Origin of the sequence: Exiguobacterium sp. R-17 (assembly GCF_049913315.1) — a bacterium.
In the GTDB taxonomy this organism is placed as follows: Bacteria; Bacillota; Bacilli; order Exiguobacteriales; family Exiguobacteriaceae; genus Exiguobacterium_A.
In genome coordinates this window covers 1,469,769-1,579,064 of the sequence record NZ_CP184372.1, presented here as the reverse complement: position 1 = coordinate 1,579,064, position 109,296 = coordinate 1,469,769, and the positions used below count along the sequence as shown (strand labels likewise).

General features: G+C 48.2%; 137 protein-coding genes, 2 pseudogenes and 1 riboswitch (2 of these 140 running past the window's edge). Of the genes and pseudogenes, 66 read left to right on the top strand and 73 right to left on the bottom strand.

The genetic code is table 11. The features are described 5' to 3' along the window. Positions 1-78 carry the start of a hypothetical protein gene (locus tag ACN9MT_RS08490; protein WP_426272036.1) on the bottom strand. Its footprint begins 501 nt before the window's first position, so 78 of the gene's 579 nt are visible here — the first part of the coding sequence; it begins with the start codon at positions 76-78; its stop codon lies beyond the left edge, outside the window. Positions 79-194: 116 nt separating this feature from the next. Here ACN9MT_RS08490 and ACN9MT_RS08485 point away from each other — a divergent pair, with 116 nt between their 5' ends. The 3 genes from ACN9MT_RS08485 (at position 195) to ACN9MT_RS08475 (ending at position 2,193) form a co-directional block, all read left to right on the top strand. Next, a complete protein-coding gene (locus ACN9MT_RS08485) occupies positions 195-1,481 on the top strand; it encodes a right-handed parallel beta-helix repeat-containing protein (protein ID WP_426272035.1) in 1,287 nt (428 codons plus the stop codon). Continuing rightward, positions 1,478-1,696 carry a hypothetical protein gene (locus tag ACN9MT_RS08480; RefSeq protein ID WP_375091806.1) on the top strand — a complete coding sequence of 73 codons (219 nt, stop codon included), beginning with the start codon at positions 1,478-1,480 and terminating at the stop codon, positions 1,694-1,696. Before ACN9MT_RS08485 ends, ACN9MT_RS08480 begins: the two co-directional genes overlap by 4 nt. 86 nt (positions 1,697-1,782) lie before the next feature. Further along, entirely contained in the window at positions 1,783-2,193 is a 411-nt protein-coding gene (locus ACN9MT_RS08475; RefSeq protein ID WP_426272033.1) for an SRPBCC family protein, read from the top strand. Here ACN9MT_RS08475 and ACN9MT_RS08470 read toward each other — a convergent pair. The 4 genes from ACN9MT_RS08470 to ACN9MT_RS08455 form a co-directional block, all read right to left on the bottom strand. Continuing rightward, positions 2,168-2,386, bottom strand: coding sequence for a helix-turn-helix domain-containing protein (locus ACN9MT_RS08470; RefSeq protein ID WP_426272031.1), 219 nt, complete (start codon positions 2,384-2,386; stop codon positions 2,168-2,170). The two genes, ACN9MT_RS08475 and ACN9MT_RS08470, sit on opposite strands and share 26 nt — an antisense overlap. Next, positions 2,367-2,714 (bottom strand): hypothetical protein, encoded by a 348-nt coding sequence (locus tag ACN9MT_RS08465; RefSeq protein ID WP_426272030.1) that lies wholly within the window; start codon positions 2,712-2,714, stop codon positions 2,367-2,369. Before ACN9MT_RS08465 ends, ACN9MT_RS08470 begins: the two co-directional genes overlap by 20 nt. A 104-nt stretch (positions 2,715-2,818) precedes the next feature. Beyond that, positions 2,819-3,523, bottom strand: a complete 705-nt coding sequence (locus ACN9MT_RS08460; protein ID WP_426272029.1) for an AAA family ATPase — start codon at positions 3,521-3,523, stop codon at positions 2,819-2,821. Between the two features lie 10 nt (positions 3,524-3,533). After that, on the bottom strand, positions 3,534-4,241 hold the full coding sequence (locus ACN9MT_RS08455; protein WP_426272028.1) for a hypothetical protein: 708 nt from the start codon (positions 4,239-4,241) through the stop codon (positions 3,534-3,536). Between the two features lie 162 nt (positions 4,242-4,403). Between ACN9MT_RS08455 and ACN9MT_RS08450 the strand changes: the two genes are divergently transcribed. Both ACN9MT_RS08450 and ACN9MT_RS08445 read left to right on the top strand, forming a co-directional pair. Further along, a complete protein-coding gene (locus ACN9MT_RS08450; protein ID WP_426272027.1) occupies positions 4,404-5,066 on the top strand; it encodes a Type 1 glutamine amidotransferase-like domain-containing protein in 663 nt (220 codons plus the stop codon). Further along, positions 5,063-5,620 carry a histidine phosphatase family protein gene (locus ACN9MT_RS08445; protein WP_426272026.1) on the top strand — a complete coding sequence of 186 codons (558 nt, stop codon included), beginning with the start codon at positions 5,063-5,065 and terminating at the stop codon, positions 5,618-5,620. Before ACN9MT_RS08450 ends, ACN9MT_RS08445 begins: the two co-directional genes overlap by 4 nt. Positions 5,621-5,625: 5 nt before the next feature. Here the strand turns inward: ACN9MT_RS08445 and ACN9MT_RS08440 are convergent, their stop codons facing one another. Then, positions 5,626-5,898: a hypothetical protein gene (locus tag ACN9MT_RS08440; RefSeq protein WP_214770276.1), complete on the bottom strand. Its 273-nt coding sequence runs from the start codon at positions 5,896-5,898 to the stop codon at positions 5,626-5,628. Positions 5,899-6,045: 147 nt separating this feature from the next. On the opposite strand from ACN9MT_RS08440, the gene ACN9MT_RS08435 reads away from it, so the two are divergent. Together ACN9MT_RS08435 and ACN9MT_RS08430 are read left to right on the top strand one after the other, a co-directional pair. Continuing rightward, positions 6,046-6,582 carry a PadR family transcriptional regulator gene (locus ACN9MT_RS08435; RefSeq protein WP_426272024.1) on the top strand — a complete coding sequence of 179 codons (537 nt, stop codon included), beginning with the start codon at positions 6,046-6,048 and terminating at the stop codon, positions 6,580-6,582. A gap of 1 nt (position 6,583) precedes the next feature. After that, complete coding sequence (locus ACN9MT_RS08430; protein ID WP_426272023.1) at positions 6,584-7,048, top strand: DUF4188 domain-containing protein; 465 nt, start codon at positions 6,584-6,586, stop codon at positions 7,046-7,048. 35 nt (positions 7,049-7,083) lie between these two features. Here ACN9MT_RS08430 and ACN9MT_RS08425 read toward each other — a convergent pair whose 3' ends face one another. After that, positions 7,084-7,242, bottom strand: a complete 159-nt coding sequence (locus tag ACN9MT_RS08425; RefSeq protein WP_075642401.1) for a DUF1272 domain-containing protein — start codon at positions 7,240-7,242, stop codon at positions 7,084-7,086. A gap of 157 nt (positions 7,243-7,399) precedes the next feature. Between ACN9MT_RS08425 and ACN9MT_RS08420 the strand changes: the two genes are divergently transcribed. The 7 genes and pseudogenes from ACN9MT_RS08420 (at position 7,400) to ACN9MT_RS08390 (ending at position 11,320) form a co-directional block, all read left to right on the top strand. Beyond that, a complete protein-coding gene (locus ACN9MT_RS08420) occupies positions 7,400-7,804 on the top strand; it encodes an Lrp/AsnC family transcriptional regulator (RefSeq protein WP_426273489.1) in 405 nt (134 codons plus the stop codon). Beyond that, on the top strand, positions 7,801-8,235 hold the full coding sequence (locus tag ACN9MT_RS08415) for a hypothetical protein (RefSeq protein WP_426272022.1): 435 nt from the start codon (positions 7,801-7,803) through the stop codon (positions 8,233-8,235). Before ACN9MT_RS08420 ends, ACN9MT_RS08415 begins: the two co-directional genes overlap by 4 nt. Next, complete coding sequence (locus ACN9MT_RS08410) at positions 8,236-8,469, top strand: phosphotransferase (RefSeq protein WP_426273487.1); 234 nt, start codon at positions 8,236-8,238, stop codon at positions 8,467-8,469. 25 nt (positions 8,470-8,494) lie between these two features. Further along, the gene (locus ACN9MT_RS08405; protein ID WP_426272021.1) at positions 8,495-9,118 is read left to right on the top strand and encodes a Type 1 glutamine amidotransferase-like domain-containing protein; all 624 of its coding nucleotides are present in this window, start codon (positions 8,495-8,497) and stop codon (positions 9,116-9,118) included. Positions 9,119-9,254: 136 nt separating this feature from the next. Next, on the top strand, positions 9,255-9,689 hold the full coding sequence (locus ACN9MT_RS08400) for a MarR family transcriptional regulator (protein WP_326187861.1): 435 nt from the start codon (positions 9,255-9,257) through the stop codon (positions 9,687-9,689). 59 nt (positions 9,690-9,748) lie between these two features. Continuing rightward, positions 9,749-10,732, top strand: a complete 984-nt coding sequence (locus ACN9MT_RS08395) for a ring-cleaving dioxygenase (RefSeq protein ID WP_426272019.1) — start codon at positions 9,749-9,751, stop codon at positions 10,730-10,732. Positions 10,733-10,777: 45 nt separating this feature from the next. Further along, a pseudogene (locus ACN9MT_RS08390) lies at positions 10,778-11,320 on the top strand (NADPH-dependent FMN reductase). Between the two features lie 57 nt (positions 11,321-11,377). On the opposite strand, the gene ACN9MT_RS08385 reads toward ACN9MT_RS08390, so the two are convergent. The 3 genes from ACN9MT_RS08385 to ACN9MT_RS08375 form a co-directional block, all read right to left on the bottom strand. Continuing rightward, positions 11,378-11,587, bottom strand: coding sequence for a hypothetical protein (locus ACN9MT_RS08385; protein WP_426272018.1), 210 nt, complete (start codon positions 11,585-11,587; stop codon positions 11,378-11,380). Positions 11,588-11,662: 75 nt separating this feature from the next. After that, positions 11,663-11,833, bottom strand: a complete 171-nt coding sequence (locus ACN9MT_RS08380; protein ID WP_426272017.1) for a hypothetical protein — start codon at positions 11,831-11,833, stop codon at positions 11,663-11,665. Between the two features lie 12 nt (positions 11,834-11,845). Next, complete coding sequence (locus tag ACN9MT_RS08375) at positions 11,846-12,190, bottom strand: DUF2200 family protein (protein WP_426272016.1); 345 nt, start codon at positions 12,188-12,190, stop codon at positions 11,846-11,848. Positions 12,191-12,303: 113 nt separating this feature from the next. Here ACN9MT_RS08375 and ACN9MT_RS08370 point away from each other — a divergent pair, with 113 nt between their 5' ends. After that, a complete protein-coding gene (locus ACN9MT_RS08370; RefSeq protein ID WP_426272015.1) occupies positions 12,304-12,978 on the top strand; it encodes a hypothetical protein in 675 nt (224 codons plus the stop codon). On the opposite strand, the gene ACN9MT_RS08365 is transcribed toward ACN9MT_RS08370, so the two are convergent. Together ACN9MT_RS08365 and ACN9MT_RS08360 are read right to left on the bottom strand one after the other, a co-directional pair. Continuing rightward, on the bottom strand, positions 12,979-14,007 hold the full coding sequence (locus ACN9MT_RS08365) for an ABC transporter permease (protein ID WP_426272014.1): 1,029 nt from the start codon (positions 14,005-14,007) through the stop codon (positions 12,979-12,981). It lies immediately after the preceding gene. After that, the gene (locus ACN9MT_RS08360) at positions 14,007-14,723 is read right to left on the bottom strand and encodes an ABC transporter ATP-binding protein (protein WP_426272013.1); all 717 of its coding nucleotides are present in this window, start codon (positions 14,721-14,723) and stop codon (positions 14,007-14,009) included. Before ACN9MT_RS08360 ends, ACN9MT_RS08365 begins: the two co-directional genes overlap by 1 nt. 154 nt (positions 14,724-14,877) lie before the next feature. Here ACN9MT_RS08360 and ACN9MT_RS08355 point away from each other — a divergent pair, with 154 nt between their 5' ends. After that, a complete protein-coding gene (locus ACN9MT_RS08355) occupies positions 14,878-15,465 on the top strand; it encodes a TetR/AcrR family transcriptional regulator (RefSeq protein ID WP_426272012.1) in 588 nt (195 codons plus the stop codon). Next, positions 15,462-15,992, top strand: coding sequence for a nucleotidyltransferase domain-containing protein (locus ACN9MT_RS08350; RefSeq protein WP_426272011.1), 531 nt, complete (start codon positions 15,462-15,464; stop codon positions 15,990-15,992). Before ACN9MT_RS08355 ends, ACN9MT_RS08350 begins: the two co-directional genes overlap by 4 nt. Before the next feature lies 1 nt (position 15,993). Here the strand turns inward: ACN9MT_RS08350 and ACN9MT_RS08345 are convergent, their stop codons facing one another. The 14 genes from ACN9MT_RS08345 to ACN9MT_RS08280 all read right to left on the bottom strand — a co-directional run bounded on the left by ACN9MT_RS08345 (position 15,994) and on the right by ACN9MT_RS08280 (position 28,627). Then, complete coding sequence (locus ACN9MT_RS08345) at positions 15,994-17,247, bottom strand: hypothetical protein (RefSeq protein WP_426272010.1); 1,254 nt, start codon at positions 17,245-17,247, stop codon at positions 15,994-15,996. Between the two features lie 30 nt (positions 17,248-17,277). Continuing rightward, positions 17,278-18,534, bottom strand: coding sequence for a hypothetical protein (locus tag ACN9MT_RS08340; RefSeq protein WP_426272009.1), 1,257 nt, complete (start codon positions 18,532-18,534; stop codon positions 17,278-17,280). Positions 18,535-18,539: 5 nt separating this feature from the next. Then, entirely contained in the window at positions 18,540-19,199 is a 660-nt protein-coding gene (locus ACN9MT_RS08335; protein WP_426272008.1) for a hypothetical protein, read from the bottom strand. Positions 19,200-19,682: 483 nt separating this feature from the next. Continuing rightward, the gene (locus ACN9MT_RS08330) at positions 19,683-20,210 is read right to left on the bottom strand and encodes an HAD-IIIA family hydrolase (protein WP_426272007.1); all 528 of its coding nucleotides are present in this window, start codon (positions 20,208-20,210) and stop codon (positions 19,683-19,685) included. 17 nt (positions 20,211-20,227) lie between these two features. Beyond that, complete coding sequence (locus ACN9MT_RS08325; protein WP_426272006.1) at positions 20,228-22,855, bottom strand: ABC transporter permease; 2,628 nt, start codon at positions 22,853-22,855, stop codon at positions 20,228-20,230. Between the two features lie 19 nt (positions 22,856-22,874). Then, a complete protein-coding gene (locus ACN9MT_RS08320; protein WP_426272005.1) occupies positions 22,875-23,642 on the bottom strand; it encodes a hypothetical protein in 768 nt (255 codons plus the stop codon). Between the two features lie 27 nt (positions 23,643-23,669). Then, positions 23,670-24,374, bottom strand: a complete 705-nt coding sequence (locus tag ACN9MT_RS08315; RefSeq protein ID WP_426272004.1) for an ABC transporter ATP-binding protein — start codon at positions 24,372-24,374, stop codon at positions 23,670-23,672. 569 nt (positions 24,375-24,943) lie between these two features. Beyond that, on the bottom strand, positions 24,944-25,225 hold the full coding sequence (locus ACN9MT_RS08310; RefSeq protein ID WP_426272003.1) for a hypothetical protein: 282 nt from the start codon (positions 25,223-25,225) through the stop codon (positions 24,944-24,946). 9 nt (positions 25,226-25,234) lie between these two features. Further along, complete coding sequence (locus ACN9MT_RS08305) at positions 25,235-26,215, bottom strand: DUF2268 domain-containing protein (protein WP_426272002.1); 981 nt, start codon at positions 26,213-26,215, stop codon at positions 25,235-25,237. Between the two features lie 46 nt (positions 26,216-26,261). Continuing rightward, on the bottom strand, positions 26,262-26,693 hold the full coding sequence (locus ACN9MT_RS08300; protein ID WP_426272001.1) for a hypothetical protein: 432 nt from the start codon (positions 26,691-26,693) through the stop codon (positions 26,262-26,264). Positions 26,694-26,746: 53 nt separating this feature from the next. After that, complete coding sequence (locus ACN9MT_RS08295) at positions 26,747-27,553, bottom strand: phosphotransferase (protein ID WP_426272000.1); 807 nt, start codon at positions 27,551-27,553, stop codon at positions 26,747-26,749. A 66-nt stretch (positions 27,554-27,619) separates the two neighbouring features. Beyond that, the gene (locus ACN9MT_RS08290) at positions 27,620-27,829 is read right to left on the bottom strand and encodes a hypothetical protein (protein ID WP_426271999.1); all 210 of its coding nucleotides are present in this window, start codon (positions 27,827-27,829) and stop codon (positions 27,620-27,622) included. 187 nt (positions 27,830-28,016) lie between these two features. Then, a complete protein-coding gene (locus tag ACN9MT_RS08285; RefSeq protein ID WP_426271998.1) occupies positions 28,017-28,220 on the bottom strand; it encodes a hypothetical protein in 204 nt (67 codons plus the stop codon). Next, a complete protein-coding gene (locus ACN9MT_RS08280; protein WP_426271997.1) occupies positions 28,217-28,627 on the bottom strand; it encodes a group-specific protein in 411 nt (136 codons plus the stop codon). The genes ACN9MT_RS08285 and ACN9MT_RS08280 overlap by 4 nt, the downstream gene beginning before the upstream one ends. A gap of 158 nt (positions 28,628-28,785) precedes the next feature. On the opposite strand from ACN9MT_RS08280, the gene ACN9MT_RS08275 reads away from it, so the two are divergent. Genes ACN9MT_RS08275 through ACN9MT_RS08265 form a run of 3 tightly spaced genes read left to right on the top strand, consistent with a single transcriptional unit; the run spans position 28,786 to position 30,183 of the window. After that, on the top strand, positions 28,786-29,280 hold the full coding sequence (locus tag ACN9MT_RS08275) for an RNA polymerase sigma factor (RefSeq protein WP_426271996.1): 495 nt from the start codon (positions 28,786-28,788) through the stop codon (positions 29,278-29,280). Beyond that, on the top strand, positions 29,277-29,732 hold the full coding sequence (locus ACN9MT_RS08270) for a hypothetical protein (RefSeq protein ID WP_426271995.1): 456 nt from the start codon (positions 29,277-29,279) through the stop codon (positions 29,730-29,732). The genes ACN9MT_RS08275 and ACN9MT_RS08270 overlap by 4 nt, the downstream gene beginning before the upstream one ends. Positions 29,733-29,745: 13 nt before the next feature. Further along, positions 29,746-30,183 carry a GNAT family N-acetyltransferase gene (locus ACN9MT_RS08265; protein ID WP_426271994.1) on the top strand — a complete coding sequence of 146 codons (438 nt, stop codon included), beginning with the start codon at positions 29,746-29,748 and terminating at the stop codon, positions 30,181-30,183. Here the strand turns inward: ACN9MT_RS08265 and ACN9MT_RS08260 are convergent. Together ACN9MT_RS08260 and ACN9MT_RS08255 are read right to left on the bottom strand one after the other, a co-directional pair. Then, positions 30,175-30,558 carry a GNAT family N-acetyltransferase gene (locus ACN9MT_RS08260; RefSeq protein WP_426271993.1) on the bottom strand — a complete coding sequence of 128 codons (384 nt, stop codon included), beginning with the start codon at positions 30,556-30,558 and terminating at the stop codon, positions 30,175-30,177. The two genes, ACN9MT_RS08265 and ACN9MT_RS08260, sit on opposite strands and share 9 nt — an antisense overlap. Next, positions 30,555-31,223 (bottom strand): HAD family hydrolase, encoded by a 669-nt coding sequence (locus tag ACN9MT_RS08255; RefSeq protein ID WP_426271992.1) that lies wholly within the window; start codon positions 31,221-31,223, stop codon positions 30,555-30,557. Before ACN9MT_RS08255 ends, ACN9MT_RS08260 begins: the two co-directional genes overlap by 4 nt. A gap of 48 nt (positions 31,224-31,271) precedes the next feature. Between ACN9MT_RS08255 and ACN9MT_RS08250 the strand changes: the two genes are divergently transcribed. Beyond that, on the top strand, positions 31,272-32,108 hold the full coding sequence (locus tag ACN9MT_RS08250) for an alpha/beta fold hydrolase (RefSeq protein ID WP_426273485.1): 837 nt from the start codon (positions 31,272-31,274) through the stop codon (positions 32,106-32,108). Next, complete coding sequence (locus ACN9MT_RS08245) at positions 32,105-32,794, top strand: alpha/beta fold hydrolase (protein ID WP_426271991.1); 690 nt, start codon at positions 32,105-32,107, stop codon at positions 32,792-32,794. The genes ACN9MT_RS08250 and ACN9MT_RS08245 overlap by 4 nt, the downstream gene beginning before the upstream one ends. Here ACN9MT_RS08245 and ACN9MT_RS08240 read toward each other — a convergent pair. Continuing rightward, the gene (locus tag ACN9MT_RS08240; protein WP_426271990.1) at positions 32,756-33,646 is read right to left on the bottom strand and encodes a sensor domain-containing diguanylate cyclase; all 891 of its coding nucleotides are present in this window, start codon (positions 33,644-33,646) and stop codon (positions 32,756-32,758) included. The two genes, ACN9MT_RS08245 and ACN9MT_RS08240, sit on opposite strands and share 39 nt — an antisense overlap. Before the next feature lie 112 nt (positions 33,647-33,758). Next, a complete protein-coding gene (locus ACN9MT_RS08235; protein WP_290758588.1) occupies positions 33,759-34,277 on the bottom strand; it encodes a DUF4256 domain-containing protein in 519 nt (172 codons plus the stop codon). Between the two features lie 195 nt (positions 34,278-34,472). Here ACN9MT_RS08235 and ACN9MT_RS08230 point away from each other — a divergent pair, with 195 nt between their 5' ends. The 3 genes from ACN9MT_RS08230 (at position 34,473) to ACN9MT_RS08220 (ending at position 36,695) form a co-directional block, all read left to right on the top strand. Further along, positions 34,473-34,865 (top strand): hypothetical protein, encoded by a 393-nt coding sequence (locus tag ACN9MT_RS08230; protein WP_290750545.1) that lies wholly within the window; start codon positions 34,473-34,475, stop codon positions 34,863-34,865. A gap of 108 nt (positions 34,866-34,973) precedes the next feature. After that, positions 34,974-35,663, top strand: coding sequence for an ABC transporter ATP-binding protein (locus ACN9MT_RS08225; RefSeq protein ID WP_050677982.1), 690 nt, complete (start codon positions 34,974-34,976; stop codon positions 35,661-35,663). A gap of 63 nt (positions 35,664-35,726) precedes the next feature. After that, a complete protein-coding gene (locus ACN9MT_RS08220) occupies positions 35,727-36,695 on the top strand; it encodes an LLM class flavin-dependent oxidoreductase (RefSeq protein ID WP_426271989.1) in 969 nt (322 codons plus the stop codon). A gap of 65 nt (positions 36,696-36,760) precedes the next feature. On the opposite strand, the gene ACN9MT_RS08215 is transcribed toward ACN9MT_RS08220, so the two are convergent. Beyond that, the gene (locus ACN9MT_RS08215; protein ID WP_426271988.1) at positions 36,761-37,489 is read right to left on the bottom strand and encodes an SDR family oxidoreductase; all 729 of its coding nucleotides are present in this window, start codon (positions 37,487-37,489) and stop codon (positions 36,761-36,763) included. A gap of 85 nt (positions 37,490-37,574) precedes the next feature. Here ACN9MT_RS08215 and ACN9MT_RS08210 point away from each other — a divergent pair, with 85 nt between their 5' ends. The 8 genes from ACN9MT_RS08210 to ACN9MT_RS08175 all read left to right on the top strand — a co-directional run bounded on the left by ACN9MT_RS08210 (position 37,575) and on the right by ACN9MT_RS08175 (position 43,595). Further along, positions 37,575-38,024: a hypothetical protein gene (locus ACN9MT_RS08210; RefSeq protein WP_426271987.1), complete on the top strand. Its 450-nt coding sequence runs from the start codon at positions 37,575-37,577 to the stop codon at positions 38,022-38,024. Between the two features lie 283 nt (positions 38,025-38,307). After that, entirely contained in the window at positions 38,308-38,850 is a 543-nt protein-coding gene (gene amaP, locus ACN9MT_RS08205; RefSeq protein WP_290758575.1) for an alkaline shock response membrane anchor protein AmaP, read from the top strand. 15 nt (positions 38,851-38,865) lie between these two features. Continuing rightward, positions 38,866-39,072 (top strand): DUF2273 domain-containing protein, encoded by a 207-nt coding sequence (locus ACN9MT_RS08200; protein ID WP_290758573.1) that lies wholly within the window; start codon positions 38,866-38,868, stop codon positions 39,070-39,072. Positions 39,073-39,114: 42 nt separating this feature from the next. Further along, positions 39,115-39,552, top strand: a complete 438-nt coding sequence (locus ACN9MT_RS08195; protein ID WP_426271986.1) for an Asp23/Gls24 family envelope stress response protein — start codon at positions 39,115-39,117, stop codon at positions 39,550-39,552. A 134-nt stretch (positions 39,553-39,686) separates the two neighbouring features. Further along, the gene (locus ACN9MT_RS08190; protein WP_052019016.1) at positions 39,687-40,025 is read left to right on the top strand and encodes a hypothetical protein; all 339 of its coding nucleotides are present in this window, start codon (positions 39,687-39,689) and stop codon (positions 40,023-40,025) included. A gap of 107 nt (positions 40,026-40,132) precedes the next feature. Beyond that, positions 40,133-40,891, top strand: a complete 759-nt coding sequence (locus ACN9MT_RS08185; RefSeq protein ID WP_426271985.1) for a glucose 1-dehydrogenase — start codon at positions 40,133-40,135, stop codon at positions 40,889-40,891. A gap of 115 nt (positions 40,892-41,006) precedes the next feature. Further along, positions 41,007-41,921, top strand: coding sequence for a methyl-accepting chemotaxis protein (locus ACN9MT_RS08180; RefSeq protein ID WP_290750521.1), 915 nt, complete (start codon positions 41,007-41,009; stop codon positions 41,919-41,921). Positions 41,922-42,305: 384 nt separating this feature from the next. Further along, positions 42,306-43,595, top strand: a complete 1,290-nt coding sequence (locus ACN9MT_RS08175; protein WP_329468335.1) for an MATE family efflux transporter — start codon at positions 42,306-42,308, stop codon at positions 43,593-43,595. A gap of 40 nt (positions 43,596-43,635) precedes the next feature. Here ACN9MT_RS08175 and ACN9MT_RS08170 read toward each other — a convergent pair whose 3' ends face one another. After that, entirely contained in the window at positions 43,636-44,235 is a 600-nt protein-coding gene (locus ACN9MT_RS08170; protein WP_035407868.1) for a TetR/AcrR family transcriptional regulator, read from the bottom strand. A 110-nt stretch (positions 44,236-44,345) separates the two neighbouring features. On the opposite strand from ACN9MT_RS08170, the gene ACN9MT_RS08165 reads away from it, so the two are divergent. Further along, a complete protein-coding gene (locus ACN9MT_RS08165) occupies positions 44,346-44,873 on the top strand; it encodes a hypothetical protein (RefSeq protein WP_426271984.1) in 528 nt (175 codons plus the stop codon). 16 nt (positions 44,874-44,889) lie between these two features. Here the strand turns inward: ACN9MT_RS08165 and ACN9MT_RS08160 are convergent, their stop codons facing one another. Beyond that, on the bottom strand, positions 44,890-45,273 hold the full coding sequence (locus ACN9MT_RS08160; RefSeq protein WP_290758543.1) for a hypothetical protein: 384 nt from the start codon (positions 45,271-45,273) through the stop codon (positions 44,890-44,892). A gap of 145 nt (positions 45,274-45,418) precedes the next feature. On the opposite strand from ACN9MT_RS08160, the gene ACN9MT_RS08155 reads away from it, so the two are divergent. Then, on the top strand, positions 45,419-45,826 hold the full coding sequence (locus ACN9MT_RS08155; RefSeq protein ID WP_426271983.1) for a hypothetical protein: 408 nt from the start codon (positions 45,419-45,421) through the stop codon (positions 45,824-45,826). A gap of 26 nt (positions 45,827-45,852) precedes the next feature. Here the strand turns inward: ACN9MT_RS08155 and ACN9MT_RS08150 are convergent, their stop codons facing one another. Continuing rightward, on the bottom strand, positions 45,853-46,422 hold the full coding sequence (locus ACN9MT_RS08150; protein ID WP_290758540.1) for a recombinase family protein: 570 nt from the start codon (positions 46,420-46,422) through the stop codon (positions 45,853-45,855). 199 nt (positions 46,423-46,621) lie between these two features. Between ACN9MT_RS08150 and ACN9MT_RS08145 the strand changes: the two genes are divergently transcribed. Further along, positions 46,622-47,095, top strand: a complete 474-nt coding sequence (locus tag ACN9MT_RS08145; protein WP_290758537.1) for a hypothetical protein — start codon at positions 46,622-46,624, stop codon at positions 47,093-47,095. Positions 47,096-47,105: 10 nt separating this feature from the next. Beyond that, a complete protein-coding gene (locus tag ACN9MT_RS08140; RefSeq protein WP_290758535.1) occupies positions 47,106-47,807 on the top strand; it encodes a nucleotidyltransferase domain-containing protein in 702 nt (233 codons plus the stop codon). Between the two features lie 70 nt (positions 47,808-47,877). Here the strand turns inward: ACN9MT_RS08140 and ACN9MT_RS08135 are convergent, their stop codons facing one another. After that, the gene (locus tag ACN9MT_RS08135) at positions 47,878-48,663 is read right to left on the bottom strand and encodes a pentapeptide repeat-containing protein (RefSeq protein WP_290758532.1); all 786 of its coding nucleotides are present in this window, start codon (positions 48,661-48,663) and stop codon (positions 47,878-47,880) included. A gap of 44 nt (positions 48,664-48,707) precedes the next feature. On the opposite strand from ACN9MT_RS08135, the gene ACN9MT_RS08130 reads away from it, so the two are divergent. From ACN9MT_RS08130 to ACN9MT_RS08115, 4 genes are all read left to right on the top strand, one after another. Then, entirely contained in the window at positions 48,708-49,139 is a 432-nt protein-coding gene (locus ACN9MT_RS08130) for a GNAT family N-acetyltransferase (protein WP_426271982.1), read from the top strand. Then, on the top strand, positions 49,136-49,759 hold the full coding sequence (locus ACN9MT_RS08125) for a hypothetical protein (protein ID WP_426271981.1): 624 nt from the start codon (positions 49,136-49,138) through the stop codon (positions 49,757-49,759). The genes ACN9MT_RS08130 and ACN9MT_RS08125 overlap by 4 nt, the downstream gene beginning before the upstream one ends. 32 nt (positions 49,760-49,791) lie before the next feature. Continuing rightward, a complete protein-coding gene (locus tag ACN9MT_RS08120; RefSeq protein WP_290758523.1) occupies positions 49,792-50,121 on the top strand; it encodes an antibiotic biosynthesis monooxygenase in 330 nt (109 codons plus the stop codon). 115 nt (positions 50,122-50,236) lie between these two features. After that, complete coding sequence (locus ACN9MT_RS08115) at positions 50,237-50,473, top strand: hypothetical protein (protein ID WP_426271980.1); 237 nt, start codon at positions 50,237-50,239, stop codon at positions 50,471-50,473. Position 50,474: 1 nt separating this feature from the next. Here the strand turns inward: ACN9MT_RS08115 and ACN9MT_RS08110 are convergent, their stop codons facing one another. Both ACN9MT_RS08110 and ACN9MT_RS08105 read right to left on the bottom strand, forming a co-directional pair. Continuing rightward, entirely contained in the window at positions 50,475-51,746 is a 1,272-nt protein-coding gene (locus ACN9MT_RS08110) for a hypothetical protein (protein ID WP_426271979.1), read from the bottom strand. Then, positions 51,743-53,011 (bottom strand): hypothetical protein, encoded by a 1,269-nt coding sequence (locus tag ACN9MT_RS08105; protein ID WP_426271978.1) that lies wholly within the window; start codon positions 53,009-53,011, stop codon positions 51,743-51,745. Before ACN9MT_RS08105 ends, ACN9MT_RS08110 begins: the two co-directional genes overlap by 4 nt. A 154-nt stretch (positions 53,012-53,165) precedes the next feature. Here ACN9MT_RS08105 and ACN9MT_RS08100 point away from each other — a divergent pair, with 154 nt between their 5' ends. Continuing rightward, positions 53,166-53,984: an alpha/beta fold hydrolase gene (locus ACN9MT_RS08100; RefSeq protein WP_426271977.1), complete on the top strand. Its 819-nt coding sequence runs from the start codon at positions 53,166-53,168 to the stop codon at positions 53,982-53,984. 71 nt (positions 53,985-54,055) lie between these two features. Here the strand turns inward: ACN9MT_RS08100 and ACN9MT_RS08095 are convergent, their stop codons facing one another. The 9 genes from ACN9MT_RS08095 to ACN9MT_RS08055 form a co-directional block, all read right to left on the bottom strand. After that, positions 54,056-55,087 carry an NAD(P)/FAD-dependent oxidoreductase gene (locus tag ACN9MT_RS08095; protein WP_426271976.1) on the bottom strand — a complete coding sequence of 344 codons (1,032 nt, stop codon included), beginning with the start codon at positions 55,085-55,087 and terminating at the stop codon, positions 54,056-54,058. Between the two features lie 55 nt (positions 55,088-55,142). Next, the gene (locus ACN9MT_RS08090; RefSeq protein ID WP_069201463.1) at positions 55,143-55,865 is read right to left on the bottom strand and encodes an energy-coupling factor transporter transmembrane component T family protein; all 723 of its coding nucleotides are present in this window, start codon (positions 55,863-55,865) and stop codon (positions 55,143-55,145) included. Then, the gene (locus ACN9MT_RS08085) at positions 55,837-57,366 is read right to left on the bottom strand and encodes an ABC transporter ATP-binding protein (RefSeq protein WP_426271975.1); all 1,530 of its coding nucleotides are present in this window, start codon (positions 57,364-57,366) and stop codon (positions 55,837-55,839) included. Before ACN9MT_RS08085 ends, ACN9MT_RS08090 begins: the two co-directional genes overlap by 29 nt. After that, positions 57,363-57,935: an ECF transporter S component gene (locus tag ACN9MT_RS08080; RefSeq protein WP_035407914.1), complete on the bottom strand. Its 573-nt coding sequence runs from the start codon at positions 57,933-57,935 to the stop codon at positions 57,363-57,365. Before ACN9MT_RS08080 ends, ACN9MT_RS08085 begins: the two co-directional genes overlap by 4 nt. A gap of 100 nt (positions 57,936-58,035) precedes the next feature. Continuing rightward, positions 58,036-58,135, bottom strand: a riboswitch (TPP riboswitch). A gap of 95 nt (positions 58,136-58,230) precedes the next feature. Beyond that, entirely contained in the window at positions 58,231-58,902 is a 672-nt protein-coding gene (locus ACN9MT_RS08075; RefSeq protein ID WP_214728666.1) for a 50S ribosomal protein L25/general stress protein Ctc, read from the bottom strand. 291 nt (positions 58,903-59,193) lie between these two features. After that, on the bottom strand, positions 59,194-60,744 hold the full coding sequence (locus tag ACN9MT_RS08070; protein ID WP_426271974.1) for a GNAT family N-acetyltransferase: 1,551 nt from the start codon (positions 60,742-60,744) through the stop codon (positions 59,194-59,196). 13 nt (positions 60,745-60,757) lie between these two features. Then, positions 60,758-61,288 carry a glycerol-3-phosphate acyltransferase gene (locus ACN9MT_RS08065; protein WP_426271973.1) on the bottom strand — a complete coding sequence of 177 codons (531 nt, stop codon included), beginning with the start codon at positions 61,286-61,288 and terminating at the stop codon, positions 60,758-60,760. Then, positions 61,285-63,894: a DEAD/DEAH box helicase gene (locus tag ACN9MT_RS08060; protein ID WP_426271972.1), complete on the bottom strand. Its 2,610-nt coding sequence runs from the start codon at positions 63,892-63,894 to the stop codon at positions 61,285-61,287. The genes ACN9MT_RS08065 and ACN9MT_RS08060 overlap by 4 nt, the downstream gene beginning before the upstream one ends. Before the next feature lie 30 nt (positions 63,895-63,924). After that, the gene (locus tag ACN9MT_RS08055; protein WP_426271971.1) at positions 63,925-64,965 is read right to left on the bottom strand and encodes a tyrosine-type recombinase/integrase; all 1,041 of its coding nucleotides are present in this window, start codon (positions 64,963-64,965) and stop codon (positions 63,925-63,927) included. Between the two features lie 430 nt (positions 64,966-65,395). Between ACN9MT_RS08055 and ACN9MT_RS08050 the strand changes: the two genes are divergently transcribed. The 9 genes from ACN9MT_RS08050 to ACN9MT_RS08010 all read left to right on the top strand — a co-directional run bounded on the left by ACN9MT_RS08050 (position 65,396) and on the right by ACN9MT_RS08010 (position 74,528). Then, positions 65,396-65,797: a CoA-binding protein gene (locus tag ACN9MT_RS08050; RefSeq protein WP_035407950.1), complete on the top strand. Its 402-nt coding sequence runs from the start codon at positions 65,396-65,398 to the stop codon at positions 65,795-65,797. Positions 65,798-65,975: 178 nt separating this feature from the next. Then, positions 65,976-67,946, top strand: a complete 1,971-nt coding sequence (gene parE, locus ACN9MT_RS08045; RefSeq protein ID WP_035407952.1) for a DNA topoisomerase IV subunit B — start codon at positions 65,976-65,978, stop codon at positions 67,944-67,946. Then, positions 67,939-70,344 carry a DNA topoisomerase IV subunit A gene (parC, locus tag ACN9MT_RS08040; protein ID WP_056061450.1) on the top strand — a complete coding sequence of 802 codons (2,406 nt, stop codon included), beginning with the start codon at positions 67,939-67,941 and terminating at the stop codon, positions 70,342-70,344. The genes parE and parC overlap by 8 nt, the downstream gene beginning before the upstream one ends. 297 nt (positions 70,345-70,641) lie before the next feature. Next, the gene (locus ACN9MT_RS08035) at positions 70,642-71,112 is read left to right on the top strand and encodes an NUDIX domain-containing protein (protein ID WP_231681758.1); all 471 of its coding nucleotides are present in this window, start codon (positions 70,642-70,644) and stop codon (positions 71,110-71,112) included. A 285-nt stretch (positions 71,113-71,397) separates the two neighbouring features. Beyond that, positions 71,398-72,045, top strand: a complete 648-nt coding sequence (locus ACN9MT_RS08030) for a hypothetical protein (protein ID WP_035407956.1) — start codon at positions 71,398-71,400, stop codon at positions 72,043-72,045. Beyond that, positions 72,042-72,836 carry a DUF3307 domain-containing protein gene (locus tag ACN9MT_RS08025; protein ID WP_426271970.1) on the top strand — a complete coding sequence of 265 codons (795 nt, stop codon included), beginning with the start codon at positions 72,042-72,044 and terminating at the stop codon, positions 72,834-72,836. The genes ACN9MT_RS08030 and ACN9MT_RS08025 overlap by 4 nt, the downstream gene beginning before the upstream one ends. 79 nt (positions 72,837-72,915) lie before the next feature. Beyond that, positions 72,916-73,434: a histidine phosphatase family protein gene (locus tag ACN9MT_RS08020; RefSeq protein WP_426271969.1), complete on the top strand. Its 519-nt coding sequence runs from the start codon at positions 72,916-72,918 to the stop codon at positions 73,432-73,434. Continuing rightward, on the top strand, positions 73,431-74,291 hold the full coding sequence (locus ACN9MT_RS08015; protein ID WP_426273483.1) for a ComEC/Rec2 family competence protein: 861 nt from the start codon (positions 73,431-73,433) through the stop codon (positions 74,289-74,291). Before ACN9MT_RS08020 ends, ACN9MT_RS08015 begins: the two co-directional genes overlap by 4 nt. A gap of 21 nt (positions 74,292-74,312) precedes the next feature. Further along, the gene (locus ACN9MT_RS08010; protein ID WP_426271968.1) at positions 74,313-74,528 is read left to right on the top strand and encodes a DUF3006 domain-containing protein; all 216 of its coding nucleotides are present in this window, start codon (positions 74,313-74,315) and stop codon (positions 74,526-74,528) included. Between the two features lie 33 nt (positions 74,529-74,561). Here the strand turns inward: ACN9MT_RS08010 and ACN9MT_RS08005 are convergent, their stop codons facing one another. Continuing rightward, positions 74,562-74,789, bottom strand: coding sequence for a hypothetical protein (locus ACN9MT_RS08005; protein WP_426271967.1), 228 nt, complete (start codon positions 74,787-74,789; stop codon positions 74,562-74,564). Positions 74,790-75,013: 224 nt separating this feature from the next. Between ACN9MT_RS08005 and ACN9MT_RS08000 the strand changes: the two genes are divergently transcribed. From ACN9MT_RS08000 to ACN9MT_RS07990, 3 genes are read left to right on the top strand one after another with little or no spacing between them, the layout of a single operon-like run. Continuing rightward, positions 75,014-75,922 (top strand): AAA family ATPase, encoded by a 909-nt coding sequence (locus ACN9MT_RS08000; RefSeq protein WP_056061438.1) that lies wholly within the window; start codon positions 75,014-75,016, stop codon positions 75,920-75,922. A gap of 2 nt (positions 75,923-75,924) precedes the next feature. Continuing rightward, positions 75,925-76,971, top strand: coding sequence for a DUF58 domain-containing protein (locus ACN9MT_RS07995; RefSeq protein WP_368914937.1), 1,047 nt, complete (start codon positions 75,925-75,927; stop codon positions 76,969-76,971). Further along, on the top strand, positions 76,968-77,942 hold the full coding sequence (locus tag ACN9MT_RS07990) for a hypothetical protein (protein WP_375091755.1): 975 nt from the start codon (positions 76,968-76,970) through the stop codon (positions 77,940-77,942). Before ACN9MT_RS07995 ends, ACN9MT_RS07990 begins: the two co-directional genes overlap by 4 nt. A gap of 236 nt (positions 77,943-78,178) precedes the next feature. Here the strand turns inward: ACN9MT_RS07990 and ACN9MT_RS07985 are convergent, their stop codons facing one another. From ACN9MT_RS07985 to ACN9MT_RS07975, 3 genes are all read right to left on the bottom strand, one after another. Next, on the bottom strand, positions 78,179-78,697 hold the full coding sequence (locus ACN9MT_RS07985; RefSeq protein ID WP_426271966.1) for a hypothetical protein: 519 nt from the start codon (positions 78,695-78,697) through the stop codon (positions 78,179-78,181). Positions 78,698-79,023: 326 nt separating this feature from the next. Then, on the bottom strand, positions 79,024-79,350 hold the full coding sequence (locus ACN9MT_RS07980; protein WP_426273432.1) for a hypothetical protein: 327 nt from the start codon (positions 79,348-79,350) through the stop codon (positions 79,024-79,026). A 154-nt stretch (positions 79,351-79,504) separates the two neighbouring features. Next, the gene (locus ACN9MT_RS07975) at positions 79,505-80,509 is read right to left on the bottom strand and encodes a helix-turn-helix transcriptional regulator (protein WP_426273431.1); all 1,005 of its coding nucleotides are present in this window, start codon (positions 80,507-80,509) and stop codon (positions 79,505-79,507) included. A 113-nt stretch (positions 80,510-80,622) separates the two neighbouring features. Between ACN9MT_RS07975 and ACN9MT_RS07970 the strand changes: the two genes are divergently transcribed. Next, positions 80,623-81,474 (top strand): alpha/beta fold hydrolase, encoded by an 852-nt coding sequence (locus ACN9MT_RS07970; protein ID WP_426273429.1) that lies wholly within the window; start codon positions 80,623-80,625, stop codon positions 81,472-81,474. Here ACN9MT_RS07970 and ACN9MT_RS07965 read toward each other — a convergent pair. Beyond that, positions 81,462-82,130: a hypothetical protein gene (locus ACN9MT_RS07965; RefSeq protein ID WP_311246840.1), complete on the bottom strand. Its 669-nt coding sequence runs from the start codon at positions 82,128-82,130 to the stop codon at positions 81,462-81,464. The genes ACN9MT_RS07970 and ACN9MT_RS07965 overlap by 13 nt on opposite strands. 146 nt (positions 82,131-82,276) lie before the next feature. Between ACN9MT_RS07965 and ACN9MT_RS07960 the strand changes: the two genes are divergently transcribed. Together ACN9MT_RS07960 and ACN9MT_RS07955 are read left to right on the top strand one after the other, a co-directional pair. After that, complete coding sequence (locus tag ACN9MT_RS07960; protein WP_426273428.1) at positions 82,277-82,813, top strand: flavodoxin family protein; 537 nt, start codon at positions 82,277-82,279, stop codon at positions 82,811-82,813. Positions 82,814-82,892: 79 nt separating this feature from the next. Next, positions 82,893-83,210 carry a hypothetical protein gene (locus ACN9MT_RS07955; RefSeq protein ID WP_426273426.1) on the top strand — a complete coding sequence of 106 codons (318 nt, stop codon included), beginning with the start codon at positions 82,893-82,895 and terminating at the stop codon, positions 83,208-83,210. 40 nt (positions 83,211-83,250) lie between these two features. On the opposite strand, the gene ACN9MT_RS07950 is transcribed toward ACN9MT_RS07955, so the two are convergent. The 11 genes from ACN9MT_RS07950 to ACN9MT_RS07900 all read right to left on the bottom strand — a co-directional run bounded on the left by ACN9MT_RS07950 (position 83,251) and on the right by ACN9MT_RS07900 (position 94,196). Then, positions 83,251-83,406, bottom strand: coding sequence for a putative quinol monooxygenase (locus ACN9MT_RS07950; RefSeq protein ID WP_426273424.1), 156 nt, complete (start codon positions 83,404-83,406; stop codon positions 83,251-83,253). A 132-nt stretch (positions 83,407-83,538) separates the two neighbouring features. Further along, a complete protein-coding gene (locus ACN9MT_RS07945) occupies positions 83,539-83,904 on the bottom strand; it encodes a YciI family protein (RefSeq protein ID WP_426273422.1) in 366 nt (121 codons plus the stop codon). 93 nt (positions 83,905-83,997) lie between these two features. Next, entirely contained in the window at positions 83,998-84,459 is a 462-nt protein-coding gene (locus ACN9MT_RS07940) for a general stress protein (RefSeq protein ID WP_035407992.1), read from the bottom strand. 86 nt (positions 84,460-84,545) lie between these two features. Then, on the bottom strand, positions 84,546-86,219 hold the full coding sequence (locus ACN9MT_RS07935; RefSeq protein ID WP_426273481.1) for an FTR1 family iron permease: 1,674 nt from the start codon (positions 86,217-86,219) through the stop codon (positions 84,546-84,548). Then, on the bottom strand, positions 86,203-87,435 hold the full coding sequence (gene efeB / locus ACN9MT_RS07930; RefSeq protein ID WP_426273420.1) for an iron uptake transporter deferrochelatase/peroxidase subunit: 1,233 nt from the start codon (positions 87,433-87,435) through the stop codon (positions 86,203-86,205). The genes ACN9MT_RS07935 and efeB overlap by 17 nt, the downstream gene beginning before the upstream one ends. A gap of 2 nt (positions 87,436-87,437) precedes the next feature. After that, a complete protein-coding gene (gene efeO, locus ACN9MT_RS07925) occupies positions 87,438-88,256 on the bottom strand; it encodes an iron uptake system protein EfeO (protein ID WP_426273418.1) in 819 nt (272 codons plus the stop codon). A 134-nt stretch (positions 88,257-88,390) separates the two neighbouring features. Continuing rightward, entirely contained in the window at positions 88,391-90,094 is a 1,704-nt protein-coding gene (locus tag ACN9MT_RS07920; RefSeq protein ID WP_426273416.1) for a DUF2339 domain-containing protein, read from the bottom strand. 139 nt (positions 90,095-90,233) lie between these two features. Beyond that, the gene (locus tag ACN9MT_RS07915) at positions 90,234-91,310 is read right to left on the bottom strand and encodes a C39 family peptidase (protein WP_426273414.1); all 1,077 of its coding nucleotides are present in this window, start codon (positions 91,308-91,310) and stop codon (positions 90,234-90,236) included. 183 nt (positions 91,311-91,493) lie between these two features. Then, a complete protein-coding gene (locus ACN9MT_RS07910) occupies positions 91,494-92,543 on the bottom strand; it encodes an oxidoreductase (RefSeq protein WP_056061392.1) in 1,050 nt (349 codons plus the stop codon). Positions 92,544-92,616: 73 nt separating this feature from the next. Continuing rightward, positions 92,617-93,102, bottom strand: coding sequence for a GNAT family N-acetyltransferase (locus ACN9MT_RS07905; RefSeq protein WP_035408006.1), 486 nt, complete (start codon positions 93,100-93,102; stop codon positions 92,617-92,619). Positions 93,103-93,323: 221 nt separating this feature from the next. Next, the gene (locus ACN9MT_RS07900; RefSeq protein ID WP_426273411.1) at positions 93,324-94,196 is read right to left on the bottom strand and encodes an SDR family NAD(P)-dependent oxidoreductase; all 873 of its coding nucleotides are present in this window, start codon (positions 94,194-94,196) and stop codon (positions 93,324-93,326) included. 160 nt (positions 94,197-94,356) lie between these two features. Here ACN9MT_RS07900 and ACN9MT_RS07895 point away from each other — a divergent pair, with 160 nt between their 5' ends. After that, positions 94,357-95,820 (top strand): potassium/proton antiporter, encoded by a 1,464-nt coding sequence (locus ACN9MT_RS07895; RefSeq protein ID WP_426273409.1) that lies wholly within the window; start codon positions 94,357-94,359, stop codon positions 95,818-95,820. Between the two features lie 82 nt (positions 95,821-95,902). Continuing rightward, a complete protein-coding gene (locus ACN9MT_RS07890) occupies positions 95,903-96,310 on the top strand; it encodes a hypothetical protein (RefSeq protein WP_426273407.1) in 408 nt (135 codons plus the stop codon). 47 nt (positions 96,311-96,357) lie between these two features. Here ACN9MT_RS07890 and ACN9MT_RS07885 read toward each other — a convergent pair whose 3' ends face one another. Together ACN9MT_RS07885 and ACN9MT_RS07880 are read right to left on the bottom strand one after the other, a co-directional pair. Next, on the bottom strand, positions 96,358-97,542 hold the full coding sequence (locus tag ACN9MT_RS07885) for a hypothetical protein (protein WP_426273405.1): 1,185 nt from the start codon (positions 97,540-97,542) through the stop codon (positions 96,358-96,360). 21 nt (positions 97,543-97,563) lie between these two features. Continuing rightward, positions 97,564-98,160 (bottom strand): DUF1129 family protein, encoded by a 597-nt coding sequence (locus ACN9MT_RS07880; RefSeq protein WP_426273403.1) that lies wholly within the window; start codon positions 98,158-98,160, stop codon positions 97,564-97,566. Between the two features lie 148 nt (positions 98,161-98,308). Here ACN9MT_RS07880 and ACN9MT_RS07875 point away from each other — a divergent pair, with 148 nt between their 5' ends. Next, positions 98,309-98,434, top strand: coding sequence for a hypothetical protein (locus tag ACN9MT_RS07875; protein ID WP_426273401.1), 126 nt, complete (start codon positions 98,309-98,311; stop codon positions 98,432-98,434). Positions 98,435-98,490: 56 nt separating this feature from the next. On the opposite strand, the gene ACN9MT_RS07870 is transcribed toward ACN9MT_RS07875, so the two are convergent. From ACN9MT_RS07870 to ACN9MT_RS07855, 4 genes are read right to left on the bottom strand one after another with little or no spacing between them, the layout of a single operon-like run. Beyond that, on the bottom strand, positions 98,491-99,282 hold the full coding sequence (locus tag ACN9MT_RS07870; RefSeq protein ID WP_290786917.1) for a protein phosphatase 2C domain-containing protein: 792 nt from the start codon (positions 99,280-99,282) through the stop codon (positions 98,491-98,493). Positions 99,283-99,300: 18 nt separating this feature from the next. Continuing rightward, positions 99,301-100,221 carry an alpha/beta hydrolase gene (locus ACN9MT_RS07865; RefSeq protein ID WP_426273399.1) on the bottom strand — a complete coding sequence of 307 codons (921 nt, stop codon included), beginning with the start codon at positions 100,219-100,221 and terminating at the stop codon, positions 99,301-99,303. Positions 100,222-100,255: 34 nt separating this feature from the next. Further along, a complete protein-coding gene (locus tag ACN9MT_RS07860; RefSeq protein ID WP_426273397.1) occupies positions 100,256-101,704 on the bottom strand; it encodes a PH domain-containing protein in 1,449 nt (482 codons plus the stop codon). Next, on the bottom strand, positions 101,701-102,192 hold the full coding sequence (locus ACN9MT_RS07855) for a PH domain-containing protein (RefSeq protein ID WP_035408021.1): 492 nt from the start codon (positions 102,190-102,192) through the stop codon (positions 101,701-101,703). Before ACN9MT_RS07855 ends, ACN9MT_RS07860 begins: the two co-directional genes overlap by 4 nt. A gap of 126 nt (positions 102,193-102,318) precedes the next feature. On the opposite strand from ACN9MT_RS07855, the gene ACN9MT_RS07850 reads away from it, so the two are divergent. Further along, positions 102,319-102,774: a hypothetical protein gene (locus ACN9MT_RS07850; protein WP_023468294.1), complete on the top strand. Its 456-nt coding sequence runs from the start codon at positions 102,319-102,321 to the stop codon at positions 102,772-102,774. 17 nt (positions 102,775-102,791) lie between these two features. On the opposite strand, the gene ACN9MT_RS07845 is transcribed toward ACN9MT_RS07850, so the two are convergent. After that, the gene (locus ACN9MT_RS07845; protein WP_426273394.1) at positions 102,792-103,223 is read right to left on the bottom strand and encodes a MarR family winged helix-turn-helix transcriptional regulator; all 432 of its coding nucleotides are present in this window, start codon (positions 103,221-103,223) and stop codon (positions 102,792-102,794) included. A 94-nt stretch (positions 103,224-103,317) separates the two neighbouring features. Next, positions 103,318-103,542: pseudogene (locus ACN9MT_RS07840) on the bottom strand (MarR family winged helix-turn-helix transcriptional regulator); the annotation flags it as partial. A gap of 108 nt (positions 103,543-103,650) precedes the next feature. Between ACN9MT_RS07840 and ACN9MT_RS07835 the strand changes: the two are divergent. After that, complete coding sequence (locus ACN9MT_RS07835) at positions 103,651-104,073, top strand: organic hydroperoxide resistance protein (RefSeq protein WP_023468292.1); 423 nt, start codon at positions 103,651-103,653, stop codon at positions 104,071-104,073. A 345-nt stretch (positions 104,074-104,418) separates the two neighbouring features. Here ACN9MT_RS07835 and ACN9MT_RS07830 read toward each other — a convergent pair whose 3' ends face one another. Next, on the bottom strand, positions 104,419-105,555 hold the full coding sequence (locus ACN9MT_RS07830; RefSeq protein ID WP_426273392.1) for a Six-bladed beta-propeller, TolB-like protein: 1,137 nt from the start codon (positions 105,553-105,555) through the stop codon (positions 104,419-104,421). A gap of 140 nt (positions 105,556-105,695) precedes the next feature. Here ACN9MT_RS07830 and ACN9MT_RS07825 point away from each other — a divergent pair, with 140 nt between their 5' ends. From ACN9MT_RS07825 to ACN9MT_RS07810, 4 genes are all read left to right on the top strand, one after another. Continuing rightward, positions 105,696-106,772, top strand: a complete 1,077-nt coding sequence (locus ACN9MT_RS07825) for a GTP pyrophosphokinase (RefSeq protein ID WP_235514003.1) — start codon at positions 105,696-105,698, stop codon at positions 106,770-106,772. Positions 106,773-106,843: 71 nt separating this feature from the next. Beyond that, positions 106,844-107,287 carry a MarR family winged helix-turn-helix transcriptional regulator gene (locus ACN9MT_RS07820; RefSeq protein ID WP_426273389.1) on the top strand — a complete coding sequence of 148 codons (444 nt, stop codon included), beginning with the start codon at positions 106,844-106,846 and terminating at the stop codon, positions 107,285-107,287. Between the two features lie 72 nt (positions 107,288-107,359). Continuing rightward, positions 107,360-107,845, top strand: a complete 486-nt coding sequence (locus ACN9MT_RS07815) for a tetratricopeptide repeat protein (protein ID WP_426273388.1) — start codon at positions 107,360-107,362, stop codon at positions 107,843-107,845. A gap of 80 nt (positions 107,846-107,925) precedes the next feature. After that, positions 107,926-108,174: a hypothetical protein gene (locus ACN9MT_RS07810; protein ID WP_231496855.1), complete on the top strand. Its 249-nt coding sequence runs from the start codon at positions 107,926-107,928 to the stop codon at positions 108,172-108,174. A gap of 74 nt (positions 108,175-108,248) precedes the next feature. On the opposite strand, the gene ACN9MT_RS07805 is transcribed toward ACN9MT_RS07810, so the two are convergent. Together ACN9MT_RS07805 and ACN9MT_RS07800 are read right to left on the bottom strand one after the other, a co-directional pair. After that, positions 108,249-109,136, bottom strand: a complete 888-nt coding sequence (locus ACN9MT_RS07805) for an aminoglycoside phosphotransferase family protein (protein ID WP_426273386.1) — start codon at positions 109,134-109,136, stop codon at positions 108,249-108,251. A 51-nt stretch (positions 109,137-109,187) separates the two neighbouring features. Continuing rightward, a protein-coding gene (locus ACN9MT_RS07800) for a guanylate kinase (RefSeq protein WP_426273384.1) crosses the window boundary here: on the bottom strand, positions 109,188-109,296 show its 3' portion. The gene runs 449 nt beyond the window's last position; 109 of the gene's 558 nt are visible here — the last part of the coding sequence; the start codon falls outside the window, past its right edge; the stop codon is at positions 109,188-109,190.

Below are 109,296 nucleotides of genomic sequence, written 5' to 3'. Positions count from 1 at the left end.
TTCTTTTGGAAGGACGGTTGCTTCTGTTGTGCAACCAGCAAGCAAGAAGGGAAGGGTGAATAAGAGCGCATATTTCATGACGTATTCCTCTTTTCCATAGTCATAGTGAATCGGGATGAAATTGAAATATTCAAAAAATAGAAATAATACCTAGATTATACCAATAATGTTCTTGCTAAATAAAGGAGGAAATCATGAAAGGCAAATGGTTATTAGCAACCGTCCTGCTCGTCGGTTGTGCCTCGACGGGGGAAGAGGCAGAATCGACGGCAAAATCGTTATACGTCGCACCGAACGGCAGTGATAAAAATACCGGCACGTTGAAGCACCCGTTTAAAACAATCCGGCAAGCGACATTAAAAGCGACTGCGGGTACGACGGTCTACTTGCGAAAAGGAACGTATCACGAGAAGCTGAACGTTAGACAAAGTGGAACGAAACAACATCCAATCGTCTTTCGGAATTATAAACAAGAACGAGTCGTCTTAAATGGGGAAAACATTAAAGATCGGGACGCAACCTTACCGATCATCCAGATTAAGGATCAAAAATATGTGACAATTCAAGGACTGACGATCGAAGCCGTTCAGTCGAAACGAACGGACGCAACACCAATCGGCATTTTGGTCACGGGATCAGGGTCACACATCACGTTAAAGGATAATACGGTTCGCCACATCAAGACGCTCGCGAAAGATGGGAATGCACACGGCATCGCCGTCTACGGAACGGGAGCGATTCGTCACCTGACGATCACCGGCAACCGAGTCGAGCAGAATCGTCTCGGTTTCAGCGAAGCCCTCGTCTTAAACGGAAATGTCAAACATTTCCGTGTGATAAAGAACGTCTTACGGGATAACAACAATATCGGTATTGATTTGATCGGACACGAAGGGATTGCTCAGTCGAAAAAAGACGACTATGTCCGTAAGGGCATCGTATCGGAAAATCGTGTCTACCATACGTCGAGCTACGGGAATCCTGCTTACGGGAAGGAATACAGCGCAGCCGGTATCTATGTCGATGGTGGGAAGAATTTGACGATTGAGAAAAATCTCGTCGAAGCGAGTGATATCGGGATTGAAGTGACGAGTGAACATGCCGGACGGTACGCAGAAGATGTCATCCTCCGCCAGAATGATGTACGGCAAAATGTCTTCACCGGAATTGCGATTGGTGGGTATGACACGAAGCGAGGCGGTACAAAACGTGTCCGGATCGAGCAAAATCAGCTGATCGGGAATGATACAAAGGGACTCGAGGGTGGTCAATTGCTCGTCCAGCATGATGTCCATGACAACACGATCATCGGGAACACATTCGATGGTCCGTTAAGTGTCGCTCATTACTTCAAGACGAGTTCTGGAAATCAGTTTGAAAAAAATACGTTCAAGCATACAAAACGTTTCATATGGCGCGACACCTCCTATAAAACGGAACAAAGCTTTCTGAAAGCGGTCCGAAAGGTGGAAGGAAGATGAAGTTATCGGAGCGACTCCTCGCTTACTGGATTCGGATTCCGCGACGCTGGCGGCTTGCAGCGTTGACCGCCTGTATGTTAACGATTTGGACAGTGGAAGGCGTTCGGTTTTTAACCAGTCCGGCGTTACGACTGCCGACCGTTACCGATGCAATCATCTGTCTCATTCCGGCGATTCTATTGTTCATGGTATGGAAAACAAAGCGTTCAAAATAACACCTGAATTAATCGATAATAACAAGGAATTCATTTAATCGTCCTCGAAATAGGGAGGGAACTTCAATTAGTAAGGAGGAAAAAAGATGACGAAACTAACGATTCAAGCTGTGATTGACTGTCCAGTCGAGAGCGTGTGGGAGATCTGGAACGCACCGGAAGACATCAAACGCTGGAACGCAGCGTCTGACGATTGGCATACGACGGCGTCAACGAATGATTTGACGGTCGGTGGTCAATTCACGAATCGAATGGAAGCAAAAGACGGTAGCATGGGGTTTGATTTCACGGGTACATACGAGACAATCGTTCCTTACGAACGCATTGCGTATGTCCTCGAAGATGGTCGCCAGGTGACGATCGACTTCACTCGGAACGGGCAACAGACCGAAGTTGTCGAATCGTTTGATGCCGAAACAAGCAACCCGCCTGAAATGCAACAAGCGGGCTGGCAGGCGATCCTTGATCGGTTCAAGGCGTATGCTGAGTCGAAGTAAATCGTTCGCTTCGGAACTTCCGACCACGGCGATCCGTTAAAGCAGGAATACCGCCGCTCTCATAGCGCCGGACCCAGTTATACAATTGTTGATACGACACATCATGCCGTCCGGCGATGCGTTGGTAGTCCTTTGCGGCCGCCAAACAATCGAGGACGGCATTCATGCGTTGTTCAAGAGTGTTGGTGGACATGAACGTGTTCCTCCGTATTGAATCGCCCTGGATTCGTCCACGGCATTAAACTAGTGCACATACAATCGATGGAAGCCATTGAATCAAAGAAAAATTGACGCCTCTCCTGTTGATTCGTTTTGACGATCAGTCGTTTTTCTAGCGTTGGTAAATGCACGAGAAACGAAATCTGATATTCCATAGGATGCGAGAGAATGGTGGTAGATCGTTTTTGTAAGTGGATCGCTGCTGAATTCGCAGTAATGTATAAGACGTGTCGATTCCATTCCTCTTCGTTGAAAAGTGAATCCATCATCGTGATAAATGCTTGACCGGAAATGAAGTTCATCGGACGACCTCCTTTCTTATAATGTGTATATCCTGTGCATGTTTTTCGAAAACCTATATTTCAAATATTACAAAAAACCACCTCCAAAAGAGAGGTGGTTAACGTTACCCTGCCAGTTCAAGCATTTGGACGAACGCGACGTCCGGATCCGTCGTCTCGAATCGGTTCAACCAATCCTTGAAGTCACCTTCGTACAAAATACGACCTTGATGAAGGAAGATGACATGGGCATCGGTATGCAATAGATCGTGTAATTGATGCGTCGAGAAGAGGCACGTTTGACCGTTTGCTGTCATCTGCTCGAAGCGTCGCATGATATGAAGCCGTGTTGCCGGGTCGACCCCGCTCGTCGGCTCATCAAAGATGTAGAGCGAACGTGGTACTGTCGTCAACAGGGTCACGAACAACCATTTCTTTTCGCCAGCGGACATCTTACCGATTTTCATTTCCCACAGATGAGCGAATAAATCGAGCTCTCGTGGCTGTTTTAGATGACGCGTATAGGTTTCTTGTTTGCGATATGCTTTCAAACGAGCGAGCCGACCGACGAAGACGGCGACATCCTTGCCCTTTAATTCATCCGAGTAATAGATGAATTGCGTCAAATAGAGAATGTCCGAGATATCGGGTAAATCAAGCTCACCGGACGTGATCGGTAAAGCACCGGTCATGCAATCAAACAGTGTCGTTTTCCCGGCACCGTTCATCCCGATCAAGACGTTCAGTTTCCCGGGAACAAGCGAAAAGGAGACATCGTGTAACAGATCAGGTGATTTCGGATAGTTGAAGCGTACGTTTTGAACGTGCATCTGAATCCTCCTATCGGGTCAGTAATGACATGAGATTAAAGCGTTTGACAGAGAATAGACCAAGTAACAGATAAACGACGAGTACGACGGTCAAGATAAGTAACGATGCTCCCGTAACGTGCTCGGATACGGCAAGACCAAGTGTTTTCATGACATAAAAAGGATTCAAGTAACTGTACCAGCGATCCGGTTGGCTATTCGCGAACAAGAACAGGGGATACATGACGATGTTGATTAATGTCGACATGCTCGAAATCTTTGCCGGAAGCATCGTCAAGGCGATACTTGCAAAAGCAAGCGGGATGCTGAGCAACAAGACGAGATAAGCGAGTAACAACGTCAAAGGTGAGAAGAAGCCGAATACAAGCATCAGGATCGTCGTAAAGACCGTCAAACTAACGGCTGCAAACACGAGCTGAACGAGTACGAGTGCGAGAATACAACCAATCTTACTACCGGAAATCATGATATACGTCTTCATCAAACCATGCTCCCGCATCCGAGCAAGTTGAAGTCCGATGCCATTCACGTAAATCGAAAGTAAGATATAGCCCCAAAAAAGCGCGAGGAATGAGAGGAAACTGTTCTCGGTGAAGTCGAGGCGTGACCCGAAGACAAAGGCGAGAATCAACGGGAAAATCAACGACCAAAAGACCGGAATCTTATCCGTCACCATGATTTTTAAGTAGAGTATGAAGTAGCTAGGAATCGAATACATATGTGCCTCCCGTTCGCTAAAATTGATCAAAATATGATCCTGTATGTATTTATACGATAGAAATTGGAGAAAAGTTCTTGATAAAATGATTTGTTAATAAAAGTAAGGATACCAGAAACGCACAAATATTGTAAACTGAAGCAAAGGACAGGAGGTACAATGATGGACTATTTATTAACGTCCGGTGGGATACAGAATCCATCGATTCACAAAGCGTTACTCGAGATGCTCAGAAAACCGATTGAAGAATGCCATGCCATCGCGATTACGACAGCTTCCTATGCATTAGGCAGAGGAACGGACCTCGCTGTCAACTTCATTCAAGGAAAAGATGAGGCACCGATGGTCGATTTAGGATGGAAGTCAGTCGGTCTGTTGGAATTATCAGCGGTCTCGATAATTGATCCAGCAATTTGGCAACTCGCGGTCGAACAAGCAGATGTCATCCTCGTCAATGGTGGTGATCCACTCTTTCTACATCACTGGTTCGTCGAATCGGGCTTCGATCGACTATTACCGCAACTGACCGGTGTTTATGTCGGGATGAGCGCCGGTAGCATGGTGCTTACGCCGCGAATCGGAACAGATTTCGTTGGATGGAAAAAGACGCCGGAGCAATCGGACGCAACATTAAGTCTCGTTGACTTTTCAATCTTCCCGCATCTCGATCATCCGCAGTTACCAGACAATCACTTACAAGCTGCCAAATATTGGGCTGAGACATTGACGAATCCGGCGTACGCAATCGATGACGCGACAGCGATCCGTGTCATCGGTTCGAACGTAGACGTGATTTCTGAAGGAAAGTGGGTCCAGTTGCGATGAGGACGATCTATTTCATTCGCCATTGCGAATCGATTAAAACAGGCAGTGATCGAGGGCGAGGATTAACGGATGCAGGTCAAGAACAAGCACAGGAACTCGTAGCGTTCTTTAAAGCGATACCGATTGACGCCATCTACTCGAGTCCGATGCAACGAGCGATGTACTCCGTTCGCCCACTTGCTGAGCAACGAGGTTTGCCGATCTACGAGGCAGCGTTTCAGGAACGGTGTTTTCAGGAAACAGACGAACGTTTATCACCTAAACGGCTAGAAGAACTGTTGAAGCGATCATTCCAAAATGATGATTACGCGCAAAGTGGTGGTGAGTCGAATCAAATAGCACGCAATCGTGCTCTAGTAGCCATCGATCAGCTACGTAAAACCCACCCGCACCACCGAGTGGTCGTCGCGACGCATGGTCTCGTGTTGGCGTTAGTGCTCGAACACTACACTGGACGACCGGCAAATGAGTGGCTGGGCGCGATGGGGAGTCCAGCAATCCATCAGCTGACATTCGATGCAGGCGGGAAAACGTCTCATGAACAACTCTTGTAAAATGATTAAATCTGCCCGCTGAAGATAAAACCGAGAAAGAGCAGTAGTAACACACCAAGTGGAACGGCACAGGCGAGACTGACGTATTTGAGAATTCCCGGTTCGCGTCGTTTGATCGCGACGATCCCGAGTCCGATTCCAAACAGATAAATGACAAGTCCAATCGGTATCGTAAGCATCGAGTTTGGTCCGAACGACCAGTTGAGCGGCGGGAAAATCATAGAGGCGATGAGCAGACCGAGCAAGCTAAAGAAGAGAGAAGTTTTAGCGTATGTCATGTGAGAACTCCTTTTAATTAAGTATGTGAACAAGAATTCGGATTTAAAATGAGAATTCCTGCTTCATCCAGTAAATTTCCTGTTTGGCCTTTGAATGAACGGGAACTATATCTAAAAGATACTATCTTTTAGATATAGGAGGGACCGATGCCAAAAGCAAATATGACCCGTTATGCGATTCTCGGACTTCTTGCAAGCGGATGTACGTCTGGTTATGAGATGAAACACACGATCGATACGAGCTTGAATCACTTTTGGAAAATCAGCTTCGGACAAGTCTATCCGACGCTGAAACGGTTAGAAGCGGAAGGTTTGATCGTTGAAGAGATCACGGATGGGGAACGGAAACAATTCGCCCTGACGGAAAACGGGCATGCAGAGCTCGAGAGGTGGGTCGCTGAACCATCCGTTGATTTGCCAGTGCAACGAAACGACCTGTTGTTGAAGCTGTACTTCGCTCGACATGCTTCAAAAGAGGTCACCTTGCAGAAAATTCAGGAGCACGCGCGATTGCTCGAAGAACGGCTTGAGACGTATCAAGCGATCGATGCGATGATTCGTTCTTATCCGGACTCGAATGATGCCGTCTATTGGTTATTGACGCTTGATTATGGCATTCGGAAGACACGTGCGTTACTCGATTGGTGTGACGCTTCCCTTGAGATCCTTGAAGGAGGAAATTGACATGAAACGGATCATTGCGACTCCGAACAAAGACGTCGTCGTGTTCATCATCGGTTTACGGATCAATCGTCTGCGTTCCGTCCGGCAATGGTTGCCGACGGTCCAGGCGATGGGACCGATGCTACAAGAGAGTTATGCAAACGATGTCGGTCTGATTTCGCATGAGTCACTTGTCGGTTGGCGTTCCGTGACGTTGATTCAATATTGGCGTTCGACGGAAGAATTGATGGCATATGCACACGGTTCCCGTCATTTGACGGCGTGGAAACGATTCAATCAGAAGGCACGGACATCAGAAGCGGTCGGGATCTTTCATGAAACGTTCGAAGTCAGCAATTATGAGTCGATGTATGTCAATCTTCCAACACGAGGTCTAGCGAATGCACTTGGGGAGTCGGCGATCAAGCCGCATCAAGAACAAGCAAAAGGACGCTTAGCCGAGTGGCAATCACAAGAGACGATCTAAATAGACAAAAGACGTGTGCGAAGGCATACGTCTTTTTATGTCGCGACTGGCGTGACGGGTTCGAGCATCTCCCCGCAGTTTTGGCAAATATGATCGAGCGTTTTCGTACATGGTTCGCAAAACGTACAAGCGTGCGAGCACTGATAGACCGTCGTTTCAATCGTTTCTTGACACCGGACACAAGTTGATTCCATATGTATCACCTCCTGTAATTAGTATAAGAAAAGCATTTTGATGAGCACAGTAGGAGAACATAGCGAAAGGCTATATTTTCCTTTGATTCCGTGTTAATTTGAAGAAAGTGGTTTTAATTCGAAAGGGAGATGAAAAATGGACCAAATTGATTAACAGATTGTCCGGATTCTGCAAGACGATGCCCGGATTCCGTGGTCGGAACTCGGACGACAGATCGGGTTATCGGCACCTGCCGTCATCGAACGAGTCCGAAAAATGGAAGACGCGGGAATCATCGAAGGATTCCGCGCTGTTATAAATCCGGAAGCACTCGCGCAAGGGTTACTCGCGATTGTCATGTTCGAAGAGACACGTTGCGAAGGCTTGATTGAATTTTGTAAGGGACATCCGGAAGTCGTCGAGTGCCACCGCCTGACCGGTAGCTATAACTTCATGGTCAAGCTGCAAACGGCGTCCGTTGCGACACTGGAACGTTTTCTCGATGACGCATCGGTTTACGGTAAACCGTCGACCTGGATTCGACTGTCGACGCCGGTTCCATTTACGGGATATACGGTATGACAAAAGAGACACGTTTATGGATTGAGCAACTGACGGGGGATATCGAGCATGTCGAAAAACTCGGTGAACAAGGGGGAACTTCGATTGTGTACCGGGTTGAAGCAAAGAAAGGGAGTTACTTACTGAAGACTGCTACGAAAGCGAGATACCAGGAATGGCTCGATGAAGACTTGATGGAATGGCGAGAAGGGATCACGTTAACGAGAGCATTAAAACAGGCGACAAACACACAACAAATCCGACTTTGGAAAGATTTCGGAGAGTACCTGTTTCAATTTCATCAACAAACGACAGTGGGAACTTCAAGCGATTGGTTAATAGAATGGCTCATGACGGCAGAACGTTATGTCGCGTCTGATTGGACGTCCGGAACGATGGATTTACTCGATCGTCTAAAAGAGACTCGTCCACAACCGATCGATGTGTGCTAGATACATGATGACTGTACGACTGACAACCTGTTGGTCGCAACAAACGGTACGATGTCATTCATCGATGTCGGAGCGATGAGACCAGGCGATCGCCGGTATGATATCGCACTCGCCATCAGTCCGATCGTCAATGATAGAAAAGCCTTTAATGCCTTTTATGAAGGCTATCGCTTTGAGCAACTGCCCAGATCAGAATTTGATTATTATGAACATGGACTGTACACCTTTTTCTAAAAAGACGCTGCAAAGGAGAAGTAAGATGAACCTCATGTTAATCGGTGGCGGACAACTGATTGCGCCGTCTCATCAAGTCATCAATCGTCATGTCTTTCAACTAACGTCACACGTACCGCATATCGTTTTTCTACCGACGGCAAGTCGGGACGAGCGATTGTACCAACAACAATTTCGGAATACATATGAAGCACTTGGAGCGACCGTCTCGATCGTCACGCTGTTTGACGACGAACAATCCAAGGCGACGCAACGACGACTAATAGAACGTGCGGACATCCTTTATGTCGGAGGTGGTAATTATCCGTTACTCGCTAAGACACTTGAAGACACTGGAGTGGGTGTGCTTCTCAAGCAAGCAGTCGAGCGTGGAACGTGGTTCGTCGGTGTTAGTGCTGGGGCAATCTATGCGATGGAATACGGGATCCGTACGACAGAAAATGGTAACGATTACTGTCTTGATACAGGACAAAGCTGGCTCAGTGGCTGTATCTGTCCGCATTTAAATCAAGAAAGAAGGGCAGCTCGTTTTCAGGACTACCTTCCTCAAATGGAAAGTGCAATCGGATTACCTGACGATACGGCGTATATTCAATCTGAGACGGATCAGTATATGTTAGGTGAAGGATACGAGCTGCATACCAAATGAAATGGACACCTAGAACTTTCGAAGAGTCATACTAGAAATTTTAAAAAATCAAAACAGTTGACGAATAAAAATAGAGGTGTTATATTTATCTCGAATTAAAGATATATGAATTAAAGATACAAAAGAGGTGAACGAAATGACACGACCGAATCCGAACTTGAAAGCATTGACAGTCATGGTACGCGCAGTCGATGCGTTACATGAAGTCATCAAGAAGGACGTTGCGCAGTGGGGATTGAACCCGACGGATTTTTCAGTCCTTGAGTTGCTGTTTCACAGGGGCAGGCAACCGATTCAATTGATCGGGAAAAAAGTCTTGATCACGAGCAGTAGCATCACATACGTCATCGATAAGCTTGAAAAAAAGAATTACGTTGTCCGCAAAGCATGTCCAGAGGATCGGCGTGTGACATTTGCGGAACTGACACCTGAAGGGCAACAATTGATGGAAACGATTTTTCCGGAGCACGAGCAAGCGATCAATCAAGTATTTCAAGGAATAGCCCCGTCAGATCTCGAAGCATTCATCGAGACAGCCAAAACGATCGGCTATCAAGCAAAAAAACAATAAAAATTTTTTTGACTGATATCTCGAATTCGAGATAATAATCATTAAAGGAGCGATTTTTCATGAATGAATTAAAAGGAATCCACCACGTGACGGCGATTACGAGCAGTGCCGAGAAAAACTATGACTTCTTTACGAACGTCCTAGGAATGCGATTGGTCAAGAAGACCGTCAATCAGGATGACATCCAGACATATCACTTATTCTTTGCTGATGATAAAGGATCTGCCGGAACGGATATGACGTTCTTTGATTTCCCTGGTATCCAAAAGGGATCACACGGAACGAATGAAATCTTCAAGACGGCGTTTCGTGTCCCGACGGATGCCGCACTCGAGTACTGGATTAAACGCTTTGACAAATACGACGTCAAACATCGTGGCATCAAAGAACAATTCGGCAAGCAGACGCTCTCGTTCGTCGATTTCGATGAGCAACAATACATGTTGATTTCTGATGAGCATAATCAAGGTGTCGCTTCCGGTACACCGTGGCAAAACGGTCCGGTACCCCTCGAGTTCGCGATCACGGGACTCGGTCCGATCCACATCCGGATCGCGGAATTCGACAATTTAAAAGCCGTGCTCGAACAAGCAATGTTGATGCGCGAAGTCGATCAAGCGGGTTCCCTGCACTTGTTCGAGATGGGTGAAGGCGGAAATGGTGCCCAAGTCATCGTCGAGCACAACGTTGTCCTACCAAGCGGACGTCAAGGATTCGGAACGGTCCACCACGTCGCCTTCCGCGTCGAAGATACGGCTGCCTTACAGGAATGGATCGAGCGGATGCAACAGCTACGCTTCAACACGTCCGGTTTTGTCGATCGCTTCTTCTTCGAGTCCCTTTATGCTCGTGTCGCGCGCGGTGTCTTGTTCGAGTGGGCAACGGATGGTCCTGGTTTCATGGGTGATGAGCCATACGAAACGGTCGGGGAGAAATTGTCATTACCACCATTCCTCGAGCCGCAACGAGCACAGATCGAACAAATGGTTCGTCCGATCGATACGGTCCGAAGCACACGCAAAATCGAAAAAGAATATCTTTAATAGGAAAGTAAGCTGACAGCATCTAAACTAGAGGAGGAAATGAAAATGGAGAAATTAAACATTGGGATCATCTTAGGATCCACACGTGAAGGACGTCTCAGCCCATAAGTCGGGAACTGGGTCAAACAACTGGCTGAACAACGGAATGATGCAAACTATACGATTCTTGATATCGCGGACTACAAATTACCGTTGCTTGGTGAAAAAGACGGGGATGCGTCAGGTGTTGCTGCTTGGTCAAAAGATGTCGCAGCGCAGGACGGATTCGTCTTCATCGTTCAGGAGTACAACCACTCGATCGCAGCGTCACTCAAGAATGCGCTCGATTATCTTCGCGTCGAGTGGAACAATAAAGCGGCAGGGATCGTCTCCTACGGTTCCGTCGGTGGGGCGCGGGCAGCAGAACACTTGCGCGGCATCTTAGGTGAGTTATTGATTGCCGACGTCCGGGTGCATCCGGCGTTATCTTTGTTCACTGATTTCGAGAACGGAGCGGTTCTAAAAGCCGCAGCCGTTCAAGAAACATCAGTCAACCAAATGCTCGATCAAGTTATCCCGTGGGCAACTGCGTTAAAAACGATCCGCTAATTCGTGATTGATCAGAAAACCCCCTCATTTCGAGCTGAAATGAGGGGTTTCACGTTATCATGTACAACACGACGTGACGCGGCGCAGATCCTTTTCTTGAATGTAAAGCGTGTGATGGCGGACTTTATAAGGAATGTCAGCCGCTTGAAGACGTTCAAGGTAGTGAACAGTCGGAGCGACCGTCCATTTCATATATGATGTCGCAGCATTTGGTGAGGCGAGACAGATGAGTAATAAGAGTGGAAGGATCCATTTTCGAATCTTCAACCGTATACCTCCTTTATTATTTCAAATACTGTATTAATGTTTTTATTGTTTAAAACCAAAACTGAAAAAAACGACTCACGTCAACAAAAAATAACTGACCATTAAACCGACTAACAGACCACTAAAGACGAGTCGATAGACGGGTGAAAAATGAGTTCCTTTATTTCGTTTCACTTGATAGATGATGAAATAAGCCACGCTGGTCACCATAATGAGGATCGCCAGTGTACTGAGTATCGTAGACATTAGCATTCCTCCTTATCGTAAAATCTTAGATAATGCTTTTCCTTTTGCCAGTTCATCAACGAGTTTATCGAGAATGCGGATGTTACGGATGTGCGGATCCGTTAGGTTCTCGACTCGAATCCCGCAGATGACACCAGTGACTAAAAATCGACGTTCGTTCAATTCGGGTGCATGTTCGAAAAAGGCTGCGACGGTTTGGGTTTGTATGGCTTGTTCAAGAGTAGATGGCGTGTGTCCGGTCAACCAGAATAGCACGTCATCGAGCTCGTCTTGTGTCCGTTGCTTGCGCTCGACTTTTTGACGGTATACCTGATACAGCTGCAACATCGGCATTTGAAATACTTTTTCATAACTCATCTGAATCGCCTCCTTTCATGGTAACATATGGGAAAAGATCTTGTGTTAAGGATTTCAATTTCGTTTTGGAGGTGCAGGATGAAATGAGACGTCGAATGATTGGGATGACTTTTATGACATGCTTAGTACTATTTTTAGGCGTCGTGGGTGTAAAACTGTCGTATCAAGCCTTAGTCGATCCTCCGATCGATCAATCGACAGGAGACTGGGTGCATGTCCCGAGCACGATCTTACCGACTAAAAAAGTCATCTATGCGAAAAAAGATTTGATCACAAAGGCACTGGACTCTTCAAAAAATGGGCACAAAGGATATCGGAAAGAGCCGGATAAGAAACCTGTTGTTGAAGTTGGAAAGGGATCATGGACGGATGCGATCAATCAAATCGTTCGCATGACTCCATGGATGGTCGCTCTAGTCATCCTCATCTATCTGTATCGTCGACAACGATTCAACCGCATGCAGTGGTCATTCCCCTCGGGGCATCAAAGGAAGCGAACCGCTCTATCGCTTCCGCTAACGCCTGAAGTTCAGTTCTCCTTAGAAGAAAGTATCCTTGATTCAGAAATTCGTGAAGCGGTGCGCACGTTCAACCGATCACTTGCTCCAGCGCAGCGACGGCGGACACATGAGACGCTGACGGAGTGGTTTACACGTTTAGAGGTCACAGTTCCACGCGAGATGTATCAGCTCGTCCGATATGCCGACGTGCCGGAACAGACACTCGATCTTTCTCGACGGACTGCTTTCCTCGAACAGCTTAAGCAAGATCAGACACGGCTCGTGTAATCAGCCGTGTCTTTTTTGATGTCCGCGATACTTGTTGAGGGCGAGCATATTTAAGAGGAACAGTGCTGCGCCGTAAAGGAATAATCCGAGCCAGTACGGCCAGATGCTTGACCACCCGTTGCCGTAGACGAGCACCTCCTTGATTGCACTCGCTCCGTAGAAAATCGGTGTGATATATCCGATGTTACCGAGTCCGTACGGGATTAAATCGAGCGGAATCAAGCCGGAGAAGAAAATCTGCGGAATGATCGTAAAAGGAATCAACTGGACGACTTGTAATTCAGACTGAGCAAAGATTGAAATCGTTGCGCCGAACAAGACTGCGACGACGGCAAGTCCAAGCATCGTCAGAAAGATCCAGATGATCGAGCCTTCAGATGGCAGATCAAGAACGGTCGTCGCGTACAGGACGACAAGAATGGCCTGGATGGATGCGAAGACACTATAACCGAGTGTATAGCCGAAGATGACGTCCGTTTGGCGAATCGGCGTCATCATCAATCGCTCGAGTGTGCCGCCACTACGCTCCTTGACGAGTGCCATCGCTGAAAGTATGAAGACGAAGAAGAACGAGAATAGCGATAAAAAGACGAATCCGAGCGCGTCAAACGTCGATTGATCGACATCTCCGTAGAGGTAGTTCGTCTCAAGTTGCATCGTCGGTTGTAGGGATGCCAGTCCAGCTTGAATCTCGCGAAGTGCTTTGGAACTTTTCGTCGATGGTTCGCGGAGATTTAAGGACAGCTGATTGTCGCTCATCTCTAAGACGACGTCGACCGTTTCGTGATCTTTGAGATAGGCGTCTGCATCACTGCCGCTATACGCTTCAATCGATAGATCTTGTTTTTCGAGCGCTTGTGAGACATTAGCTGGTACATCTTGACTGATGGCGACGACTGGTGTGTAGTCATCGTTTCCTAGTAAGAAATAGATTAAGGTGAAAATTAATAACGGAGCAAGTAAAATCAGTCCGACGCTTCGTTTATCGTTCAACGTTTGACGGATGACCCGTCGTGCGAGTTGCCACATTACGTCACGTCCTTTCCGGCGAGCAGGAATAGTTCTTCAACTTTTCCGTTTTCCGTCTGGGCAAGCAAACGGTCAAGCGGATCGTAGGCGATGATTCGACCGTTATAGATCAATGCCGCCCGGTCACATTCATTGATTTCATCCATGACGTGGGTCGAGACGACAATCGTCGTACCTTGCGCACGAATCGCTTGGAATTGATTCCAAATCTGTCGGCGTAACACGGGATCAATTCCGACGGTCGGTTCATCCAGGAATAGAATGCTCGGACGATGTAGGATTGAGATGGCAAGGGACAACCGTTTCTTCATCCCACCGGAATAATGACGGACGAGCTTTTTTTGGTCATTCGTTAAATCGACGAGCGTCAACACTTCTTCAATTCGTTTTGCCAAGTCCTGACGGGACATGTGGTATAAGGAACCGAAAAACTGGAGGTTCGCAAGCCCTGATAAATCCTCATATATGGCATCATTTTGTGGCATGAACCCAATTTGCGATAACATCTTAAAGTTCGGCATCAAGGTGTCACCGATCTGAATCGAACCTGTGTCTGCCTGGATCGCGCCAATCATCAAGCGGATCAACGTCGTCTTGCCAGACCCTGACGGACCAAGCAATCCACAAATCTCACCAGACGGAATCAAAAGATCAATTTGTTGGAGGACGTTCTGTTGATGAAACGATTTCGATACACCGTGTAGTCGTAAATCCATCGTATTCCCCTCCTTTTTATAAAATAATTATTGAACAACGTGTTGATTATTTTCATTATAGAAGGGAGAGAAAATGGGAGCAATGACCAATTGACGTCTATCTGTTGCTTAAGCGACACATCCCGACAAACTGTTGAAGAAAGAGGCGATTTCGATGAAAAAACAAGATTTACGCATCATTCGAACCGATCGGAGAATACGTAAAACGTTCCTTCAGCTGATCGATGAGGTCGGCTTTGACGCTGTGACAATCAAGTTATTGACGGACCGCGCTGAAGTCAATCGCGGGACATTCTATCATCATTACGCCGATAAATACGAATTGCTCGAACGGATGACGAATGAAATCTTTGAAAAGATCGAAGCGACATTCGAACGGGAGATTCCCTTTGTCCTAATCAACAAAACGGAGGACTCTCCGTACCGGCGAATCATTCCGTTTCTGACGTTTCTCTATGAGCACCGGACACTAATGCGGATCTTACTTAGTCCGGCGAGCGACGGGATGTTTCGGAATCGGGTCCGTGATTACATGCAACGAATTCTTTTTTCAGGGTTACACGAACAGGGAGAACGGCTCGTTCCGGAAGACTATCTCATCGCCTATCTTTCTGCTGCCCATCTCGGTGTCATTGAATCGTGGTTGAGTCATCCGAACGAGACGACACCGGAAGAGATTGCCCGGATCGTCTTTACCATTTCGATGGAAGGACCATTTCGAGCGGCAGGGTTCCGACGATGAACTTACAGGAAGTAGTAGCCTATATCGTTAAGGCAATACAACAAGAGCAAATTCGCTTCGGCATCGGTGGTTCATTGCTGTTGGCACATCATGGACTGCCTGTCACTCCGCGCGACATCGATCTCGTCGTTGCGTTAGAAGACGTCGAACGAGCCATTCAATTGTTATCGGAGATGGGAACTGTCGTCGAAAAAGACGAGACGTCACTGTACGCGACACAAGTGTTCCAGGAATTCATCATCGAAGGAATTGATCTCGATTTGATGAGCGGACTGCAGATTCGCCATAACGAGGGGATTTTCGCCTATCCATTTGCTGAACAAACGATTAATGAGACCGGACTTCCATTTATGTCACTCGTCGATTGGTATGTCATCTATCAATTGATTCCAGGGCGAGAACAAAAAGTCGCGATGATTGAGCACTGTCTTGCTCAGCAGGAAGTGGATCAAGAGCGACTGGAACAGCTGATACGACTTAATCTCCCGCAAGACGTCAGGAATCGGATCGATCAATGGCTGAACTGACTCATAAGTCGCGCAATAAAACGACTTCGTTCGTTGCCGGTAAGTAAGCATGATCGGAGTCGAGTAGTCCGCAGGGGACGTACTGATCGAGTGCCTGATCGAAGACATAATACGGCTTCAATGTTAGGTAAGGCATGAGTGCGTGACGTATGACTTCTTCCGGTACGCTATTAGGCAACGGTTGCGCCGAGTCATAGTAGAGCGCGATAATCGACTCGTTATCAACGAGTAGGCTGACTTCGTAAGTTTCTTCAATCAGGAGAATCGTTAAACGACGCTTATAAGTAAGCGTTAGGTCGTCGTGTGTCCGGCGTACTACTACGTTAATGAATGGAAAATCCCGATAGATTTCCTGAATCGTCCACGCTCCTGACTCTTCAGGATATTCGGCAGCGATGACGTCTTTAGCAATTGATTGACAAATCGTCAATGTCTCATCGGTCAACGATCGGTAATCCGGGTGTGGTGTTTGAGCTTCGGCATCGAGTGCCGTGACGGTGTCCCTCCGCTTAATCAATTTGCGTGTGTAGGAGAACGTAGATGGTTTGTCCCATGTCACAATCTCGTTCATGGCAACGGACGAAGTGTCTGGATCACTAAAGGGATACGTGAGCGAGTCGTTTTGAGAAACAAAGATTTCCTGGATTGTATGCGCCTGTATTCGTTGTTGATCACCAGGAGCTGAAAAGAACCGTAACTGTTGCGAAATGATTGGAGCTATTTGCTCGAGTGATAACGTGAACGATTCAGTCGGATAATTCTTGCTCAGCGCGGGAGTTCCATACACACTGAAAAAATCAAGCGCTCCATCGTCCGTCAATTCAAGCGAAATGAAAAGACCAGGGAAGAGGCGAATTCCGTTTTGGCAGCTGACATATTGATACAGCGAATCTTGGTGCTTCAGTAACATGAACTCCTGGTCGAACGTCATTCCTAACTCTTGCTCAAGCCAGGCAGTCTGTGTGTCTGAATCACGTAAATCATCTGGAAGAGAATGAATCGTGACATCACCATGTTTGTTGATTAATGTCGTTCGTCGTGTAGCTGTATCGACTTGGATCTCAATCGTACCGTCTGGATAACTCTCGTCTTCAGACCACGGACCGTGCAGGATTGGGAACCAACATGTCTCAAACGAATACTGAGTTTCTCCATGAATTTTTTCGCGATGATAGAAGGATTCATGTAGGACATAATCATTCAGTTGATATTGATCTTGGATATGGGAAAGTAATTCTTTCGTTAATGGATGCAACACGTTCACTCCTTCGTATATGAATTCATTTTAAAGATTGCGTAATAAGACGACCTCATTTGTTGCCGGTAAGTAAGCGTGATTCGAGTCGAGCAAGCCACAAAGAACATAGTGACCTTTTGAAGCGTCAAACACATAACGCGGTGTGAGAGATAGATACGGACGTAGTGCGTTGAAAATGATGTCTTGTTGATGATCCTCGAGCTCCGGTGCAGTAACAGAAGCAAATGCGGCATGCAGTTCCTGATTGTCGACCAAGTCAATCCAGTGAAGCGTCTTTGCGTCAAGGAGAATCTTGACGCGTCGATACTGATCGACATAGGACGTCGGATGCGTGCGTGACAACGTGACAGCAAGGTAGGGATGTTGCCGGTAAATGTGCTGAATCATCCATTGTCCGGAATCGGTAGGGTACTCGTTTTGCATGATGTCTTTGATAACGGTGCGACAAGCGTTCACAGTCTTCTGCGGAATCGGACGAAAGTCCGGATGTTCGGTCTGCGTGATCACGTCATTTGCGGTCATGGCTTCTCCTGATTGAAACGGATGCCGTTCATGCGTCTTAGACGATAAACCTGTCCAGGTTAACACATCATTCACTTCGATGGAGGTCGTGAAATCTAGTTTACTTGGAACAAGGATAGTTCCTTCTTGCGTCACGAACGTCACGGCGACAGTATGCGCGTATTGATGTCCTATTTTAAGGTAGGAAAACCATTTTATTTGTTGTTGTATGAGCGATTTAATTTCTTCAAGCGTTAAGGTAAAAGATTTTGATTCAACACGGTGTTCAAGCGGATGAGGACCGTATATGAACAACTCGTCGAGTTGACCATTTTCAGTTAACGTCAGATGGATGAAGCAACCTGGAGACAGCTGGACTCCGTCGTAACAACTCACATAACTGAAAAAAGTTTCATTTTCTTCTTCGAGCATGAAATGTGTACCATGAATCATGCCGGTTTCTGACTCGAGCCAAGCGATCCGAGTGCTGATATCACGTAAGTCGTTCGGTACGGAGTGAACTAGGATCGAGCCGTGTAAGGATAACGTCGTCGTTCGTTTCGTGACAGGATTTATCGCAATCTGCACGGTTCCTTCAGGAAGCATCGTGCCATCCTCTTCCTCGATTACGGATGTACTATGCGGAATCCAGAACGTTTCGAAAGAGTAACCGGTTTGGTCGTTCCGTTTGTGTCGAGCGTAGGACGATTCATAGAGTACATAATCAGTTAAACGATATTTCTCGAGCATGTATTCAGTTAGTTGTTTTGTTAGGGCATGCAAGCTGTTCACTCCTTTTTTTGTATGTCCTCCGTGTCGTCAATCAAGGTTGGAACGACGAAGTCAGGTAAGGTTTGGAATAAGCGATCGGATGTCTCGAAAAACGGTTGATTTGAAACAACATTCACGACATCTGCATCGTAGCTGAACGCAAAGACAGACATGTTTTCCTGCATAGAGACGATGACCGTTTTTTCTGGTCTTTCGGAGTAGTAGTACGTTCGGTATTCAATCCGAAAGACATTTGGTTTGGTCGACCAGATGACAAGATCATTCCAACTCGCGTGTGGATAGATGTAAGAATACAATCGTTGAAAGTCTTCAGCATGCTTCAGTTCAGCGACGATGAATCGTTTGTCCGCAAGTGGTGTTAAATCATTATATGTAATCGAATAAAATCGACATAACGCTTCAAATTCCTCTTCGTCATAACGATTCACCTCTACACAGACGAATAGTGGGAAAGCTTGTAATCGATGAAACCACTGCTCAAGAAATGAACTTTCGAATGATGACAATTCATCGTCTGGATTCGTAAAGATGCTAAAGGCAGATGTGTAGTCTTGTTCGATGACGAATCGCAGATTGTCAGGATTTGAAAAGTCATTTGGAATCAACTGAAGATCATCATCGTAATAATATGGCATGTACTCAAATGTTAATTGCAACGTATTCACCTCTATTTCGTACATTCAGTGTAACGTGAATCTCATCATGATGAAGCGGAATTGAAAATTATTACATAATTGTAAGGGTTAGAATATAGACTAATGTATTATTATAGTAAAATAAATATAATGACCATTGAAACGTAGGAGGAAACAAAAGTGTCAGATTTTAGTCTAGCAATGAATCTTTTATTTGGGAGTGTCCATCTTATTCTTATGGCGATGGCGATCCCATCAATCATCTATGCACTCTATCTATTGAGAAAAATCGCTAACAAATGATTGCAGGAACTTTTTGGTGAGAACAAGAAGACAGTTTAAGTACCCACGCATCATCAAAAGGAGGCGGTGGCATGTCAATTTGGACATGGTTTGCCATCTTATTTGTGTTAGCGGTTAGTGTCTACGCATCTTCTCAACCAAAACGTTCGAAGAAATAACAAAGGCGCGACTTCCATTATGGAAGCGCGCCTTTTCGTTTGCTCAGTATTGCGTATCGAGCCAAGTGATCGCGTCCGTCAAGTCGTCGGTGATATAGTCGACGTTTGCTTGCTCTAATCGGTCAGCGTAATCGCGGATAGTGCTCTCTCCGGCACCAGTACGGACTAAGATTTTGATACATCCAGCACGCGCGGCTGCCACCATATCACTCCAGCGGTCACCGATGACGACGCATTGCTCGAGTCGTAAATCGTATTTTGCTTGTGCTTGCAGTAATAAGTCTGATGACGGTTTGCGGCAAGAGCAGCGATCTTCCGCTGCATGCGGACAAATCAGCATGTCATCAAAGCCGAAGTCCCGTAATTCTGTCCGGAAATCCTCTTCACGCGCCAATCCTTTTGAGATACCGGGTTGATTCGTAAAGGCAATCAGTAAAATCGCTTGATTGCGTAAGCGTTCGATTAGCGAAGGAACGTAAGGAAATAGCGTAAACGTTCCAGGATAGTGGACGGTGGCATCTCCACCAATCGTCCCGTCTCGGTCAAGAAATATTGCCTGAATAGAATCCATGTGTACAACTCCTTAGTTTACGAAGCACCTTTCAGTTCTTGGTACGGTTGAACACGCGCGGCCAGTTGTGCTGGGATGAAAGCTGCGATGACACCGAACAGAATCGGTAGAGTAAGCGACACGCCGATCAATAACGGTTTATTCCACGGAACGAGGTCATACAAGACATAAATCGTCGTGTAGGCAACAATCAGTCCGATGATGCCGGAAATTAGACCAACTAGAAATCCTTCGAGGACGATCAACTGACGAATCGCGCCGTTCGTCCAACCGAGCGCTTTTAAGACGGCGAGTGAGGCTCGGCGATCGGTGACGTTTTGCCACATGATCTCACCCGTCGTCAAAATGGCGATTGTAATCGCGACGCCCATCGTCACGTAATGCATCGGACCGACTTGTAAGGCAACGAATTGACCAAGCCAAGACGTATAAAGAACACCCTGTAAATGAAACGTCACGAATAAGAAGAACGTCAGCAATGCCGTAGGTAGAGCAATCGAGAGAACGGACAGGCTATTGCGTTTCCACTTCCCGATCAGTTCCTTTAGTGAGAGTGTCACCGTCGAACGAAGCTTTAGTCCGACACGAGCTGCCTTTGCATATTCACCGGTCTTGATTGCTTCGTATGGTGAAATCCGACGAATCGTCCACGCTGACCACGTCGCACCTGCCAGGTAGATGACGAGACTGAACAGCGCAATCCAGAGAAGGCTCCAGCCGTTCATCGCTTCGCTCCGAACGAGCGAGAAGATGCCTTCGACAATCAAGGCGACTGTTGAGACGAATCCGGCGAGGATCGCCGCCTCGATCAAAACAATTTTGTAGAGGTCCTTCGTTCGCCAGCCGAGAGCGAGTAAGACAGCGAATTCTTTCCGGCGGGCGAGCATTGATACATAACTCGTCGCGAGGACATAGACGATCGCGACCGCAAGCATCGCGAAGATGACACCTGAAAATCCGACGCTCGTCTCGCGGAAGATTGTGATCGCAGCACCAATGTGGATCCATGGCTGTTCGATCCAACCGAGCGTCTTCCCTTCATCGACAACCTTCGTGACGACCGGTTGAGGAGAGGAACCTTTGGTGATCGTAGCGATAAGACCAGTATCTCGTTCGATTTCCGACTTGATGCGTTGTAAGGTTTTATCCGACTGTTCACCGACAGAAGAAGCACCCTTTACTTTTAATCGAATCGATGAAATCGATTGATCACCCATCACCTTTTGGACACTATCGATTGTCGTGAGCACGTTTGGAGAGTTCGTCAACAGACCAATTGGATTCCCGGTCGTGTTGATCAGTTGGGCAGGATTGACCGGTTCATTTTTTGAGTCAAGTACGATACTCGCAGCCGAAGGTCGATAGGTCTCCATTGGTAATTCGTTTAATGGATCTTTGGAGACATTGATCTTGTTTGGATCATACAAACCGACGACATCAAATGTCAGATAAGGATTCATTGATTTAAAAGCAGATCCATCCGATTTTTTCATTTTTATTTCATAAGAATCTACCGTTCGGAAGCCGCGTTTCGGAAGATAAGAGGACGATAATATCGTGTTTTTGAATGCAGTAGGTGCTGTGTGTACTTCATAAGCATTCTCCCATCGTGTAGGGAACGGACTCTTCATCGTTTGATAAGTCAATGAGCCTGTCTGGGCGACGAGTTGAGCGTTAGTATTTGCTTCCGAATGCGGAAGTACCTTAGTTTTTTGACCGAGTAGGGAATCAAAAAAAGCGCTCTCGACTTTAGAGGCATCGACTTTAATGTCTTGGATGATCTTTCGTTTTTCTTGATCGAGAGGTTGAGGAGCGTTCGATTGAGCTAGTCGTTGATAAAATGTGTCGCGTGCTTGTTTCGTTTTCAGATCGACGTTAACTTGTTCTAACTTAAATTGACTATATCCCGTATTGAAGGATTTTGGATTAATCAATACCGGAATATTGAATTCATTGGAACTCTTCTTGCTGGCTGAGGGGACATCCTTCTGGTTGAAGTAACGAAACTTCTTTTTATTCAGGATGCTCTTATCCAAACCGACGAGTTGCGCTTCCGCCTCCGGATCGATTCCGACGATAAGACTATAGGTAAAGGGTTGTATGGATGAAAAACCTTTCGGATCTTGAAGATGGATCAATCGCGTGTTCGGAGGAACAAGCGGCTCTTCCATGGTTGAAAAGTAGGCACCATCCTGCGCGATGAGTACTTTCGAAAATCCACCAGCACCATAATGTGAATTACTCAGTCGATAAATACCAGGCTTGTCCGGAAAGTGGATTTGATTTGGAATCGAGATGCCGATATTAGCGTATCCCATGACAGCAACTGGGGCTGCGATATCAATCTCGTTCATCTGTTTAATTTGTTGGTACTGTTTAAACGAAATCCCACCGTTGATTCCATTGAGATAATTCGGTTCGAGTAACTTACTCGACTCCGTCGACATCTGACTGCCTTTTGGTCGGACGACGATATCGTAGGCGGATGACCATTTTTTCTGTAAGGTCTGTTCGACCGTCCCTTGACTCGAGTCCGTCAAGTTGAACATCAGACTGAGTCCGGCACTGATGATGAGGGCACCGACAAGCGTCAGGATGAATTTTCCGCGCTGCCGACGCCATTGATTGATGACGAAGCGTAACATATGTAGTCTCCTTTGCTTGTTATTGGGAGAGCTGCGTCTTTAAATAACGCGCAAGATCTTGTTCGAAATGGTGAATCGCTTGTGCATCGAGTGCTTCTACTTCTGTTTGCGTCGCGTAGCGGGTGACGAAATAAGGAGAGAGTGGCGTCACCAGATGGATACGCTCTGTCCAGTCTGTCAACGATTCGTGACTTCGTCGCTGAAGGGCACGTGGTAATCGTTGGTTAAAATCAAATAGCATCAGGCGTAATGATTCTTCAGGCGGAGTAAGCATCGATTGAAGGTTTGTTTGTTGGACATAACTTTCAGACGATGGTTGGACCCAATGGTTTGCTTCACTGTCAACTTCTAGTGACTGTGATGAACGTCGCCGCCGACGAAGAATCCGGTATGCTACGAAAGCAACGAGTACAAGTACAGCGGTAAAGAATAGAATGTTGTTGGAGGATGTGCCTTCTACAACATTCAAAATAGAAAATGGAGGAAGATCCTTTACTTTTCGACCGCGTGGTGTGCCACCCGTATTTTTACTTTTTTCATCGGACGTCCCCAGATCGACGCCGTCTTCTTTTTCATCAATTTTGTCATCGAAATTACAACTGTTTTTTGTGAAGAATAAATTGGATAAGTCGTTATGATTACATCCCCGCACGATCGTCGTCTCCTGTTCCGAGAAGTCCGCATTCCGAAACGCTTCATATGCAGACTGCGTCGATACCGACAGCAACAGAAAAACGACAAGTGAGCCGATAAAGCTCGTGATTAATTTGGCGCGAAACGATTGCAACGCGGAACACCTCCTTCTAAAGAGCACTTAGACACTCTGCACCGTGCGCTTCCGGCGATCTTCGACAATTCGCCCATCTTGCATGAAGAGAATTCGGTCAGCGCGTTCAGCGAGTTCTAAGTCGTGTGTGACGAATAAAACGCCACATTTGGCTTCACGATGCAGCTCTAGTAACAACTCGAAAATCGCGTCACCGGTCACGGAATCAAGATTTCCGGTCGGCTCGTCCGCGAGAATCCATTGCGGATGATGCAGCAAGGCGCGGGCGATTGCGACCCGTTGTTGCTGTCCGCCGGATAGTTGAGCAGGTAGAGCATTTCGTTTGTCGTCGAGTCCGACCCGTTCGAGCAGCTCGAGGATTCGCTCGTCTTGATTAAACGACGTCTTTTGTTTTAACAAGGCAACCTTTAGGTTTTCAGATACCGTCAGTGACGGTAGGAGATGAAACTGCTGGAAGATGAAGCCAATCTCTTGAGAGCGGAATTGTGATAACCGTTTGTTCTTCCAAGACGTAATGTCCTGTCTGTCATAGAAAATCTGACCAGACGACGGACGATCGAGCGAACCAAGGAGACTAAGGAACGTCGATTTTCCGGACCCGGATGGACCGACGAGTGCCGTTACTTCCGATCGCAAAAATTGTCCGTTTAGTTGATGCAAGACATTGGTCCGGACACCACTTCGCTCGAACGAGTGCGAAACATCTTGAAAGGTAATATTCAATGTGGCCACTCCTTTTACATAATTTGGTTAAATATAGTGTATTATTTTTAGAAAATTTTGTCTATTGTGTTTTTATTTTTGAAATCCTTACTCATTTATATTTTTCTCATAACTTCTCTCTAAGATTGGATGAACACCAATCTAGGGAGGTATTTAAAATGAAACGAAGACGTAAGAAATGGCTATGCATCAGTAGAAGAATCATGCTGAAGCTCCTGAGAATCGATACCGCCATCTTTTAGGACGATGAGAGGAATAAGGAACGAAAAGAGTAGTGGAGTCGAAGACATTAAAAATATTCTTCTACTGCTCAGGAACGACAGTGGACGAAGAAATCACTTCGACCTGCCCTTGATTTACTAGGCATGTCTGTCATCGTCAAACGGATGATCGATTCACATGATGGTGAGGTAACGATTGAGAATCATCTGCATCAAGGAACTATCGTGACCGTTTTGTTGATGATGTACGGGATTCGAGCATGATGACATAAAAAAAGGAGCGCGAACTTACACGAGGTCCTCGTGAAGTGTGGCGCTCTTTTGATATGTTTCTAGCCTGATATGAATTGCTCGTAATTATTTTTTCAAAGCCTTTCTCGCTAAAGGTTCACCCTTTCCTATACCAGGCTCAAAGGCATAAGGGCTAAAGACTTTAGCACCTTCTTTGAGCCAGTTTGAGCGATACAAGTCGTGTGCTTCACTTCTTGATAAAAAGATACCATCATCGATTTCGACATCATCGTCTACTCCGAACTGAAAGCCGCAACAAGAACAAAGTTCGAACGAAGCGTCACCATTTTCATAATAAGCAACGTCGTCCATTCGGTCATATCCACAGACGGGACATGTGTATTTCATGAAAGCACCTCATTGCTCAAGAACCTTTTGATACTTGTATCCTTTTAAGATATCTGCTTGATCTGTATAGGTCCATTCAGCGATGGACTGGTCGGGATGCGACTCAAAATAATGATTGAGGATATCACGCCCTAACATGTAGTTACTCCAGCGAGGAATCTCTTTTTGTTCGTTACCTACGACGAAGTCGAGTTGTGATACTTCATAGCTGTTGACCAGATGTACGACATGTTTCTTCGTTGCTTCATCCATCTCGACATTCCAAGGGATGGAAACGCCTTTGACGATTCGGTCGGCAAAGGCATCTGCCTTTCCTTCTACAATGGCGGAATCAAGAGTCGTATTTAAACTAAAATCAGGTGTATCCATGAGGACTAAGTGATGATATTCATGTGCCGTCGAATATGCCAGGACGTCTTGATCGTAGTTTGTATCCAGGTAGAGAATGAATGCATCTTTATAGGCTGCTCCTGAAACACCTTTCATTGACTGAAGATCGAAAGAGGATTCAGGATTAACCGGAGCGACGATGATGGTACTTTTCTTTTTGGGAAGGATCTTATGAGAAGCGATGTAATTTTTTTTAATGATTTTTGTAATGTCATCTTGTTGTTTCATCAAGTTCTCGATTTTATCGAGTAGCTCTTGTTCGTACGTGGTTGATTGCAACATCGGGAAAGCTTTCAAGTCGGCTGTCGCGAACTGCTCCTTTTCCCCGATTTTGTCGATATAGCTTAAGACATACTTCGCATAATTCTTTTTATCTACTTCAGGATCATTTGTTTTTAAGGACGCTTGTAGATATTTTTTATATGGTTCATAGAGAAAAACAATGTTCAATGTACTTTCGACATCAATTTTTACAGATTCGGATTGTACTTTTGTACTCTTTGACATCATTTTAGTAGGCTGTGTTGTCTTTTGCTCTTCTGTACAAGCAGATAAAAGCAGAAGGGGAGCAGTTAAAAGTAATATCAGTGATTTTTTCAAGCTACGTTCATCCTCCTTTTTTTATGATGTAACAACTGCTGTTCAATCAATCCTCTTTCGCCATATGATCAATGACGAGTGGATTTCTGTAGGACAAAATGTAAAAATCCTGCTCATGTGTCCTGATGGCAAATAAGTGCAAGTCTCCCCGTTCAGTATAGATTTCGTCCGTTTTCATAAACTTCGCGGCGAACTCTCCAAATATCGATTCTTTTGATTTCACGACTGGATATGGATTTCGGAGTTTCTCGTCGATGATGCCATGCTCTTGCAATGTCCCTAGGAAAACGGCGTACTTTTCAAAACGCATCAAAAAGTAATCACGCGAAGGATCGTCAATTATAAGCTTGAACGCTTCGTCAGCTCCATAAAAATAGAAATCAATTGCATAATGATCATTTGCTTTTAGCGACATCTTATCCAGTTCGAGTTCGTATTCTTCAGTCGTCAGTAAAAAATCAAGATCAATCGTTTTCACGGAAAATCACTCCTCTATGAAGATCACCGACATCTGACGTGAAAGATAAACTGTTATTTTTCTGATGAATCTTTATCGATGAACCATTTCGGACCATGATCGGCAATGAAACGATGTTCTGCCCGATAATGTGTATCGTGACCCTCTTCTTTCATCTTGATGAAGGCAGCATCGCCGTCGACAGCTCGTTGATCAATCAACAGATATAGCGCTTCGACGCGCAACAATAACATCGATAGCAATTCGGAACGCGGACCTCTATAACCATAAGCATCAAGGAATCGACTCACTCGCTTGGCGAAACGTGCATCATCTTGCTCCGGTGAATAGGCAAGAACGGATCCGTCAGGTGCTTGCCGTCTACTGCTGAGCGGAACGAACGTATAGAGCGCGTAGACGATGTCCCAAGCACGCGGACCGGGTGCTGCGAGGTCAAAGTCAATCACGCCACTCAGTTTTTGATCTTGAAAAATCGTATTGTAGACAGCAAAATCATTGTGACAGATAACTTCGTATGGAATAGGGGTGTTGATCAATGGCTCCCAGTTTTCGGTTTTGAAGTCGACTGTAGCGTCATGATATTTGCGCATCAAACGCGCGACGTCTTTTATGACATCGTCTTTCCACATATACGCTTTTAGCGGATAATCCGCTGTCTCACCGGGGAGGAAGGTCAGGATCTCTCGATTTTGTTCATCGATGCCGACGAAACGCGGAACACCGGATAGATGTTTCGCTTCTAAATGGCGTAATAGACGGTGAACATTTGGACTGTTCTCATTTTGTGTACGATAGACATAGTTGCCTTTTTGATAGACGGCGGAGACATTTCCGCCAGTCAATCGTTGTTCTTCAGACATAATCGCGCCTACTTTCTTTGTTTCATTTGTAATCGGTTACATATCGGCTAGTCTTTTTGCATGCGTTTATGAAAAAGCGAATGCTTTACGCACGATTGTCATGTTCTTCAATCGTCGACACTTCATCGAAAAGAAAGTCATGCGACGAATCCGTGACATGATCGAGGAATGTTTCAACGTCTTCCGTCGAACGAAGACGAACGATTTTGTCCGCTTCACCTGTAACTGGCGGCTCGATTCGTTGCCGCTGATAGATGTCGTGGTACGTCGAGTCACCACGAATCTCTCGTCCATTGCGTTTGGAGTAAGTCAGTCGGTTTGAAAGGATTGCTTCGTGTAAATCGAACCAGACGAGGATCGAGCGGAACGTCGAACGGGGAAATTGATTTAACAGCTGTTTCCGACCGGTCCGTGTAGTATTGGCATTACATAAAATGATCGTCTCAAAGGATGAAGTAATCGCCTATTCGATCAACCATACCGTCAAGTCATGTTTGATGTGATTCGGACCTTCTGTTGGGACGAGGTCCGGATAATGTTCGAGCAAAAAGCGTGCTTGTAGATCCTGATCGATGACAAGGCTTGAGGGGAGACTATAGGCAAGCTTTTTGGCGAACGTCGTTTTCCCGGCATGTGTCGGACCGATCGTCAACAGGACCGTCCTCATGACGTTAGTTGTTCCTCGGGTAAGCGATCGGCAATGATTTGCGTTAGCCACTCTTCCTTCGTACCGAAGCAATGAGTCGTTCGCCCGATATGATAAAACGTGCTTGCTAACGGTCCGGTGAAATAAGTCGCATCCGGCATACATAAATAAATCGGTCGATTCGTCGCAAGCGCAATCCCGAGTTCGACGTGGCTACTTTTTCCTGCTGGTAACACGAGGACAAAGGCATCCGCTTGCTTGACAGCTTCGAATTCCGCAAGACCAATTTTTCTTAATGCTTCAGAATCTTCTGCCCGGTCGTTCTTCGTCCAGTCGTATGTTAAATCGTGACCACGCAAGCGGAGTTCATCCCGGAGCCAGCGGACGGTCAAAATGTGGTCAAAGCGAGAAGCGATATAGAGTTTCATTCGTCGTACATCCTCCTTTTTTATCTCTCTGTGTCCCATCCTATCGAATTCATTCATGCAAGAAAAGGGAATTGTAAGAAAAATTTGAAAAAAATGAAACTTTTTAATCGTGTCGCGTATCTAATAGGGGAGTGATTGCAAAAAAGGAGGATGCCGATGTGTTTCGAAAGTCAGGTGCAGCATTATCCGACGCTGCTTTTGAAGCAGCTTTATTCGCAGAAGAAGACTATGTGTACCGTATTTCCTTCATTTATCTGAAAGAGGAGGCGGCAGCGCTTGAGAACGTCCAAGAGGTCGCGTACCGGGCATGGCGTGGGCGAAAGAGTTTACGGGATGCTTCGTATTTTAAGACGTGGTTGACGCGCATCACGATGAATTGCGCTTTCCAGCAACATCGAGCGTCGTTTCAGCCGCTCGCGATCGAACCGAGTCAAACGACGTCGTTTGAAGAGCGTCTCGTCGATCGCTTGTACTTGGACGATTTACTGGAAGTCCTCGAACCGACCGAGCGTTCGATCGTCTACTTCCGGTATGAAGAAGATTTGTCATTGCAAGAGATTGCGCAAACCTTCAAAGTGCCACTGAGTACGATTAAAAGCACGTTGTACCGCGCACTCGAGAAAGTACGACGACAGAAGGGGATGAGTTTATGAATCACGATCCAAAAATCTTGATCGATGTACCGTCATCCGTCAGGCAACGAACAATTCAGGGCATCCGCAAAGCGAAACGGCGCCGGCGCTCGTTACAAGCTGCTTGTCTCGCAGCAGGTCTGACGATCATCGGCTTTAGTTCCTTGCATGAGACCGTTCCCGAGCAATCGTCGCAATCAATGGTGGTCGGCATGTATTATGATGAAAAGTTATACACGGTAGCTCAAAAAGTTACGGATACAGACTGGCAACAGCTGAAAGGGAAGCGACTTGGCGTCACGGATGATGTCTTAACCGATACGAAACTAGAACAGGACACATCTGATTTTGCGTCGAACCTTGATGCGTTTACCGTCTATCAAATCAAGGATGATCCGGTATCTGAGCACGTGTTAGTCGTCGGTCAGGAAGAGGGTCGAGAACGGGTGATGATTCTGTCGCCCACACGATAAGGGGGAGAGAAATATGACCATCCGGTTTTGGACAACAGATGATCTACCGCAATTGGTTGGATTGATGACGCAACTTGGTTATCCGGCAAGCGAGGACGTCTTACGCGAACGATTTTCGCGGATCACTCGTCATCCGGATTATGAATTGCTTGTGTTAGAAGACGACGATATTCTTCTCGGCTGCGTCGGTCTGTTTCAGGCGCAAGCGTTCGAGCATGATACGACCTATGTCCGAATCGTCGCGTTTGTCGTCAACGCGAAACATCGTCGGCAGGGAATTGGACGCCGTTTGATCCGAGCAGCGGAAGACTGGGCGCACGCAAGAGGAGCAACTGCCGTCTTGCTGAACAGTGGTAATCGACCAGAACGCGAAGCAGCCCATCACTTTTACCAAGCAATGGGCTACGGCGTAACGAGCACGAGTTATTCGAAATCACTCGCTTCATCGTGATTTACGGAAACCATGGAAAGCACGAAATTCTTGTTGTTCATAAAAGGAAGCAGCTTGACGAGTTGCCAGGAGATCGATCCGCGTCGGATAGGTGAGTTGCAAGTGATCGAGTAACTGTTGTCCGTATCCTTGCATGCGCGCCTCGTGACTGACGAGAAGCTCACAGACGTATGTCGTCACGAAACCGTCCGTCAAAGCACGGACATAAGCAAGGACTTGTCCGCCAGACTCGAGGACGTAAGCGGCATTCGCATTGATCCATGCATGGCGCGTCCGCTCTTTCTCAGCGACGAGATCCTGCCAGCCTTCTTGTTCGTTCAAGCGATGAATCTGATCAAAATCTTCAGGTTGGAAACGGCGAATCTGTTCAGTCATAGACGAGTCTCCTTTGGAATAATATTTTGTAACGGAAGCGGCAACTGACGCCAGTCCGAAAATTGCGTGGCGGTCAACGCAATATCGCCCGTGCGCTTCCAAATCGCCTTCATACCGAGTGCGCGTGCCGGTAAGATATCGTGATCGTAATTGTCATTAACAAACAGCACCTCTTCTGGACGAACACTTAAACGTTCTGTCACACGTAAGAAAAACGCCGGATCCGGTTTACGTAAGCCTTCTTGTTCCGAGATTCCGATCTGCGTAAAGGCAGAAGTGAGTCCAATCGCGTCAAGGACGGCACGTTGAAACAATGTCCTACCGTTCGAGAGCAAACCAATCGGTAGCTCGAGCGGTAATTGCGCAAAAAAGGTCGTAACGCCAGGGAAGCTCTGTGCGAAGGTCGGGTAACGCGTCACGTAGTCGTGTAGCAGTACTTCAATAGAAATCGACAACTGGAAGAGCCGAATCATCTCTGCATAGAAGACGTCCTTCCAGACCCGGCCGCCTTGATCAAGCTCTAAGAAGACGCTGACATATTCGTCTAGCGCAATAGGCGAGATTTGAGCTGAAAAACGCTCATATTGGTTCTCGAGAAAGGAGGGAAGAGACCCGCTCCGGTCATGTAACGTCTCGTCTAAATCAAACAATAGCGCACGAATCAAGATCAACAACACCTTTCATACTATAGAGGAGTGATTTCATTGGAACGAATGATTCAGCAACAAGAGAAACAAGTGACGTACTACGATGACGGTTCGACAGGTCGACCGTTGTTAGTGTTACCATCACTCGGTGGAACGTATCAGGACTGGGCGGACATTTTAACGAAACTAACACCGGACTATCGCGTCGTCAGCTTTCATCCGCACGAATGGTCAGACGATTACATGGACGGAACGACCGGTATCTTACGTCAAATCGACCAGTTCCTCAGCGCAACGAATATCACGACCCCAGTCACACTCGTCGGACATTCTTACGGCGGTCTCGTCGCACAAGCTTTCGCCTTGCGACATCCGGAGCGTGTAGCTGGACTCGTCCTCGTAGATGCGACATCCGTTGACTTAGCAGAACTTGATCAGCTCGATACACCGACGCTCGATCAAGAAGGAAATGACGCCGTCTGGATCGAACGATTCGCGGAATTAGCGACAGCAACCGACCTTCGCGATCGATTCCCGGATGGTGACGCCCGTACGGACTGGAACCCCGCGTACTATCAGGCGATGCATTCGATCATTTCAAAGTGGAAGAGTGATGCGAAGGCGCTTCAGCCACTCATGCGTGACCTTGGGTTCCCGCTGACCGTTCTCGGTCGGGATAAAACGAACTCGATCCAGACGATGATAGCAGCCGGTTTTCCGGAAGATGAACTCGAACGAATGGAAAATAAATGGCAGGATTTAATACAGCGACAGGCGAATCTATCCTATCAGGCGAACGTGACGTTCGTTCCGGGTGCATCACACCTGATGCATCGCGATCGTCCGGACGTCATCGTAAACGCGATTTTGACACTACATCAACCGAAGGAGTTTACCGTATGACACGCTTGTACGTATTACATGGGTTAATGGGAACGGCAGCGACACACTTTGCGCCACAATTATCCGCTCTAGCGGATGATTTTACGTTCATTCCGATCGATCTACCTGGTCACGGAATGACGACGGAACCGGCAACGGAGGATTACTTACAACAAGCAACACGTGCCATCCGCGAACGGATGGCACAGGAAGGTCCAGGATGGATTCTCGGGTTGTCGCTCGGCGCGACGCTTGCGATGCAACTGGCGCTCGACCCACCGGACGAACTCGAAGGGGTATGTATCACGGGTTTTTCACCATTCATTCCTAAAGCGATGGAACCGCTGATGCGCGAACAACGAGAGTTTTTCCTTAATATCGATCAGCAAGCACCGGAAATTGCCGACCAATTTGAACAGTTGCATGGTCCTGCCTGGAAAACGACAGCACGGGCAGTCCTCGATTTGATGACGTTCCGTTTCCCGGCACTGACGGAAACGATGTTGCAGTCGATCACCTTGCCGGTCGTCATCCTAAACGGGACGAATGAAGACTATGAAGTTGACGCAGCCGCTTTCGTTGCGGAACACGTGCCGAACGTCATCGTCTTACCGGTCGAGGAAGCCGGGCATACGGCAAATCTCGATCAACCAGAACGCTTCAATGCCTTACTGCTTCAAGCGCATCAATCCATGCTGACGACTTAAGCGTTTTTTCATCTTCTCTTGATACATCTGCTCATCTGCCTCATGCAGGACGTCGTTGACACGGCGTCCTGTTGTCGTATGTACGGCGCCGATTGCGAGCCCGATTTCGTGTGTCGCGAACGTCGAGCGGACGTGTTCGACGAATCCCTCGAACAGCTCAATCGACGGACTCTCATCGATCAAGACGAATTCATCACCACCGATCCGGTAACCATGATCTGTTAAGCGGCGGATACAAAGTCCAGTTTGTTCAAGCAAGGCGTCACCGACCGCGTGACCGAACCGGTCGTTAAGCTCCTTTAGTTCATTCAAGTCAAGCAGGATCAATCCATACGTCGTCTTCTCTTGATCGAGATTGCGGACAGCCTCGTTGAAGGCATGGCGATTCCCTAAACCAGTCAAGGCATCGATACGGTATTGATCGAGTAATGCCTGTTGTGATTTCAACTGCTCGTCAATGTTACGGATCACCCCTTGGATGGCAACGATCTGTCCATTTTCGCGAATCGGCGTCGCATATTCTTCGAACCAGACGTACGTCCCGTCATTTGTCCGCCAGCGTTGCCGGAACGGTTGATCGTAGTCACAGTCGCCCGAAATCTTCGACATCAAGACTTCGATGTCTTCCGGATGAATCCTTGCAAAACACTGATCCGGATCCATATAGCTGGCTGCTGCCACTCCCTTGCCGATATGGTCATCGAGGGATGGACTGATATATCGGAATCGATATTCCGGTTGGACTTCAAACACATAGAAGATATCTTTACACAATGCAATCGTATCCGGCTGTTGCTGGCGGAATAACCGGAAACTGAGCAACATTAAAAGACTACCCATAATCAATCCCAATACAAATATGACGTCCACCTCCTGTACTCAACGTCCATCATATCATGATTGGGTATTATTTCCTATAATTGTAAAAAACCGCTTCGTTTGGACTACGAAGCGGTTTTTTGGTTTATTCCAATTCAAGTAAGACACGGAATCCACGGCTCGCATAATAGGAGTCCGCTCCGTTGTGATAGGTGAATGTCGTCTCATAACGACGATCTCCGAACAAAGCGCCACCTTTTTGACGAATCATGTCTGGTGTTGCGAGCCAACTGGAGGTCTTTTCGTCAAAAGAAAACTGTGTCTGAAGTTCTTGATATTGTTCTGGTGTCAACAGGTGGAGTTCGAGTGCTTCAATCATTGACTCGACACTAGCTTTGGGCGCATTTTTCTTTCGACCGAGTCGAGCGACTTCGTCAAAACAGACGCTCCGTCGACCAGCTGGACTCTCTTTGACAGTATCGATGATGACGAATCGTCCATCAAGGTTTACGACATTCGGTTCTCCTCCTGTTTGTTCCATCCAAGCGAGTGCTGATCGTTTTAAAGGTGTCAGGCGTGACTCGACCTCAATATACGAAAGACCATCGTGGTAATCAGGTGTAGCTTCAAAGCGATCACGGAACACCGTTAATTGTTCATCCATCGATAAAACCTCACTTTCTTATTCTCTTTTTTTATTATTCTATGAATTCGCTCTCATTGCAATTGTACATAGACTGAATAAGTCAATCTGAAGATAATTGACAAATGAAATCGAACTACCTACACTAATTGTACATATTTGGTTTCTGTCACGATCGCGTGTACAGGAATAACATTCAGGAGAGGAGCCAACCGTATGCGCTGGATCAGTTATGCAGCTGTTGTGACGATTCTTTCGTTCTTAGCGTTCACGGCGTATTCGTTCCTGACAACGATTGATTTTGAGATCGTCTATCAGTTCGGGACGTTTGCGATGACGTTATCCTATTTTATCTTTGGATTACCGATGTTATGGATTGTCCGACATTATCCATTGACCCTTCGGTTGCTTATCTACGTGACGACGAGTAGCGTCGTTCTGTTTTTGTTCATTGGTCTATATGAAGTGTGGCACGAAGCATCGCTGTCTCCACTACCACCAATCGGTAGCATGATTCAGTTCACGACTCTTGCATGTATATTGTTCGTCTTACCGTATGAGATCGTCTATCGTAAAAATTTCGTTTCTATTCAACCGAGAGTTTCCTGACAGTATTCTTATTCCATAAGAGTACTGTTTTTTTATTTCCTTTCATTTAGAAGGAATTACCAATCTATTCTTGAATAGTACGTTATCACGAACAATGGAGGGGTACATATGGAAGGAACATTTCAATGCAAACAGATGGGAAAATCATTTTCAGGAGACGGTGTCGAGACACATGCGTTACAAGACATCGACGTGACACTTGAAGCGGGAGACTTCATTTCGATCATCGGACCATCGGGTTCTGGAAAATCAACGTTACTCAGTCTAATCGGCACGCTCGATCGACCGACGAGCGGGGAGTTGCATTATGACGGGAAACCAATCAACAAATTGAACAGTAAAGAATTATCAGACTTTCGCTTCGAAAACATCGGTTTCATCTTCCAGCAGTTTCATTTAATTCCGACGCTGACGGCGCTTGAAAATGTCATGGCGCCACTGTTCGGTCGGAAAGTACCGTATGATAAAAAAGAACGCGCCGAGCAGTTACTCGCGCAAGTCGGTCTCGCCGATAAAGCAGGCAGTTTGCCGTCGCAACTTTCCGGTGGACAACAACAACGGGTCGCCGTTGCCCGAGCACTCGTTCATGAACCGAAATGGTTGCTTGCCGATGAGCCAACAGGGAACCTCGATACAGATACGGGAGAAATCATCTTCAATCTTTTACGGTCATTAAACGAAGAGAAAGGGTGTGGCGTCTTGTTTGTCACCCACGACCCGGCACTTGCGGAACGAGCGAATCGAACGATCGAGATGCGAGACGGCGTTATTATCGAAGATCGTCTCGTCCGTGTCTGAGCCTCGTTTTTGAACTCCGTTCCTCCACCCTTTACACTTAAGAGGGTAGAGGAGGAATGCGTGATGCGACTAGGAATACTGGATCAAGTACCATTGCATGAGGGCGATACGGTCGAAGCGACGATGGAAGCGACGGAACGACTCATCTTAGAAGCCGAGCGACTCGGTTACGAACGGTACTGGTTCGCAGAACACCATAATACGAACGGTTTGCTCAGTGCATCACCGGAGTTGTTCATTGCCCGAATGGGTGCGCAGACTTCAAAAATCAAACTTGGTTCAGGTGGCGTGTTGTTACCGCAATATCATCCGCTAAAAGTTGCCGAGAGTTTTGCAACACTCGATGCCTTTTATCCGGGACGGATCGAACTTGGGATCGGCAATTCTCCGGGTGGAAGTGAGCGGACACGACTTGCTTTGACAGATGGTGAAAAAAATCGGGCAGCTGAGTTTAGTCGACTCGTTCAGGAAACGGCTGGCTTCTTGACAGATAGTCTATCGAATCGACACCCATACCGGATCGTCAAGACGACACCGCGTGATCGGCAAGCGTCTCCAATCTCAATCCTTGGTCTGTCGCCACGTAGTGCGCATATTGCTGCAGAACAAGACCGTGGTCTCGTTTTTGGTCACTTCATCAATCCGGATCGTTGGGAAGAGACACTGTCCACTTATCGTGAGGCAGGAGGAACAGACGTCATCGTCTGCGTTTTCGTCATCTGTGCCCCGACGCAAGAAGAAGCAGAACGTCTCGCTCGAACTCAAGATGCCTGGATTCAAGGCGTTCGACTCGGCAATTCAATCGTTCCGTCGTTTGCCTCGACTGAAGCAAAAATCTGGAATGACGTTCAAGCGGAACGGATCCGTAAAGATCGACGGCGAGCGATTGTCGGTACACCGGACGTTGTTGCGCAGGAGCTTGAAGCATTAGCAACGCGTTATCAAACAGATCAGTTTTTACTCATCAACAATGCCTTTGATCAAGAAAAGCGATTGCGGTCGTACCAGCTCATCGCGGAGCGACTTCTTTAAACAGAACAGGACCCCTCATTAGCTGTTTTGCAAATGAGGGGTCCTGTCTACACATCTACATTCAATTAACGTTGCGCTGTCGGACGAATTAAGATCTCGTTGACCGCGACATCTTCTGGTTCGTTGACAGCATAGGCGATAGCACGCGCAATCGCGCTCGCATCAATGGCTTTCAAGTCACCAATTCCTTGTTTGATCTCTTCATCCGAGATATGGTCCTTCAATTCCGTATCGACCGCTCCCGGTGAGATGATTGTTGCACGGATGTGGTTGTCGACCGATTCTTCCTTACGAAGACCTTCCGTGATGGCGCGCACCGCGAATTTCGTACCGCTGTAGACGGCGCTCGACGGCATGACTTCATGACCGGCGACGGAAGAGATGTTGATGACATGTCCGCTTTTTTGTTCGCGCATATACGGTAGGACTGCTCCAATTCCATGGAGGACGCCTTTAATGTTGACGTCGACCATCGTATTCCATTCGTCCTGCTGATTCTTATGGAGGTGCGATAGTGGCATCAATCCAGCGTTGTTGACGATGACATCAACAGAACCAAACTTGTCTTTCGCAAGTTTTGCGAGCGTATCAACTTGTTCACGATCGGTAACATCCGTCACTTGATAAACGGCTTGACCACCTTCCGCTTCAACCGCTTTGACAAGCTCTTGCAAACGATCTTCCCGGCGTGCAGCAAGAACGAGTTTTGCTCCTTGTTTCGCAAGTTCTTTCGCGGTTGCTTCCCCGATACCGCTTGATGCCCCGGTAATGATGACGACTTTATCTTGAATCATCTGAACTCCTCCTTCTGAATAACGTACTCCTTGAGAGATATTGCCGCTTTTGTTGAATTAAAAACATCACGTAGGAGGTTTGTCTATGAAACGTTTTCTATTTATTGGATTGATTGTGATTGTGATTGCAGTCGGATGGTTTTTTTCACTTGATCCATTTCGACATCAACCACCAGAACCTACCGTGACAATCGAAGACCGTGAAATAAAGGTATATAGAGGTACCTATAGTTGGTCAGGGATGTTTCGCGGAGAAACAGCTGATGCGAAGGCCGAAGCGGTCGATTTAGTAAAAAGTGATCCGAGTACGCGAGCAAATCCTGAAGATCGATTGACGATTCGTTTTGAAGATGGACCAGCTCCGAAGTCCGTCGCGATTGTCTTATGGTCGGTCAAAGATCATAAAGAGATGAAAACATATAAGAAGGTTGAACGGATTACCGTCCCTTCGACTCCTGGAAAGTATGTCTATCAGATTAAAGCCGATTGGAAAGAAGGTGATGGCGATTTTGCCTTTCCGATTGATGTAAAATGAATAATGAACAAAAACATATTGACAGGATATATGTTTAGTGATAAATAAATCGAATGCTGACCTCTTCTTAAGTTGGAAGAGGTTTTTTTCGTGAAATATAGTAAATAAAGCACTAGTTTCGACTTATTAAGTCTGAATAATCAGAATATATGAACATTTGAATGAAAGTGTATTTAAATGTTTCGGGTTCTAATGAACGGGAATAAACACACCATACACATAATATTTCATGTGTTGAATCACCTAGGTGAACGAAGTCAATAATCGTAAAGGAGAGGTGCAGATGAATGGGTTCAATCGATTCTTACTCGTTATCATAGGCATACTCGGACTAATCAGTGTCGGGCTGCTTGTGCTCGGTGTGTATGATGTTCCACGGCTTAGTTCATTAATTGAGCAGTGGCAGGATCAGCAATGGTATAGCTATACCGTTCTATCCATTGGAGGATTTTTAGCATTCGTATTCGTCATTCTATTATTCACAGGATTATTTAGCCGCTCGAAAGGTCAACGACTGTTGATTCAAACGGGTGACGGAACGATCACGATTTCGAAGGAGACGATCGAACGGACGGCTTTAGAGTCGATTCGTGGAATCGGTGGTGTACGGACACCGCGTGTCCATGCCGATATCCATTCGAAAAAAGAGACGGTCGCTTTAAAAGTCGACTGCTCGGTCTTCGGACAAGAGGGACTGCCGACGATTGCGAAGGATATTCAAGAACGCGCTAAACAAGCTGTCGAATCCTTACTTGAGTTGCCAGTATCGAGTACGAAAGTCACGATCAGTGACACGAAAACGAAAACATCGGAACGTGTCGTCTAAAGGAGGAGAGGGAACATGAAGCCAAGAGAAGCACTCTATCCGTATCGGTTCCGACTGATCGGAGGACTTGCCGGTCTGATCCTCGCCATCTTATTCCTGACGATTGGCTTTGGTCCGACAATCCTTATCGTTGCCTTCGCAGCAATTGGATTTTTAATTGGAAAATGGCGCGATGGTGCGCTCGACATTGAAGGGTGGATTCAGTTCTTTCAACGGGACTGATTCATATATAACTTACTAAACATTTAAAAGGAGAGATTTCAAATGGCAAACGAAGTAAACCCAACTACTGAAAACGAAGTGGTACGCGAGAATAAATTGACGTTCGAAGATCAAGTCATCAAAAAAATTGCTGGGATCGCGTCGAACGAAGTGACAGGCATCTTGTCAATGAGTGGTGGATTCATGAGTGGACTGACGGATCGTCTCCGGAGCACGGAAGACATCACAAAAGGAATTGGTGCCGAAGTGGGTGAACGTCAAGTTGCACTCGATTTGAAAGTCATCGTCGAATACGGCAAAAATATTCCGTCGATCTTCCAAGAGACAGTCGCTAAAATCAAAAAATCAATCAGTGACATGACAGGTCTTGAAGTCGTTGAAGTCAACATGCATGTCGAGGACGTCATGACGCGTGCCGAGTTCGAAGCGAAAAATAAATCGAACAACGAACAAGAAGAAAAAAACCGCGAACTGCAATAAGCAAGTCGAAAGACCCGACAAACTCGTCGGGTCTTTTTTTATGTGTGTAAAAAATGACGTAATTTTCAAAAGTAGCGGATGGATGAGGTACGATAGCCACAGTAATAATTATTGTTTGAGAAGGGGATGTATCTTTGAAACAAAACGATCCGTATTATATCTGTCCCGTATGTGGATTTGATAAACTCGAGGGTCCGCCATATTATGAACACTTTGCGGGGAGTAACGAAATTTGTCCATGTTGTGGTTTCGAGTTCGGTGTGGATGATTTCGACTGCGCGGAAATAGACATGGAACAGTTGTCAGATGAAGAAATCGTTAGACAAGCACATGAAATTTATCGACAAAACTGGATTGATAGTCACTTTAGATTATTTGATCCAAGTATATTCCAAGCATCGTTGAAAATCGGACGGCGACTACGTGCTGAAGTCGCGATGAACCAATTACAACGAACTAGCTATAGGACCTGACGAAACTCGTCGGGTCTTTTTTTCATGGAATCGACATGACGTTTGATACATTTGATGATGAGAACGGGAATAGATTAGTATCATGATAGACGAAAGGATGATTCAAGATGCGACTAACAGGAAAAACGATCATCGTCACCGGAGCCGGCTCAGGAATGGGTGAAGCCATGGCAAAATTGTTTGCACAAGAAGGCGCACGAATCGTCGCAGCGGACATTCGGTTGGAAACCGTTGAACGGGTCGTCTCTGACATCAAGGAAGCGGGCGGAGAAGCGATGGCTGTTGCGAGTGATATCTCACAACAAAAGGCAGCAGGACAACTCATCAAACAAGCAATCGACGCTTTCGGTAAACTGGACGTTCTCGTCAATAATGCCGGGATCATGGACGGGATGGAGGGCGTGGCAGACATCTCAGATGAACGTTGGGATCATATCCTTGCAGTCAATACGACAGGAACGATGCGTCTGATGCGCGAAGCGGTCAAACACTTTAAAGAAGTCGGAGGTGGCGTGATTCTGAACAACATCTCGATTGGCGGTCTGAACGGTGCCCGAGCAGGAGCAGCCTATACGGCTTCCAAACATGCCGTCATCGGTCTGACGAAGAATACCGCCTTCTTTTATGCCGGAGATGGTATTCGCTGTAACGGAATCGCACCTGGCGCTGTCGAGACGAACATCGGACAATCGATGTCGAACCTGAATGAATTCGGGATGGGGCGCGCGATGCTTGGCATGGGTCTCAATCCACGAGCCGGTCAGCCGAATGAAATCGCAAATTTGGCATTATTTCTCGTGTCCGACGAGGCGAGTTTCATCAACGGGGCAATCGTCGTCGCAGATGGGGGATGGAGTGCGTATTAAATTGAATACTTTATTTACTAGATTTTAATTTAAAATAGCAGGAACTTGTCGATATAAGGGATAATATGACAATAGGTAAATCATGACCTTAGTTTGAATCCAGGGAGGAATCGGCATGTCGATGCGTGAGCAAGTAACACAGGTCACCGACACACAAGTCATCCGGGCAATCGAACAAAATCTAGCCATCATTCGTTTTGACGATCGACGCAAAGTCGCTTACGTAAATGAGTTGTTTGCCCGGACGATGGGGTACGAAGTGGAAGAGTTAATCGGTAAATACCATCGTGATCTCTGTTTTCCGGCTTTCGTTAATAGTCCAGAGTACGAGTTGTTTTGGCGAAAATTGATGCAAGGCATCACGTATCAGGATAAGATTGAACGCCGGGCTGCTGACGGACAACAGAAGTGGCTCGAAGCGACATATATGCCGATTTACTCGGATGACGGACGTCGGGTCGTCGGGGTCTCGAAAATTGCATCGGACATCACGATTCGCCAGCAGGACGTTTTACGAATGGCGGCCGAACTCAACGAGACATCAGCCTTCTTGACGGTCAAATCGGAAAGTGGTCGACAAGACGGTTTGAACGTTCTTGCGACTGTCCAACAAATCGAGTCGGAATCCGTCGAGAACTTATCGAGTCTTGTCGCCTTGCGTAAAGATGCAAACTCGATCACTGACATCGTCAAGACGATCCGTGAAATTGCCGCGCAGACGAATCTACTCGCCTTGAATGCGGCCATTGAGGCAGCACGTGCTGGAGAACATGGACGCGGATTCGATGTCGTCGCGACCGAAGTCCGAAACCTGTCGAATAAAGTCTCGCATTCGATCGGAGAAATCAAGGAGAATATCGAAGGGATCGTTGAGCGGATCAAGGAGGTCTCGCACAGTATCGAACGGATTTCAAGCAAGGTAAAGGACAGTACCGGTCAGCTTGAACATACGGTGAGTGAGTTCGATCAGTTGGCTGATTCTGCGAAACAACTGGAGCATCAGGCAAAACAATTCGTCGATGTCTTATGAACGAGTGACACTATTTAAATAGACTTAAGAAGTCAGACCCTAGGTCCGGCTTCTTTTTATGCATTTACAAAAAAATATGGCAAACAATTAGCAATGCAATGCTGTTATAGAGGTAGAAAAAGAATACGAAAAGATCGCAAATAAAGAAAATATCACACTATTTATTTCACTTACCAAATTTACTCTTGTAATTTTAAATACAACATGAAGTTTAATCTATACAATTGGTTCATGCTACTAAAACCATAGTGTTTAGAAAAAGAGTTTGATATCCTTAGGGCTTACATACCTTGTATGTTCGAAAATTACTTTGAAGGGATGTGAACCAATGATTTTTGAACCAACTACTACATCATTTGTCTTACATATGAAGGTCCAACTAGTATGGTGAGTACTCAACCGAACCACAAAACGTTTTGGTTACTTGCCTATCCGCTCATTCTCTCAAGTATTGCGACACCGTTGCTTGGTGTGACCGATACCGTCGTCATCGGTCAATCGGGTGATCCGCGCGCGATCGGTGGCATTGCTGTTGGTGCCGTCTTCTTCAATACAATCTACTGGTTGTTCGGCTTTTTAAAAGTCAGTACGACAGGATTCAGTGCTCAGGCAAGCGGCGCGAATGACGCCCATGCCTTACGGATTTCGCTCTACCGACCGCTGTTCCTAGCAGCTTGTATCGGTTTGCTCATTTTGTTATTCCGCCAGCCGCTTGAACAGATTGGACTCTATTTACTTGCGCCACCCGCTGATTTGCTGGATGCAGTCAAGACATACATCTCGTACCGGATGATTGGCGCACCGTTCGTCTTGATGGGTTATGCGTTACTTGGCTGGTTAATCGGAACGGGACAAGTTAAACATGCTTTATTCGTCCAATTATTCAGTATCGGGGTCAACGTCGTACTCGATATTGGATTCGTCTACGGATTGAACACCGGTGTTGCTGGAATTGCGCTTGCGACCGTCATCGCGGAAATCAGCATTGTCGCCTGCAGTCTCTATCTGATTCGGAGTCATTTGTCGATGACGCGCGACGAACTGCGTGCCTTGACGGATTGGCACGCCTACCGTCAATTCTTTCGTGTCAATCGAGATTTATTCATTCGAACGATTTTCCTGTTACTCGTTACCGGCTGGTTTACACGAGCGGGAGGACAATTCGGACCAGATATCCTTGCAGCCAATGCGATCCTACTGCAGATTCAGTATCTAATCTCCTATTGGTTCGGTGGACTCGGTCATGCGTCAACCGTTCTTGTCGGTCGGGCGAGAGGGCATCAAGATCAGGAAGCATACCGGACGAGTGTCCGTTTGGCACGGACGTTCGGATTCTACTCAGTCGTGTTCTGGTCACTTGTGCTCCTATTCCTTGAAACACCGCTGCTTCAGTTGTTCACTTCAGAAGAAGCGATCCTAGACGCGGCGCGCGACTATTATCTCTGGATCATCATCCTACCGCTGATTGCCGGGTGGGCGATGATTTACGAAGGAATCTTTGCTGGTCGTGTCGAGGCAACTCCAGTCCGGAACTCGATGATTCAAGCAGGGATCGGTTTTGCGATTGTGCTGCTGTCGACATCAAGTTTTGACAATCAAGGAGTCTGGGCAGCATTTCTGACGTTCTTTTTAATCCGCTCCTTATCGTTGATCCTCGTAGAAGCGAAACAATGAATAACCCGAAATTCCCTCATGCAGATGAAGGAACTTCGGGTTATTTGTCGTCGATCGCTAAAGGGCGGACGAATAGGGCATTCAAGTGATGGACAAGGACATGACGTAATCGTTCTTTCGGGAGACGTTCTGGTCGAAACAGCGCATGAAAGGCTAATCCATCAACGAGTGCTGCGAGACGTTCGCTCTCAAGCTCGATGTCTATATCTGCTCGGAACGTACCGTCCGGAATCCGTGTCAGTAATACCAGACACATGTGGTAAATGTCGTCTGGATTCTCTGTTGATTGAGACGCATATGCAGACATCATGAATTGGAACCAGACCTGCATCTCAAGCTGATGCTCAGGTGCATACGGCAAGACTTCGAGTAAGACGTTGCATAACGTCTCTTCTGGTGTTCCTCCTCTCTCGAAAATGGTTGTAATGCGTTCTTGGACCCGTTCTTGAACGAGTTGCATCGAGAAACGGAGCAATTCTTCTTGGGTCGTGAAGTAATACCGTAAGGCACCAAGGGACAGACCTGCTTCCTTGGCGATCGTCCGGACGCTAGCTTGTTCGATACCGACATTAGAAATCGTACGCCACGTTGCTTTTGCGATGAGGCGTTTTCGTTCTTCGTGATTGACTTGTTTTGGCATACATTAAGTATATCAGCTTTTTTAGCACGAATGTATTAAAAAGACTAGTCAAGTGACGAATGTGATGTTATCTTTATAATACAGTCGTATTAAAAAAGGAGAGGATCACGATGCAACTCGTCGCTTGGGCAATCGTTTGTTGTGAAATTCTATTTTGGGTATTCATCGTCGCAGGACTGATCGTGCGTTATGGATTCAGGCGAGAGAAGCTCGGTTTTCGATTGATGGCGATGTCACCAGTGATTGATATCGTCTTACTGGTCTTAACAGTGTTGGACTTAAGTCGCGGTAGCACAGCAACGCTTGCACACGGACTTGCTGCGATTTACATCGGCGTATCGCTCGCATTCGGGAAGCAGATGATTTCTTGGGCGGATGGGGTGTATCGCCGGGTGATCCTCAAGGAACAAGTAGCAAAAGAACGCATATCGCGTGCGCGACGGGAACGCAACGGATTCTATCGGCACATCCTGGCATTCTTGATTGGTGGTGCCTTACTCGGAGCAATGATACTCTGGCTCGGAAATACCGAACAAACCGAAAGCCTCTTGCGGACGTTACAATTGTGGGGACTCGTTCTTGTGATCGATGGCGTCATCTCGATGAGTTATACCGTTTTTCCAGCTCGCTCTAAATAAAAACGAACCTTGGCTGTCAGCGGTCGACAGTGAAGGTTCGTTCCCGAATCGTATTCGTATGTACTTCTTTCCGGGCGTCGATTGAATCCCGAATGTGGATGATGTAGCGACGTCCTTTTTTATATCCAGTACGCGGTGGTTTAATCCGGATTTCTTTGCCGTCTAGGACTTCAATCTCCGTTTGCATCCGCTCACCATTTGAATCCGTCACGGTAACCGTACGGTTTGAGACCTGTTCCTTGCGTAGTCCTTTCGCGTATTCGATATCGAAAGTATGATACGAGGAGATGGAGCGGGCACGTGATTTGAAGTGTGGCTCGTCCGTTCGTTCATCGAGAGTGCAGTAGCAACCCGTGAACAAGAGGCTCGCCGAGAGGAGTATCGAAAATAGATGTTTCACGAAAACGCTCCTTTATGTATTTGGTAATTTTAGTATAAGACAAATTTTAGGTTACGACAATCCTTCTTGAGACCGAGTCGTTGATATCTATTAAAAGCGAACAGGTCCGTGCTATAATCGACCGAGAGAAAGGAAGCGATACACCATGCCAATACAACCAGACCAACGTGAGATCATCGTCTCGATTCGGACGAGTTATGACTTTAAAGCTGATACCGGACGCGCAATCCGTGTCATTGAGTTTCACGGACGCCGGACGACACTGTTCGATACGTTCGAAGCGTCGTCACCAAAACGAATGATTTTGATCGAGATGATCCGCGCCGTCCAATCTTTCAAGGAACCCTTCCACATCATCTTCAACGTCGAGTGTAACTTCGGCTTCAAGTATTTGACGGATCAGCGGAAATGGGAAAACCGGGACGTCGGGAATACGTTCCTCGACTTGATTGAACAAGGCGGTCATACGTATGAATTACGGGATTGTTCGTTCTATGAAGGCGGTAAAGCCCTCCAAAAATGGCTCGGCAACACATTAAAGCAAAATAGCTGACAAAAAAGGCTGATTCCATAATGGAGTCAGCCTTTGTCCGTTGCATCGATCGTCTCGCTTTCGAGATATCGGTATAACGTACTTTTACTAATACCGGTCTGTTCTCGGATATCAGCGAGCGAATACTCTTTGCTTTGATACATCGCAATCGCGCGGCGGACATTTTCATCGGGTTTCCGCGGTCGACCGGTCTGTTTTCCTTGCTCTTTTGCTTTTGAGAGTCCGGCACGCGTTGACATGCTGATGACATCACTTTGCAACTGGACCAGGTGGCGGACCGTTTCTAGGAACGACAAGGATGCCCGTTCGCTCGTGCGAATGTGTTCGCGGAGCGACCACAGCGTCGCGCCACGCATCTCCATTTGTTCGAGCATCTCAATCAAGTGCCGCGTCGAGTCTGCTAGGACGTAGAGATGCGTGACGATGACTTCGTCTCCCGCTTGCAGCGCCTCAAGCATCTGTTCAAGTTCCATTCGGCGTTTGGCCGAATCATGGGTCTCAACGACACGTGCCGTCACATCAATCTGATCCGCCTCTGCTTGTTGCGCAGAACAGTCAGGATCATCCGGATAGGGTCTCATATAGAAATATTGCATGGATAGAGCTCCTCTCTGTCGATCACGATCGACGTCAGTTCCTCATCAGTATACCGTATTCTCACCTTCGTGCCGCAGAAAACCGAAAACATGCCTTTCTTCTCATGTTCGGATCGACTAATTTGTGGTAAATTGAGTGGAAGTAAGTTTCTCGGACTCATCCTTATACCATTCATTCTTTTTAAATGAGGTGCTCACCATGAACAAAGAAGATCATCAACTCGCCCGTCAGCTCTTGACGACCTATTTCATCGGCACACAACTAGCGACGGTCCATGTCGCAGGCTACGTCACGCTCGAATTCATCAATTTGTTCGATACGACAGCGCCTGAACTGCGACTTCGGATCGAGACGGACCGTCTATTTTATGGCGATGTCGAGACGACACAGAATTGGGTCGTTCGCCATGCGACAAAGGAAGAGATGCTACACTTGATCGTCTCACTGCACGCGGAACGGATCACCGGTGTCCGGATCGGCAAGACGGCACCACACTTATTCTTGACCTTCAGTAACGGACAAACGCTTGTCCTGAACGGGTCGGATACATATTACGAATCGTGGGCGATCGATATCGGTCTCACGCCACACCGAGCCGACGCGACGATCGTTGCCGTACCGGGTGACGAACTAGCTGTCTTCTCCGGGATTGGTGAACAAGTTGAAGACTAAGTGGACACGCATGGAGTGGTGTGATTGGATCATGCCGCTCGTCGCGTCACGTTATCCGGATCATTGTGCCGTCTTACTTGCCGGCAGTCACACGCGAGGACAAGCGACCGCACAATCAGATGTCGATTTAATCATCTTTGAAGCAAGTCGACGACGGGCATACCGGGAATCGTTTACCTATGACGGTGTCCCGATCGAAGCATTCGTCCATTCCTTTGAGACGATCGCGCATTTTTTCGAGAGTGACCGGGAACGTGGTCGCCCGTCCCTGCAACGCATGATTGCTGACAGCTGGACGATCGAGGATCATCCACACCTTGCCTCTATCCGCAAGGAAGCCGTTCAACAATTGGCGGAAGGACCTGTTGCGTGGTCGAATCCGGAACAACAACGCGCGCGTTATTTTTTAAGTGACTTGCTCGACGACTTCGAGAGTGTGACGAACCGCGCAGAAGGTCTAGCGATTGCGTCACGTTTATATGAACAGAGCATCGAATTCGTCCTTCGTGCCAATCAACGCTACATCGGACAAGGGAAGTGGACAATCCGTGCTCTTGCGGAGTTTGACGAAGAATATGCCAGTCGACACACAAGAGCTTTTGAGTCGTATTATCAGTCGAATGACCGCCGAGTCGTCATCGCGTTAGTCGACGATTATCTCGCACCGTTTGGCGGGCGTTATTTTGACGGCTTTATGCTCGGAAAAAGATAACAAGCATACATAAAGAGACACGTTTTCGGTCGATGATCCGAAAACGTGTCTCTTTATCGTTCGCTTCTGTTTAACGCCAATGGGACGGACGGAGCAAACGCGGCGGTAACTGTGTTGCGGCATTGCCGATTGCGGCATTGATTTGTGCTTGTGTCAAAAAGAGCGCGTCTGTCAGATCGGCGTCTTTGACGTTACAGTCTCGCAGATCAGCTCCGAGAAAGTTGACACCGCACAAACGGCTATTCGACAAGTTCGTCGCCAGCAACCACTGGTTCTGAACGCTGGCACCTGAAAAATCTCGTCCTTGTAGCTGTTTTCCGACCCAGTCGCGTGGTGTCTGGTCGCGTCTTCCGCTATACTGAACTTGAACACGAGAAGCGATCATTCCAAGGAGGGGTCGGACGGTTTGACGGATTGACATCAGGTCAAGCCGTGCAAATTGATCCGCCGGTAAGGCAGCGTATCGGGTCAACGCGGCAAGCATCTCATCGAGTTGATTGTGAATGTCACGCGTGACATCGCGTTTTCCGTCCGTTACGTACCACATCATCTCAAACAAGTGAACCATCTTCGGGAAAGCAGCATAAATCGCTTGGTGTCGCTTTGGTGCATCATCGCCTTGGAACGTCTGCTGTGACAAATGTTGGCCGGCACCAAAACAATCATAGACGGTACAACCTTTGTAGCCGCTATCGCGTAACCGGTCATGGATGCGGCAACTGTAATCCGCATCAAGATTGCGACACGGTGTCGCTTCCGGTTTATCATGACCGAAATCACTGGATTTTGAAAAAGCAAGTGCCGTACAACATAAACCAAAACACTTCGTACAATCAATCTGGAATGTGGGTTCCATCGCATTCACCTCCACTACTACTATAGCAAGAAAGGAGTCCGGATATGCTGCAATTTCAACTCAATGAAAATGAAGACGGACAAGATTGGATCAGACAACAGGTGCGACGCTATAACGTCGAGACTTCGCCGTTTCATGCCAAAAAACGGTTAAATGGAATACAAGCCGTCACATTACTTGCGATGCGAAACGATCAACCGATCGGTGGCATCACGGGAGAGGCGTACTGGGGCTGGTTACATATTGAATGGTTCATTGTCGTCGAGGAGGAGCGGGGAAGTGGACTCGGCATGACGTTATTTCATCGATTGGAAACATGGGCACGAGAAGCAGGAATCAACAGAATCCGTGTCGAGACGTTCTCGTTTCAAGCGCTCTCGTTTTATGAACGACAGGGATTCATCGAAGTCGGACGAATCGATGATTATCCACCGGGTGCTAGCTATCACCTGCTCGTCAAGCAGGTCGACCGATGAAACGCCGACTCCTTTTTATCTTAGTGATTGGATTAGTACTCGGAGCATTGACGGGGATGTACCAGCGTCCCGAGACCCCTTCCTTCACGGCAAAAACGGTCACGAAGTTATATAAACAGATGACGAACACATCGATCGAAGCGCGTGATGTCTACTTCGTCGAACGATTGTCTGAACATTATGCCGTCGCATATCTTGAAGCGAAACATGATCGCTTGTTTCTGCTCCTGCAACAAACCGATGAGGCACAACGGATCGATCGAATCATTCGTGCCAAGCAGACGACGGAGGCGGATTGGTTCGAGGGACGGTTGCTTGCGACACCGGAAGGTCGGTATCTCGTCGCCTACGGCATGAATGGCTCAAAACAAATGAAAACGATTCGGTTCGAGCCGTATAAGACGACGGCTGATGGGGAAGTACCATTACGTCCGATGCAGCGCTCGTTAACCGTCGCAGGTCAGGAACGTTTCCATACCGTCCAACCGTTACCGGACGCCTTCCCGCATTCGCTCTACTTTGAAATGATCGCGACGCGTATGGATGGAAAAGAGATGATCCAACGCTTGACGTCATTAAGCGAAAACGCATCCGCGTTTTCTATGACCCGTGACTTTTAGTATACTGAAGACGAAAAAAGGGGGAAAAGAACATGTGGATCGTCATGAATCAGCTACACGTCGTGAAGGGCGCAGCAGATCAAGTCGCAGCGCGTTTTAAGACGACGAAGGGAATCGAACGGATGGAGGGTTTCCACCGGATGCAAGTCCTCGTCGATATTAGTCAGGAAGAAGAAGACATCGTCACGATCATGACGACATGGTCGAATCAAGCGGCGTTTCATGCATGGCAGGAGAGTCAAGCGTATAAAGGGGTTCACCATAAGCGGGATAACGGGACGTCCGAAGTCAAACCGCTCGTCATCTCAAATACCGTCACGGAATATGCGATCGTCGCCGACCATAGCGCAGCAACAGAATAAACACAAGACCCCTGAGAGGATTCTTCTCGGGGGTCTTGTGTGTAATAATACATTAGATTGTTTTACCGTAATCTGGGTATATTCTAACAAACTAGATGAAACGAGGTGGCATCGCATGGTCTATCGTAAACCTGTCGTCTCTAGCCTATCCGTCCTCGGTGGTATGATCCTGCTCTTGGGTTTCTTGACGAGCGGTGGCTTCATTTATCTCTACTTCTTCGTCTTACTGTTTGCTTGCGTCTCCTTCTTACGTGAACCGTTGACACGTAAAGAGTGGTTGCAAGAGGGGATCGCCTTCATCTTCTGGTGTTCCTTGATTTATTTACTACAACACTTCGTCTTCATGACATAAGTCATTTTTCATACTGCTCGAATAAAGGGAGAATGATGTCACGACCCGTTGCTGATAAGTGAATCGACACGTCACGCTTTGGATCCTTTAAGTAGATGTCAGTCTTTTTGACGCGTTTATCAAGATAGACTTCGTACTGTTGACCAGTCACGCCTTTTCGGAACGTCAAGTATTTCCACTTCGCCCTCTTGCCTCGTACATCAGTCTGTTCACTCGTCTTGATCGCTTTTTTTAATTTCCCGGATTCATCACTCGTCATCATGATCATGTTTTCCCAATCAATATCTTTTTCCGAAAAATGACTTCCTCGATCATCTTCTTCAAAACGGATATGCGAAAATTGTTTTTGATGGAACAGTGTTTCGCTTTGATTTTCTGCAATGTCGTCGTCTGTTGTTCGATCCGGTCCTTCGACTTGGAGTTCAGTCGGTTGTTGCATCGTATGGAGAATCGATAATTCGTAGCGGAATTCGCGTCCGTTTTTCTCCGTTGCGATGACCGTTCCATAATGCTCCGGCGTGCCGTCACCCGGAACGAATCGGACCTTTCCTGGTTGTTTCATTGAATGGATCGGGTGTTCTGCACGGCGTCCACCATACAACTGCGGTATACGAACCGAAACGTCGTATGTCGAATCGTATTGTTGATTGTAGACGAGATAGAGATTGACATCACGGGTGAACGGTGTCAGAGAATTCGCGTACGTAAAAGTCGTCGTCCGTGCCTCTTTTTTTGTGATATCCGTTGCCTCGATGACGAGGTAACCTGATCCTGGAAGTTCTAATGTTCGAGAAGAATGGTCTGCGATCTTCTCATCAGGATTGAACCAGTCGTCTTTTTTTAATACAACAGGCTTCATGCTAAAGTTCTTCCGTTGTGGAGTCAGAGTAGTCTTCTTGAAGATGTCTTCTTTCTTTGGTAACGGATAATATCCACCTTTAAACGATGTCTGACAATATAAATACGTCTTTTTCCCAGCTTTCACGTAACGAACGGTTTGACTTTCATAATCTTCGAACGGATTCGTCATCATGACGGAATATATGTTACCGACAGCGTAATTGACGGGTGCATCGCTCGCTTTAGATGCGCATGTTTTTTGAATGACGGTTCGCTCTTTAGCTGACAAAGTGCGAGATTCTTTTTCGTTGAATTGCCCTCCATCATACATTTGTGATAAGTAATCCCATTTAAAATTCGGGGCGTCACTTTGGCAACCGCTTAATGCTAGCGTCGCTCCAAGTGTTAGTCCGATCCAGTACCGTTTGTTCATTGATTGAGCACCTCACTAAGTGCTTCACTTGTCGTACCTGACAGCTTCGCACCTTTCTTTGATCCAAGTTTGACAACATAGATTTCAAGCTTTTTAGCTCGTTTGCGTTCGAATAGTTCAAACGTTTGACTTTTTCCTTTGCGGATCAAGGTCAATTTTTTCTGTTTCAGCTTTGTTCCTTGTGGCTCCATCACGTCGGTTTCTTTTAATTCTTGAGCCATTTTTTTTGCTAGTTTATCCGGAATGGCCGAGATGAATTTAAAATCGCTATCGACGAGCTGCTTTGGTGAGTCGTGAATGTAGCCGACATATGTGGTTGATGATGCATCAAGAAAGCCATATTTGTAATTCGCAGGTTTTTTGTAGGTCTGATTGAGACGCATATATAGCGATGTTTCTTGAACGATTTTGCCTTCTTCTTTCTTCCGAACAGTCGCAAAAGGAACCGTCTGTCCCACTGAAAGTGTAGCAGGAAGTTGCTTTCGCTCGATTTGATATGATTGCCCGATTACGTGGTCTTGAATGACGGATGGAACCCCAATACGATCACCACTGGTCATGAGTTCGATCGATGTGTGCTGCAAACCACTATTCGGAATGACACGAAAAGCTAAATTCAATTCGGAATCGGCTCGAGACTCGGTCGTCTCGAAGAGTGTTTGTTCCTTATCCTTATTTTTATCTTTCATGAAGAGAACGAATTGTCCTTCCGGTGGTAAGGACAGCTGGTAGGACGGGAAGAGGTAATGTCCCATCTCTTTCGATTGCTTACTTTCTTCATTCTCCTGTTTTTGCTGATCCATTACTTTTTTTGGGACAGGTTTAAAGCGAACGACTGTCGATTTAGTTGTAACCGGTTGTTTCGACCAATCGACGAATGGATAATCACTGCGCTTGATTTGGTGGACCGCATAATCCGCATGGCGAATCGGCTGACACGCCAAATAGTCCTTTTTTTCGTCTGACAGGAAACGGACGTGTTGGAACTCGCGCCCTTGGACACTCGGAGGCAGAAAGTATAAATCAAATCCTTCGTGTTGCACATATCGATCAGGTAAGTGCGTCATATCAGGTTTTTGCTGACAACCTTTCAACAAAGCCGCCGTTTGTTTTTTCGGTAGATCCGGTATCTCTTGAACATCAAAGGTAGTCGAAATACCACCCCAGTAATTGGCATCATATGTAAGATCCAAGTATTGTTCTTTTCCGCACCCAGCAAGAAGAACTGCTCCTGCGAGAATACCAGTATGTATATAGCGTCTCATGAAAAACCTCCTCTATACGATTGTCTGTATTTTACCATATTTTCTATAATAGACAGAATTTTCTATAACGTTTTAATATCAAGATGTTTGACATCCCTTGACTCGGGAATAATAGATGCATGCATGGTCAATCTATTACTATGGGGGTTTTATGATGGGTACATTCATTAAAGCAGTTGATGGCACGAAGATTTACGTTGAGGATGTCGGATCGGGTCAACCGGTCGTCTTTTTACACGGCTGGCCAGCAAACAACAACATGTTCGAGTATCAAAAGAATCTGCTCGTCGAAGAAGGATACCGTTACGTCGGAATCGATTATCGTGGTTATGGCAAATCAGATGCACCGGCAACGGGATATGATTATAAGACGATGGCGTCCGATGTCAATGAAGTCATCGAACAGCTGAAATTAACGAATGTCACGTTGCTTGGCTTCTCGATGGGTGGAGGAATCGCCTTGTCCTATCTCTTGCACTACGGGGACTCAAAAGTCAGTAAGCTCGTTCTTGCGGGAGCTGCGGCACCGGTCTTTACGCAACGTGACGGCTACCCATACGGGATGACGAAAGAAGAGGTCGATGCGTTGATTGCCGATACGAAACAGGATCGTCCGTCGATGCTCAAAGGATTCGGTGAAATCTTCTTTGCGAAGGAACATCCAGAACCGCTTCAACAATGGTTCCATGGTCTTAGCATCGCCGCTTCATCCCACGGAACGATTCAGTCAGCAATCGCCTTGCGTGACGAAGACTTACGTGGAAAACTCGAAAACATCAAAGTCGATACGTTGATCATCCACGGTAAAAAAGACCAAGTCTGTCCGTTCGAGTTTGCGGAAGAAATGCAAAAGGAAATCCCACATGCGCGACTCGAAGTCTTCGAAGAGAGTGGACACGGGATGTTACTTGACGAACAAGAGAAGTTCAACGAGACATTACTGACGTACGTTAAAGGAAATCAAACCGTCTAATCCAACAAGCCATGGACACCCGTCCACGGCTTGTTTTTGTGTATAGGAAAAGTGTGCGCCGGCGCACACTTTTATGAGCGATACTTTCGCATGAACCGTTGATCGATAAAGCGCTTCAGGTACCAACCGAACGGGTGAGTGGAATAATGACGACCATACAGGGAAACGGCATGACGCGGTCCCATCGATAAAATCGTCAAATAGTTCGTTTGCGGACGATAGGTTTGCAGTGCTTCTTCCTTGAGGTATCGTAAAAGGTTCGTAAGTAAAATTGGCGCTTGTCGGACAGCCGTGACACCATTCTTCGGAATGTCGGGGTAGGCGACGAGGGTCGCCGCGTCACCCGCAGCAAACAAACTTGGATGATCGAGTGCTTGTAACTGTTCATTGACGAGTAAAAATCCGTCTTCCGTGAAGAGATTGCTGTCTGTAAACAATGCTGGAGCTTTGGCACCCGTCAAGCGGATGATTGCATCTGACTCGATTGGTGGATGATGCGTAAAGCGGAGTGGTAGTTCGTCATCTATAGGACGTTCCCGGATCCAGTACACTTCGAGTTCTTTTAACCGTCTCGTAATGGCTTCCGCTGCCGGATGACGAGAAAGGATATCTGGATCCGTGATCAATGTGATCGGTACACCCACCGCTTTCAAGGACGCCGCCATCTCGACGGCAGCTGCTCCGCTCCCAATCACGACCGGACGCTTTGCTTGTTGCAGTCGCTTTAATGTATCCGGTAACCGGTAGTTCGGTTTAATCGATAATCGCGTCGTATCTTCCGACCAGTCGAATGAACCGATATTCGTTGAGACGACGTCATAGGTGTAACGTCTGCCGGATGCACCGAAGACGACCTTTTCAACAGGGTCGACTTTGATGACGGTCTCCATGATGAATGGTTTATCATAGGCACGACATAAGGCGGCGACGTCAATACGCATCTCATCCATGTCGTATGTTCCGTCAGCAAGCCCAGAGTACATGCCCGAGTAATATTGGTACGTCGAGGCGTTCAGGACCAGCCACTCGACGTCTTCTGTTGGTCCGTGTGTAATGCAATGCAGGTGAGCGTGACCTGCACCAATCAAGAGGATACGTTTCATGTCGTTCTCCTTCAATCTGTCTTGCTAGAGTGTACCCGGATACGGGTGGCGGTAATCATAGCCAAAAGACAAGACTGATGAATAGGAGGATGACCACGAGATAAATAATATCCTGACGCTGAACGACCGGTACCTCGTAATACGTTCGCTCTGCTGAAAAGTGACGGGCTTCGAGAGCAATCGCCATCCGTTCTGCCCGCTGGATCGATCGTGAGAAGAGCGGTAAGCCAATTGAAAGAAATCCATCACCAGGAAAGCGACTGTGCACATTGCGAATCATCCGGACTTGCCGCAAAACGCGGACTTCTTCGACCAGTTGCGGCAGAAAGCGAATCCCGGCAAGGAATCCGTAAGCAAAGCGGGGCGATAACTTCGCCTGATGGATCAAGCTCATTACGAAACGGGTCGCGTCGGTCGTCGTGACGAAAGCGAGGCTCAAGCAGACGAACGTGGCCATCCGCAAGGCAAGTAACCAGCCGTGCGCGACGCTTTCCAACGTGACATGAAACCAACCAAACGACCAAAGAGTATTCGTTCCTTTGCCGAAAGCCGCCATCATCCAGAACGTCAATAAGAATAATAGACTATACGGCGCAAGTCGCTTCAAGAAATCAAAAGGACCCCATCCGGAGAGGAGTAGCATTGCGATAGCAAAACTCAGGAATACTAACGTTTTGACCCAGTCATTCGTTGCAATCAAGGCAAACATGATCAAAAACAATCCGCTTCCCTTAATGACGGGATTGAGTTTAGCGAACGGGGACACGTTCGTTTGCATCACGTTTCACCTCCTGGAATTGGTACGAAAGTGGACGTTGTAGCTGACAGCGCTCGAGTAATGGAACGTCAGCGAATAACTCGCTTGGGCGACCGTCAAAAGCAATCCGTCCTTGCTCCATGACGAGGACACGATCCGCATACCGGGCGACGAGCTCCATATCATGCGTCGCCATGACGAGTGTCGTACCGTTCTGTTGTTCCATCTGTAACTGTTCCATTAAGCGTCGTGTCGTCAATCCATCTTGTCCGAAGGTCGGTTCATCGAGCAACAATAAGTCTTTCGTTTGTCCGAGCATCGTTGCGACGCTGAGCCGTCGTTGTTGCCCCGTACTAAGAGCAAGTGGTGACTGCTGTTTGACAGATGTCAGTTCCAGCCGTTCGAGCAACGCCGCGCGCTTAACGTTCGTCGATGCCCGGTGGCTCCAGTCGATTTCCGCTTCGACCGTCAGCTTAAGAAACTGCAGATCCGGTTGTTGAAAGACATAGCCAACTTGCTCATAAAAGCGACGCCGGGAGTAACGATGAACCGGACGTCCCTGGAGCTGATACGTTCCACGATTGGGAAGCAACCGCCCGAGTGTCGCAAGCAATGTACTTTTCCCGGATCCATTTGCCCCAAGCAGCATCACCCATTCTCCTGTCTGCAGGGAAAATGTCGCATCGGTCAGCGGATATGGTGCTTTCGTCGATAATGCAGCGACGTGTAACAAAGAGCGACCAGCTGTAGCGACGGTGGAAGGCACATGAAGTCGCGCCGCTTGCGGTCCATCTATGGGTAATGTCTCTAACGTATACGGATACAAAGAGGGAACGGCAATACCTTTCGTTTGAAGCTCTTTGTAATCCTGGGGGAACAGATCCCGTGGATCTGCTGTCGCAGTAATCGATCCGTCCTCAAGCAAGACGACCTGGTCGACGTACGACAAACAGACATCGAGTTGGTGTTCGATCAAGACGATCGTTAAATCGTGTTCTTTTTGAATCCGAAAAATCAACGCCATCAGCTCATGTTGTCCGATTGGATCAATCTGAGCCGTTGGTTCATCGAGTAATAAGATCGTCGGCTCAAGTGCTAGGACCGCTGCGAGCGCGAGACGCTGTTTCATTCCACCGGATAGACTCGCGATCGGTGTCGAGAAGGGAAGGGGGAGACCGACGAGTGCGAGTAAGCGTTCAATTCGTTCATCCATCTCCACGTGCGGAATCGAGCGATTTTCTAAACTAAAAGCGATTTCGCGTCCGATCGTCTCCATGCAGAACTGTTCTTCTGGATTTTGAAACAAGATTCCGACCGAACCGGACCGGGTAACGGTACCAGTCTGTTCGACTTCAATCGTTTCCGGTGTCAGTCCGGCAAGGGCATGAAGTAATGTCGTCTTGCCACTCCCACTTCGTCCGAGCAGAAGGGTCGTCCCTTGCTCAATCGTCAGCGATACATGATTGAGCACCGATTTCATCTGACCGGGATAGCGGATGCTGAGGTCGTCGACAGTAATCATGCGATTTCTCGTTTCGCACGTCCTGCCGCAAACCCGTTCAAGACACCAGTCGCAACAAGGCGACGGACGAGAATGGCTGCAAGCAAGCCACCGAGTAATGCGCCGCTGATCAATTGTAAGCCAGTTGTCGCAAGCAACGTCGTCGTTGTGTAGTAACCGAATCCGTTCGCGATTAGACTATAAACGATGCTACCAATCGCGGCTCCGACACCCGATAACATCAAGGTCCATGTGTCATAACGACGGTAACGCGTCATCGCGAAGACGAGTTCCGCACCAAGTCCTTGGCAGACTCCGATCAGAAGAGCGGATAAACCAAAATGACTACCTGTGAACAGTTCGACGGCTGCCGCGACGACTTCCGCAATTAAAGCGGCACCTGGCTTTTGAATGATTGCTGCGACGAGCGGACTCGCAATGATCCAGATGCCAAACATCCAGTTGGCACCGACAGGACCGAAGATCGCTGAGATCGGTAACCAGAGTGTTGACCAACCAAGATAGATGACGCCGCAAGCGACGGCGAGCATCATCATGACCATGATTTCTTTCATTTTCCAGTGTTGCATTAGATACGTCCTCCTTTGAATGGGGGAGACGCCAAAAAAGACCGCCCTCCGTAAAAAAGAGAGCGGTCCTCAGAAAAACTGCGCGCAGCAGGAGTCATTGGATGTGATCGCTCCACTTTCCTACGCTAGTATGAACTAGATCAGGTTCGAAGGGTCCGAAGTGAATCGTCTCAGCCAATTGGGCTCCCCTAGTGGATATGGTAATAGGTGATACGCTGTTCACTTTAGGCAATCCAGCGTCTGTTGTCAAGACACAAAAAAACGATACGCCGCAAAGGGCGTATCTTTAAACGACTTATTTATTGTCTTCGTTCTCTTCAGCTGTTTCTTCTGAAGACGCTTCTGTTGCTTCCGCTTCGTTGTCTTCGCCAGCTTCTGCTTGTGCCTCTGCTTCCTCGATTTCTTCAAGATCCTGCTCGAGTGTCGATTCGACGACAGCTGCGACTTGAATATCGCCTTCTGTAACGATGCGGAAATCTTTTTGTTCTGGAAGATCGGCTACAGAAATCGAATCGCCGATTTCGAGGTTCGTGACGTCGACTTCGACGTTTTCTGGTAATTTATCTGGTGTAGCGGCGACTGTTACTTTAAAGAGTGTTTGTGATAGGAAACCACCAACTTTTGCACCGGCTGCTTCGCCAACAAGTACAACGTCTGCTTCGACTTCTGTTTCTTCATCCATTTTCACGGCGATGAATTCAACGTGATCGACTGTTGGTGTGAAGACATCCATATCACGGCGATTGATCAAGACGTTAATATTTTTACCGTCGAGTTTGAGTGAAATCAAGACGTTTTCACCGTTTTCTCGGACGATTTTAAGCAATTCTTTTTCTTCAAATGCGATTGGTGTACTTTCCACTTTGTAACCATACACGACGCCAAGAGCTTTTCCTTCATGACGCAATTGTTTACGGAGTGAGCGTGGACGTACCTCGCGTTTTTCGGCTGTTAAATTAACTGACATGTTCATTTCCCCCTTGAATTTGGTATAGCCCTCAAAAGGTAATGAATGTAGGAGCAGGACGAATCCTGAACAATATGAATCATGCTAAGACAATCGGTTTCAGACTCTCATGAATCTGACGCTTTCGTGACTTTGCATTTCTCTCCCAGGTCATTACGCTGATATTGAGAAACATGTGTGAGTAAGTCACCGGTTTGATGCGGTGCTAATGAGTTTATACCCCTATGTTTTAAATCCATAAACCTCTTTTTTTATCTTTTTGAAGTCGAAAGACCTCCAAACCGCTTGAAATCAGGGGTTGAGAGGTCTTTCGTTTTTTTCATTCTTTATGATGATTCGTTGATTTTCACGAACTAAAACACGAACGAGGCGTTCAATTTGCCGCATCGTCGTCTGTCCCATCGTCGAAATTTGCAGCCACTGATTGTAAACGAGATAGTCGCTTTCGTACTGGACGTGATACCCCTGAATGCGCAGAGCGTCGCCTAAAGCGGTTGCGGACGGATGAACGATCGTCAGTATTCCCGGCGCTTGTGCTTCTTGTTGTGCGAGGAGTTGGAATCCAGTTGCGCGGACGGCTTGTTCGAGATAGGTCATCTTGATTGCTGCTTGATTAAGATCGAGGGCATCAAGCGCTGCCTGACAGGCAAGCAACAGGTTCGACGAGCCGGAAAAGGCAACCCCTTCCGCATAGAGTCCTAAATCCAGATAACGGGGAATACAGAGAGAAGGTAGGACGCGATCTGCGTGACCAATGAACGCAAGACCCGGTAAACCACCAATCGCTTTCCCGGAAACAGTCGTGACGAATTTGCAACCAGCGTATGAGAAACGTCCGGTTCCAACAGCGCTGATCGCATCGACGACGAGTGCGGTTCGTTGATCTAACAGCACTTTTACTGCATCAAGATCATAGAGAACACCCGTTGACGTCTCACAATGCGTCAACCAGATCCAGTTGTATGCCGTTTGCCTCAATTGATGAGCGAGTTGCTTCAAGTCGATCGGGTGACCGGGGGGAAGCGTATGGACATCAAAGGACTTGCCGGCACGTGCCGCGTGATCAATCAAGCGTTGACCGAACTCGCCGCCGTTCAGGATTAATCCATGTCCAGTGAGTTGTTGCGCGACAATATCATTGGCGAGCGTACCGCTGCCGACGGCCATCGAGACATGTGGCAAATCCAGCAACTGACACATTCGGCCACGTAAATCTTGATCGAGCTGCCGCATCGAGGCCGTCCGGTGTGGACGCGGTGCTTGTTGCGCCGCTTGACGGACCGTCGGCGCAACCTCGACCGGACCGGCTAGAAAATGCAGGGGACGTAAGACATCCGCGATGACGGATCGTTCGTATGTTGCGCGCGACAACAACATCGGTACAAACTGGGCGTCACCACTACCAAGCGTAGCTGCAATCGGTGTGAAGCCGAACCGCGCGTATAGTTTTGCTTCCCGCGTCGTACCACTGATATAGACATGATCAATCGTCTCCCGCTCGAGGTAGACCATTAAAAAGCGCATCAATTGCATGAACGTACGACTATTGCGGTATTCGGGACGAACGCTAAGTAAGCGGATTTCCGCTGGGTCCGTCAGTGTCTCTTCTAGCGTCACGCCCTTTTCTTCAAGCGAAAAGGGACGATGCTTTCGAATGGCGATCATTGCGACGAGTCGATCGTCTTCCTTACCGATCAAGTAAGTGTTCTGATCATGGAATCGATCAATTCGTTTCCGTTCGATGTTCGGTTGATGTTGCGGAATCTCTTCTGTAAAGGTGAGGTAGTTCAATTCATGGATTGCTTCCGCGTCGTCCGCAGTTGCAATGGAAAAGTCGATCATGGAGACGTCCTCCTTATGTAATGGCTGGCTTGTGGAGTGCATCATGAGCCCACAGGACAAGTAGACTTACGGTAACGGTACACAAGATATTGACTGACCCTGCGTCTAAGAAGACGGGTAGTAACGGAAGTAAAACGACCGGAATAAGGCCCGCTTTGACACTATCTTTCGTTACGAGATAAGACAAACCGAGTATGCCTAATCCGGCAAGATATGCCCATGGCGTGATAGCGAAGACGATTCCGGAAAATACAGCGTACCCTTTACCGCCGCGTCGTGGATGAAACAACGGAAACAAGTGACCGATGAGCACGGCGAGGGCGACCGGATAAAACGTGTCAGTGATCTGCAACGCAAAGACTGTCTTCGCGGCATCAAACAGATAAACGAATAAAAAAGCCGGAAGCCCACCGGCACGATGGGCATTGCGGGCACCGATGTTTCCGGAACCGACCTGTGCCAAATCGGTACGACTAATGTACTTAAAGAGCGTACCACCTAAAATGCTACCGATGAGATAACCAAGCAGGAGATCAAGGATCACCGTTGTTCCTCCTTTGTCGTTACGAGATGAACGAGTTCCTTGACGGTCAAGGCGTCACTGTCTGGAGCCGTCAGGACGGCATCGACCATTTTGGCTTTTCGATCTTGTAATTCCGTCATCTTCTCTTCGATCGTTCCGCGTGTCAGCAATTTGATGACCGTCACGTCAGACTGTTGTCCAAGCCGATGGGCGCGATCGGCTGCCTGTTGTTCGACGGCCGGATTCCACCAGCTGTCAAACAGGATGACGGTATCAGCGGAGGCGAGGTTGAGTCCCGTTCCACCAGCTTTCAGCGAAATCAAGAAGAGATCGACTTCACCGTCATTGAACTGGTCGCATAACGCGACCCGGTCTTCGAGCGGTGTCTCACCCGTCAATAGGAAGTGGGGGAGGTGACGTTGCGCGAGATCCGAACGAATGCGCTCGAGCATTTGCGTATACTGTGAGAAGATCAAGATCCGTTTTCCGGCTGCTCGTTTTTCTGCAATCAGTGAGAGCAGACGCGTTCGTTTCGTTGCTTCCCCTGTGTACCCCTCGACGAATAATCCCGGATCGTTGCAAATTTGCCGCAACCGCGTTAAGCCCGCCAGTAACTTCAAACGATCTTCACGTTTCGTTTCGTCTAAATGCTGCAGCGTCTCGAGTTGCAATTTGGCGAGATACGACGCATATAACCGTTTTTGATTCGGTCCGAGCTCGACATAATGATGCTCGATCTGCTTCTTTGGTAAGTCCTGTAAGACATCTTTTTTCTCACGCCGTAATAAAAATGGTTGAATGAATTGTTGCATGTCATCAAACGACCATTTCTCAAACGTCGCTAAATCCGGCAGTAATTCCGGAAACAAGACATGGAAAATCGACCAGATATCGCGCGGTCGATTCTCAAGTGGTGTTCCCGTCAAGGCGAACCGGCGTTTTACTTGCAGATGTCGCAGTTGACTGACCGTTTGTGACTGCGGATTCTTCAAGTGCTGTGCTTCATCAAAGAAAACGACGTCATATACAGGGTGGCGACGGACGTCGGTCCGAAGCGTCGTGTAGGAGACGATCGTCACTGTGTTTTCAGCCAAGTACTCCAGTTCGGAAAGTCGGCTAGTTTGAGATCCCGTCACGACATGAACCGGTCGACCGGGTAAAAAGCGCTTCAGTTCCGCCTCCCAGTTGCGGAGCAGTGATGCTGGTGCGACGATCAGTGCACGACTATCTGAAATCGTCGCTACATAACCAATCGCTTGAATTGTCTTTCCAAGCCCCATCTCATCGGCCAAGATGCCGTGACATCCGTGCGCGTCCAAATTCTTCAGAAATTGAATGCCCGTCCGTTGATACGGATAGAGTTGTGACTCTAACGAATTCGGCAAGTCGAGCCGGAATCCTTGTCCGGATTTCAATTCGAACCATTTCTCGAGCAAATCGGCATGGAGATGCAGGATGGAGGCACCGATCAGATGCTTCATGTTCCGGACGGCAGGTAAGACGAGTCGTCCGTCGCGTAAGTCGCGTTCACTCGCTTCCATCTGGGCGAGAACCCGTTGCAACTGCTGAAAGGCCCGTGCCTCTAAAGATACGAACTGTCCGGATTTCAAGCGGTGATAGCGTTTTTGTAAGATGAGCGACTTCAGGACACGTTTCAGCTCGTCTTCCGGAATTCCATCCATCGAAAAGTTGAAGACGAGCCAGTCGAGGCGGTCTGTCACGTCGACTTCGATCCGCGGATGAAAGGGTCCTTTTGGTAACGTCGTTCGGATGGCTTGCGTTGCAAATAACTCCAGTTGACCGAGCGCAACCCGTTCGTCAAGCAGACTCCGCAAAAAAGCATACTGCGCGGCATCACTGGTGATGACATAGTGCGAATTCGATGGTGTCGCTTGGAATTCACGTAAATAGCGTAAGACACTTTGCTCCGTTACTTGATCCCGTCCAGCATAAATCGTCTCGTCGAGTGGATTCAGCTGAATCCCTTGATAATCAAACGACACGCGGACTTCAACTTTCTGAGCCGTTCGATCGAGATGGAGCTTAACGATCGGCGTACCGGAAACGATCCGTTCCTGTAAATCAGGACTGAACGAAACATCCGCAACCCGCTGCAAATACTCCGTCTGTCCAAGCAAACGATCGAAGTAGGGCAGGGACAGTTGATGCTGCTGTTTATCCGTCAATCGTTTGAGCGTCACGACGGGTCCAGTCAGTTCGAAATGGATCGCCACCCGACGATCAGGTGTGAGACTGCGTAAATAGTTGCGCGCGCCTGCGTCGTCGACTTGAATTGCCGTAAAAGGGCGGATTTGCGGCGAGAGCGGTGTTGGTGTGCCGTGTGCCTGCACATGATGCATCGCCAGCAAAACAGCGACGATATGTCCACAAAATGACGTATCCATCGCAAGCGACGGACAGTTACATCCAGCGTCGACGCCGTGCGCCTTGACGCGGACCGTCACCGTGAATCGTTCCTCACCGTCTACGCTCGCTTCAATTAGCTCGTCACCCATCCGGTAATTGTGTAACGTGACCTTTCGGGCAGCGACATACTTCTTTCCCCGTCGAAAGGCATAGGCATCAGACATCTGTTTGATTTTACGTTCACTGAGCCCGTAATTCATGAGATCCCTCCTTTAGTTAACATAATATTATTATCGTTCACCATCAAATAAATCGACGGCGCGTTTTTTCTCCGAATCACCGATATGGGCATAGACCTGCGTCGTTGCGACGGATTCGTGACCGAGTAACTGCTGGATCGTCAGGACGTCGACCCCGCCGGTCGCAAGTCGTGTCGCAAACGTATGCCGTAGTTTATGTGGCGTAATTTTTTTGCGCTCTAAAAAGGGGAGGACTGGCTTCAGTCGTTCCGTGTGCCGCTGCAAAATATGCTGGACTGCCCGTGGGCTGAGTGGTTTCCCGTGTTTTTGGAAGACAGGTACGGCGCCGCTCGTTGGCATCTGATAATGGATCGCGTATTTGCGTAAGGCAATTCGTGCTGGTTTCGCAAGTGGAATCAATCGTTCTTTATTGCCTTTCCCGATGACGCGGAGCGTATTTTCGTGGAAATCGACATCGTTCCAGACGAGTTGCGTCATCTCACTTAAACGCATCCCGCTATAGCCAAGTAATTGGAATAACGTTACGTCGCGGACACGATCCCGTTCATAATGCGACGCTTCACGGGCATTCATCTCAACGTTTGACGGCAATAACTGAATCAATTCGTCCCATTCTCGTTTTGTCAGATAAACCGGTTCCCGTTTGGCTTGTTTCGGTCGATTGACTTTGGCGACCGGGTTTTCCGACAACTGACCGGTATCGACCAAATAACGAAACAGTGACTGTAACGCTGATAACTTCCGGTTGATGACGCTCGGTGCATTTTGTTTCGTTAAGGCAAGGTATTCGGCGTAGGCTTCGATTCCTGCTGCATCGATCTCGACAAATGCTTCAAGCGGAATATCTCGCGCTGTTACCTTTTCACCTGACGCCGCAGCGACGAATTGGAAGAACGCTTCATAGTCATAGACGTAGCGGCGCATCGTTGCTAATGAGAAATGTTTGGCTGCTAACTGATCTAAATAGGACTGAATGAAGCGTGGCATCCGCTCATAACCGGCAATCGCCGGTGCTGTAGCGGAAACGGTCGTTTTATGTATTGTTTTTCCTAGGTTTTTAAATAAACTCATCCGACAATCACCCCTCTAGTAGTAGTATACCAAACGTTGATGCGTCAGACACTTGTTTGCGTGAAATAGTTATTTCACGCAATGTTAAATTGTCAGACAGGGAGCGCTCAGTTGCATCGGCAAGGTGCTAGACGGGTCGTTGGTCAACTCGATGCACGTGAGAATTTAACTTATTTTTAGAGGTTTAAGGGTTGTAGAGTCTCTTTAATAACAATAATAGTATTATGTCACCTTAATCATTAAAAAAAGAATGCATAGTCAATTTCGCTCTCAGTTGCATCGAGAAGACGTCTAGTGGGTCATTGGTCGACTCATTTGATTTCAAGACGATTTCTGAAAAACGTCGAAAACGTGCTCGATTTCGCATACTTCATCTTGGTTCGGGTATAGACTGTTAGGCAAGAGTTATTTTCATAAGGGGGAGTTCTAAATGATTACCGATCAAGAAGCACGTCAGTATTTGAAGGATGCAAAACGAATTGCAGTCGTCGGTGTCTCAAGTGATTCTGGGAAGACGGCGAACTGGATTGCTGACTACTTGGTTCAACACGGATACGAAGTCATTCCGGTCAATCCAACGTTAAACGAGTGGAACGGTCAAAAAGTCTATCCAAGTGTTGCAAGCATTCCAGGACACATCGATATCGTTGACGTTTTCCGTCGGTCTGAGTTTTTAGCGGATGTCGCGAAAGATGCTGTCGCTCACGGTGACGTCGGGATGATTTGGAATCAACTTGGTCTCTCAAGTGTCGAAGCAGAGAGCCTGGCGCTCGGCGCTGGCATTCCATATATTGAGAATCGTTGCATCAAAATCGAGCATCAATACCTGTAAGTCATCGCACGACTTTAGGCATCTTCACCCGTTCGTGAAGGTGTCTTTTTTCACGCCCATTACAGGTTATGCTTGTCAGGAAGCAAGAAGATGCCTACAATTAGAGACAGACTACTTGAAATAACGAACGAACGTTTGTAAAAACGACGTCGTAATTTCGAATTTTGAGGTGAAATGAATGGCGACAGACTTAAATAACTACAATGATGATGCCATACAGGTGCTCGAGGGACTCGAAGCAGTCCGGAAGCGCCCAGGTATGTATATCGGTTCAACCGATCACCGTGGACTTCACCATCTCGTCTACGAGATCGTCGATAATGCGATCGATGAGGCACTCGCAGGATTCGGGGAACAAATTGATGTCACGATCCATAAAGATAATGCGATCACGGTCCGTGACCATGGACGTGGGATGCCGACAGGGATGCATGCATCAGGAAAACCGACTGCTGAAGTCATCTTCACGGTCCTTCACGCCGGTGGTAAGTTCGGTCAAGGTGGATATAAGACGTCCGGTGGCTTACACGGCGTCGGGGCGTCGGTCGTTAACGCCTTATCAACGGATTTGAAAGTAACGATCTTCCGTGACGGGAAACAATATGAGCAAACGTTTGAGAACGGTGGGATTCCGAAGACGACGTTGCTCGAAACGGGTACGACGCGTCAAAAAGGAACGAGCGTCTACTTTAAACCAGATGGCTCGATCTTCAGTACGTTGACATACAACTACGATACGCTTGCGGAACGCTTACGCGAATCAGCCTTTTTGCTAAAAGGTCTGAAGATTACGTTGACGGACGAACGGTCCGACAAACAGGATATCTTCCAGTACCAAGACGGTGTCAGCGAATTCGTTCAGTATTTGAACGATGATAAAGATACGCTTCATCCGACGGTTGCATTCGAAGGAACGGAAAATGAGATCGAAGTCGACATCGCCTTCCAGTTCACGGATGCGTACTCGGAAAACGTCCTTTCCTTCGTCAACAACGTCCGGACACGCGACGGCGGCACACATGAAGTCGGTGCGAAAACGGCAATGACACGGGTCATGAATGAATATGCCCGAAAGAACACGCTCTTGAAGGAAAAGGATAAGAACCTTGACGGAAACGATATCCGCGAAGGGTTGACGATGATCGTCTCGATCCGGATTCCCGAAGAATTCCTTCAGTTCGAAGGGCAAACGAAGTCGAAACTCGGTTCACCGGAAGCACGGACGAGCTGTGACGCTGTCATCAGTCGTCGTCTCTCGACGTACTTGGAAGAGAACCCGCAAACGGCGACGCTGTTGATCAAAAAAGCAATTCGCGCCGCACAAGCCCGGGAAGCGGCACGGAAAGCGCGCGAAGAAGCACGAAACGGGAAAAAGAAGAAACGTTCGAGCATCTTGAACGGAAAACTGACACCTGCGGCTTCAAAAAACGCGGACAAGAATGAATTGTTCCTCGTTGAGGGTGATTCTGCCGGTGGTTCTGCAAAACAAGGACGAAACCGGACGTTCCAAGCAATCCTTCCACTCCGCGGGAAGGTCTTGAACACGGAAAAAGCGAAACTCGCTGACATCATGAAGAATGAAGAGATCAACACGATCATTCATGCGATTGGCGGCGGTGTCGGAGCTGATTTCGACTTGTCGGATTGTAATTTCGATAAAGTCATCATCATGACCGATGCCGATACCGACGGCGCGCATATCCAAGTCTTGCTGTTGACGTTCTTCTTCCGCTACATGCGCCCATTGATCGACGCTGGGAAGGTCTTCGTTGCCTTACCACCGCTCTATCGCGTCTCAAAAGGGAAAGGCAAATCGGAGAAGTTCGAATACGTCTGGGACGAAGAGACCCTTAAGAAAACAACGAAGAAATTCGGTAAAGGTTATATGATCCAGCGTTACAAAGGACTTGGGGAGATGAACGCACCGCAGCTCTGGGAAACGACGATGGATCCCGAGACACGGACGTTGATCCGGGTTACGATCGACGATGCTGCCGTAGCGGAAAAACGCGTCTCTGTCCTGATGGGAGATAACGTCGGACACCGCCGGACGTGGATCGAGGACAATGTCGCCTTCGGTCTCGCCGAAGACCTCTCAATCATCGAGAACGAGCACGTGACGAAAGAGAGTGTGAACGAACATGTCTAATCTACAAAACATCCTGAACCTGTCGCTCGAGCAAGTCGTCGGCGACCGGTTTGGTCGTTATTCGAAATATATCATTCAAGATCGTGCCTTACCGGATGCCCGTGATGGTCTGAAACCAGTACAACGTCGGATCTTGTATGCGATGCATACGGAAGGAAACCTGTTCGACCGTGCTTACCGAAAATCGGCGAAGACAGTCGGCGTCGTCATCGGTAACTACCACCCGCATGGTGACTCATCGGTCTATGAAGCAATGGTCCGCTTGAGCCAAGAGTGGAAGCTCCGTTACCCGTTGATCGATATGCAAGGAAACAATGGATCAATCGACGGCGATAGTGCGGCAGCGATGCGGTATACAGAAGCCCGTCTGTCAAAAGTCTCAAGCCTCATTCTTGACGGAATCAACAAACAGACCGTTGATTATACGCTCAACTTCGATGATACGACGGAAGAACCACTCGTCTTACCATCACTACTGCCGAACCTGCTGATGAATGGTTCGACGGGGATCTCCGCTGGTTACGCAACCGAGATTCCACCGCATCACGCGGGAGAAGTCCTCGATGCTGCGATCGGTCGGATCTCCGGTACGGTTCAGAACGTCGATGACTTATTGACGCATATGCAAGGTCCTGATTTCCCGACTGGTGGCGTCGTTCAAGGTCTTGACGGCATCAAAAAGGCGTTCGAGACAGGACGTGGGAAAGTTATCATCCGTTCGCGTTCAACGATTGAGACATTGCGGGGCGGTCGCCAGCAAATCGTTATCACTGAGCTCCCGTATGAGGTCAACAAAGCGAACCTCGTCAAACGGATGGAAGAACTCCGTCTTGATAAAAAGGTTGAAGGTGTTGCCGAAGTTCGTGACGAGACCGATCGCGATGGTTTACGTGTTGTCATCGAGTTGAAAAAGGAAGCGGACGCGGAAGGTGTCTTACACTTCTATCTCAAACAAACGGATCTACAAATTGCCTATAACTACAACATGGTCGCAATCCATGAACGGACACCGCGGCAAATGGGCGTCTTGACGTTGCTTGATGCCTATCTTGCACACGTCAAGGAAGTCGTCATCCGCCGGACAGCATTTGACCTCGAACAAGCGAAACGCCGTCAGGAAGTCGTTTCTGCCTTGATGACAGCAATCTCTGTCCTCGATGAGACGCTTGCCTTGATCCGTTCTGCGTCGAACAAAGCGGACGCGAAAGACAAGCTGATCGCGCGGTTCAACTTCACGGACCGTCAAGCGGAAGCCGTCGTCATGCTTCAACTCTACCGGTTAACGAATACCGATATCGTCGAGTTGCAGGAAGAAGCGGCGAAACTCGAGAAGGAGATCGCTCGTCTTGAGAAGATCCTCAACGATGAAAAGACACGGAATCGTCTCATCATCAAGGAATTGACAGTCTTGAAAGAACAAGTCGCGGACAAACGTCGCTCGACGATCGAAGCGGAAGTTGAAGAACTGAAGCTGAAGACGGAAGTCATGATCGCTGTCGAAGAAACGATGGTCTTCCTGTCGAAGAACGGGTACGTCAAACGTTCATCACTCCGTTCATTCGGTGCTTCGAACGACTTACCGGATTTGAAGGAACAAGATCGTCCGTTGCTCCAAGGCCAAGCGATGACGACGGATCACTTGATCGTCTGGACCGTTCGCGGGAATTACTTGCTGATTCCGGTCCATCAATTGCCGGATACGAAATGGAAAGATGGCGGTCAACACGTCGCGAACCTCGTCCCTCTCGAACCGGGTGACCGGGTTCTTTCAGCGGATCTCGTCCGCTCGTTCGATGAAGCCCATCACTGCTTGTTCGTGACCCGTCAAGGGATGGTCAAACGCTCGAAACTGAGTGATTACAATGCACAGCGGAAGTCAAAACCACTCCAAGGCGTCCGTCTGAAGGCAGACGACGAAGTCTTGTATGCGCAGGTCTCAACGGGTCAAACCGACCTGTTCCTCGCGACACAGAACGGTTTCGGTCTTTGGTTCACGGAAGACGACGTCCCAGTCGTTGGTGTCCGGGCTGCCGGTGTCAAAGCGATCAACCTGAAGGATCAGGATGTTGTCGCGGGTGCGATTGGCTTCAAGGAAGCACCGCAGATCGTTCTCTTGACGCAACGGGGTGCCTTGAAGAAGATGCGTCTCGCGGATCAGTTCCAAGTCTCGAGCCGTGCGCTCCGTGGCTTACAGTTACTGCGTGATTTGAAGGCTAAGCCACACCAAGTCGCAGCACTGATCGATGTCACGCAAGCGAAAGAATTGGTTCTCAGCGGGAAAGAGCAGGAGAAAACGATCCAAATCGGCTCGTTATCGTTCCTCGACCGCTTATCGAACGGTTCATTTGCCTATGACGAAGAGAAATTCGGTCCATTGCTCGACTGGTATACACGATGAGATAAGGCTCCTCCGGATAACGGGGGAGCTTTTTTAGATTTAGCAGGGCAGGAGAGGGAATTTTGAGACGAATGCTCGGAATTTTGAGATTTATCGCGAGAAATATCGTTTACAAATTGAAACACTGACCAATAACGGCTACAATAGAAGAAATAGTCAGGTCACGATTCGTCACGAACAAGCGTCGGGTCACGCGTCTCCGCAGCTTTGCTTATAGCGTCAATTGATCAAGCAGCTACGGGACCGTCCCTTTAGCTGCTTGTTGTGCAATCTGCCGACCTTGGAGAGGTGATGAAGATGAAATTCAGACGTCGCGAAAAAGTAGCAATCTATATCACTCGGGAAAAACCTAACGGATGGGAACTACTTGTTTTTCATCCACAATCGGCTCCTGAGAGTGATTGGCAGATTCCTGCAGGTACGATCGAAGATGCTGAAATCGCAAAAGAAGCGGCTGTCCGTGAGACGCTTGAGGAAAGTGGTCTCTCGTTAGCATCCGTCCAGTACATCGGCGAAGAAGAGATGCGTTATCCGGAGCGAATGCGGGTGCATTACACGTATTTCTATCATGCGCACATTGAATGCCAAGAGAACCGCTGGACGCATTGTGTGGCTGGTGACGGTCAGGATTGCGGTGATTTCTTTGATTTCGCGTGGTTGCCACTTGATCGGATCACGCAACTCGAACGCCGCCATCATATATTCTTGGATCGTTTGATTCATCGATTGGAACGGACACGTCCGTATGATTGTCGAAAACACGGTTAATCCCGTGTTTTTTGTCTTGTCTCACTATATTAAGTTTACCTTGATTATGAGACAAATTCTTATAACTATTGATAATATATGTTATGTTAACTTGAATAAAAAAATGATATTTTAGTCAGATCCACTTATCCCCCCTGCCATTTAAAAATCGGTCTATCGTCCTGTTGGTCTTCCTCCTTATTCTTTGTTACTCTAATAACAGTAACACTGCAAATGTTACCTTTTTAACGGTAACAAATTAAATGTTTCCATCATTGTGGTAACAAATGAATTGGAGGAATCGTCATGCAAGCTGTTGCTTTGTCGTTTGATGTCAAAGGCTCCCGCGATTATCCGAGCAAAGAAGCGTTACTTCAAGCGCTTCGTGTACTCGCGAACGATTTGAATACAGCATTTCCATTGAGTATTGTTCCGTTTCAAATCAAATCCGGCGATAGTTTACTAGCGGTATTCGCGGATTATCCGGTTAGTTATCCGGTCATTCTGCACTTATTAAATCAAGAATTGCCAGGTTACATCGGGATTGGATTTGGTCAATATGAGACGATTTCGACGACGCGGGCTGAAGAAGCCAATGGTAGTGCGATCATTCATGCTTTCGAAGCACAGGAATTAGCGAAGACGCTTCCATCGCGGATTGCCTTTGCTGGACCGCCCTACTTACCGACTGCCTTGTTGAACGGTTATCTCGAAATGCTGTATCCGGCTTACTTCGGGAAGACGGACCGTCAGATTGAACTGCACCGGTTGATGGATCGATATCCGGATGATACGTATGAAGAGATCGGACTGAAGATGGGCTTCAAGGAACAAGATGCCCGCGTAAATGTCGCAAAACTCGTCTCCCGCTCGCAGCGTAAGCAACGGAAGCGACTTGAAGCTGCCTTGACCCAGGCACTGGAGCAATTCCAAGTCTGGGAGGCGATTCGGTGACCGTCTTACTTAGTCTTTTACTTGTCCATCTACTTGCTGATTTTCCATTACAGACGAAACGAATGGCGCAACTGAAACATCGACACCAACGCATCTTACTCCAACATCTTGCCGTTCATGCGGCTCTGATGCTATTTGTGCTTGCGTTCTTCGTCATCCAAGGGGAATTGACCATCGACATCGCCGGATGGCTTGGAGGCAGCATTCTCGTGTTTCACGCCCTACTCGATGCTTCCCCGCTCAAACGCCGCGTCAAACAAGCAGTGGCATACTGGATTGATCAAGCGTTACATATCGTTGCCATCATCGCTTTGACATGGGTGTTCGTTCCGATCGATTGGTCGTTGTCGTTCTCGCGACCGGAGCAGATCCTGTGGATTCTTTGCTTTAGTTTAGTGACGACGGAATTACTCGGTCACGGAATCGCCTTGATGCTCGCACCATTCGCACCGCGGTTGATTGAATCGCATTTCGAGCGGAAAGTGACACGCAAAGAGCAATTAGATGGCAACTCGCGGACCGTCACGCACGAAGTCGAAGATTCTGCGCGTAGTTATACGACGGAATTAAGCGGGATCGGACGTTATATCGGTCTTGTCGAACGCGCAATCATCACCCTGCTCGTTGTCACGAATGCAACGGGAGCCATTGGCTTCATCATTGCCTTGAAGGCATTGGCTCGTTTTAAACAGTTTGAAGATCGCCGCTTTGCGGAATATTACATCATCGGGAGCTTGCTGAGTATCTTAGGAGCGATTTTATGTGGACTGGCAATCCGTGTCGCTTTGTAAACGATGAATGAAAGTGAGGGAGACGGTGTAATCCGTCGCACGACATATGAAACAAATTGGATTAGTGAGGCATCACCGGGTGACGGAAGGATATCCGACGAAAGGCTGGATTAGCGCTAGCGATATTGAAAAATGGATCGAACGGTATGATACGTCAGAGATCGATATTCAACCGGTCGAGCTCGGTCAGATTGACTGGACAGTCTGTTATGCCAGTAGCATGCCGCGTGCCGTTCAGACGGCGCAAAGCGTTTATGATCAAGAAATCATCGTGACGGATCTGCTACGTGAAGTGCCGTTTCCGACGATTCGGTCGAATCTCCGATTACCGTTCCTCGGATGGGCGGTTCTCGGTCGATTCGCAGCCCCGTTCAGTAAACGAATTCAAGCCGAAATCAAGGATGCGAATGAACGGATTGAAGTGCTCTTAAATCAATTAATGTTCGAAGACGACGAACGGGTTCTACTCGTCGGTCACGGCGGCATGATGATTCTGATGCGCGCTGCCTTAAAACGACGCGGTTACAGCGGACCACGATTCGGTCATCCGCGCAATGGGATGCTGTATCTGTTCGAGAAAGAGGAACCGACATGTTGAAATGGGGATCAACGATTCTGTTAGCACTCTGTTTAATCGTCATCTTCTATACGACACGGGACGAAGAGCCCCCTGCCCCAACGGCAGGACAGATGGAGGTCTATGGTTTTGATGTCGGTCAAGGAGATAGCACGTTCATCCGAACGAAGGAAGATGCGATCTTGATTGATGGTGGGAATAACGGCAAAGGCGAGGATGTCGTCCGCTACCTGCAAAAATTGGGTGTCAAACGTTTAACAGCGGTCATTGCGACACATCCGGACGCCGATCATATCGGCGGACTCGATACCGTCCTCGATGCCTTTCCAGTCGACAGCGTCTATGCCCCGCGAGTCACGCATACGACGGAGACGTATCGCGATTTCCTCCTTGCCGTCAAACGCGAAGGAGTGACGATCAAGTCAGTTAAGGCAGGTCTTAAAATACCGAGTGAAGCCGCACGCTTTACGTTCCTTGCTCCTCTAACAGACGGGACACAGGATCTTAACAGCTGGAGTGCCGTCCTCCGGGTCGAACATGGACAAGACCGCTTCCTCTTCATGGGCGACGCGCCGATCCGAACGGAACAACAATTACTCGAGTCAAACGCCGATGTACGTGCTGATGTCTTAAAGCTTGGACATCACGGGGCAGACACATCGTCCTCCCTGCCCTTTCTACAAGCTGTTTCACCAAAACGTGCCTTGATCTCAGCCGGAAAGGACAATGCCTATCGTCATCCACGTCCTTCCGTCTTACAAGAACTGAAGGCAGAACGGATTACGATTGACCGAACCGATCAAAGTGGAACGATCCAGTATATCTCGACTGGTGACGGTATCAAGGAATCGAACCGGTCAGATTTACGACCGGAATAACTAGACGCGGAGGTGTATCAGATGCGATTGACCGTAGCTGATTTTGAAGATGATCTAGCAATTTGTGAGACCGACGACCGTGAGACGATCACGTTACCGAAAAGTCGTTTACCGCGCCAGGCGACGATTGGCGACCGACTCGATTGGAGCGGACGCTCGATTCGGATCTTACGCAATGAGACGAACATGCGTAAAAAAGAGATCACCGAGTTGATGGATGATCTCTTTGAAGAATGATGGGATTCCCTCGGTGCGCTGAGGGAATCTTTTTTAATCAAGTAGACTGATGACGAGTCCAGTGAGGATGCTTGCTGTGAATAAGAAACCAAGTGTATACGTAAGCAAACGTAATCCGATTGGGAGTCGACGGATCGCGGCAAAGGCACGACGATTCGGGGGACCTCCGGAAACGACGCGTTGGTAATCATCGAGCGGACTATGGACGACGTCATGTTGAACGACTGGAGTGGTATCGGATTCTGTAGTGTATTGTTTCATGAGTCCATTCCTCCTTATCTTAGCAACCCTAAATACATTATTCGATAAATGACTTCCTAATCCTGTTTCAATGTTTTTGATATTTCACGAAACTTTTGGATGAAAATGGTAGTATAAAAGGTAGACGTATTTCTAGACCAATCGTTTTAGGAAAATCACTAGCAGTTTTTTCTGAATTTTCGTACACTTTAGAAATACAAAGCATCTTAAAGGGGGAATCGTTTATGTTTCAAACGTTACGGACATCACTTAAGCAATCCATCCTTGGTCAGGACGATGTGATTGATCATTTATTGATCGGTTTACTTGCCGAGGGACATATTTTACTCGAAGACCGTCCCGGGACTGGTAAGACAACACTAGCAAAAGCGCTCGCACAGACACTCGATGCAAAATTCTCACGTGTTCAATGTACAGCAGATACGTTACCGACGGATTTACTCGGAATGGAGCTGTTTAACCCACTCACTGGGTCGTTCGAACAACGGTTTGGTCCGCTGTTTGCGAACATTGTCCTCGTTGATGAGATCAACCGAACGACTCCACGGACCCAGTCCGCTCTCCTTGAAGCCATGGCAGAGGCACAAGTGACAATTGGTGATATGTCGTATACGCTACCCCAACACTTTCTTGTCATCGCGACACAAAACCCGTTCGACGGACACGGCACGTTCCCGCTCCCCCATGCGCAACTCGACCGCTTCTTGTTCAAGTTGTCGTTCGCTCCCCTGACGCGTCAAGCGGAAAAAGCATTGTTACGTGGAGCGCATCTGACCGCAGCCGATCTACACATTCCACTTGAACAACTCAACGACTGGAAAGAGGAAGTGGTTGCTGTCACGATTGAGGACAGCGTCGAAAATTACTTACTTGATGTCTGTGACGCACTCCGCGCCCATCGTGACGTTGAGATTGGACCAAGTCCACGAGCGACACTCGCCCTTTTAAAGGCAGCAAAAGCGCGTGCTTGGATGCAAGAGCGGACGTACGTCACACCAGAAGACGTCAAACACTTAGCAACGCCGCTTCTCGCTCACCGACTCGTCCTAACACTTGAAGCGACGCTGAAGTTGTCGAACGAACGTCTCGTCCAGCAGGTTCTCGATTCACTCACCGTTCCGACTGAGGTGTAATCATGCAATTGATCACACCAAAAGCCTTTAACCTCATCATTCTCACCATGACGGGCGCAAGTGGGATCATCGTCGGACTCTATGGTCCTGTTTGGATAGCGGCTCTATTATTTGCCTATACAATATACGGCTGGGTAATGCCCTATTATCTTGAATATGTCGCGAAGCGGATCCACGTCCGCCTCCTTGAGACAATCCGTGCTTTCCGGGAAGAAGCGATCCAGATTCCGTTCGAGCTGACGAATCCGACGAAGTTACCGCTTGGACGGATTACGATTTCCGGTCTACTAGGGGATCAAATCAAGCTTCCTGACGCGAGTAGTCAGTTTTGGCGTCAACACATGTATGTCGGTAAACAGACAGTCGTTCCGTTTTCAATCGATGTCATTGCCGCACAGCGAGGAACGATTCGGATTCAATCGTTTGACATCATGATCTCGGATCCGTTTCATCTGATGACGATCTATATCACGCTCGACATCCAGGAACTTGGGCATGTCTTCCCAGACTTCGCACCAGCGTCCGTCGAGTGGAACGAGCGGATGATTCCGGGTGAGACGATTGATCGTTCGAGTCCGTTTTCGGATCGTTCGAGTTTTCATTCAGTCGTTCCCTATTCCGGAGATGCGAAATCGATCTATTGGTCTGCCTATGCAAAGACAAACGAACTGTATTCGTATCAATATGATCGGAAACGTAATCATGATTATGCCGTGATCGTCGATGGTCTGTCAGCAGACGGGCTCGCCCTCCGCTCTGACTTCGAGAAACTCTTATCGCGTGCCGCAACAATCATCCGCGAACTCGAAAAACAAGGCGCTTCCTACAGTCTTTGGATCTCGATGGTCAATCGAACGGGTCAGTGGTATCATGTCCCGTCCGGTACGGGGAAACATCAGTTCCTGCGGACGATGGAATGTCTTGCCCGGATCTCAGAATATGACTTACCACTCGAGCGCCGCTATTTCACGAAACGCTTACAACGGAGCGTTCCGTCAACGACGGCAGAGATCCATCTCGGTCATCGGCAGAAAGGGGTGAGCGCATGATTCTCTGGTGGATTTTCCTAGCGAGTCTGTTACCCGTTCCGTTCTATCTAGCACTCGTTTTCCCGGCACTTGCCTTCGTGCCGCACCGCTCGCTTCGGATTGGACTACAGCTACTCGCAGCGGGATTACTGTTCATTCTATCTCCGGTTGCTTGTATTTTAGCTCTTATCTTCGTCGCCTGGACCGCATTTCTTGATACGGTCGAGTCAGCTTGGCGTTACGCCGCAAGTGGACTGATCGTCGGTGGCGTGATGATTCTATTCCCAGGTGTGACTCCACCGCTTGGTGCCTTTTTGCTCCTCTTCCTTGTCGTCGCGTATCCATTCGTCGTCACCTATATGACAGAATGGCGACGTATCTTCTCAACAGTTGGTCTGATGCTGACGTTAGGGCTCCTGTTAGCCGGTCTATTTCGATTGATGAAGGAAGCACTCGTAGGGTCCGTGACGAATTCGATCCGACCGCTGTTTGAAGCATTTGGCTCCCTCTTCCTTTGGACGGAGCCACTCGGACGAAAAGCGGACAACATGACGAACCGCGCGATGGGACTTGAAAACATCAAAAGCGTGGAAGACGTCAAACAAGCAACGGTCCAAGCGGGAACGTCACATTGGATTTGGATCGTGACGGCAATCGTGACTGTACTGTTCGTTGCAATCACGCTGTACGTCATCCGGAAGCGAAAAGTCATTCCGATTGAAATGGAACAGACTGTCAAACGTTCCAAACAGGTACGAACGCATGCTCCAAAACGTTATAGTCATCACCCGTTGCTGAAGATTGCTTCGCAACTTGAACAAGCCTTCCCAAGACGTCATGAGGAGACGACGCTTGAGTGGTTGATGCGGATTGAGTTCCCGGATGCGTCATCCAATGCGCGTTTAATCGACGGGATTGAATTCAGCACAAGCGAACCCGCCTATGATATCCAAACGTTCCGGCGTCAAGTACGCGAACAAATCGAACGTTAACAAAAAGCCCTTGCTCGTGGAGTAAGGGCTTTTTGTCGCATAAGTGCGCATCAATTGATTGCGTAGTGTCGTCGCAAGTCACCAGTCGCAGAGACGGTTTGATCCACCATCGCGCCACCACAACATGTCAATATCCGAGAAATCGTCTTAGCACCAACAAAACAATTCGATGGACGAAAAACAGACCGAAGCGAAAAGAAATGAGTACACTTTTTCGGTCTAGTTTCCTTCAAGCGTTAATTTGCCAGGTGGCTCTGTTCAATCGTTTGAAAAATCGATTGATAGATCCTCAGTTGCTCCGAACGATTCGGTCGTTCGATCCCTTCTCCGAACAACCAGGTCGTCTCTTGCGTATCGTCATAGAGCATACCAGCTGCAAACGTCGGATTCGGCACCGAGATGCTTCCCTCATAGGAGAGACTCGGATCAAGAAACGGTTCGATGGATTTTTGAGAGCCGATGAAGAAAAATGGAATATGTGCTTTCCGGTAGACGGAGGCATAGTCACGTCCTGCTGCCTTATGTAAGTACTCCGGCATGATCATGACGGCGTCATATTGACGTAAATCTCCTTTGATTTCCTGCAGATCAATTGAGTGGAAGTCCGGAGATTGTGTAAGAACTGGAGCCGTTCCGACGACAGCGATGGTGAGATCGATGGTATTAGCTTTTGGCGTCAACGTCGATTTTTTTAACATACATACGGTAAGCAGTAGACTGAGTGTAAGTAAAGTCATGACGGTTCTTTGTCTCATCTGTCCCTCCATGATTTCCTGATATTAGGTCTTTCACCTAGTTTCTTTATACCATAAAAATGTGTGGCGTTATGTTTTCGAACAATAGGGAAATCACAAGAATAAAGTGTCAACGGAATCCGATAAAAAAAGACTCCCTAGTTGGAGTCTTCTTACTTTTCAGCATCGATTTTTGAAGCCTTACGCGCAATGACGACAATAAAGACGATGGCACCGACAGGAATCACGAGCGGCATCCAGTCGAGGATATACTGTGCGTTCATCGTATCCCCCCTTACCTAGCAAGCTATAAGCGTAGCATATGCCAATTGCTGGGGAGTTGCAAGTCACAGTCGGGGCAGAAGAGCGTTGGCAACTGAGTAATAGATCAAAACACTTGTCGAGAGCGTATACCCGATGAATAAAAGGGGTGTAAATTTAGGTTTCATGCGCCGTTCGATCAAACGTAGCGATCCGATGGTGACAACAAGAGCGATAACCGGACTGAATCCGAACGCGACGATGTCGAGTGATGTCATGACATCTTCTGGTAACACGAAATGAAAGACAAAAAGTGAGAATAAGTACCAAGATGTATAGGATAAACAAACGAAGAACAGGAAAGCACCTAATTTCCGCATCCCGTTTGATCGGCTTTTTTCCATCTGTTGCATGTCGTTCCTCCTACATAAGTATCAGATACCTATAATAGTAACTGGAACTATTCGCTTAAAATATTCAAATATGAATATCCGACAAAAAACGACATTTTTTTATTCAATAATTAAAAAAGCAAGATCCATGGTCAAATGAACCTTGCTTTACCTCTTAAAGAGTAGGTGTTTCGACTTGGTACATCGTCGCAAGACCCGCTACTTTATTCTTGAATGTCTCTCGGCGTTCGACAGGTGCGATGATTTCTGCTTGGTTGCCGAACTGGATCAGCCACATCATGAAGCCGTCAGAAAAGAGCGCATCGACCTTAACCTCGAACCAGAGGTCATCGAGACGACGACAACGGATATCGGTCCCGAACCGGTCAACGACGGTCGGCATCAGACTCTCCTGGAATTTAAGCGTCAATTGCTCGTTCTCTCCTCCATACATGTTGAACATATTACTTAAGTAACTTGGCTCGACATAGACCGGTTCTTCCATCGGTTCGAATGCTTTACAATCAACGATTCGATCGACCCGATACGTTCGAATCTCTTTGATCCGTTCGTCTCTTCCGATCAAATAGTAATTTCCGTTATCCATCAATAGATGTGCTGGTGAAACGAGATAATGCTCGCCATCCTTGCGTAACTCGAACTTTCGCGTCCGTTCGTTGAATTTCCCTTGGTACTGGAAGCTGATGACGAAACCTTCACTGATTGCTTTCTGAATCGTATCGATTGAGCGGGACGTCATCCCTTTTGGTTTTTTGACAGTATGTAGGACCGGCTGAAGTGACTCCGCCATCTTATCACTCGTCAGGGATTGAAGCGTCTTGACGAGAGCTGTTGTCTCACTTTCCGAGATGAACTTCGCACTAGCGATGGCATCGACGAGCAATCGGAGCTGATGATGTTCAAAAGGACGACTGACGAGATGATACGGAATGGCAAGTCCATTCTTCGTCTCTTCCGCCACGACGTCGAAGCCTGATTTAGCAAGTGCTGCAATATCATCCTTTAACGATTTTCGGGATAGCTTCTCGATTAAGCCTCGTTTCGAGAGTTCCATGCTTAATTCCTCAAGCGTCAACGTATGATCTTCATCCGACTGACGTTCGAAGATTTCTCGTACAGCAAGTAAGCGGTCACGGTTTGTTAATTTTTCGTTTGACACTACGCATCCTCATTTCCTAAGTCACAATGGTTTGGTTATACTTTACAGTATACATGAAAAAGAAAATTAGATTAACAATAAAATGGTAAATATTAAGAGATAGGAGAATTTGGATGCATTGTATCGCAGAATGGAACGGTCAGCGCTTTGATTACCGGGATAGCGGAAGCGGTCCCGTCATTCTTTTAATTCATGGGACGCAGTCGGATTATCGGGAAATCTACCATGTCGAGAAATTGATTGCTGCAGGGTATCGTGTCATCGTACCATCGCGTCCGGGGTATGGGCGAACACCACTTCAACTCGCAGATAATCCAGAGGCGCTCGCGACATTTTACGCCGGGTGGCTCGCATCCCGTCAAATCGGACACTATACCGTTTACGGCATCTCAGCCGGAGGACCGACGGCGATCGCCCTTGCCGGAATGGATACAGGTGTTCATGCCCTCGTCTTAGCATGTGCGATGACGCATCGGATTTCACTTCCTTATCATCGCCTACTCATCCAACCGGTCTTGCAGCGTCCCTTGCAGTTCATTCAATGGGGGATTTGGGCGTATGTGAAGGATAAAATTCGGAAGTTTCCTGAAGAAGCGGCCGTTCGGATGGTCGAGATGACGAGTCTCTTACCACGCGAAACGATCCGTACTCACATCAGTGAGACGGATGCTTCGTTGTTATATGAGGTCGGTCTTCAAAATGGTCCAGGACGGGGTGTGTTATTCGATATCACGCAAGACTTAGGACAAGAGCGACTCGAAGCCGTCACGTGTCCGGTTTTGATCGTCCATTCAAAGTCAGACCGTGCTGTTCCGTTCGAACACGCCGAACACGCTCGACGAAGCATTCCGCATGCACAGTTCATCGAATCGAAGAGCCCCGGTCATCTCATTTGGATTGGTCCATCCGCGCGTCGGGATGAACGCATGATTGAACGCTTCATCGCTTTCAATCAGATGACTTGAAGCCGAAGCCGCATCTTCAACTTCTCGTCGTCCTCCTCGATCGCAACCAGTCCCCGGTTCTTCAGTTCACCGATCGCACGACGTGTTCGATCTTGATTGAGGCGGGCACAGCGGGCGATCTCGGCGATCCCCATTCGACACGATAATTGATTGGCCTTGATTTTTGATGAAGGCTTCGCGACGGAACGTTGTAAAAGTCGCCAAAAGACGTGTCGGGCATCTTCCGACAAGGCGTAGGCGTTCTTCTCGATCACCGGTGGCATATAGCGGACATCTTCTCGAATTCGGCGAATCAGATAAAGACTGAGCCATTCTTCGAGTTCCGCTAGAATCCGTGAGAACTCGAACCACCAGAGCTGCTCGAGTGCCTCTTCTTCTTTCGTCGCCAGTTGCCAATTAGCAGGAATCTCATCAAATTCTTCCTCGAGCCAATCTTCGTAATCGAGAGCCGTCTCATATAAGACTTGTGACGGAATCTGCTCGAGCGACGTCCGATGTTTATAGATATCAAAGCTCATCCGCCGAAAATGTTCGACGGATGCAGCCACTTGGCTCAAATGAATCAATTGTTTCGTAATCAGCCGCGCCAGTCCATCCATTTCGAGGTGGATGGCATATAAGTGTTTTTCTAGCGCAATGAGCGTACTTCTCTCCATTCGACTGTTCCTCCCCCATTTGTTTTTTCGTCTTCTTGTCTTTTTCCGCAAAAGCCTTATTCAAAACCAATTGTGAGCATATCGGTGTATTGACAGTGCAGTTTGGAATAGAATAGAACAATCGAATTCAAAAGGAGATGCACGATATGTATACGATTTTTGGTAGCTCACGCAAAGGAAACAGTGAATGGCTCGGGGAACAAGCGTTGAAAGGCATCCCTCATGTTGCTGTCGATTTAGCGAACGTCTCGATTCAGCCGATTGAAGACCGCCGTCATCATGGAGGCTTTTTGCCGATTGGCGATGACTATCGTCGGATCGTCGAAGAGATGCTTGAACACGATGACATCCTGTTCATCACACCGATTTACTGGTACTCGATGTCGACGAAGATGAAATTATTCATCGACCGATTCAGCGAGTCACTGCGCGACGAAGAACTTGACTTCAAAAGCCGAATGGCGGGGAAACGATTCCACTTGATTGCCGTCGGAGGAGACGATCCACGCGTCAAAGGACAAGCGCTCGTCACGCAGTTCAAGCATATCGCATCATTCCTTGACGCGACGCTTGAGACAGCGATTCTTGCCGAAGGGAATGCACCGGGAGAGGTCGAGTACGATCAAGAAGCGGTTGCGGCAATCGCGGCGTTTCGTGAAAAAATGTCAGGAGCACGTGTTTAAGCACGGATCTTGAAGGGAATTATCTGAAGCAGAGCGCACGACTATCTAGCGTACAACTCAATTCAGGAGGTGGTCAGCCATGTTCGCATCTAAAAAACGATCGAATCGCAAGTGGAAACAACTGACTTCACGCCAGCATATCCTTCATCTTGAACATTTGTATCAATCACGCGAAGAGACGATTGTTCGTGATCGCCTCTCCTTGCAACACATCATGGAACGTGCAGTCCGGACCGGACAGACGGTCCACGTCCGATTGAAACAACTCGATACGGTATCCGGTTCAATCCAAGCGATTTTTCATGACCGTGGAACGATTGAACTCGTCACATCGACAGGTATGCGCCGAATGGTGCGAGCGTCGGACGTCATCGATATCAAGTGGAAGACAACCTAACAGCATTCAACCCCTTCTCGATGAGAGAAGGGGGTTTGATTTATATGAGTCCTTTGCCACCGAGCGGTTGATCCTCCAGTACACGTTCAACATGTTCAAGTAACGGACGCGCTTGCGTAATCAAGTGCTGCGTCACCGGTAACGTTAAGGATGCTTGATGAGTAGCCGCATCCGTCCAAATTTCGCGAACATGCAAAACATCTGGCTCGTCAGAACTAGTGCAGGCAGCCCGGATGCGTCGCAAGAGAAGCCGCAGCTTCAAGCAACAGGGCAATGACGTTGTCGCGTTGTCCGTTTTGAGTCGTAAATGTCGTCCATAATCCATACATCATGAGGTACCTGATAACGGTCGAACTTCCGCTCGCCAACCGTAAGATTCCCCTTCTGCGACTTGAGTCGTCGGATGAAGGAAAGCTAGTTCCATCGCATGATCCAAATCACGTGCTTCAAAGACGATCAAACTGCCGATTTGCTCCCCACTCGAGCGATCTGGTTCTACTTTTTTCTGTACGACCCCATCCCGCCAGTAAAGTGCTTGTGTCGTAAGACCAGGGTGCCAGTCTGATAGGACGTTGACTTGTTCATTGAAGGTGTCCATTAACGCATCACAACGCGACATCAACGTATCGATCTCTTCCTTCGATAAAGCATCCATTCGGTCTGCATCATAATAACCGACATATAAGAATTGCACCGTCTTTCCTCCTTTCATCCTTTCAATTCCCTTCCATGAGCAGACTAAACAAAAGCCTCCTGTCTCTACGCTGAGAAACAGAAGGCTTACGTATCATTCATCTTTTAACTTGACGTTTTGATCGGCTGGTAATGTTGTTGTCGTTTCCTCGTCTTCGAGTTTCGGTACGCCAGCACCATAATCGGTTGCTTCATCCGCCACATACGATGCCGCAAACGCTGGATTCAGTAAATCGGATTTCGAACCGACGATGACGATCCGACCGTGTCGGACTTCATCTTCTAGATCCTCAGCGACATCCTTCGTCATGCCAAGCTCGGATAACTGAGCGATCCGGTCTTTCCGGTTACTCCGGACGGCTGATAATAAGGTCTCGAAGAACGACTTCTTCGTCACGCGATACGGTAACGTCTGCGTATCGTTCGCGATGCGTTCCGCGAGTTCTTCGTCTTTCGCAAAGATGTAGATCTGTTTATTCGAATAACCACTTGATTTAAGGCTCGTCACTTCTGCGTCGACAGCGGTCATGTTTCGTACGATGCGCGTTTCAAGCATAAAAATCCCTCTCCTTCATGCAGCAAGCTGCTGATAAGAAGTTATACCCGAAACATAATAGTTAAAACCTGAAATTGAAAAATGGATTAAGCAGCCGTCTGGATTGCTGCTGTGCGTCGTTTTTGCCAGATCGTAAACATCGCAATCAAAATCATCAGGACGACTTGCGGGATGAGTGTCTCGATCGTCGGATAGAAGCCGATCCAGCCGGCGGTTCCGAGTCCATTGATCGGATGGATCGGTAAGACGTTTGTCAGCTGCAACGCGTGCAGACTCGTACCAAGAATCTTGAATGCCATCAGATAAATTAACCAGGATGCGACTTGGAACAAACGATGGATCGGTAAACGAACACCGATCTGGATGACCGCATACGAGACGAGTCCGATGATGACGATTGCAAGACCAATCCCGGACAACAAGGCAGTCTTCGTCATCGCTGGTGCCATTCCGATGTAGAATAACAACGTCTCGGCACCTTCCCGGAAGATCGTCAAGAAACTGACGAAGAACAAGGACGTCGTTGAGAGCGTCGACAAAAAGTGTTTGCGTTTCGCGACGGCACTTTTCGAGTGCAACCAGTAGCCGACGAACAGCATGACGACGACCGCGACGATTCCCGTATAGCCCTCGATTTGTTCGCGACCTGTTGCTGCGAATGAGGCTTGAAAGACTGTCTGCAGGATGAGGGCTAACAGACCACTTGCGATCAGACCAAGCCCGGCACCTGCCCAGACCTTACCTTCTTGTTTGGTTCGGCTTTTCCGTGCAAAGGCAACAAGTGCACTGACGATTAATAATGCTTCCAAACCTTCCCGGAGCATCACGAGCATCGCGTCGATGAACGTATAATGCGTCTTTGTTTGTAATTGTGCAATAGCATTCTCAAACGACTGGAGTTCTTGTGCCGTCTTTTGCCGAGTTTCCGGCGTCAGCCGAGCAAGTAGCAAGGGTACGTCTGATTCAAGCTGGGAATAGAGACCTTCATTTCGTGTCCGGACCTCACCTTCGGCTCGTGGCCAGGTCTTCAGAAACGATTCGAGTGCCAGCTTCGCTTGCGGCAAATCACTTGCTGCAAGCGCGGTCTGCGCCTCTTCAAGCGGTGTCAGCAGTGACTGCAGTCCTGTTTTCTTCGCTTGGACTTGTTCTCCGTCGAGGAAGGACTGGATTGCATTGTCGAATTGATCAAGTGCCGTTTTCCACTCCTTCGTATCCGCAGGCTTTCGCGCCGCGGCGATCCGAATCGAGGCAAGCGCCATCTCGATGTTGCCATAGTGACCGATACTGTCATTACGGACAAGACTTTCGTGCGTTGCCCAAGCGGTCAACAATCGTTGTTCCGCTGCCGGACGATCGCTCGCTTTAACTTGACGCATCTCTTTTGTCAACGAAAGCAATTGCTTCACCTTTGCTTTCGCAACCGGATCTGTCTTCGGTTTCGTTGCTTCTTCCTGCTTCCGGACGACAGCAGAGAGTGCCGTCAGTTGCTCGCGGACTTCAGGAAACGTTGCCGATCGTTTTGCATCGACCTGTTTGACGGCTTTCGTGATTGCCGCTTGTTGATCAGGTAAATCTTGAGCAGCTTGCCCTAATTCATCGATGGCTTGATTCAGTGCCGCGCGATCTTCACTTGCGACGGCAGACAGCGCTTGTCCGATTGCGACATAGAGATCATCCGTCGAAGCAGCATGGACAGGCACCGCGTGTTGACCGGCTACAAGGAGTACAAGTAAAAGGACGAGATTACGCAAATAACGCATCACCGATGTAGCCTCCTTTCGAGATCCCACCGAAGCAGGCGAAGATGGCACTTCCACGGTGCGTGATGTATTCATTCAGTCGATCCTGCGCGGCAAGACGGCGCTGAATCGCGATGAATTGTTTTGGCGAACGCTGATACGATAAAAAGAGTAGTCCAGCATCGAGGGCACCTGTCTTCTCATCAATGCCGTCTTGATAAGAATAGGAACGGCGTAGGATGGCTGTCTTCCCGTCCCCGTGCGCGACAGCGGTATGCGAGTCAACCGGTAAGGCAGCTTCGCCACGAGCTTGTCGTTTCGCTGGGGTGACGGAAGCGAACTCGTCTGTTGAGCCGAGCGGTGCCCCGGAAGCACGTTCGCGTCCGAAAGTCCGTTCCTGTTCCTTCAGGATCGTCCGGTCCCAAACTTCGAGATGCATCTGAATGCGGCGGACGACGAGGAACGAGCCGTTCGTTAACCACGGCGTCCCGTCCTGCCACTGACAAAAGAGCGATTCTTTCCGGACCTGCTGCTTCGAGACGTCGGGATTTCCCGTACCGTCTTTGAAGCCGAATAGATTGCGCGGCGTCCCGCCAGAGGCATCTGCTGCTTTACTGCGCTGGAAGCCAGCTTGCGACCATCGCATCGCGACCGTTCCGCGCCCCACACGGACGAGGTTACGGATCGCATGGAAGACGACTTGTGCATCATCACCGCAAACTTGAACGACAAGATCACCTCCGCCCCATTTTTCATCTAAACGATCGAGATCGAACGTCGGCAACGGTTTAAGCGCCTCCGGTCGTTTATGCCGAATACCAAAGCGACCGTCAAATAGACTTGGACCGCACCCGAACGTAAACGTCAAATGACCGGCAGATAATCCGTCGGCTTCCCCCGTATCTTCCGGTGGGACATAACGGGAGTCGGAATCGCCGTACGGTAACCCAGCCGCAAGTCGGGCACATAACCGTGTCCAGCGCTTTAATAAATCAACGAGTTCATCGCGTCGCTCCGTCTTGATATCAAACGCTACGACTTGGACGTGGTTTTGTGGTGGTGTCAAAATGCCTGCTTGATACGTCCCGTAGAACGGCTCTTGATCACTTGCTTCGACAGTCAATGTCCGCGGAAGAAACTTCTCAAGACCACTGGCATAGAGCGCAGCCCCGAGACTCGTCAAGCCTGCGACCTTCAGGACATCCCGTCGCGTGACACCTTCTTGTATTGGCTTCATGCTTATCCCTCCAGTACGATGCCCATCTTCGAGAGCGGTTCTGCGAGTTCATTGATTGCGACACTCATCTGTTTGACGTCTTGTTTCGAGAGACTCGTGTAGAGGACGTAGCCGTCACCCTGTTTCTTCGCGTCAAGTAATGCGTGGACATCCTTGAAGCGAGCAGCGATCTCTTTTGATAACGCTGCATCTTGTTTCTTCAGCGCCGGGTTCAACAGGTCATAGATTTTTTCAGCCCCCTCGACGTTTGCCGCGAAGTCATATAAATCCGTATGCGAATAACGGTCTTCTTCCCCTGTCACTTTTGACGTCGAGACTTCATTTAATAGATCGGTCGCCCCCGTGACGAGTAGTTCCGGTGTCACCTCGACCGTCTCGACCTTCGCCCGTAGTAAATGAACGTCTTTCATCAATTGCTTCGCGTACGCTTCATAGCCTTTTGTTGTTCCCTTTTCAAATAACCCTTGTTCGATCCGGTGGTAGCCCCCCCACTCCGACGCTTTGACATCGCCTGCTCGCGCATCAATTTTCGGATCGAGATCACCGAACACTTCCGCGATCGGTTCCGCGCGTTCGTAATACATCCGCGTCGGTGCATACAATGCTTTCGCTTCTTCCAGTTTGCCCGCTTGAACGGCATCGGTGAATTTTTCTGTCTCACGAACGAACGTATCGATTTCATTGATTGCATACGTCCGGTAATCGGTGACGACCTGATCAAAATTCGCCTTTTTCGGTGCTGGTTTCTCCGCCTGTTTAGCTTCACTACAACCCGCTAAGACGACCGTGAGTGCGCCTGTCATCAACAATGCTTGTTTCATCTATCGTTCCCCCTGTAAATGGTTAAGTCAGTTCCTTCATCAGTATAGACGACAATGATAATCGTTATCAATAAAAATTTTTGCGTAATAAAAAAAGCTTGAATTAGTCATTTTTGACCAATCCAAGCGCTTTGTCAGGTATTTTTTTTTCGTTTTTTGAAATAGGTCCGTGAAATAATGAACGTGACAATCCCAAAGCCAATGAAGACGAACGCTTTTTGGAACAAGGTGAGGAATGACAAGTCAAACAATAAAAGCTTGACGGCACTAATCGTCAGGAGCAACAACCCGGATAACCGCCACGTCGACGAAGTCCGCATCCGACCGATTGCGACGAGCACGAGGGCAAGGACGATATAAGCCGCGGATAACGTCGTACTACGCGCTGTCTCTTCAAGACCGCGATAGAACGGTAACTCCATGATGATCAACGTATAGGTCGTAAAAACACCGATCGCCGCTAGGACAAGTACGAGTTGCCACGACCCTTTCCAGCCCGGATCACGATGTGTCTGAACGAGGAGTAAGACGAACGCCGTCGAAGCTAGGACCATCGCTAGAACGGTCAAAGCGTAGGATAAACCTAGGTTTTGATAGGTTTCATAGTCAACGACAGCCGAGAAGATGAAGACGACATACAATCCGACGTTAAATAACCGTTGGTGTGGCATCCGCGCTCGTGGAACGAACCAGAATGCAGCGATTAATCCAGCAATCAAAAAGTAGCGCAGTTGATACGTCCAGCTGAGGGCATCTGCCGGAATCAAGAGGACGGCGACGAGTAAGGCGACGTGACCGACACCGTTTTGAGCGGAATCCTTCAATCGTTCAGCGAGCAGGTAGGCAGTGCCAGCGAACAGAATCGCGATCAGCGTACCGAACGACCAGTCAAGGATCAGTAACGTCAGTAAGACGACACCCCCAGCGAGCCAACTTGGGACGTTCTTCTCAAACTGAATCCGTTTTCCGACGAAGGAAGTCGCACCGTAGCCGAAGAATGTCGCAAGTAAGAGAGACCATTCATCAAGTCGTGGTATCTGTTCATCAAGCCAGTAGAGCTCTAACGAGAGTAGACCGAACGCGAGTGCGATCGTAAAGATCACCCAAGCGAAGACAAACGCTTTTTTGGCCTTCAGTCGGTCAACCGCAAAGAAGATCGCTGCGAACAAGACGACTTCGTACAATAAGAAGAGCGGTAAGTTCGGGTCGTCCGATAATTGTAGATACGGTAATAAGAAACCGGTGATGGATACGAGGACGAGCAAGGCTTGCGATCGCATCCAGAGCATCAAACCGTACGCGATGAAGACGACGACGAGCTCAAGTAAGAAGGCTAAAGATGGTGGATAGAATTGATATAAGGCCATCCCGGCGAACAGTGCCGCCAAGGCGACGATCGTACCGGTCGCGACGAGTCCGACCCCGAGCTCACGTCGTTTCTTCTCATACTGGTATTCTCCGAGAGCGATGACGAGTAGACCGATCAAGACCCCACTTCCGATGCGGACAGGCGGACTGATCAGACCGGCAACCGAGGCGTAGGAGAAGAGGAACAAAGCCCCGAGTGCAGCGAATATGGCTCCAATCCGGGGTAACCAAACGGTCGCGATGACCTGTTCCCAGTCTTCGCGGGAGCGTTTTTCCTTAAATGTTGGTGGAGGAACAACCGGTTTTCGTTTCGTATAAGCAGGGCGCGGAGCTGGGCGAGCGACCGTACTCACTTCTGGTTCGCTCGGTTCAGGGGCGACAGGCGAAGTGTGCTGTCCTTCAAGGGCAGCTACTCGTTGTCGTAACGCTTCGACCTCCTGCTCGAGACGCGTGATCCGTGGATCTTCCATCTCTTCACTTCCTTTCATGGATACATTGTCATTCTTTTACACACCTAGCAGGTGAACTCCTTCATTTTACAGTAGTTTTCGTATCAATATGCCTGAAAATGACAAAAATCCGGTCGCGTCGGGGCGACCGGATGAGGAATTAACGAACAGATAACGCATATTGTCCCGTTTGATTGAAAACGGACGTGAACTGCGAGCGACTGACACTATACTTGCCACGATATGGATCTGAAACGTAGAACGAACCGCTCGAGACACCCGTCACAAGCATGACATGATAATTACGGTACCCTGTGAATGTTTTACCGTCTGGTTTAATCCAAGAGAAGTAACCGTATGGATTTTTGAAATCGACCGTTGCCCAGACGATGACCGGGTTTCCGCTACGGATCTCACTCTCAATCTTTGAAACACCTTGTTTCGAGATATCAACGGACCCGCTGCGGTATTTTTTCGCAAGTGGTAGGATCCCTTTCGGATAGATGCCCCAGTTCTTGTAGTAATCGAGCGTTCCAGCTGGATTCCCCGTGAACATCTTTTGTGGATCTGCCCAGTAATACTTCCCGTTCTTATACGTCGCGTTCTTCATGCTTTTCGGCATTTGATTATAGAGTGACGCAGCAGAAACGGCTTGTTTCTTGTATTCGAGTGCCATCTTCAACGAGACGAACTCACAGCCAGATGGATATCCGAGTGAATATTGGTTGTAGTACGGAACATTTAACTTTTTCGTCGTCGTCGATGGTTTTGACTTCGAAACGTATTGCGTCGAGATATAGCGGTAGCTTCCCTTGTAGAGAATCCGTGTCCAGCTCCCTGACGTGCCGTATGTCGCAACGGCAACCCCTTTGTTCAGCTGTCCTACGACTTTATACTTCGTTCCAGCACCCGTCCGGACGTTGAGTGTGCCGACCGTCGTATACTTCGTTCCCGTCGACGTATATTTCGACGAAGACGATTTGACGTAGTTCTTGTGTATGTAGCCTGTGCGGGATTTGTAGCTGATTTTATACCAGCTGCCGGACGTTCCCTTTGATGTGTAGACGTTCCCTTTGTAGACGTTACCGAGAATCTTACTCGATGTCGACGGTTTCTCGCGGACGCGCAAGACATCCGTCGTCACGGTCAACTTCGTCGCGGCCTCAGCGATCAACGAAGGGCTGAGTACGCCAACGATGACAACCGCTACGAGCAATGCGGATAAGAATCGTTTCATGATAGACCCCCTATATTTTGATTTGGTGAGACATTCCCTTATTCCCAACTTTTTGAAAAAATAATCAACATTTCTTTAGAAAAATCTGAAAAATAAGGAATGCACCTGTTCTTTATATCAAAAAAACCCGACCATGCCTATGGGCACAGTCGAGTTGTCATCAACCTGCAATCAAATTAAAATTTAATTTTGGATCGTCAAGATATAAGGGGACGGTTGCGCAAAAGCTTGTTCGAGCAGGTGGGCAACAAACAAGGTATCCTCTTCTTTCACCGGAAGCGGTGCATCTTCGACGATACTACGGTAAAAGGCACGGTACAGCTTGCCGTAATCACCGACGGGACTCGGAATCCGGACGTCTTGTAAGTGACCGTGTTCATCATGATAAATCAAACGACCGTAATCGTCTTCCGAATCCTCACCGAACCCCTCTTCTCCCGGGAAGTAGTTCGCTTTCAGATCAAGCTCTTGCCGATCGACGTGTTGTTTGATGAACGTGCCGTTCGTTCCGTGTAACATCCACCTCGGTGCCGGAGCAAGCGCGACGTGACTCGTCCGAACACTGACTTTCAGCTCCGGATAATAGAGATCAATCGCAAACGCATCATCGGGATTGTGCGGCAGTCGAACACTACGCACATCAAAGGCGACCTTGTCCGGTTTTCCGAATAAGGCGATGATTTGGTCAAGCGTATGAACACCGAGTCCGTAGAGTGCGCCGTTCTCATGGCGCGCATCAGCTGACGCTGCTTCGGGACGAAACAAATCAAACTGCGAGACGACTTCGACAAGTCGTCCGAGTTTTCCGGAACGGATGATTTGGGCGACGACTTGGAAGTCGCTGTCGTAACGGCGGTTTTGATAAGCGAGAATTTTGACGCCTTGCGCATGTGCTTCCGCAAATAAACGCTTCGTCTCCTCTTCAGTCACGGTAAACGGCTTTTCGACGAGAACATGCTTTTGATGTTGCAAGGCGAGCAACGCGTATTCGAAATGGGTAGCCGGTGGTGTATTGATGACGACGACATCAAGTGCCGGGTCAGCGAGCATCTCAGACACATCCGTCGTAAAACGTGCATCTGGCAGTCGATCCTGATAGGACGCGAACAGCTCCGGTTTTTCCTTCCTATTGTAAATCCAGGTGACGTGATAGTTGTCCTCGATCATCACGTACGGTAAATGGTAACGGGTCGTACTTTTGCCAAAGCCGATGAAGCCGATATTCAATCGCATCCGATCACTCCTTGAACCGTTCTTTTTCTCTTACCATACCAAACGAAACGACCGTTGTCTTGATTGAACCGCTTCAGGCTGTCGCTTCGATGCGTTCATACTCGTAAATCGCGAACCCGTCCCGTGTTCCTTGATAGACGAAGCCGAATGACGTGTAATACGCATTGAGAAACTCGTTTGAAGCGACACAGTCGAGTCGTAGGATTTCCCCTTCGTCCTCTGTCACAGCAATCGCATGTTCCAGCAGTTTTCGACCGACACCACGTCCTTTTGCGCGGTCGCTGACGACGATTCGATGGATATACAGACCCTCTACATCATCCCACAAGGATTGATCCCATTCGAGCGAAGGAAGCAGGGCAACGGAACCAAGCAGCTCGTTCTGATCCTCAAAGACATACAGGCGGCCGGCTTCTAAATCTCGCGCGACGAGTTGCTCGATGTCTTGCTCAAGATAAGCAGACCACTGGCTACTGCCACCGGCTTTGAGGGAGAGCGCTTTTTGCTCAAGTAGGGTTGCGATGTTTCGAACGTCTTTTGATGTAGCTTGTCGTATCATGTTATTCCTCCTGTTACAAAAAAATTCTTCTCTATCCTAACGAATGCGAAGCGAGAAGAAAACCTTTTTGCTTCAAGATTTCATGTTTGCCCATTATTTTGTGATTTTTTTCATATTCCACAATTTTATTTCAATGTAACGTATTCTTTAGGAGTGATCTGACCCCCAGTCGTCACAACGGTAAACGACCGGCTTCCCACGAGCCGGTCGTTTTTTGGCGTTCAGGATAGTTCGACCCAGCGGCGCGACAAATTCCGTGCTTGTTCCCGGTACTCGTCATCTTCGACGATCGGATTGCTGAGTCGAGGAGTGGAATCCGCATAATAGCCGCCGTTGTCAAGTGGATCGTCGGTTGTTGCGAGATAGAGCGCCGTCTTCGCACCGTATTCCGGTGTATAAAGTTTTCCGGTCCAGTATCCGACTTGCGCGACTGGTTTGAGTAACGTCTTCATCACTTTGCCGTACTTGCCGCGGTAGAACAAATCCGTATTGACGATCCCCGGGTGGACGCTGACGAACGTGATCCGGTCGCCGTGCTTTTCAGCTAGCTCACGCATATGAATCATTTGCAGGAGCTTCGATTCGCGGTAAGAACGCATCGGGTTGTAATGTTCTTTTTTGACGTGCGCGATCGCCTCAAGTTCGACGTCGGTCCGGATCAAGCCGCCTTCACCGGCGAGAGAGGAAATCGAGATGACGCGCGGATCTTGTCCTTTTTCGAGTAAAGGTAACAATCGCTCGATCAAGTAGAAGTGACTCAAGTAATTGACTTGGAATTGCGATTCAAAGCCGTCCTTCGTGACATGATACGGCGGTACCATGACTCCAGCATTGAGGATCAAACGGTCGATTCGACCCACCATGTCGAACAGGCGATCCGCAAAACGACGGACGGAGTCAAGTTGATCCAGTTGCACAATCTCGATTTCCAGTTGTGTATGCGATACACCGTTTTCCCGCAACAGTTGAACGAGTGCCGTCGCTTTTTTCTGAGACCGGACGGTCGCGATGACACGATCTCCCCGCTCCAGTAATTCTTGAATCGTGACCATTCCCATACCAGAATTGGCACCCGTAACGATACAGATGTTCATCCCTCTTCCTCCTTGATGTTCCATTTTGAACGCATTAGTCCTGCTTCTAGTTTTCCTTTTTCTATTCGTTTATACACCTTATTTTAGTGTTATTTTTCGAAATTTTCAAAAAGTAACGTATACTAAGAAGAGAGCATGTCATCAAGAAAGAGGTGGTGGGATGGAAGAAGGTACGATTTTGTTCGTCGCAGGCACACTATTACTGATTGCAATCATCACGACGAAGTTCGCTGTCCGGTTAAATGTACCGACGTTGATCCTATTCGTCGTTGTCGGTATCATCGCCGGGTCCGACGTTTCAGGAATCATCAACTTCGGTGATTTTGAACAGGCCCGTCTCTATGGGACAATGGCGCTCGTCTTGATTCTATTTGACGGTGGCTTGCATACAAAATGGACGCATTTCCGAAAGATTCTCCCCGCCGCCCTGTCGCTCGCGACCATCGGAGTCCTCGCAACGACAGGAATCATCGCCTTCGTCGCACATTATCTGCTTGATTTTTCTTGGCCGGTCGCGTTACTGATCGGTGCACTCGTCGGCTCAACCGATGCGGCGGCTGTCTTTTCTCTGTTAAGTGGACGACCGGTCGATGCTAAGGTCAAACATACGCTTGAAGCGGAGTCTGGAACGAATGACCCGATGGCTGTCTTTCTCACGATCTTATTCACATCGTTTGCATTGGCACCGGAATCGTTCTCGATTGGTGCGGGTATTCTTTCCTTCATCTACGAGATGGGACTTGGGACACTAGTTGGTCTTGCGATCGGGTATCTCGTCACGCAACTGCTGAACCGGATCGAGTTGCCATCGTCCGCCCTTTATCCGACGCTTCTGTTCAGTGGGGCGCTCTTCTCGTATGGTCTCGCGACGATTTTGCACGCCAGTGGGTTTCTCGCCGTCTATCTGACCGGAATCTGGATCAACAATCATGATATGATCTACCGCGAGACGCTCAAACGATTTAGTGGTAGCTTGTCGCATCTAGCAGAGATCGGCATGTTCATCATGCTGGGACTGCTCGTCTTTCCAAAACAATTACTTGATCCTCGGACCTTGTTCGTCTCGGCCGTCATCGTCCTGACGTTAATCCTGCTCGCTCGTCCACTTGCCGTCGTCTTGTCGTTGCTTCCGTTTCGGTACACGGTCAAAGAACAGAGTGTCATCACGGCAGCCGGATTACGGGGCGCCGTTCCGATCATTCTCGCGACCTATCCGCTTTCGAGTGGTCTTTCTGAAGCGCCGCTTCTTTTCAATATCGTCTTCTTCACCGTCATGACGTCTGCTCTTTTGCAAGGAACGGCCTTGCCGTGGATCGTCCGGCGAATGGGGCTAGAAACACAGCCCGACACGACGGTCGAACCGTTCCTGAAATTCATGACCGTCACCCATCCGCAAGCGGAGATCATCGAGGTCAGGGTCTCGACAAACAGTGTGATTGCCGGAAGAACGTTACAGGATATCGAGATGCCCCAGGATGTGCTCGTCGTTGCGATCATTCGTGAAGATGAAATCTTGACGCCGCGTGGTCAGACACGTGTCCTCGTAGACGATCAACTGTTGATTTTAACACCTAAACAAGCGGATCAGGACGTGCGACGGTTGATCGCGTCACTCGGAATATAGATCATTTGACACATCCTCCAGTAGGGTGTGTTTTTTGATGAAGATTGATATACTCAAAAAGGAAAATAAAGGAGGAACCTTGATGTTGAAACGATTACTTGCCGTCATCTTGACCACCACGCTCGTTTGCACCGTCCTAGCATACATATCCTATACACCGCTCCGAGATCGGACATCGGATACGATGTATGATTCATTCGGTTCAACATTTTTGTCATACGTCTTATTCGCCTTGCCGATCATCTTGCTGTCCGGCTTCTTACTCGACTTCCTTATCGGCATGATCATCAACCGGTCATCGACGACATTAGCGTATATGCCGACAGTCCTCGGTTACGGAGTGTACGGTATCGTGATTGCGAGTCTTCTGATTTTCTCGACGAAGGACTCATTTGACCTGCCGCTTTCTTTTACGATCGCTGCTCTGACAGCAATGATCTATTACAGTCTGTCCGTCGTCTTTAATCGATTGTCACAGCACGCGCACTAAAAAAACGAACAGACACGTCTGCTTACTCGCGGACGTGCCTGTTCGTGTTATTCTGCTTCCATTCGTTCAATCGTGATGACACCCGGTGGACGATGCGGGAAGGTCAACGTCAGACCGGCAAAGCGACAAATATCATCTTCGTTCGGTGCCCGGTGCACCCACTCGATCGTCTCTTGCCGTGCTAGCGCGTGGCGGATCCGGTTATCGGCTTGTGTACGCGAGATGCCGCGGCAATCAACATTCGTGATATACGTTGCTTCGTCCGACTCGATCTGTTGCCAAATCCCGAGGATCAGTTGACCAATCGGACTGACGGATTGACCATCCGGTTCTTCACTGCTGACGGCAGCATCGAGCATTTCGATGACAGCGTCACAAGTCTCACCGGAAGCAAGCAATCGCGTCGATCCTTGTTGTAGAATCCGGTAACGCGTCACGCCGTTCTCGAGCCACAAGCGCTGTGCGAATGGATTGACCGGAACACCGTGGAAAAATGTCTGCGTCCCGCGCCAAGCAAAACCAAATGATGGGTCGTACGCCCGAATCGTCGCCATGGCACGATCATGGAACTTAGCGATCGTCTGTCGTTCCGTTTCCAGTAAGTTTCGGATCGCCTCTTCATCCTCTAACGGTACAGACTTTGGTGTCACAGTAAATAATTCCGATTCCGGTAAGCGGTGTGGGGACAAAATCGTTCCGTCGAAACGATAATCGTTCGCCGGACGTCCAGTACGCCCGACGGATAAGCGCCACGTCCGTTCTTCCGGCATGAAGGCATAACTTTGATGGGCAAAAGGTGGTGCGACGAACAGTCCCGGAAACGGATCGAATGTGTCGACTCGCAGGACGTCACCGTCATACCAGCACTCTTCGATCAGACGGACGAGCCGTCCGACGGGTGCATTACGGTCCGTCAGGTAACGACCGGTATTCGCATGAAATCCGAGTAAGAACTCGCGCTCTTCTTCTTGGAACGTCACCATCAAGAGTTGGAACAACGACGCAATCTGCTGCTCGACGAGTTGCGGATCCTCCCCCGTCTCTGCCTCAAACGCGACCATCTTCCAGCCGGACCGTTCATAGAGATGAATCGTCACCGGGAAGAACAGGAAGGCACCATGTGTCGCTTCGAGTTTGACCATGTCTTGCATCGCTAGGCGTTCCGTCAGTAAGGAAAAGCCCATTCGTTCGAAATGATCTTGCAACCGTCGTTTCCAATGTGTGAACTCCACGCAACCATCCCCTCTCGCAAATTATGCGCCGCGTTTTCGTAACGGATTCTTTGACCAGTAGATGTAGAGACCAACGAGTCCCGCGATGCCGATGAGATAAGACGGCATTCCGCTGACTTGAATCAAGACGTCCGGTGCCGGGAAGACCGTCACGAGCAGTGCCTTATAGGTTGAGAATAAAATGAAGCTGATGACGAATTGAATCCACACCCGCGGTTTGACTTGTTTAAGCTTCGGTGCCGTGATGACTTGTGACATCGCATCGATCAAGAAAAGAGCGATGATTGAGAAGAATAAGTAATCGATCAGGGCGAATTGGAACAATCCGTCGATCCCTTCGATGAAGATGAACATCAGAATTGAGGAGACATAGTTTCGTGTCCAGCGTTTTTGCGTCTCCATCCGATGTCGTTGTGGTAACTCAGCGATCATCTGATCGAGGCGTGCTTCGACGGATAGACCGTGAATCTCTTCGAATGGACGCTGCTTCCGCTGGGCTTCGTAGATATCTGCCCGCAGACGGTCTTCAATTTCCGTCCGGTCCGGTTCTGCGACATTCAGATTCAAGCGTGGTAATACGGTTTCTAATAGACGTGTGTTGGCTTTCGTTAATTTCAATCGATTTCCCCCTTTTTCATGTTTAAGTATACTGGGTTTTTGGGAAAAATACGTAGTGGAAGTAAAAGATTGCTTGACGAAACGATGAAGAATGTTCAGAATTATTAAAATATAGTGTCAGAATCAGACAGAAAGGACGTGTCGAACCATGCGTCAAACATTGACGAGCGCCGCCTTGATCACCTTACTGACAAGTGCGGGCATCGCCTTCCCGTTGGCTGAAGCGAAGCCACCCGTTGACCAAGAACCGGTCGAACTCGATCAGCAACAGTAACAAACGCCTGAAACAGAATAACAATAACCCGCGCTCAAGCAGGAGCGCGGGTTATTTCATGTATCACTTGGTTGGGTGACGCGTTCGTCAATCGTGACGGTCCACGTGACGACCGTCGTGCTGTCACGAACGCCCTGTACTTCGATCGTCGAGAGGAGTTCAGCAATACCACCTGATCGTAAAGTGTCCTCCATCTGCTTCGGTTCAGCATACGGTGTTCCCGGGCACTCGAGCAAACCATCCGTCGTCACGAACAATCGGTTGTCCCCTTGCCGCAACTCGCGGACGCCTCGTGTGTAACTCGGGACCGGTAAGGCAAACGTATTTGCACGACCGATCCATTCATAGAATTGACGCTGGTTTAAAGCAGCTTGTCCCATGTTCATCAACTCTGGATGAAACAGGTACAAGACGACATCACCAATGGATAACCACCAGATGAAGCGCCCTTTGCGGACGGCGATCAAACAAGCGGTTTCTCCTTGCAACATCGCACACGCCGCTAAAAAGTCCGGGTCTTGAAATAGATCCAGCACGGTCGTCTCGATCCGTCGGAATGCTTCCGTAAGTGGTGCATCAAGATCAGTCCGAATACGCGACTCGTGTTGTGCCAACTGCTCTAAGACAAGTGCTGCACTATCCGCTGTCTTATGAGCGTCTAAGACGACGGTCATCTCCCAATCGTCGCCGATCAAGATGGCAGCCCCGTCTTCGTTTTTATATTGACCGCTTCTTGAGCAGCCTCCGAATCGACCGAGCGTCACCCGACCAATCTGGTCAATCTGCTTCGTGTCAACGAATGGTTCGTCGGATCCGACCCAGTAGTAGGATGATTGTGTCGTCTGCATGCATCAGTCTTCCCTTCTTTAGATCTCCCGCAAGTACGGTTGCAGGAATAAGCGTAATCGTTTTTCGTAGTTATCCGGGTCCATCGTATACGTCTCGTCATGATCGGCATCGCGCACCGGATACAATTGTTTTAATCCCGTTTTTGCTTGATACAGTTCATACATCATCCGAACCGGAACGAGTTCGTCCTTCATTCCATGAATGAACATCGTCGGAACCCGACTCTTCGTTGCTTGACGCGTCACGGAGACGTCGCCATAAAAGAAATCTTGCTCGCCTTTGTTCCACATGCTCGCGACCGTCAGAGACGGTAGTGCCGGGTAACGGATCTGTTCGTCCGCAAGTAGACTGAACCAGTCGTCGAGTCGGGCGTAAGCTCCTTCAGCGACGATCGCCCGGACTTGGGTTGGTACGGTCTCGCCAGAAGCGAGTAAGACGGTCGCTGCGCCGACACCGAGTCCGTGATAGACGATCCGTGTATCGTCTCCGTTTTCAGCAAGCAGGCGCTTTGTCCATTCCAAGACATCCAGTCGATCGAGCCAACCGTAGTTCCGGACGCCACCGCTTCGATCCTGCCCACGCCGTTCGATGAGTAGGACATTGAAACCAGCCTCATGGTAATAGCGGGCAAGCGCATAAACACCGGTCTGTGAAAACATCATCTCATCCGGGACGAGGAGGACTGTTTGTTTGCTGCTGTCAACCGGTAGATAACGCCCGAAGCGGACGATCCCGTCCTTCGACCATTGCTGCGTCTCGCTCGTTTGTTTAAACCATGTCTCGTCGTTCGTCACCTGTCCGTCCGTTCTTGTCGTCTTCAGAATCGGAGAAGCATCCGACTGACCGATCAATGTTTCTTGCATCCGGTATCCATCATAGATGATGAACAGTAGCAGACACGTGACGAGCAACACGATGCCGATTCCCCATTTGCGCATGTGCTTCGCTTCCTTTCCGACAGTGAGTCTTTCCTTATTCGTCGTCGGTTTTCACTTCCCCTGCTAACGGGGTCGAAAGGAACGATTGTTTATACCAGCGCTGTAAGGTATCGATATCCGTTCGTTCAAAATAAAGCGCGTTAAAAGCAGTATTGCCCCGTAGTTGAATCTCAATCCGGGCAATCTCCTTTGCTTCGAGCCAGCGAGAAACGGACCATGTCAATTCCTCGATTTTCAGTCGTGGCGTATAGACGGTCTCTTTTTGGACCCATTGTTTGCGTAACATCAAGAGATCGTGGCCGGTGCCGAAACGGGTCTTTCGGTAACCGCTGCGCACAGCGAAGTAATAGAACGGTAACCAGATGAACAGAAGCAAGATCAGGAAGCGCCATGAGGAATCAAGGACGATAATGACGACACTGCTTAATGCAGTAAACAACAGCGCATAACCGAGTAACGGCCAACGAACCCGGTAGCGAAAGCCAACCGGTGCGACTTCATGCTGCGGGCTGAACTGTCGAAAGCGCGGCAGATATGTCGCCAGAAACGGATCAATCTCGTTCGTCCGGATGAACGGATGGAGCAACAGTCGCTCCTTCTCTCCGGTCGCCGAGATGATGTGCAAGGACAGGCTCGCTCGTCCGATCAAACGCTGAATCCAGCTTTCCTGAATGACGAGGGCTTGAATCTTATCAGCATGAAACGCGACCTCGGTCCGGTTCAACATCCCGTACCCGATCAACAATCGGTTGTGTTGCAAAACGGCACGGTACGAACCGTATTTCAAGATATAGACGATGATCGAGCCGATGTAGATGACGAGTAAGACGAGTACGCCAAGTCCCGTCAAAACGAACAACGATAAATGAGCGAGTTCTGAGAACAGTCGATCGACATAACGTTCAATGAACTGATCGATGAATTGATAGGCGGTCCCGATCCCGACGAGCGCTAGTCCGACGCGTCCTGACAAGGCACCGGCTAATGCCAAATCGCGGATTGGAATCGTATAGGCGACTTCCGCCTGTTGTTCTTCGACGACGAGCTGTCCCTCGTTTTTGATCGACGACTTCAGTTCTTTCGCAAAATCAAGACGGATCCCCTTCAGTTCGACTTCCGGTGTTCCGCTCTCGGACGATGTCTCGACGGTCAACGTCGCAAGCCGAAGCAATCGTTCGATGACGTTTTGCTGAATGCCGATCGACTCGATCCGTTTACGTTGCGTCGTCCGTTCACTTTTTTGGAGAATTCCTTTGCGGACCCGAATCGTCTCGGCATCAATCGTGAACGTATAGAAATACCAGGAGGCGATCCCGTATAAGAGGACGAACACAATCCCGACACTGATCCCGATCCACGTATAGGTGTTGATCTCGCCTTTTCGGATCGCATTTAAAATCAAGGCGGCGAACGGAATCAGGAGCGAGCGGATGATCGAGATACTCGACATCACGATGAACAGCGGGTGGACGCGCCGGGTCATAACGATTCCTCCTCCCGCTCCTCGAGTTTCGCGAATCGTTCGACTTGTGTGCGTAGCGCGTCTCCTTGCGCACGATCGAGTCTTGACAACGTGACGAAGCCGGATGCCGTTCGAATATCAAGTGTGATCAAATCATAGCGACGCAGGATCGGTCCCGTTTGGCTATCGATCAATTGCACCTTGACGAGCGGCACAGTGACTTCGCGGCGGAAGAAGATGCCGTTGCGGACGACGAGAAATTCCTCATCGATACGATAACGCATATACTTCAAGCGAAGAACGGGTATGTAGACGATACGGGGAATGAAATAGATCAGCCAAAGTAGACCGACGATGCCCATCCACCAAGGTGTCAGGTCGAGCCACATGACTTGGGTGATCGTCGTTCCGATCAAGATGACGGCGATTAAGCCGTGTAACGGCAACAATCCGAGCCGTTCTGCTCGAATCGATCGTTCTGGCAGCGTATGCCATTGTACAGTAGACATCAAAAAACACTTCCTTTCGTTTCCATTTACGGTTAAAAACGTCGCTTGGTTTCAGACAGCGGTTGACATTTTGTTTGAATTCATCGCATATATAGAAGTGAAGAACTGTAACACCAAGGAGGAACCATGTTAACTTTTGAAGAAAAATTACGAATTATCGAGACGTTCCCGCAACTCGTCCGAAAAGATGTCTCACTAAAGCGTGTCAATTTCCAATTTCCGGACAGTCAGTACGAGAAGAAGAATCTCGTCTATCATTTACATCCGAACGGTAACGGCTTCGTCTATGCCGCTGGTCTACCAGGTTATGAAACGGACGAAAAAGGGTTCGTCAACATCCGTGAATTCTCAGAGCCTGCTTTAATTCTCTTATTAGAAGATGCAATCAAAGCACTCTCAACAGTCCAATCGGTCGAAACACTCGAAGAAACATGGGTCAACGATAACCAGTTCGAATTGACGTTACTCAATGAAGACATCGACACGTGGCTCGTCTACGCCGGTGATCTTTTAGACGGTGCATTCAACTCGTATAAGGAAGCAGCGAATTATCTTGAAGAAGAAGGCTTCCGCCGTAAATAAGACAATGAGCGATCCGGTTAATCCGGGTCGCTCATTTTCATGACGATACGATTGAGTGCCGCTTTGACGACTTGAAGGTCTTCTTCATCGACGTCAAGTGTCCGGACGAGATCAAGCGGAACAGTTTCTGCTTGTTTCCGTAACGCACGACCGGCATCGGTCAAAAAAATCTGGATGTGTCGTTCGTCTTCCGGTTTACGGACGCGTCGCAACAAATCTGCTGCTTCGAGTTTCTTTAGTAACGGCGTCAACGTACCGGAGTCAAGATGGAGCCGTTCGCCGATTGCTTTAAGTGATTGTCCCTCCTCCTCCCAGACGACGAGCATGACGAGATATTGTGGATACGTCAGACCAAGGGGTTCAAGTAACGGACGATAACGACGCGTGATCTCACGCGAAATCGCATACAACGGAAAACAGAGTTGTTCATCTAAGGCTAACGGGTTCATAAAAAATTCCTCCTATCGTGAGCAAACGAGTTGCATTTCGATTTAAATTGTATACAATCTAATTGTAAGCTACTTATTTGAATCTAACAATGAATTCGAGTTTCTTTAGTAACGGCGTCAACGTACCGGAGTCAAGATGGAGCCGTTCGCCGATTGCTTTAAGTGATTGTCCCTCCTCCTCCCAGACGACGAGCATGACGAGATATTGTGGATACGTCAGACCAAGGGGTTCAAGTAACGGACGATAACGACGCGTGATCTCACGCGAAATCGCATACAACGGAAAACAGAGTTGTTCATCTAAGGCTAACGGGTTCATAAAAAATTCCTCCTATCGTGAGCAAACGAGTTGCATTTCGATTTAAATTGTATACAATCTAATTGTAAGCTACTTATTTGAATCTAACAATGAAAGGGAGTTACACACATGAAACCAATGTTCACATCATCTGCAACAGCTGTCGGAGGTCGCGACGGACGCGTCGTATCGGAGGACGGAATCCTTGACGTCGCCCTCGCAATGCCTGTACCAGGATCAAAAAAACAAGCAACAAACCCAGAGCAACTCTTTGCTGCAGGATACTCTGCTTGCTTCGACTCTGCTTTAAACATGGTCGCTCGCAAACAAGGGATCAAACATGATGGCAGTGAAGTTACAGCACACGTGACGTTAAACGAAGCAGCTGACGGATTCATGCTTTCCGTCGAACTTGATGTTCTCGTCCGCGGGATCTCAGAAGAAGCGGCCGCTGAACTCGCGAAAGTCGCACATACCGTCTGCCCTTACTCGCGTGCAACTGCTGGAAACATCCAAGTTGACGTCTACACACGTACGACTGACGCAGAATAAGTGTAGCATCTCTAGCCAGCCTGAGGTTTACTCTCGGCTGGTTTTTTGTTTTTTATATTAATTATGGTATCTGAAATAATTATATGTTCATACAGACGGGACTGATTCAAAAGTCAGTTTTTACAAAGATAAGGTTGGCAGATCATCATTCTGCCAACCTTATCTCGTAACAAAAAGAATGACGCGTCTTTTCACGCCCTTTCCTCAGGCGAGACACAAGCCAGTTTTCCTGCCTTATTCAAGCAGGAAAGCGGGTCTTGTTTGTCTCTGACAGCGCAAAGATGCGCTTTTTCTGTAGGAGTAGCGTGTGACGCGTCATTCTTTTTTTGAGTCAGCCCCACCTTTTTATAATTGATGGACTGATAAGATGACAAGTTCCCCGGACACAGTGACATAATAGGCATCTTCGAAGCGATAGCGTTCATTGTGTTCTGCGTCATAGACGGTGACCATTGGTTCCGCGTTGTCTCCAATCGCTTCGTGTAGATAGAAACGTCCGCGTAAGACACGTTCGAACGGTTCTTTATCAAGGAATCGGGCACCGTTGCGTAAGTTGATTACTTCATGATGGTGCTCGGACCGGTCATTAACGATGAAGATCGTCGACTCAACGTCATCGTACGTGAAGTCAAGCGGTTCATAGTCACTCCACTGGATCCGGGCGACCTCTTCGACACTCGCTTCCGTATCAATCCGATAAAAGATTTCTTCGTTCAGACGATCGGTATAGGCACTGAAGATGAGATGCCCTTCTTGTTCCCCGAGATACTGGACGGTGTCCCCTTCCCCGTCTAATTTCAATAGTGTCGCAAATGATAAATGTTCGACACCTTGTTCAATCTCCTCAATCAAGGTCGACAGTGGTGCGATCAACAGACTTTCGGAGTGATCAATCGGATCTTCTGGTGAGATGACACCACTTTCAAGGGCGTCATAGAACGAGAACTCATCGAGCCGAGCGTTACAGACGATGTACTCCTTGTCTTCGAGCGTGACGAGAAAGAAATAGAGTTCCCGGTAATTCTCCGTCATCCCGTAGAGCCGTGGATCGCGAATCGTCTGCCGTGATTCGTCCTTGACGTCATACAGAAACGCAGATGTCGTATCCGTCGTCTGCAAGAATACGAGATAGTTCTCATTGAGCACCCAGTAGAGCGTCAAATCCCCTTCCACGTAAAACGACGCAATCTGCTCGCGTTTCCCGGACAAGAGATCGAGGACGAGCACTTCCGTCTCTCCGCCTTGCTCTTGCGTATGTTCATTCAGACAATAGACCTTTCCATGACGAACAAACGGACGGGTTGGTCCATGATCCGTCAAAGCCTGCTGCGTCAGATCGACTTGTTCTTGATCTTCAAGATCATACCGGCTGATGTGGTAACGGGCGTCATCGAGGCGACGTCGAAAATAGATCGACGACGGTGTGACATGCAAGACATCCATATGATCGGCGGGTAAAGCACGGGCATCCACTATTTCCATGATTAATCTCCTCCCGGACACGTACTACTTGTCTTTTTCCCACGAATCGTACTGCTTCAAACAGGGTCTTCTTGTGCGTTTAGTAAAGCAGAGTGCTACAATATGGCTAGATGACTACAGAATGAGGAAGGTGCGAAACGGTGCAATCACAAGATTTAAATACGATGATGCTCGAATACGTCAATGATAAGGAAGAATACGATGCCTATGCCGACAAGTTGAAGATGCTTCTGTCCGAGTTGCTCGACGCGGCAGGCATCAAATACCACTCAATCGTCGCCCGGACGAAGGACTCCGAGAGTCTGTATCAAAAAGTCTTACGTCAACCGAACAAATACCGTTCGCTTAAGGACGTCCATGACTTGACCGGGATCCGGATCGTCACTTATTTCCATGACGATGTCCGGGAAGCGGCACGCATCATCGAGAATGAGTTCGCAATCGATCGCGATCAATCGGTCGATAAGTCAACGTTGCTCGATACGACGGAATTTGGTTACCTCTCGGTCCACTTCGTCGCGTCACTCAGTGAACAGCGGCTTGCCTTGAGCGAGTATGGTCGTTTCAAGGACTATACGGCAGAGATCCAAATCCGCTCGATCCTGCAACACGCTTGGGCGGAGATCGAACATGATCTCGGATATAAAAATCCGAACAGCGTCCCGGCAGAAGTCCGGCGTAGCTTCAGTCGAGTGGCAGGACTTCTAGAGATCGCCGATCAGGAGTTCGTCAACATCAAGAAGCAATTGAAACAATTCGAAGATGAGACGGTCCAACAAATCTTGTCTGACCCCCATCAAGTCCGGATCACGGCAGATAACTTGAACTATTTCATCGATCATTCCCCTGTCATCAGCGAACTCGACAAACGTCTCGTCACGTCACAAATGATGCTCGATTCCGATCAACAGTTGATCAACGAACTGATCCGGATGTTCCATTACGTCGATATTCGGACGTACGGTGAACTGATTGAAGCGGTCTCGACACATAGTCCGCTCGCCTTACGTTGTGCAAAGGTCATGCCGAATCCATTCCTGCCCCGTCAAGGAATCGGGATCGCCTATATCTGTATGGCATTGACGATCGCTGGTGAAGATACGCACCGCATTGACTACTTCTTCCGCCGTTTCTATCCGGAGTTACGTAACGTCGAAGAAATCGTCGCTCAAGTCGCCCGTGTCGTCGAGTCAGATGATTCAAGAGAAAAATATTGATTAAACTAAAATTTTTCACTATACTAAATCACGAGTGAAAGAAACTACGGTATAGAAAGAGTGAAGGATACATGGCAACTACACTAGAAGTAGCACTACGCGATCAGTTGATCGTTGATACGGAAAAAGGATTACGGATGAACTACCGCGCGATCAAAAAGGACGTGCGTAGCATGTTTACGACTTACTTGACACGTAACGAGTTCTTCATCTTAAAATCACTTTGTGCGAACAGTCCACAAATTGCTTCAGCGCTCTCACAAGAGTTCCAGTTTTCAGCAAGCATGATTACGGCTCTGGCAGACGAATTGACGAAAAAAGAGTTGATCTCACGTGAGCGGAGCGAGCTCGATCGTCGCGTCGTCGAACTGCGGGCAACATCGAAAGGCATTGAGCTTTACGAAAAACTCGAGTCGATGAAGATGGACTACCTTGCAGACGTCTTTGAGGACTTCTCGGATCAGGAACTCGAGTTGTTCCGTTCGCTCTTAACGAAGCTTGAAAAAACAGTCTAAGCTGTTCGATGGAACGGATCCGGTCAAAAGCGATCGGATCCGTTTTTTAGTAATCGATTAGGAGGAAACACGATGTTTGATTTCGAATCAGTGCAACACTTACGAAAGACGGGGCAGTATGAAGCAGCAAAGGAACTCGTCCGTCAGTATGTCGATACAGCCCCTAACGATCCGACGGTCCTCTATCAGATGGCCTGGTGTCATGATAGTCTTGGTGAGGAACAGGCTGCTGTCCCCTACTATGAACAAGCACTTGTGCTCGGTCTTGCTGGTGAGGACCGCTTGCAAGCTTATATCGGGCTCGGCAGTACATACCGCGTCATCGGTCAGTTCAAACAAGCATCAAGCGTTTTCCGAAGTGCGTTGCTTGAATTTCCAGACGCCCACGCCTTACAAGCATTCCTCGCGATGACGGAGTACAACCTCGGTCAAGTCAATCAGGCTGTCGGTCGGTTACTCAAGAGTCTTGCTGCGACGTCGTCGGACGCCTCGATTCAGACATTTAACCGGGCACTCCGTTATTATGCCGATCATTTGGACGAGATCGACACGGAATAAAGCAACAGTTGACGATAAAATGGTTCGCACAGCATAATGTAACAGCCAAGCGGACTCGCTTTTGGCAGGAAAGGAAGTTAATGATGTCATCAAAAAAAGTATGGACAGTAGAAGGTTATGAAGAACAAGGGCAAGAAAAACACGGTAAGGCAAGTAAGTCAGAAACATATACGACTGAAGCGGATGCTAAGAAAGCCGCTAAGAAGATGGCGGATCAAAATGATCATCTCGACGTCTACGTAATTTATACGAATACGGTAAACGGTAAAACGGAAGAACGGTTCTTCAATTCGAACGGCAAGTATAGTGAAGAAGGATTCGAATGGTAATCTTCCTTTTCATTTAAAGGTCCACTCAAAAAAATGGATTCGTTTCTCTTCAAGTGAGAGACGAATCCATTTTTTTAGTCATGATTTTGCCTCTCATACCAAAGCGGTGATTCACACTGAAATCCATCGTGGTCTCGGATGATCCGCTGAACGCGTCGTTGCATTGCCTCCAATCCGTTTACATCGAACCGTTTTGCCCAGACGAGAGCCGAAAAGACGACCATCGCCATATAGAGGCTGTAGATTTGCCAAAAGTTAGAAGGTACTTCGTTCTCAAAGTATCCATCGATCATGTGAAGGGCAAAGACGGGACTCGTCTCGACTTGAAACAACCCACATTTGACGAAGTCATGCCACGGATCGCCGTAATCATGGTTCCCGTAATCGAGGAAGGCACAGAGATGTCCATTCTCAACAAGGAGATTATCAAGATGGACATCGTCATGTTGCAAATGATTCGGACGCTCTGCTAAAAGGGAAAGCCTCAAAAGGATGAACCGATCGAGTCGCTCGATCCATTCTGGCTCAAGCAACCCATCAACCGCTGCGCGATAGCGGTCATGTTTCGCCTGACAACGTTCTTTCCATGCCGCCGTCCCGCTCGGTGCGATCACGTCATGAATGCATCTCAACGCTCGCCCTGCCTCCTGACCGAGTCGAGGGGCTAATTCTGGTGACTCGAGAAGCACGCTTCGAACGGTTCGTCCGGGTAGGTATGGATAAATGCCGTACGCGGTCGTCGCAGTCCGTCCGGTCGCTAGCGGTAAGGCGTGAGAAATTCCCTTTTGTTCTGGGATCATTAAAGCCGCCTCACGTTCAAACTGACGACTTAATGGGTCCGTCACGACCTTGACGATGTAGTGTGCTGTTGCCGTCTTGACGGACCAGACGGCTTGATGCGAGCGTCCGGTAAGCCGTCTAACGCTATCGATATCAGTCAGTAATGGATGATCTGGTAGCATGAAGACTCCTTTCTGAAGACAAAAAGAGGACGCTTACTTGCGTCCTCTTCGTCATGCCTGTGGGATATAGCTGGCAATGATCTCAAGCAGATCGGCATACGCCGTTTCGAAATCGATGTTTTCGATCATATAATCGTAGTGATCGCGGTCTTTCCACGCT

Coding starts and splice junctions, on each gene's coding strand:
- ACN9MT_RS08485 (WP_426272035.1), top strand. CDS start 195: ATGAAAGGCAAATGGTTATTAGCAACCGTCCTGCTCGTCGGTTGTGCC.
- ACN9MT_RS08480 (WP_375091806.1), top strand. CDS start 1,478: ATGAAGTTATCGGAGCGACTCCTCGCTTACTGGATTCGGATTCCGCGA.
- ACN9MT_RS08475 (WP_426272033.1), top strand. CDS start 1,783: ATGACGAAACTAACGATTCAAGCTGTGATTGACTGTCCAGTCGAGAGC.
- ACN9MT_RS08470 (WP_426272031.1), bottom strand. CDS start 2,386: ATGTCCACCAACACTCTTGAACAACGCATGAATGCCGTCCTCGATTGT.
- ACN9MT_RS08465 (WP_426272030.1), bottom strand. CDS start 2,714: ATGAACTTCATTTCCGGTCAAGCATTTATCACGATGATGGATTCACTT.
- ACN9MT_RS08460 (WP_426272029.1), bottom strand. CDS start 3,523: ATGCACGTTCAAAACGTACGCTTCAACTATCCGAAATCACCTGATCTG.
- ACN9MT_RS08455 (WP_426272028.1), bottom strand. CDS start 4,241: ATGTATTCGATTCCTAGCTACTTCATACTCTACTTAAAAATCATGGTG.
- ACN9MT_RS08450 (WP_426272027.1), top strand. CDS start 4,404: ATGGACTATTTATTAACGTCCGGTGGGATACAGAATCCATCGATTCAC.
- ACN9MT_RS08445 (WP_426272026.1), top strand. CDS start 5,063: ATGAGGACGATCTATTTCATTCGCCATTGCGAATCGATTAAAACAGGC.
- ACN9MT_RS08440 (WP_214770276.1), bottom strand. CDS start 5,898: ATGACATACGCTAAAACTTCTCTCTTCTTTAGCTTGCTCGGTCTGCTC.
- ACN9MT_RS08435 (WP_426272024.1), top strand. CDS start 6,046: ATGCCAAAAGCAAATATGACCCGTTATGCGATTCTCGGACTTCTTGCA.
- ACN9MT_RS08430 (WP_426272023.1), top strand. CDS start 6,584: ATGAAACGGATCATTGCGACTCCGAACAAAGACGTCGTCGTGTTCATC.
- ACN9MT_RS08425 (WP_075642401.1), bottom strand. CDS start 7,242: ATGGAATCAACTTGTGTCCGGTGTCAAGAAACGATTGAAACGACGGTC.
- ACN9MT_RS08415 (WP_426272022.1), top strand. CDS start 7,801: ATGACAAAAGAGACACGTTTATGGATTGAGCAACTGACGGGGGATATC.
- ACN9MT_RS08405 (WP_426272021.1), top strand. CDS start 8,495: ATGAACCTCATGTTAATCGGTGGCGGACAACTGATTGCGCCGTCTCAT.
- ACN9MT_RS08400 (WP_326187861.1), top strand. CDS start 9,255: ATGACACGACCGAATCCGAACTTGAAAGCATTGACAGTCATGGTACGC.
- ACN9MT_RS08395 (WP_426272019.1), top strand. CDS start 9,749: ATGAATGAATTAAAAGGAATCCACCACGTGACGGCGATTACGAGCAGT.
- ACN9MT_RS08380 (WP_426272017.1), bottom strand. CDS start 11,833: ATGTCTACGATACTCAGTACACTGGCGATCCTCATTATGGTGACCAGC.
- ACN9MT_RS08375 (WP_426272016.1), bottom strand. CDS start 12,190: ATGAGTTATGAAAAAGTATTTCAAATGCCGATGTTGCAGCTGTATCAG.
- ACN9MT_RS08370 (WP_426272015.1), top strand. CDS start 12,304: ATGACATGCTTAGTACTATTTTTAGGCGTCGTGGGTGTAAAACTGTCG.
- ACN9MT_RS08365 (WP_426272014.1), bottom strand. CDS start 14,007: ATGTGGCAACTCGCACGACGGGTCATCCGTCAAACGTTGAACGATAAA.
- ACN9MT_RS08360 (WP_426272013.1), bottom strand. CDS start 14,723: ATGGATTTACGACTACACGGTGTATCGAAATCGTTTCATCAACAGAAC.
- ACN9MT_RS08355 (WP_426272012.1), top strand. CDS start 14,878: ATGAAAAAACAAGATTTACGCATCATTCGAACCGATCGGAGAATACGT.
- ACN9MT_RS08350 (WP_426272011.1), top strand. CDS start 15,462: ATGAACTTACAGGAAGTAGTAGCCTATATCGTTAAGGCAATACAACAA.
- ACN9MT_RS08330 (WP_426272007.1), bottom strand. CDS start 20,210: ATGGATTCTATTCAGGCAATATTTCTTGACCGAGACGGGACGATTGGT.
- ACN9MT_RS08325 (WP_426272006.1), bottom strand. CDS start 22,855: ATGTTACGCTTCGTCATCAATCAATGGCGTCGGCAGCGCGGAAAATTC.
- ACN9MT_RS08310 (WP_426272003.1), bottom strand. CDS start 25,225: ATGAAATACACATGTCCCGTCTGTGGATATGACCGAATGGACGACGTT.
- ACN9MT_RS08295 (WP_426272000.1), bottom strand. CDS start 27,553: ATGTCTGAAGAACAACGATTGACTGGCGGAAATGTCTCCGCCGTCTAT.
- ACN9MT_RS08285 (WP_426271998.1), bottom strand. CDS start 28,220: ATGAGGACGGTCCTGTTGACGATCGGTCCGACACATGCCGGGAAAACG.
- ACN9MT_RS08280 (WP_426271997.1), bottom strand. CDS start 28,627: ATGAAACTCTATATCGCTTCTCGCTTTGACCACATTTTGACCGTCCGC.
- ACN9MT_RS08270 (WP_426271995.1), top strand. CDS start 29,277: ATGAATCACGATCCAAAAATCTTGATCGATGTACCGTCATCCGTCAGG.
- ACN9MT_RS08265 (WP_426271994.1), top strand. CDS start 29,746: ATGACCATCCGGTTTTGGACAACAGATGATCTACCGCAATTGGTTGGA.
- ACN9MT_RS08260 (WP_426271993.1), bottom strand. CDS start 30,558: ATGACTGAACAGATTCGCCGTTTCCAACCTGAAGATTTTGATCAGATT.
- ACN9MT_RS08250 (WP_426273485.1), top strand. CDS start 31,272: ATGATTCAGCAACAAGAGAAACAAGTGACGTACTACGATGACGGTTCG.
- ACN9MT_RS08245 (WP_426271991.1), top strand. CDS start 32,105: ATGACACGCTTGTACGTATTACATGGGTTAATGGGAACGGCAGCGACA.
- ACN9MT_RS08235 (WP_290758588.1), bottom strand. CDS start 34,277: ATGGATGAACAATTAACGGTGTTCCGTGATCGCTTTGAAGCTACACCT.
- ACN9MT_RS08230 (WP_290750545.1), top strand. CDS start 34,473: ATGCGCTGGATCAGTTATGCAGCTGTTGTGACGATTCTTTCGTTCTTA.
- ACN9MT_RS08225 (WP_050677982.1), top strand. CDS start 34,974: ATGGAAGGAACATTTCAATGCAAACAGATGGGAAAATCATTTTCAGGA.
- ACN9MT_RS08220 (WP_426271989.1), top strand. CDS start 35,727: ATGCGACTAGGAATACTGGATCAAGTACCATTGCATGAGGGCGATACG.
- ACN9MT_RS08215 (WP_426271988.1), bottom strand. CDS start 37,489: ATGATTCAAGATAAAGTCGTCATCATTACCGGGGCATCAAGCGGTATC.
- ACN9MT_RS08210 (WP_426271987.1), top strand. CDS start 37,575: ATGAAACGTTTTCTATTTATTGGATTGATTGTGATTGTGATTGCAGTC.
- amaP (WP_290758575.1), top strand. CDS start 38,308: ATGAATGGGTTCAATCGATTCTTACTCGTTATCATAGGCATACTCGGA.
- ACN9MT_RS08200 (WP_290758573.1), top strand. CDS start 38,866: ATGAAGCCAAGAGAAGCACTCTATCCGTATCGGTTCCGACTGATCGGA.
- ACN9MT_RS08195 (WP_426271986.1), top strand. CDS start 39,115: ATGGCAAACGAAGTAAACCCAACTACTGAAAACGAAGTGGTACGCGAG.
- ACN9MT_RS08185 (WP_426271985.1), top strand. CDS start 40,133: ATGCGACTAACAGGAAAAACGATCATCGTCACCGGAGCCGGCTCAGGA.
- ACN9MT_RS08180 (WP_290750521.1), top strand. CDS start 41,007: ATGTCGATGCGTGAGCAAGTAACACAGGTCACCGACACACAAGTCATC.
- ACN9MT_RS08175 (WP_329468335.1), top strand. CDS start 42,306: ATGGTGAGTACTCAACCGAACCACAAAACGTTTTGGTTACTTGCCTAT.
- ACN9MT_RS08170 (WP_035407868.1), bottom strand. CDS start 44,235: ATGCCAAAACAAGTCAATCACGAAGAACGAAAACGCCTCATCGCAAAA.
- ACN9MT_RS08165 (WP_426271984.1), top strand. CDS start 44,346: ATGCAACTCGTCGCTTGGGCAATCGTTTGTTGTGAAATTCTATTTTGG.
- ACN9MT_RS08155 (WP_426271983.1), top strand. CDS start 45,419: ATGCCAATACAACCAGACCAACGTGAGATCATCGTCTCGATTCGGACG.
- ACN9MT_RS08150 (WP_290758540.1), bottom strand. CDS start 46,422: ATGCAATATTTCTATATGAGACCCTATCCGGATGATCCTGACTGTTCT.
- ACN9MT_RS08145 (WP_290758537.1), top strand. CDS start 46,622: ATGAACAAAGAAGATCATCAACTCGCCCGTCAGCTCTTGACGACCTAT.
- ACN9MT_RS08140 (WP_290758535.1), top strand. CDS start 47,106: ATGGAGTGGTGTGATTGGATCATGCCGCTCGTCGCGTCACGTTATCCG.
- ACN9MT_RS08135 (WP_290758532.1), bottom strand. CDS start 48,663: ATGGAACCCACATTCCAGATTGATTGTACGAAGTGTTTTGGTTTATGT.
- ACN9MT_RS08130 (WP_426271982.1), top strand. CDS start 48,708: ATGCTGCAATTTCAACTCAATGAAAATGAAGACGGACAAGATTGGATC.
- ACN9MT_RS08125 (WP_426271981.1), top strand. CDS start 49,136: ATGAAACGCCGACTCCTTTTTATCTTAGTGATTGGATTAGTACTCGGA.
- ACN9MT_RS08120 (WP_290758523.1), top strand. CDS start 49,792: ATGTGGATCGTCATGAATCAGCTACACGTCGTGAAGGGCGCAGCAGAT.
- ACN9MT_RS08115 (WP_426271980.1), top strand. CDS start 50,237: ATGGTCTATCGTAAACCTGTCGTCTCTAGCCTATCCGTCCTCGGTGGT.
- ACN9MT_RS08110 (WP_426271979.1), bottom strand. CDS start 51,746: ATGAACAAACGGTACTGGATCGGACTAACACTTGGAGCGACGCTAGCA.
- ACN9MT_RS08105 (WP_426271978.1), bottom strand. CDS start 53,011: ATGAGACGCTATATACATACTGGTATTCTCGCAGGAGCAGTTCTTCTT.
- ACN9MT_RS08100 (WP_426271977.1), top strand. CDS start 53,166: ATGGGTACATTCATTAAAGCAGTTGATGGCACGAAGATTTACGTTGAG.
- ACN9MT_RS08095 (WP_426271976.1), bottom strand. CDS start 55,087: ATGAAACGTATCCTCTTGATTGGTGCAGGTCACGCTCACCTGCATTGC.
- ACN9MT_RS08090 (WP_069201463.1), bottom strand. CDS start 55,865: ATGCAAACGAACGTGTCCCCGTTCGCTAAACTCAATCCCGTCATTAAG.
- ACN9MT_RS08085 (WP_426271975.1), bottom strand. CDS start 57,366: ATGATTACTGTCGACGACCTCAGCATCCGCTATCCCGGTCAGATGAAA.
- ACN9MT_RS08080 (WP_035407914.1), bottom strand. CDS start 57,935: ATGCAACACTGGAAAATGAAAGAAATCATGGTCATGATGATGCTCGCC.
- ACN9MT_RS08075 (WP_214728666.1), bottom strand. CDS start 58,902: ATGTCAGTTAATTTAACAGCCGAAAAACGCGAGGTACGTCCACGCTCA.
- ACN9MT_RS08070 (WP_426271974.1), bottom strand. CDS start 60,744: ATGATCGACTTTTCCATTGCAACTGCGGACGACGCGGAAGCAATCCAT.
- ACN9MT_RS08060 (WP_426271972.1), bottom strand. CDS start 63,894: ATGAATTACGGGCTCAGTGAACGTAAAATCAAACAGATGTCTGATGCC.
- ACN9MT_RS08055 (WP_426271971.1), bottom strand. CDS start 64,965: ATGAGTTTATTTAAAAACCTAGGAAAAACAATACATAAAACGACCGTT.
- ACN9MT_RS08050 (WP_035407950.1), top strand. CDS start 65,396: ATGATTACCGATCAAGAAGCACGTCAGTATTTGAAGGATGCAAAACGA.
- parE (WP_035407952.1), top strand. CDS start 65,976: ATGGCGACAGACTTAAATAACTACAATGATGATGCCATACAGGTGCTC.
- parC (WP_056061450.1), top strand. CDS start 67,939: ATGTCTAATCTACAAAACATCCTGAACCTGTCGCTCGAGCAAGTCGTC.
- ACN9MT_RS08035 (WP_231681758.1), top strand. CDS start 70,642: ATGAAATTCAGACGTCGCGAAAAAGTAGCAATCTATATCACTCGGGAA.
- ACN9MT_RS08030 (WP_035407956.1), top strand. CDS start 71,398: ATGCAAGCTGTTGCTTTGTCGTTTGATGTCAAAGGCTCCCGCGATTAT.
- ACN9MT_RS08010 (WP_426271968.1), top strand. CDS start 74,313: ATGCGATTGACCGTAGCTGATTTTGAAGATGATCTAGCAATTTGTGAG.
- ACN9MT_RS08005 (WP_426271967.1), bottom strand. CDS start 74,789: ATGAAACAATACACTACAGAATCCGATACCACTCCAGTCGTTCAACAT.
- ACN9MT_RS08000 (WP_056061438.1), top strand. CDS start 75,014: ATGTTTCAAACGTTACGGACATCACTTAAGCAATCCATCCTTGGTCAG.
- ACN9MT_RS07995 (WP_368914937.1), top strand. CDS start 75,925: ATGCAATTGATCACACCAAAAGCCTTTAACCTCATCATTCTCACCATG.
- ACN9MT_RS07990 (WP_375091755.1), top strand. CDS start 76,968: ATGATTCTCTGGTGGATTTTCCTAGCGAGTCTGTTACCCGTTCCGTTC.
- ACN9MT_RS07985 (WP_426271966.1), bottom strand. CDS start 78,697: ATGAGACAAAGAACCGTCATGACTTTACTTACACTCAGTCTACTGCTT.
- ACN9MT_RS07980 (WP_426273432.1), bottom strand. CDS start 79,350: ATGCAACAGATGGAAAAAAGCCGATCAAACGGGATGCGGAAATTAGGT.
- ACN9MT_RS07970 (WP_426273429.1), top strand. CDS start 80,623: ATGCATTGTATCGCAGAATGGAACGGTCAGCGCTTTGATTACCGGGAT.
- ACN9MT_RS07965 (WP_311246840.1), bottom strand. CDS start 82,130: ATGGAGAGAAGTACGCTCATTGCGCTAGAAAAACACTTATATGCCATC.
- ACN9MT_RS07960 (WP_426273428.1), top strand. CDS start 82,277: ATGTATACGATTTTTGGTAGCTCACGCAAAGGAAACAGTGAATGGCTC.
- ACN9MT_RS07955 (WP_426273426.1), top strand. CDS start 82,893: ATGTTCGCATCTAAAAAACGATCGAATCGCAAGTGGAAACAACTGACT.
- ACN9MT_RS07940 (WP_035407992.1), bottom strand. CDS start 84,459: ATGCTTGAAACGCGCATCGTACGAAACATGACCGCTGTCGACGCAGAA.
- ACN9MT_RS07935 (WP_426273481.1), bottom strand. CDS start 86,219: ATGCGTTATTTGCGTAATCTCGTCCTTTTACTTGTACTCCTTGTAGCC.
- efeB (WP_426273420.1), bottom strand. CDS start 87,435: ATGAAGCCAATACAAGAAGGTGTCACGCGACGGGATGTCCTGAAGGTC.
- efeO (WP_426273418.1), bottom strand. CDS start 88,256: ATGAAACAAGCATTGTTGATGACAGGCGCACTCACGGTCGTCTTAGCG.
- ACN9MT_RS07920 (WP_426273416.1), bottom strand. CDS start 90,094: ATGGAAGATCCACGGATCACGCGTCTCGAGCAGGAGGTCGAAGCGTTA.
- ACN9MT_RS07915 (WP_426273414.1), bottom strand. CDS start 91,310: ATGAAACGATTCTTATCCGCATTGCTCGTAGCGGTTGTCATCGTTGGC.
- ACN9MT_RS07910 (WP_056061392.1), bottom strand. CDS start 92,543: ATGCGATTGAATATCGGCTTCATCGGCTTTGGCAAAAGTACGACCCGT.
- ACN9MT_RS07905 (WP_035408006.1), bottom strand. CDS start 93,102: ATGATACGACAAGCTACATCAAAAGACGTTCGAAACATCGCAACCCTA.
- ACN9MT_RS07900 (WP_426273411.1), bottom strand. CDS start 94,196: ATGAACATCTGTATCGTTACGGGTGCCAATTCTGGTATGGGAATGGTC.
- ACN9MT_RS07895 (WP_426273409.1), top strand. CDS start 94,357: ATGGAAGAAGGTACGATTTTGTTCGTCGCAGGCACACTATTACTGATT.
- ACN9MT_RS07890 (WP_426273407.1), top strand. CDS start 95,903: ATGTTGAAACGATTACTTGCCGTCATCTTGACCACCACGCTCGTTTGC.
- ACN9MT_RS07875 (WP_426273401.1), top strand. CDS start 98,309: ATGCGTCAAACATTGACGAGCGCCGCCTTGATCACCTTACTGACAAGT.
- ACN9MT_RS07870 (WP_290786917.1), bottom strand. CDS start 99,282: ATGCAGACGACACAATCATCCTACTACTGGGTCGGATCCGACGAACCA.
- ACN9MT_RS07865 (WP_426273399.1), bottom strand. CDS start 100,221: ATGCGCAAATGGGGAATCGGCATCGTGTTGCTCGTCACGTGTCTGCTA.
- ACN9MT_RS07860 (WP_426273397.1), bottom strand. CDS start 101,704: ATGACCCGGCGCGTCCACCCGCTGTTCATCGTGATGTCGAGTATCTCG.
- ACN9MT_RS07855 (WP_035408021.1), bottom strand. CDS start 102,192: ATGTCTACTGTACAATGGCATACGCTGCCAGAACGATCGATTCGAGCA.
- ACN9MT_RS07850 (WP_023468294.1), top strand. CDS start 102,319: ATGTTAACTTTTGAAGAAAAATTACGAATTATCGAGACGTTCCCGCAA.
- ACN9MT_RS07845 (WP_426273394.1), bottom strand. CDS start 103,223: ATGAACCCGTTAGCCTTAGATGAACAACTCTGTTTTCCGTTGTATGCG.
- ACN9MT_RS07835 (WP_023468292.1), top strand. CDS start 103,651: ATGAAACCAATGTTCACATCATCTGCAACAGCTGTCGGAGGTCGCGAC.
- ACN9MT_RS07830 (WP_426273392.1), bottom strand. CDS start 105,555: ATGGAAATAGTGGATGCCCGTGCTTTACCCGCCGATCATATGGATGTC.
- ACN9MT_RS07820 (WP_426273389.1), top strand. CDS start 106,844: ATGGCAACTACACTAGAAGTAGCACTACGCGATCAGTTGATCGTTGAT.
- ACN9MT_RS07815 (WP_426273388.1), top strand. CDS start 107,360: ATGTTTGATTTCGAATCAGTGCAACACTTACGAAAGACGGGGCAGTAT.
- ACN9MT_RS07810 (WP_231496855.1), top strand. CDS start 107,926: ATGATGTCATCAAAAAAAGTATGGACAGTAGAAGGTTATGAAGAACAA.
- ACN9MT_RS07805 (WP_426273386.1), bottom strand. CDS start 109,136: ATGCTACCAGATCATCCATTACTGACTGATATCGATAGCGTTAGACGG.